Genomic DNA, 114,483 nt, shown 5'->3' on the forward strand with positions numbered 1-114,483 from the left:
TGTCTTAGGAGTACGGGGATGCCCAGCCTTCTGATTTTCGCCGCGTGTACCCAGTAGCCGCCTATTTTAGGCATGGCTTCGACTACCGCCGCTACTTCCACTCCCGCCTGCTTAAGCTGGTAGCTGACTATGAGCCCTATGTTGCCCGCTCCCACCATGACGACTCTTTTGCCCGGCACTACGCCGTATACGTTCATCAGGGTCTGTACCGCTCCCGCTCCGTATACGCCGGGAAGGTCGTTGTTCGTGAAGGGGATCATTCTTTCCTGCGCCCCGGTCGCTATCACCGCTTTTTTCGCCTTGATGCGGTAGTACTCTTCTTCTCCCTGCATCACGGTGTATACCCCGTCTTCCGGGTAGTAGCCGGTGACTGTGGAGTTGCAGCTTATTTGCACTCTGTCTCCCAGCCCAGCTATCTCCTCAAGGAGGATGTCCGCTATCTTGTAGCCGCGCGTCCCCGCGTATTCGTCTTTCGAACCGAAGAATTTGTGGGTCTGTTTGACTAACTGCCCTCCGGCGTGCAGGTCGCTTTCTATAACGGTCACCTTGGCGCCGGCTCCCCCGGCTTCCGCCGCCGCGCAAAGGCCTGCGGCTCCGCCGCCTATGACCAGAAGGTCTGTCTCATATACCTTCTTCATCTTCTCTCTCTACCTCCTTAGCAGACTTCCAGGGGAACGCGTCCCTTGTCCTTCTGCGTCTCCACCTTCATGCCCGCGGAAAGCGGCGTTACGCAGGTGCGTACGTTGGGGACTCCGTCCACCACCATGAAGCAGGAGCTGCATTTGCCTATGGCGCAGAAGAAACCGCGCGTCCTCTTCATCTCCGGCGTGACGCGGTAGACCTGGACGCCGTTGGCGTGCAGCGCCATCGCTATGGGCTCCCCCTCATATCCCTTGAGCTCTTTCCCGTCGAAGGTGAATGCAACTTCCCGACCGTGGCTGTACTCCAGGATCGGATGGCTCTCGATCAGTTTCATTCTCTCTCTCCCTCCTTGGATTTGGTAAATATAATCCCTTTAATAAATTAAACCAAGTAACTGAACGCTACTATAATACAACCACGTATATTATTTGAAAAATGACGATTTTTGTTATATATTATCGAATATATCGATATATAAATAACAAAAATAAATTTGATTTGTATCGCTTATAGCATAAGATTCAACGGTTTTTTATTTTTTCAGCTTTGTTGCTTTATAGCATTTTTATACAACCGTTTTAGCCACATATTGCTTATTATATTTTCCATTTTATTCACAAAATATCGTTTTCATAAATATCGAAAATATATGAATTGTATTGCAAACTATTTTTCTGCGTTTTGCTATAATGTCGACATGATAAAATTTCTCGCGGAGGCTGATGCAATGAAGATCGAAGGCGTTCCTTATCAGTGCGTGGACTGGAATAAGATAAAAGAAGAGCGGCACGAGGGAGAAAGCGGCGAAGCGATATGGCGCACGTTCGAGAGGGGCAACGTACGCGCGAGAGTGGTGGAATACAGCGCCGGATATCTCGCGAACCACTGGTGCCCCCGCGGGCATGTGCTTTTCGTCCTGGAGGGCTCCGTGATCTCCGAGCTGGAGGACGGCGGCAAGGAGGAGTTGCGCGCCGGCATGGGGTACGTGGCCGAGGACGACGAAAAGAAGAGGCACCGCTCGTTCTCTCCGAACGGCGCGAAGCTCTTCATCGTCGACTAAAGATTTTCCGCCGCCGCGCCGTGCGTTTCACGCGCCGCACGGCGGTTTTTTTATCTCCTTTACGCCTACGGGTTTTCTTCGGTAAGCTTTATCTTTTGTATTTTATCTTCGAAGCCGAAGACCGAGGCGTCGATTTTGTCGACGGCCGCGTCGATCTCCTCCATGTTTGAGAAGCGGTAGTCGTCGGGCAGCCGGTTCGCGAAGCGCTTCACCTTAAGCAGCGCCTGCAGATAATTTCTTTCGGTCTTTTTGAGCAGTTCGGCGCATTTCAGCGCCTCCGGCTCCCCGTATTCCGCGAAGAGGCGCGCTATCGCTATATTCGCGCTCATTTCCATTTCGTCGCTCCATATGTCGCCGAGAATCTTTCTGACGCGCCTGCGCTCCTGCTGATTTTTTATCTGAAGCAGCGACTGCGTTATATCGTTCAGAGCGCCGGCGACTTCTTTCGTGACGGCGCGGACGCTCCTGCGCGGCATCGAGCATTCCGCTATCGTGCAGGCTTCCGTTTCGACGGCGACTTCTTTTCTCAGAAGCTTCCCTATAGCCGGCAGAAGTTTTATCTTCGCCTCTTCGCGCGGCTTTTCAAGCGTTTCAAGGTAAAGTATCGCGGTGTCGTAGTCGAAATTTTCGCATTTGCTGCGCGGTATATACGAGACGTAGCCCGTGTCGAAGTAGCCCTTGCGCCCGGCGCGCCCCGCCATCTGCATGAATTCGTTCTTCGTGAGGGGGCCGTCGATGAACTTAGCCATCTGGCCGAATACCACTGTTTCGGCGGGCAGGTTGACGCCGAGCGAAAGCGCGTCGGTGCCGGCAACTACGTCGATTATCCTCTCGCGGAAGGCCATCTCCACGAGCAGCTTTTCCTTCGGCAGCATCGAACCGAAGTACATCCCCACGCCGCGCAGCATGGTGTCGGGGACCTTTCCGACTTCGAGTATCTGCGCCATCTCGGCGAGCCGCACGCGCTTGGCGCGCGGGATCATGCGGCGCGTCCTCGCGATTTGGGCGGCGAGCCATTCGACGCCTTTTTTTGAAAAGGCGAAGACGAGGGCGTCGCGTATCTGTGAGAAGCGCAGGCCGCGCTGTTTGTAGACGAGCCTCGTCACGCGCTTTTCCGTCTCGAAGAGGGTGAAGCCGCGCAGCGCCATCTCCTCAAGATAAGAGCGCACCTTTTCGGGATTGCCGAAGGTCGCGGACATCACGAGTATACGGCTCTCCTCCGAGGTACGGCGGAGGCCGTCGACGTACGCGCGTGCGCGTTCAGGGTCGTTGAATATGAAGTGGAATTCGTCGATTATCACGCGCTGTCCCGGGATATGCGCGTATTTCAGCGTGTATATCTCCTGAGTACAGCAGAGGACGAGGGCTCCGGCGTTTTTCTTGAAATCGCCGGTCTCCAGGCCGACGTCGAAGCCCATAGATTTCAATTCGAGGTAGCGCTCGTTGGAGAGCGCTTTGATCGGCGCGGTGAATATCACGCGCCCCGGCGGCATCTGAGGCGCGCCGTCCCTGTCCATGAGGCCGGCCCATATATAGGCTACCCATGTTTTGCCGCTGCCGGTCGGAGCCGATACTATCGCGTTATCCGAGCCGATCGCGTCGAGCGCTTTTTCCTGCCATTTGTAGAGCATTATAATTTTATCCTGAGGATGGGGAGTCTGCGTTCGGGCACCTTAGGCGACTCTCGCTCGCCCAACTTTTCAGCGCCCATGTGGACGTAAAACTCTTCGGCGTTCGGATCCGAAGTTATATATAATTCTTCCGCGCCCATCGTTTCCGTGATCTCGCATGCGTGCAGGAAGAGCTTGCTTCCGAGCCCCGTGCCTATTTCGTCGGGCACGACCCAGAGGTGTTCTATCCACCATCTGCCGTCTTTTTTCTGCAGCGCGTAAAAGCCGGCTATTTTCTCGGTCTCCTCGTGTTCGATCAGATATGTCGGGTTTCTTTCGATAAAATCCTGTTTTATCGTGAGCTGGCCGCGGAAGAGTTCCATCATCTCCGGCGGATAATCCCAGTATGATTTCGACCGCCAGGCTATATCCGCCAGTTCTTCGGCGTCTTCGGGCTTTGCGGGACGTATTCGAACGTCGTCATCGTACATTTGCGGGTATATCTCTCCTCGTCAAAAGATTCAATACGGCGTGTATTGTACCACAACCACAGCGCATCAACAGCCAATCAGCGCGCTTTTTGCGAAATTTTTGCGATCAGCTTTTTCAAAAGCTCCGGCAGAACGTCGAGAGAATAAGAAAGGTAGAGCCGCTCCTCTTTTCTGTGCGGAGCGGCGCCGCTCGGGCCGAGGTTTATCACCGGAAGGCCGAGGGCCTGCATCTCTTTCAGCGGCAGGCTGTAAATCTCCCCCCAGCCGGGCATGTTTTCGGCAAGAGCCGCTATGTCGCCCTCCGAGACCTTTCCGCCGACGTAGCTCAGGTCGCAGAGGCCGGAGAAGAATTCGACCTCCGTCATCTTGAGGCCGTATTTTTCGGCGCACTCCGCCTCTATTTCGCGCGCGGCGCCCACCACGGCGGCATCGCGCGGCGAGCCGGTGAAATCCGTGCGGACTGGGAGCCACGGCGGAAGGAAGAAGACGGCGGCGTAAGGAGGCTCCGCGCCGCTGCGGTCGGCTATGAAGTCGACGACCTTTATCCCGCGCGCTCTCATATCGCCCGGCGGGAGCGACGCCGCGAAGTCGCGCAGCTCCGCGTCAAAGGCTTCTCCGGCGCGTGCCGCGGCGAGCTCCGTCAACTCGCCGAGCGTGTAGACGGCCGGCTCCGGCGCGGAAAAGGCCGAGCCGTTATAGCCCTTGGAAAGAAGTGATTTATAAGAGGCCTCCAACTGCCCGGAGCTCTCCTCAAGCGCGCGCAGCGCGACGCCCTTCATCTGCTCCATAATCTGCGCCGGCCCGTTGTTCGTCGTGAAGCAGTTGAAATAGGCGTAAGCCTTGTCTGGCACGGTGACGCTGTAGACGTCGCGCAGAGCGCCCATGTCGAGGCATATCCACGACGGCTGGCAGACGCCGCGCGCAGGGTCGGCGAGGCAGGGATCGCCCTCGGCGGCCGCCACTGCGCGCGAGGCCGCGAGCAACGCCGAAAAGCCGTCGTAGCAGTTTCCGACGTGCGCGTCGCGTCCGCGCACGTAAAAGCCCGGCATCAGCTTGCCGAGCGTGCCGAGGAATACCATCGGGCCGGTGACGCCGGACTGTCCGGCCTCTCCCGGCTCTGTGTTCAGCGCGGCCAGGAAGTCGAGCCCTTCGCGCTCCATCTCGAAAAGCACCGGCAGCACGCCGCGCATCCCAGCGGACGAGTTCTCTTCGTCGCCGACGAGCGCCATGACGAGGTTGACGTCGAAGATCGAACGGTCTTTCGCGAACTCTTCGATAAGCGCCGTCTCGATCGCGTCGCCGCACTTCATGTCCATCGTGCCGCGACCGTAAAGCGTATCGGCGTCCGCGCGGAAAATCTCCGCCAGCTTTTCCGTGTCGAAGGCGTGCTCGGCGATTTCGCCGTAGCATTTTACGTCGACTACGTCGTAATGCCCTATCATCAGCACGGTGCGCGGCGTTTTTTCTGCGGCGTCTACGCGCGCTATGAGAGACTTGAGCTTGTGCGGCGAACCTTCGAGAGGCGTATCTACAAGCATCAGATGATGCGGACGCTCTTTGAAATACGAAAGCCCGCTGAGCCTTGAATAGATGATCTCGCCAGGGAGGCTCTCCTCCGCGCTCTCCGTGACGCTCGGGGCCGCGACGAGCTCTTTTATCAACGGCAAAAGATAATTTCTGTCCATATAACGACCGCCTTTCACTTGCTACATGATAACACAACGGCGCGCAAAAACTTCATATCGGGCAAACGACAGCGCGCTGCGAATATAGTCATTCGACTTGTATGCGATAACGTAGGACGAAAAATGAGCGCCTCGTTTGTTTTTTATGTTTTCGTCACGCGGATTTGCTCAATAGCAACGCCCTTCGCCTTTTTTTTCGTGAGCGGCGTCAGCCGCGGACAAATCCATGTGATCTACTTCGTCAATTATACAAGGAGCGTCCGTCAAGTATGTATTTTACAGCGCGTTCTCCAAGCCCTTTAGAATATACTGTCATGAGTTTCGGATACGCCTTTTCGTTGCTCTTGTATAGTTGATGTAGTAAAAATATAAAAAATTTCCCGCCGAAAGCGGAGGCGGCACGGCAAACCGGACCCTGCGGGCGGGTCCGGTTATCGCTTTGCCGTTTTTCAAAAAACTTCTAAAGAATAGCTTCGCGCCGTCATTCAATGGCTTTTCAAGAGAGGCTGCGTATGTCGCTCCGCCGCTCCTCCACCGCCTTTATCAGCCTTACGACGTCCTCGACCGTCAGCCGCAGGTCGCCCCTCGCGCGCAGGCGCGCCTCGCTGTAGGGGACGGCCACACGGTTGATCGGGAAGACGGCGGAGACCCCTTCGTCGTAAGCGCCGCCGATATCGTCGCCGACGTCGCCGACGACGGCGATCACCGGGACGCCGAACTTCTTCGCGCGGCGCGAAACGCCGATAACGACCTTTCCGCCGAGGCTCTGCGAATCTATTTTGCCTTCCCCGGTAAAGACGCAGTCCGCCCCTCTAAGAAGCTCGTCGAAGCCCACTGCGTCAAGCACGACGTCGATGCCCATCTTCAGCTCCGCGCCCAAAAGCGCCGCCAGCCCGTAGCCCATGCCGCCGGCTGCGCCCGCGCCCCTGTCCTGCGCGCGGTCCGCGCCGAGGCAGCGCTTCACGGTATCATGGAGATGCCTCAAGCCTGCGTCGAGAAGCGGGACCGTTTCACGCGAAGCTCCCTTCTGCGGGGCGAAGACGTAAGCCGCGCCCCTTTCGCCGTAAAGCGGATTGTCGATGTCGCACATCGCCGTGATCCTGACGTCTTTCAGCTCACGCGCGAGGCCGCAGCTCTGCACCGAAGCAACCGAAGAGAGCGTGCCGCCGGTGGGGATAAAGGAACGTCCCTCGCCGTCGCGAAATACGACGCCGAGCGCCGCAGCCGCGCCGCAGCCTCCGTCGTTCGTAGCGCTGCCGCCGAGGCCGATTATCACCTGCTTTGCGCCGCCTCTGACCGCTTCCAGGATCAGCTCGCCGACGCCGAAGGTAGTGCCGCCGAGAACGTCGAGCCTCCCCTCCATGAGCGGCAGCCCCGCCGCGGCAGACATCTCCACGACCGCGGTCCTTCCGTCGGAGAGCACGCCGTAAAACGAGCTTACCTTCTCAAAGCGGGGACCGGTGACCGAACACTCGCGCCGCTCTCCGCCGACGGCGGCCAGGAAAGCTTCCACCGTCCCTTCCCCGCCGTCCGCCACGGGAATGCCGCGCACACAGGCGTCGGGAATATGCGCCTTTATGGCCTCGGCCATGATCCCGCATATTTCCGTCGAGCTCATGGTACCCTTGAACGAATCAGGTATCAGGATAAAGCTTTTCATGGCGCCCGCCCCCTTCGAGAAAGAAGCAAATCTGCCCGCCGCCCCTATGCAAGAAGCAGATAGGCGGCATAGACCCCTACCATCGAGGCGACGCCGATCACAAGTGTGCCCAGCGTCTGCGTCCTGTACCCCTGCTGCGGCTCCATCTCGCCGAAATTGGTGACCACCCAGAAGTAGGAATCGTTCGCGTGAGAGACCGTCATCGCGCCGGCGCCGATAGCGATGACGCAGAGCGCGCCCAGCAGCGGCGAATCAAGCCCGAGCGCCGGCAGCACCGGAGCGAGCATCCCCGCCGTGGTGGTGATCGCGACTGTGGACGAGCCCTGCGCCGTCTTGAGTATCGCCGCAAGCACAAACGGGAAGAAAATGCCTATCGTGGACAGAACGTTGGAATTGTCCGTGATATACTGCACCATCCCAGACACGCTGATGACCTTGCCGAGCACTCCCCCCGCGGCCGTAATGAAAAGGATCGGCCCGACGACCATCAGCGTGTCGTTGGTGATTCCGTAAAATTCATCCATCTTGTGCGCCGAGGCCAGCAAGACGACGCCGAGCGCCGTACCGACGGCCAGCGCGATCATAGGCGTCCCCAAAAAGGCGATGATGGGAATGCGTATCTTCGCCATAGCCAGGCCCGAGGCCAGCGCCATCAGAACGATCGGCACGACGATGGGGGCGAAGGACGCGCAGCCGCCCGGCAGCCTGCCGTATTCGGCGATCAGCTGTTCATAGCTCTTCACAAGCGAAGCGTCTTCGTCGTCGTCGCGCGCCTTTACCTTTCCGCCGATATAGATGGCGAAGAGACAACCGGCCACAAGCGGCGGAATCGAAAGCAGCGCGCCGAGCAGGATAACGAGCAGCAGATGGTCCCCGATGCCCAAAGAATTGGCCGCGGCTATCGGTCCCGGAGTCGGCGGGACAAAACAGTGGGAAATGTAAAGCCCCATCGAAAGAGCCACCGTCATCGCGACGCTTGAGGCGCCGGTGCGCTTGGCGAGCCCCTTTCTGATCGGATTGAGGATCACGAAGCCGCTGTCGCAGAAGACCGGTATCGAGACTATCCAGCCCATGAGCATTATCGCGATTTCGGGATGCCTTTTGCCGACGACCCTGACAACGATATCCGCCATTTTGATCGCGGCTCCGGTCTTTTCGAGCAGCATGCCGACGAGCGCGCCGAAAATAATGACGATGCCGATGCTCTTAAACGTCCCCGAGAAACCGTCGCCTATGATACCGGGCAGATCCGCTACAGGGATCCCCGCGATCATGCCGAAAATGAGCGATACCGCCATGATCGAAAGGAACGGATGAATCTTATACTTTGAGATCGCCACGATCATCGCCACGATGGACAGCACAAATACAACGATGAGAAGAATACCTGTCATTTCGTTTCGCCTCCTACATTTTTTCTACGTCAAAGCGTTTTGCAATATCAAGATAGCATGTTGAAGGAGACATAACAATATTACAGAAGACAATAATTATCGTAAATCATTGTCTTTCATAACATACAACTTAAATAATATTCGACGAAATATCGCGATAAAAATGAATCGCGTTGTAGTAGAGCGAGCTGAACTTTATCGAACGCGGGTCGTAGCCCGTAGTCTCGGCCAGCCGCCGCAGCCGGTACTGCAGCGTGTTCTTATGGATGAAGAGCCGCTTCGACGCTTCGGCGACGGAGCCCTCGCACTCATAATAGAGCTCGAGCATCGATATGTAGGCGGCTATCTCCTCCGGCGAACAGTTGCGGAATATCCTTCTGATATATTCGGCCTTGACGGCGTCGGGAATCTCGCCGAGAAAAATCTCCATGTTGAGACTGTCGTAAAGGCGCGGCTGCTTCGACGGGGAGCGCAGACAGGTGCACAGCGCCCTCTCCGCGCGCTCGAAAGCGGCCGCTATGTATTGATAGCCCCTGTATTCGGCGTCGATCCCTATCGCCAGCGAAACCTGGCAGCGCGCCTCGACCTCGCGTTTGAGCCGCGAGGCGAAAGCAAGCATCCCTTCGTCGGGCTGCGCCGGAAGAAGCAGCGCTATACGGCTGTCAAGCTTATAAACTATGATATCCTTGCCGGCGGCGCACAGCTCCGATACGCGCCGCTCCGCCTCTTCGATAGTGACCTGCGTCCTCGTGGCGTCGTCGTTCATGAGCGGCACGGCCGAAATAAGCAGCACCCGTCGCGGCACGGTGATATCTATATGCAGGCTTCTCGCGCCCTCGGCCAGAGTCGCGAACTCGGCCGGCGACGCGTGGACCCATTCGTTAAGAAAGCGGCTGCGCGCGCGGCTTTCGATCCACATCTGCTCCGAAAGCGCGATATCGAGGATGAGGATCTCGGTCATCTTCCTGATGATCTGCCCATACTTGCGCAGCTTCTCATAAGGACCGGTGACGCCGATCACGCCCACGATCTTATCATTAAATGTGACGGGCAGGTTTATGCCCTGCTTTGCGCCGTCGAACTCTCCGTCATAGTGTACGACGAGCTCGTCGAGCCGCTCGTCGATCAGCTTCTTGGCGCCGGCATGGAAGGTGTTCATCCGCGCCGGGTCGGTACTCGCGATGATAACGCCCTCCGAATCCATCATATTTATCTTCTCGCCGATAACGCCCTCGATCTCCTGGACGATATTCATGGCGCTCCGCTTGGGAAATTGCATAAGCCTCACCTCCGCCGTCAACAACGATTATAACCTCTCCGCGCACGCTGCGGACTAAAAAGCATATCGGCGCAGTTATGGAAAAACAACAAAATAAAAATTTTTCTTGACATTATCCGTATACGCTGTAAAACTGGACGCAGTAATTTGAAAGGGAGCTTTAAAGAATGGCGAAACCCTTTATAAAGCCCGTCGTCGCCGCGCGCGAGGCGGCGAAGTTCGTAGCGGACGGCTCTTCTCTGATGATCGGAGGTTTCAACTTCGGCGGGGCGCCTTACACGCTTATCGACGCGCTCTGCGAAAGCGGCGCGCGCGACATAGATCTGATCTGCGTCGATACGAGCTACTACGACACGAAGGTCAAGGGCCCCGTCGGCGTCGCCAGACTCGTAACCGAGGGGCGCCTGCGCTCGCTCATAGCGTCGCACATCGGGCTGAACAAAAAGACGCAGGAGCTTTACACGAGCGGCGAGCTGAAGGTCGAGCTGATACCGATGGGGACCTTCGTCGAAAGGATCCGCGCCGGCGGCGCCGGGCTCGGCGGCGTGCTGACCCCGACCGGAGTCGACACCGTCTACGAGAAGGGGCGCGAGACGCTGGAGCTCGACGGGAAACGCTATATAATCGAGCGCGCGCTCACCGCGGAGGCGGCGTTCATACGCGCCTACAAAGCGGACGCAGCGGGAAACCTCATCTACTACGGCACTAACAGGAACTTCAACCCGACGATGGCGACCGCGGCGAAAAAAGTCATAGCGGAGGTAGACGAGGTAGTGCCGATCGGCGAGATCGACCCGAACAGCGTAGTGACGCCGGGAATATTCATAGACGCCTTAGTGATAAAGGGGAAAAACGAATATGCTTCCAGAACTTAGCGAAGATGAAGCTAAGGTACGCATCGCGAGAAAAATCGCGTCGGAGCTCAAAGACGGCGAGCTGGTGAACCTGGGGATAGGGATACCGCAGTCAGTGCCCAAGTACCTGCCGGAGGGCGTCCATTTGATACTGCAGACGGAAAACGGCGCGATAAACGCCGGGGCCACCGAGGAGAAGCGCGACCTGCGCACGATCGACGCGGGCGGCGCGCCGATAACCATCCTGCCGGGAGGCGCGCTCGTCTCCTCCGAGCTCAGCTTCGCGATAATGCGCGGCGGGCACGTCGACGCGACAGTCTTAGGCGCCCTCGAGGTCGACGCCGAGGGCAGCCTCGCCAGCTGGATGATACCGCAAGTGCGCGTGCCTGGGATGGGCGGCGCGATGGACATAGCGACTGGCTCGAAGATGGTCTACGTCGCGACACGCCACTTCGACAAGAGGGGCAAAAGCAAGCTGGTGCAAAAATGCACGCTGCCTTTGACCGGGCGCTGCGTCGTCGACGTCGTCGTCACGGAATACTGCGTGCTGCGCAACAGCTACGGACGCATGGTGATGACGGCGCTCGCGGAGGACGCGCCACTCCGGGAGCTGCTCGACAGGACTGAAATGAAGATATACGTCAGCTCTCAGCTGACAAAGGAAAAATTTTAGCCGCCAGAGGGAATCTAACGCAGGCATCGCTAAAGCGAACGAAAACGCCGCGCGCCGCGAAGGCTTTCAGTGCAAGCACGGCTGTCTCGTCATTCATCAATTTATATACCTTTATCAGCGTTTTTCACAAGGGATCGTCTTTCATTGGCACTACAAATAACTTCCTGTCGAGTTGGTAGCCCGGTGCGTTTACCGCGCGCGCCTTCGCCGGTTATGCGTCTTAATAGATCTGCGCGCCGGCAGCTGCGCTATTTGAGGTGCAGACGCTCGCCCGGCTACAATAAAATAACATAGAAGAAATGCGCGCATACACCGGCCAAAAAGCCGCCGATGGTGTGGCTCAATATGGCTTTCATGGTCATCTTGCGAGAATTTATCGCCTCCATCATCGCGACGTGCGTGCTGAGATATCCGCTCCAACACATTCCCATCGCCGTAAAAACGGCAATTTCGTTCGCCCCGATCCTGCCCTCCCTGAGCAGTTGAGGAACTATACCTATAGCCGCACCAACCGCGCCGAGCGACGTCAACGGGAACGCGATGGCGGATGGATCCTGAAATCCGAGAAGCGGGTCCAGTATGATATTCAGATACCTTCCAAGAACGGGAAGCACGGCGATGCCCTCATAGGCTGCGCCGGTATAAACCCCTTCCGCGCCGGGACCGTTCGTCAGCATCATGACCACGGTACAGATCGTCGCAACTCCGGGAATCACAAGCAGAGACAGGTTGAAGCCGGTCTTAGCCCCGTCTAAAAGGGCCTCCATAAAACGCTGCAGCCCATTTCCCACGCGGATTTCACGAAAATTAAGCACGTCGAATTCTTCTTTAGACTCGTAACCCTCGGCTTTTGCACCTTCGTCTGTACCATATTCCCTCTTGCTGAAAAACTGCATAATGCGGACGCTGACGATGCTTCCGATTACCGCGCCGAGCGTACCCGTCAACACCGCGCCCAAGTAACTCTCGCCTGTGATGGAACCCTGCGCCACCATGAAGGTACCGACGATGAGCCCCATTCCGAAAGACGTGCCGAGGTTTGTCAAAGAGACATACTGATAGCGCTTGAAATAGCGGCAAAACCCTCTGTCTGCCGCGAGAGAAAGAATTGCCGGGTTATCAGAAAGATACGTCGCCATGACGCCGATGACGGAGACGCCGGGCAAATTGTACAGCGGTTTCATCAAGGGGGACAGAATCATGTTGGCAAGCGCCAGAACGCCAAACTCTGAGAAAATAGCGCTCACCGCGCCGGCCAAAATGCATACCGCAGAGATTAAAAAACAAGTATTGATGACGAGGTCGTGCGCCGTCGCCATCATCGTACCAAACATATTCGCTACGCCCATCTTCATGCCGAACATGGCAAAGAAACTAATGATGAGTACAAACCATATAAGACCTTCCGGCCCCACGGCTTTTACAACCTTTGTCTTTTCTTCCATCTTCCTCAACTCACTTATCCTCACAATTGCCTACGAAAAAGGGCTGCCGTTAAGCCCGTAATCTGCTTAGCGCAACAGCCCCTTTCTGAAGGGAAAGAACTGCTTTTCACGGATAGTCATATTTTTGCGCTGGAGAAGCCATACTGTCCTCTGCTTCCTCTGCCCTTAAACGCCTTCTTTTTTCCTCTGGCGATCCCCCAGATTCTTTCGGCGGTCACAGCGGCCGCGAAAACGAAAGAACAGATCGATACAACAAGCATCATCGCTACCAGAAACATTTCTCCGCGCATCGTACTCGCCCCCTTATTTTTATTGTTGTTTTTCACCGATCTTTTATGCCGTTAATGTTATCAAGCTTGACAAAAGAAGTAAAACGACAAAACAAAATGTCGAACATAACGTTTTATCATGTATCGCGCGCTGCACGGCGCCCCCGAGGGCTCCTCGGCAGAAAAAACGGGCACGGCCCGTAAAGGACCGCGCCCGTCTGCGCAGGTAAAACAGCATGACCGCACTATCAAAACAACCGACAGGACGCCGCCGATAACGCCGCAGCGCACGTCAGCCCCCCCAACTCCCAAATGCTGACCTTCGCGCACGCAAGAAGCTAAAGGCAATATGCCTCGATCTGTTCCCGCAGTTCGGCCGGTGTCGCTGCGCCGGCGTCTGCCGCAGCAATTATCGGCGGCAAAAAGGTGTTTTTTACAAAAATTCACCATATCACAGCGCACTCAAATTTCATAATAGCTGTTATATTATACCAAACAGCACAATGAATATCTCGCAGGGGGCGATATTTTTTGGATATAAGAAAATATGAGGTGATTATAAAAGCCGCCGAATGTAGAAATCTGACTAAGGCGGGAGAATTTTTCGGCTATACACAGTCGGGGGTCAGCCATATGATCAAGGTGGTCGAGGAAGAGCTCGGCTTCCGCGTGCTCAACAGAAGCAGAAGCGGCGTCTCTCTGACTCCCGAAGGGGAAAGGATAATCCCGGTGCTGCGCGAAATCGCCCGCTGGAACGAAAACCTTGTGCAGATAGCAGCGGATATAAACGGCCTGGTATGCGGAAACCTGCGCGTCGGCGTATTCAGCAGCGTCGCAATCCATTGGCTGCCGCGTATTCTAAGAGATTTCCAGGCGGATTACCCGCATATCAGCATAGATATCATCGAAGGAGGAAGCGAGGATATGCGCGACAAGCTGTCGAACGGCGAGATAGACCTTGCACTGATGAGCATTCAGCCGAATTTCGGTTTTGAGGCCCAAGTGCTGAAGGTAGACTCATTTTTTGCCGTCCTGCCGCACGAACATCCTCTTGCAAAGAAAGCGCACTTCCCGCTCGAAGCGTTCAACGGTTCGGAGTTCATACTCGTCAAGCGCGGCTACGACGACGACATTTACAAGATACTCGCCGAATACTCGCTCACGCCGAATATAAAATTCACGTCGAACAACGAGCATGCCGTCGTGTCAATGATAGAGAGCGGTCTCGGCGTCAGCATCCTGCCGGAGCTCGTCGTGCGCAGCTACCATGAAAACGTCTCCGTGCTTCCTCTTTCGCCCGAGGTCAGCAGGAAACTCGGCATCTGCGTGACGTCCTTCGACGAGCTTTCGCCGGCTTGCAGGCGCTTCTGCCGGTACGTAAGAAAGACGGTCGCGCCGGACGGTGCGATGACAGAGGATTAACCGCGGAAACCCGCCGGCGATCCGCGCAACGCGAACAAAAGCCCGCTGGCGGCCGAAGGCCGCCAGCGGGCTTTTGTTCGCGCTTTTCCGCTTACTGCTTAGCGAGTTCGTCGAGCCTCTTTTGAATCGTATCCAACTCTTCGTTGATCGACGAAAGCTTCGACTCCTCTTCGGCTTTGTCTTTGCGCAGCTTCTCAAGGCGTTTGATGAGGCGGTCGGTCTCAAGCTTGTTCGCCGCGGCGCCCTGGTAGAGCTTCTGCGGGTCGTCGTCCGCCACGTCCCAGATGAAGCTTATCGACTTGCCCTCCAGCAGCGGGCTGATAGCGGGCGAGAATTCAAGGTTCACGCTGTTCACGCCCTTAAGCAGATCCCTGCCGCTCTTCTCGTCGAAGCGCGGGAAGAAGACGAGTCCCTCTTTATTCCCCTGGAACTTGAAGTTGAAGCGTTTGTCGTAGTCGGCCGGCTTGTAGGTCTTGCCCTTTATCCTCAGCTTGACCATTATGTCGAAGGGGCCCAGGTACATCGTCGGGCCGTTGTTGACGAACTCTATATGTATGGGGATGAGCTCGTCGAGCTTCAAGCTCGACAGGAATTTGTACTTATAGTCGTCGGCCTCGCTCTGCGTCCAGAGGTTGTCCTTCGACTCCTTCTGCACGAGGGCCTCTATGAACTCCGCCGAGTAGTAGGTGGCCTTGACTTCGAGGTTGGCTCCGTCTTCGTCGACGATCTTGCGCGACTTCGTCCAGCGCAGAAGCGCCTGGTCGAAGGCGTCGGCCGACGCCGGAAGCGCCGGCGCCAGCGATATCAAAGCCGCCACCGCGGCCAGCAGGAGCGCCGCCAATTTAAATCTGTAATTTCTCAAGCGAATACCTCCGTCGATGTAGTTGCTGCGGATAAGTATAGAACAGAATCGAAAAGAAATAAAGCAAAAAAAAACAGAGACCCTTGCGGGTCTCTGTCTCTGTCAACTAGCCAGATTAGAAGCTGACGTTCGTGCGGAAGCGGACGACGTGGTCCTTTCCGACAGCGCCGCCAAATCCAATCAGATCTTCGTTGCCGTGGTCGACCTGGTCGTAGGCGAGCTCGAAGTAGATGGCCGGCGTGTACTGATAGCCGATGCCGAGGCCCCACTCCGTGGCGTCGTCAAGTCCGAAGGTGTCGTAGTCTACATTCGCGAAGCGGACGAAGGAGCTCCACTTGTCGTTCCACTTCTGCTCGGCCTTCACGAACCACCACTTGGAGGTCCCGAAAGGATCCGTCCAGTTCATATTCCTGCCTACATAGTCGTACGCGCCGCCGCCGATCGAGTAGCGGTTGGTAAGGCCGAGGAAGGTGTTGTCCTGCTGCGAATATTCGATCCACAGCGAGGTGAACTTCAGGAGGTCCTGCTTGATGTCGAGGATGGCTTTCCAAGCCCTCGGGCTGTCCTCTGTAACTCCGGCCAAAGCGCCCGTGTACGTCGGGACGGCCTCGCCGAGGTCCTGCCAGTAGTAAATGCCCTTCAGCTCGACGGCCGGCGTGAACTTGTAGCCGGCATAGACGCCGTACGTCTTGACCGAAAGGTCGACGTCAAGCCCTGTCGAGTCGTCGTCGAACCAGTAGCCGGTGCCGCCGAGCGTGAACTTCTCGTTGGGCTGCCAGTTGAGGTCGAGGATGTAGCTCATGAAGCTCCCCACTGTACCGTCGCTGACGCCGATGTAGTCGTCGCCGAAGTTGTCGTTGCGGCCGACGATCGCCGTCGCCTTGAAGGTGTTCCACTTCTTGGAGAGCATGAAGCCGTCCGTGCGGAAGTCGCCGAATATCGCGTCGTTGTCCGTGTAGAGGCCGTTCTCGTCTTCAAAGTCGACCGCAAAGCGTCCTACGCGAAGTTCGATGTCGTACGGGAGCTTCGTGTTCACGAAGAGGTGAGACCAGCGCATATTCTGCAGGTCTCCGCGTCCGCCGCGAGCAGCGGGGGCCCCGGAGGCGTCGGCGCCGGTACGGTACTGGGCGTAGAAGTAGGTGTTCTCGTCTATCGTCTTCGTGAGGAAGAGGCGGAAGCGCTCTTTTTCAAAGTCGTTCTTCAGACCGCTTTCGTTGTAGTAGTACTGACCGTCGTCGGTGTCCGTCGCGAACTTCGCGTCGAAGCGGAAGTTGCCGCGGATCTTCCATCCGCCTACGCCGTCTTCGAGGACCGCTACTCTCTTGTCGATCTGGTCGACCTTGACGCCGAGGGCGTCGAGTTCGTCTTTGAATTCCATGACGAGCTTCTTGAGGAGCTCGAGATCCTGCTTGCTGGCCTTGTCGGCGTCTACCGATACGAGAGCGCGCGCCACGATCGACGCCATCTCATAACGGGTAGCGGGCTGAGCGCCCTTGTAGGAGCCATCCGGATAGCCGGAGACTATTCCACGCGACGCCAGAAGTCCTACCGCGTCGTAGGCCCAGTGTCCCTGGGGTACGTCCATGAACGGGTTCGTTGCCGCGAGAGCCGGGGCCGCGAAAGCGACGACGGCTACCATTGCGAGTACTGCCATAAATTTCTTCATTAGTTGTACAACCCCCTTGGTTGTGTTTTAGATTTTGTATTGCGCGGAATCTCCGCGTCAGGGGGGTGCGGCCTTGCGTACAAGTCTCCAAGGTTTCCTTGCTTCGCCGATCCGCCCGCCTTACGCTTCGCCTCCGCCTTAAAAGTCCGCTCTCCTTTATTGGCTGGGGGTTGGTTGCACCTCTCTTTCCTGCCGTCAAGGGTCGCCGCGGAATTCCAAGCTTTGTTGGGGTCTAAATTGTCAAGCTGCAAATCCTTTCGCGGATTTAAATCCAACCCGCCTTTCTGAAATTATACAAAAATATTTTCATAAAGATATAGGTCTACAGACTCATATTTCAGGAAAATTCCGTACTGCACGGCGTTTGCGCGGCCTCGCCGCTTTCGGCGCGCTCCGGCTGCGCCTCCGCGCGCTGCTAAGCGGCTCTATTCCGCGCCGCCAGCGTCTTAGCGCCGTACCATAAGGTCACGCTCCACGGCAGGAAGGCGACGAGCTCGAGCGTAGCCTGCAATCCTATATGGTCCGCCAAAACGCCTACCGGCGTCACAAAGAGATTCGCCAGCCCCCACGATACGCCGTTGGTAAGGGAGCTTGCGAGGCTGCGCGACTCGGGGCAGCGCCTCTGCGCCATCGCGAGCGTGACCGGCGTGCTCGCCTGCAGGAAGGCATAGCCCGCCATCAGCGATGCCGTGGAGAGCATTCCGTAATCGCGCACACCGAATATCAGAAATATCGGCGCTATCGCTATAGCGCCGAAGACTACCTTTTTTTCGCCGACGCCGTCGGCGAGCCTCCCGCCGGCGATCCCCGCCAGCGCCGCGGTGAGCGTGACCGCGAAGAGGACGGCGCCGCCCATCGCGATGGAGCTGCCGCGCTGCACGAAGAGCGTCGGCGTGAAGACCTTTATCGCCTGGAAGACGGCGTCGCGGACGCTCGTTATCGCCACTATCCAGCCCACCCTGGAGAGCAGGAAGCGCAGGTAATGCGCGAAGGAGCCCGCGCCTTTCCCCTCCTTCTCCTCCGCGCCGCCCGTGGGTATCTCCCCCATATTGCGCAGCAGGAAAAAGCATACCAGCAGCGCGGCCGGGATCATTATAAGAGGAAAGCCCCTCCTGCCGAACATCGAGATCATGAATACGACGTACAGCGGCCCTATCGCGCTTCCGACGGTGCCGGAAGCCTGGAAGAGCGACAGGAAGAAGGCGAGCCTCTTTTTGTCCGCGGCCGCGCCGCAGCCGCCGGTCCCCTGCGGATGGAAGAGCGAGGTGCCGGTGCTCATGAGGCCGATGCAGAGGAGCGCCGCGCCGAAGCTCGGCGAGAGAGAAAGCAGCGACGCGCCGGTAATGGAGAGCAGCGGGCCGAACGCGGCGAGCCACGGCCGCTTCAGCCCGTCAGCGATATAGCCGGCAATCGGCTGCAGCAATATATTCATCGTGCCGAAGAGGGCGCTCAGTATGCCGGCCTGGCTCATCGTGAGAGAAATCGACTGCGCGAGCATCGGGATGATCGTCGGCAGCGCCGTGGAGTGCATATCGTTGAATCCGTGGAGAAAGATGACTCCGTAGAGGGCGCGTTTGTTTTGTTTTTCCGGCGCCCGCCCCCTGCGCGCCGCGGCATACTCTTCCATAAAAATCCCCCGCATCTCTGTACAGCAAATCTTTTCGCTATTATACTCTTTACGTGACATTCGAGGCGGTGAAAAAAGTGAAAGAAATGCGTCCTACCATGGGCGTCGTGAAATCGGCCCTTTTCAACATACTGGGGAACATAAACGGCAGGAGCTTCCTCGACCTTTTTTCAGGCAGCGGGCAGATCGCGCTGGAAGCCCACAGGAGGGGCGCCGCCCCCGTCGTCTGCGTCGAAGCCGAGCGCTCGCGGCACGCCGAAATAGCAAAAAGGGCTCCGCGCCGGCTGACGTGCCTGCGCATGGACGCGCGCCGCGCCGTATCACGCTTCGCAAAAAGGGGAGAAAGCTTCGATATAATATTCGCCGACCCTCCCTACAAGCTCGGCTGGGGAAAAGAATTCCCCCGGCTCATCGCGGAGAATATAGGGATTTTGGCCGCTGGCGGCGTTATAATTTTCGAACACGCGGAGGAGGAAGAGGCCGCGGATATAGCGCCCGGATGGGCGCGCGAAGAGAGAAGGTACGGAGGCGCGGTCCTTACACTCTACAGGAGGGAAGAAAATGATCAGAGCGGTATACCCGGGCTCGTTCGACCCGATAACGAACGGGCACATATATATATCGGAACGCGCGGCGGCGCTCTTCGACGAGCTGATCGTCGCGGTCCTCGTGAACCCTGAAAAGCAGTCCACCTTCAGCGAGGAGGAGAGGCAGATCATGGCGCGCGAAGCGCTCGTGCATCTGCCGAACGTCAGCGTAAAATATTTCAACGGGCTTCTCGTCGACTTCATGCGCCAGCAGCAGAGCAGGATAATAATCCGCGGCCTGCGCGCGCTGTCGGATTTCGAATACGAATTCCAGCTCGCGCAGATGAACAGACAGCTCGCTCCGGAGATAGAGACGTTCTTCATCGCGACCGACGCGAGGTATTCGTATCTGTCGAGCCGCGCGATAAAGGCCGCCTTCCAGTTCGGCGGCGCGGTGCGCGAAATGGTGCCCCCCGGCGTTTACAGAAGGCTCAGGGAAAGGATACCGCCGAACAACCTGTAGGTTTTTTACGGGACGGCGCCCGCGCGCCCTCTTCGGGGCGGCGGGCGTTTTGCGTGCGCCGCTCGTTCGGCTTCAGCAGATTATTATTTTCCTCTTATGCTCGACGCCGAAGCTGCCGTTGGGGATCGTCCCCTCCCACAGCTCGCAGGCCAGCAGCTCGCGGCGCGCTACTTCGGCTGCGTATCGCGACACCCGAGCGGCCTGCCCGTAAGTCGTGACTATGGGGAGCCGCGACGTTTTTTTCATCTCCGCCAGCAGCGCGCGCCCCGCGGAATTCATCGCGAGCGGGCGTATATACGGCGGGCCGAGGCGCTGCGCCGCCCTGTTCGTCCAGTGGCCGAGCGCCAGCAGCGCGTGGAGCGCGGCGCGGCGCACCCTGCCGGCCGGATAGCGCTTCGATACGCAGGCGTCCGTCCACTCTTCAAAAGTCTTCGCCTCCCGCGCCGCAGCGATCATCCTGTGCTCGGCGCCCTCGGAAATTTCCGCGCAGCGCGCGAGCTCCTCCGGCTCCAAGCGAATCAGCAGCGCGCGCAGGACGCTCCAATAACGCCCGTGCGCCGCGCAGGCGCGCCCTTCTTCCATCGCTTCCGTCAAAATCCTGCGCGAAGGGGGTGGCAGCTGGGCGAAAGCCGACTCCTTTTCGCCGCGCGCGAGGGCCGCGCGTATCGCGGCGGAGCTGGCGACGCCTCCCAGCTCCCCGCTGTTGTAGGCGCCCCCTTCCCTTTTCAGCGGCAGGACGCGCAGAGGATATTTTTTTTCCTTTATCCTCATCATATAGCCGAGCGCGAGGATGTTGTTGCTGCCGGCCAGCAGCGCGCCGGCGCCGGGCAGAAGCCCGTCGGCCGCTCTGGCGCGCGCCTCGACGAAAGAGAGGCCGCTTGCGAGATGTTTTTTCAACAACGGCTTGAAAGGCTCCGGCTCATTTAGTAGAATATCGATAATATTGTCCGTGAGGCGCTCCGGATTCTCCGCGCCGAAAGATATATGAGTCACGACTCCGGCGGCCGCGAGTGTGTCGACGGCGGCTTTGGAGAACACTCCGGCGTTGTGTGCGGAGAATACCGCCGGCAGCTCGAGCACGAGGTCGCAGCCGCAGGCGAGCGCCATTTTCGCCCTCGTCCATTTGTCGAGCAGCGCGGGCTCGCCGCGCTGGACGAAGTCGGAGGAGAGCACGGCGACGACGGCGCGCGCGCCGCACAGCTCCCTCGCCCTCGCGATGTGGCCTGCGTGTCCGACGTGGAGCGGATTATATTCGGCAGTAATCCCGGCGACGGGAGAAGTCATAAAAACGCCCTCCTTTGACGTCCATAGGATACCACAAAGGAGCGGCGCAAAATTAAGGGAGGCAATCCTGTTCCAATGAAGATTCTCGTTCTCAACTGCGGAAGCTCGTCACTGAAGTATCAGCTGATCGAAATGGACGGCGAAAAGGTAATGGCGAAGGGGCTCGTCGAGCGCATAGGCATCGAGGGCTCGCGCATCAAGCACACGAAGACCGGCATGGACGCCGTAACGCGCGAAGCCCCCTTCCCGACGCATACCGCGGCCATCAAGTACGTCCTCGACATCTTAGTCGACCCCGAATACGGCGTTCTGAAGGACCTCGACGAGCTTTACGCGACCGGCCACCGCATAGTCCACGGCGGCGAGAAGTTCACAAAATCCGTCCTCGTCACACCCGACGTGCTGAAAGGCATCGAAGAGGTCATCCCCCTCGCGCCGCTCCACAACCCCGCGAACCTGCAGGGGCTCAAGGCCGTCATGGAAGTCCTTCCCGGCAAGCCGAACGTCGTCGTCTTCGACACGGCCTTTCATCAGACGATGCCTCCGAAGGCCTACATATACGGCATCCCCTACGAACATTACGAGAAAAACCGCGTCCGCCGCTACGGCTTCCACGGGACGAGCCACGGGTACGTCGCGCGGCGCGCGGCGGAGATACTCGGCAGGGATATAAAGGACCTCAAGATAGTCACCTGCCACCTCGGCAACGGCAGCTCGATCACGGCGGTAAAAGACGGGATGTCCGTAGGCACGAGCTTCGGCTACGGCACCGCCGAGGGGGTGCTGATGGGCACGCGCTGCGGCGACATAGACCCGTCCGTGATGATTTATCTGATGGAACAGCTGGGCACGCCGCAGAAGGTAAGCGACGAGGTCCACAAAAAGGGCGGCCTTTTAGGCGTCTCCGGCATATCGAGCGACCTTCGCGACGTCGAGGAGGCGGCTGAGAAGGGCTGTGAACGCGCGCGGCTGGCATGGGATATACTTGTCGACGGCGTCAAGAAATATATCGCGGGCTTCGCGGCCAAGATGGGAGGAGTCGACGTCGTCGTATTCACAGCCGGCATCGGCGAAAACGGCATCACTTTCCGCAAAGCGGTATGCGATAATATGGAATTCATGGGCGTCAAGATCGACGCCAAGAAAAACGACTGCCGCGGAAAAGAAACTATCATCAGCGCGCCGGATTCAAAGGTGACGGTGATGGTGGTCCCGACGGACGAAGAGATGGTCATCGCGCGCGACACGCTGAAGTGCGCGTCGGAAGCGAAGTAAGAAACGGGAGCAATATGAAGGAATATCTGGAAGAAGCGCCGCAGAGCTGGAGCGAACGCCTCGTGCTCTCGGCGGTGCCCAAAGACGGGACTCTTTACAGCGACGGCTTCGCCTTAAGCGCCGGCCTGCCGGTCAGCTACTGGGGACAGCTCTACACGCTTCTTTCGGATATGGAGGTCGAGCTCCGCGCATACCGCTCCGAGGGGCGCGTCATCCTTACCGTCGCGACGGAGGCGGAAGTGAGCGCGCCATGCGCGCGCTGCCTGGAACCGGCGCGGGAAAAGATTCGCGGAGAGCTCAGATACGTCCTCTCGCTGCGCCGCGGCGAGGAGCGCGCCGTCGGGGAGCCTGAGAGCGACGGCGACGAAGAGATAATAGCCCTCGATTCGTGGGAGGACGAGATAGACCTCGCCCCGATGATATGGGAAGCGCTGATAACCTCTCTGCCCTGCGGACTGCTCTGCCGCCCGGACTGCCGCGGCCTCTGCCCGCAGTGCGGCGCCAATCTGAACGAGGCTCCCTGCGGCTGTAAAAAAGACGCCGGCGACCCGCGCTTCGACGTTTTAAAAAATTTTATGCGGGGAAAGGGAAATGATACTGCTAAAAATCAAAAATAGTGATAGAATTGACCAGTTGGATATATTCCGGCTGACCGTCACCGCCGGTCATCATACAACGCCAGGCTTCATTTAAGGAGGGACATGCAAGATGGCAACACCGAAGAGAAGGGTATCCCACGCGCGCACGCACAACCGCAAGGCCCACTGGCTCGCCGGCCTCAGCGCGCCGGAGCTCACGATCTGCAAGCACTGCGGCGAAACTATCCAGACGTACCGCGCCTGCCCGGCATGCGGCTACTACAGAGGCCGCCAGGTGCTCAAGATCGCGGAGGAAAAGACGAAGGATTAGCTATCTTTCCGTATAACGGAGGAAAAATCAGGACGGCGCCGCCGTCCTTTTTTATTATTTTTTCGCTTACACGCTTAATAATTGGAAATTATCATATTTAACAGCCTCCAAAAGCTTCGGAAAACGAAATTTTACTATTGACAATGAAAGGCGATTATAATATCTTATTCCTTGGTGTTATGACCAGCTCTTAAATGCGGCGAAAGGATCGTGCGATGCGCTCGGAAGGCAGAAAAAAAAGGCACAAACAGCTCGTGAAGCTCATTGAGACAAACCCGCTCCTGACCGACGAGGAGATATCTTCGGCCCTCGGCGTGAGTTTGAGCACGGTGCGTCTCGACAGGGGGCTGCTCGCCATCCCCGAGCTGCGCGAGCGCACGCGCCTGATGGCCGAGCACGCGACGAGCCGCCTCAAGTCGCTGCGCGCCGAAGAAGTAGTCGGCGAACTTATAGGGCTGGAGCCAAACAACTGGGCGCTCTCAACGCTCATGCCGACGCCCGATATGGCCTTCCGCACGACGGAGCTCGTCGGCGACTACTACATTTACGCGCAGGCCGCGTCTTTAGCCATCGCGACGATCGACGCCGAAATGGTCGTAGTAGAGGCGGCGCGCCTCAAATTCTGCGGCCCCTCTTACCTCGGAGAGAAAATCATAGCACGATCAAAAGCAGGAACTCACAAAGACAATAGATATGTCGTAAGCGTCCATTCGCGCATAGGAGAGAGAGAAATATTCGTCGGCCGCTTCGTGGTGGCCGCCGTCGACGCTTACGGCAGCGAGAAAGTGGAGGACGGAACATGCTGATAGCACTTGACGCGATGGGCGGGGACCATGCTCCGGAGGAGCCGTGCAAAGGCGCGATTCTTGCATGCAGGGAAAAACCGCATCTTTCGATCGCCCTCATCGGCGACAGCGAAAAAATAAGACCTTTTGTCGAAAAGGCGGAGAAAAGCGTACGCTCGCGTCTGGAGATAGTCCACACGACAGAAGTCATAACGGGCAGCGATTCTCCGTCGCTCTCCATAAGGAGGAAGAAGGGATCGAGCCTTGTGCTGGGCTTTGAGATGGTGCGCTCGAAAGAAGCCGACGGCATCGTCTCCTCCGGCAATACGGGCGCGATAGCGGCGGGGGCCGTGCTGCTGCTCGGAAGGATACCCGGCATCGACAGGCCGGCGCTCGGCGCGCTGCTCCCCGTCGTCAACCGCAAGACGATACTGATGGACGTGGGCGGCACGGTGCACTGCAAGCCGATAAACCTGATGCAGTTCGCGCAGATGGGAACGATTTACATGAAGCTTTTCATCGGCGTGGAAAATCCGTCGGTCCGCCTGCTCTGCAACGGAGAGGAGGCGACGAAGGGCGACGAGACGATCGCGGCGGCGCGCGAAATGATAGAGAAAAGCTCGATGAACTATCAGGGCTACGCCGAGGGCAAGGACATACCGGCCGGCATCTCGGACGTCGTCATATGCGACGGCTTCACCGGCAACGTGCTGATAAAGTTCGCCGAAGGAGTCGGCGAGCTGCTGAACAGCCAGTTCAGAGAAGAGTACACGCATCATCTGCTTCCAAAGGTAGGGCTCTTCTTCATGTGGCCGGCGATGAAGCGCGTGATGGGGCGCTTCGACTGGGAAAAGTACGGCGGCGCGCCGGTGCTCGGCGTAAACGGCAGCGTCGTCAAGGTGCACGGACGTTCGCGCGCGAACGCGATATCGCACGCGATAACGGGAGCGGCGAATTTCATCGAACGCAGCGGCGTCGATAGAATAAGAGAGGCAATAGAATCGGGTATAGAAAATGGCAATAATTAAAGGCATACCGGTCAGGATAGCCGGAACGGGGAAATATATCCCGGAAAAAGTGATGACGAACGCGGATTTTGAAAAAATAATGGAAACGAGCGACGAATGGATCAGAGAGCGCACGGGCATAAAGGAACGCCACTTCGCCGCTGAGGGCGAAAACTGCTGCGACCTGGCCGCGAAGGCGGCGCTCGCGGCGCTCGACGACGCCGGGATGGCGCCCGGGGAGATAGACGCCGTGATAGTGTCTACGAATTCGCCGGAGACGCTCTGCCCCTGCTCGGCGGCGACGGTGCAGGGGACGATCGGCGCGGCCAAAGCCGGCGCCTTCGACGTGATATCCGGCTGCACGGGGAGCCTCACGGCGATGCTCTCGGCGATATCCTGCATTTCCTGCGGAGTCTGGGAGAACGCGCTCGTGATAGGCGCGGAGCGTTTTGAAAGCGTCATCGACTGGACGGATCGGAGCAGCGCGATTTTGTTCGGAGACGGCGCCGGCGCGTGCGTGCTTTCGCGCTCCGCAGCCGGAGGCGGCAGATTCATCTCCGGCAAGATCGCGGCCGACGGAGCGAAGCGCGACCTGATAACAATAGGCGGCGGCGGGAATCCGGCGAAACTCAGGATGAAGGGGCAGGAGGTCTTCAGATTCGTGAACGCGGCGCTTCCTCCTTTCATAAAAAATTTCTGCAAAGAGTCGGGGACGGACCCCCGCGATATAGATTTCTGGGTGCTGCATCAGGCGAACATACGGATAACCGAATCCCTCTTCAGACGCCTCGGCGTCCCGCAGGGGCGCACCTTCGCCAACCTTGAAAAGTACGGCAATACGTCCGCCGCTTCGCTTATGATAAATCTTGACGAAGCGATGAAGGCCGGGCGCATAAAAGCCGGAGAAAAGATTGCCTTCGCCGCGTTCGGAGCGGGCATGACGCTCGGCGCCCTGCTCTACTCGGCATAAGGGGAGATAATGTACAAAATGTTCGAGAACAACGCGGTAACTAAACTTCTTAAGACGAAATATCCGATCATCCAGGGGGGCATGGCGTGGGTCGCCGACGCGGACTTAGCCGCGGCCGTGAGCAACGGCGGCGGGCTCGGCGTAATCGCGGCCGCGAATATGCCTCCGGAGCTTCTGGAGCGTCAGATAGAAAAAATAAAGACTCTCACCGACAAGCCCTTCGGAGTGAATATAATGCTCATGTCCTCCACCGCGCGGGAGGCGGCGGAGATAGCGGCGAAGCACCGCGTCCCCGTCGTCACCACTGGGGCCGGGCAGCCGGGCAAGGTCATCGAGAAGCTCAAGCCCCTCGGCACGACGATAATACCCGTCGTCGCCTCCGTCGCCCTCGCGCGCCGCGTCGAAGCGCAGGGGGCCGACGCGGTGGTGGCCGAGGGCATGGAGGCCGGCGGGCACATCGGCGAGATCACGACGATGAATCTCGTGCCGCAGGTCGCCGACGCGGTGAAGATACCAGTGATAGCCGCCGGCGGCATAGCCGACGGACGCGGGATGGCGGCCGCTTTCGCGCTGGGAGCGAGCGGCGTACAGATCGGCACACGCTTCGTCTGCGCCTCCGAGTGCAACGCGCACGAAAATTACAAGAAAAAAATAATCGCGGCGAACGACCGCGCGACGGCCGTCACGGGCCAGTCGCTCGGGCATCCGGTGCGCGCTCTGAAAAATAAATTCATCAAGCAGTTCGAAGAGCTTGAGAAAAACGGCGCCTCACCGGAGGAGATAGAAGCGTTCGGCGCCGGCAAGCTCCGCCTCGCTGTCGTCGACGGGGATTCCGAGATGGGCTCCTTCATGGCGGGACAGTCGGCGGGGCTCGTCAAGGCGGTGGAGCCGGCGGCCGAAATAATAGGAGGGATCGTCTCCCAGATGGAAAAAATAATCACTGAAGCCCGGAGGTATACGGAATGAAATACGCAATGATATTTCCCGGCCAGGGTGCGCAGCATCCGGGAATGGGGCGGGACTTTTACGAACGCTGGGACGTCTCGAAAAAGGTATTCGAGGAGGCGGACGAAGCGCTCGGCTTCTCGCTGAGCGGCGTGATCTTCGGCGGAACGCCGGAGGAGCTCGCGCGAACCGAGATAACTCAGCCGGCGATCCTCACGGTGAGCGTCGCGGCTTACCGCGCCTTCGCGCAGGAGCTCGGCCGCGAACCGGAGCCGCTCTGCATGGGAGGGCACAGCCTCGGCGAATATACGGCGCTCGTCGCGGCGGGAGCCCTTTCGCTCGCCGACGGCGTGCGGCTCGTCCATAAGCGCGGGCGGCTGATGCAGAGCGCGGTCCCGATCGGCGTCGGCGCGATGGCGGCGATAATCGGCCTCGAGCTTCCGGAGGTCGAGGCGGTGTGCAAAGAGGCCTCCCAGGGCGAGGTCTGCCAGGCCGCCAACATCAACTCGCCGAAGCAGATAGTCATCTCCGGGCACGCGGGAGCGGTCTCGCGCGCCGAAGAGATCATAGGGCAGAGATTTGCCGCGAGGGTCGTCCCTCTGCTCGTAAGCGCCCCCTTCCACTGCGAATTGATGCGCGGCGTGGCGGACGAATTGCAGGAAGAATTCGCAAAGGTCGAGTGGCGCGCGCCGAAGTTCCCGATAATAGCGAACTTCAGCGCAAAAGCGGTACGCACGGCCTCCGAGGCCCGAGCCGCGCTCTTCAGCCAGACCTTTTCGCCCGTCATGTGGTCGCAGTCGGTGCTTGAGATGGAGCGCTCGGGTGTCGAGGATTACTTCGAGCTCGGCCCAGGCAGCGTCCTCTCGGGGCTCATAAGAAAAATATGCCGTGGCAGGCATCCCTATCCCGTATCGAACGCCGACGAGCTCGCCGCGGCGTTGGAATATCTGAGGGGCGCGGAAGATGGAAGATAAGGTCGCGCTCGTGACGGGGGCGGGGCGCGGGATAGGGCGCGCGATAGCCCTCGAGCTCGCGTCGAAGGACTGCGCCGTCGCGCTGAACTACGCGCACTCGGCGGAAGCAGCAAACGAAGCAGCGGCGGAGATAATAAAAAGCGGCGGGCGTGCCGCGGCGTTTAAGGCGGACGTCTCGAACGCCGCAGAGGTAAAGGAGATGTTCTCGGCCGCGGCCGCCAGCCTCGGCTCCGTTAACATACTCGTCTGCAACGCCGGAATAACGAAGGACGCCCTTCTGATGCGCATGAAGGAGGAGGAGTGGGACGGCGTGCTCGCGACCAATCTCAAGTCGCTCTTCATCTGCGCGAAGGAGGCCGTGCGCCCGATGCTGAAGGGGCGCTGGGGAAGAATCATCGCGATATCCTCGGTGAACGCGCTGCGCGGCAGCGCCGGGCAGTGCAACTACGCGGCGGCGAAGGCCGGGATGCTCGGCTTTGTAAAGAGCCTCGCGCGCGAGGTGGCCGCCAAGGGAATCACCGTGAACGCGATAGCGCCGGGCTTCATCGACACTGATATGACCGCCTCCCTCTCCCCGGAGCTGCGTGCAAAATTCATCGAGGCGATACCGGCGGCGCGCATCGGAACGCCGCAGGACGTCGCTAAGGCCGCGGCCTTTCTCGCCTCGGAGGACGCGTCTTATATACAGGGGCAGGTCATAGCGGTTGACGGCGGCATAACTATGTAGTAAAAGTATAAAGATGGTAAAGTCTGCGGGCTTTAAGCATAAACGAAAAACCGAAAAAGCAAACTCGTAAAGGAGAGAAACAGCAATGAAAATGGAAGAAGTTCAGAAAAAACTCAAGGAGATCCTCGTAGACCGTCTCAACGCCGAAGAGGATCAGATCAAGCCCGAGGCCTCGTTCGTGGAAGACCTCGGAGCCGACTCCCTCGACATAGTCGAGCTCATCATGGGCATCGAAGAAGAGTTCGACATCGAGATCCCGGACGAAGACGCCGAAAAGCTCACGACGGTGGGCGAGGCTATGCAGTACGTGAAGACGAAGCTGGGAATCGAAGATTAAAAACCCTTCAGGTCTGCTCCGCCGCGTGCGGGGCGGACCTGATGTTTTAAGATGCGCCGGCCACCGCCTGCGACTTAGGGAATCGCGGACGCGGCGCACTCTTCTGTTTGACTACGGCTGCTGTTCATTATAACAAAAAACGTTTGTTTCAAAAGTGAAGCTTTTAAATATTTCTGCGGTATAAGCAGGCAAATCTATAAATCGAGGAGGCACGACAACCGGTGAACGCAAGGAGAGTAGTAATCACAGGCTGCGGGGCCGTTACGCCTATAGGGATTGGAAAAGAAGCATTCTGGAGCGCGCTTGAGCGCGGAAAGAACGGCGTCGGGCTGATAGAATCCTTCGACACGTCGAAGCATCCCGTAAAGATAGCCGCCGAAGTGAAAGATTTCAATCCGGAGGCGTGGTTCGACAAGAAGGAAGCGCGCCGCACCGACCGCGTGATACAGTTCGCGGCGGCGAGCACCGACCTGGCGATAGAGGATTCGGGGCTCGACCTTGAAAATTTTGACAAAAACATGCTCGGCGTCTACATAGGCACGGGCGAGGGCGGCATACATACGCTCGAAGACAACCTGCACATCCTGAGCGAAAAGGGGCCGAGCCGCGTCAGCCCCTTCCTCGTCCCGATGATGATAGTCAACATGCCGGCCGCCTACGTGGCTATACGCATCGGCGCGAAGGGGCCGAACATGGCGGTCGTCACCGCCTGCGCGAGCTCGATAAACAGCATGGGCGAGGCCTGCTGCTGCATATCGCGCGGCGACGCCGACGTCATACTCGCGGGCGGTTCGGAAGCGGCGGTCTCCCCTCTCGCCTCCGCCGGCTTCGCGGCGCTCAAGGCGCTTTCGACGAGAAATGACGATCCCGAGCACGCTTCACGCCCCTTCGACGCGGAGCGCGACGGCTTCGTGATCGGCGAGGGCGCGGCGATCTTCGTATTCGAAGAATATTCGCACGCCAAAGCGCGCGGAGCCCACATATACGCCGAGGTGACGGGCTACGGCCTCTCCTGCGACGCGCACCACGTCACCGCACCCGACGCGGACGGGGACGGGGCCTACCGCGCGATGGAGATGGCCGTAAGAAAGGCCGGCTGGCACGCCGACGAAATAGACCTCATCAACGCGCACGGCACCTCCACGCCGCTCAACGACAAGATGGAGACGGCGGCGATAAAACGCCTGCTGGGCGAAGAGCTGTCGAAAAAAACTCTCGTGCATTCTACGAAGTCGATGATAGGGCACGTGCTCGGAGCGGCCGGAGCCGTCGAGACCGCGGCGACGCTGCTCGCGCTGGAGCGCGGCATAGTCCACCCGACGATAAATTACCGGACCCCGGACCCGGAGTGCATGCTCAACATAGTCGCCAACAAACCGCTACGCGCGAACGTCCGCCGCGCGCTGATCAACAACTTCGGCTTCGGCGGGCACAACGGCGTGCTCGCGATAGAGGCCTGCCGCGACTGAGATGAAAACCGGCGCTGAGCGCGAGGAGCTCCTTCTGTCGCTGCAGCGGAAGCTCGGCTATCGCTTCTCCAGCCGCGCGCTGCTCGAAGAGGCGCTGACCCACTCGTCGTACGCCAACGAGAATTCCGTTCCCTTCAATGAACGCCTCGAATTCCTGGGAGACGCGGTGCTCGAACTCGCCGCGTCGGAAAAGCTTTTCTCGGCTTACCCGGGCTGCGACGAAGGGCGGCTCACTTCGCTGCGCGCGCGCATCGTCTGCAAGGAGAGCCTCAGCGCGTGGGCGGCGGAGGTCGGGCTGAAAAATCTCATCCGGCTCGGCAACAATTTCAAAAAAAGCGAAGCGAACGATTCCATCGCGGCGGACTGCGCGGAAGCGCTCTTCGGCGCGGTCTTCGCCGACGGGGGCTACTCGCGGGCCTCCGCGGTCGTCGAGAAATTCCTCGCTACGAAGCCGGAGACAAGCGACCCTACGATAACGAAAAACCCCAAGTCGGAGCTTCAGGAATACACGCAGGCGCACGCGATGGGCGTGCCCCGCTACGAAACGGTCGGACACGCCGGCCCGGAGCACGCGCCGAGCTTCAAGGTGCGCCTGACGATACAGGACAGGCTCTTCGCCGAAGAGTGGGGACGTTCGACTAAGGAGGCGGAGTTCGCCGCGGCCGCCGAGGCGCTCGGAAAGCTGCGCGGCCGCCGAGGCGCGCCGAAGGAGTGAGGGCGCACGGGAAGAGACGCGGCTTCGCCCTTGTAACGGCGGCGCTCTTTTCCGGCGTGATGATATTCGCGTCGACCCTCGCTCTGCGCGAGGCGAGGAGCCTCTTCGACGAAAAGCTCGAAGAGGCTCGGCGCCTGCGCGCAGAAAACGCCGCAGCGCAAGCCGCGGCGCTGGTGGGGAGTTGGCTGAGGGGCGAGCTCGGCGCAAATGCTGGTGAACTTTTTTCGCCTTCCGCGCCTCCCAAACAGGAACCACTCATCACCCTTCCCCAAAATTTCTTCTCGGAGCTGGAAAAAATCTATCCCGACTACGATTTCAGCTGCGTCACCGCGGACCTCTACTACGCGCCGTCATTTTCCGCTTCGGCGGCGGCGCTGGGGCTGCCGTTCGTGCCGCCGCGCCGGCGCGAAGACGGGAGCGTAGTCAGATACTTCCTGCAGAAGACCTCGGCGTCTGGCAAAGAAGAGGAGCGCTCCCTCTTTTCGATAACCAGGATATTCGGCTGCTCGATGAACGCAGAGGGCGAGATCGTCTGCGTGACGGAGAACGAAACGTACTGATTTCCTGTGCCGGGGTGGGGCGCCGGGCTTTTGCGCCTGCGTTTTGACATGACCGGCGTAATAAGCTATAATCTGCTCCGTCGGTGATACGACGGAACGGTGCGCGGAGAGGTGTCTGAGCGGTCGAAGGAGCTCGCCTGGAAAGTGAGTGAGGGGGTCAAACTCCTCCATGGGTTCAAATCCCATCCTCTCCGCCATTTTTTTGGCGTCAGCTTGTTCAGGGAGTTTTGGCTTCCTGAACGTTATTTTGCCGGCATGCCCTTTACGGGCTGCCCAGTCCCATGCGGCGCAAGCCCGTGAACCTCGTCAGGTCCGGAAGGAAGCAGCGATAAGCGGAATCTTGCGGGTGCCATGGGGCCGCTGGGCCGCCCGTAAAGGGCATTTTTGCGGGCACGCTTTGGGCGCAATGATTTTTTGCGGTGAAAAAATAAAAGTGAAGAGGTGAAAGGATGGGCGACAGGCCGGAGGGTTTCCTTCCGATGAAAACGGCGCTGAACTGCGGCGATAAAGCGATACTGTCGCCCGTCTACCTCTTCGGCGCGAATGTCATGCTGCGCGGGATTTTCTTCGGCTTGAAACTCACGCCGGTGACGGTCGCGGTCGACGCGGCAAGCGGCAGGGCTTCCCTGCTCGAAAAGGCGCCGGAGATTCTGCCGCTGCTTGAGCTTCCCCCTGAATGCAGAAGGCTCGAAGCCAAGCTGAGCAGGGCGGTCGCTGAGGCCTTAGCGGAGGAGGCCGCGGTGCCCGACAACGCGCGCGGCTGGCGGCGCGGCATCACGTCGGCGAAGATACTTTTCCGCCCCGGCGACTGCGGCTTCGTCTGGCGCGTATATATACTCCGCGGGAACTCCCTGATCGACGGCTTCAGCGGCGAGGCTGCCGACGCGTCAGGCGTCGTCGACCTTCTCCTTGGGCAGCGTCAGAACGAAGCAGGCACCGCCGAGTTCTGATTTCTCCACTGTAAGCGTTCCACCGTGCCTTTCCGCGACGCGGCGTGCTATCGACAGGCCTAGGCCGTAGCCGCCGCATTTTTTGTCTTTCCTCGCGCGGTGGCTGTCTCCACGCCTGAAGCGTTCGAAGATTACTTCTTTTTCGTTGTCCGCGATTCCCGGGCCGTTGTCGTCGACTGTTATGCGCCACTTGTCGCCCGCATCCCCTATACGCACCCTTATTTCAGCCTTTTCGGCCGCTGCGGCCTGGCTGTATTTCAAAGCGTTCTCCATCAGATTGGAGAGGGCGCGGCGCAAGTCTTGGCGCACGCCCTTAGCGAACGCGCCCTCCTTCGGCGCATCTATCGTTACTTCCGTCTCCTTCTGCCGCGGCAGTTCGAGAAGCTCATCCCTCACCTCCGAGAACAGCGCGGAGAGTTCGACCTCATCAATGCCGACGCGCAGCGGCTCGGCTTCGAGCCGCGAAAGCAGCAGCAGGTCGTCGACCAGCGAGCTTATCCGCTCCTGCTGGCTTATCACGCTCTTTATCGTCGCGGCGTCCTCGGCGTTTTCCGCCTTTTCCATCAGAGGCGACGACGCGAGCAGTTCAAGTCCGGCACGGATTATCGCCAGCGGAGTCTGGAATTCGTGTCCCGCGTCCACGAGGAATTCGCGGCGGGCCTCTTCAAGACGCGCGCTCTCCGTCATATCTTGGAGCATCACCAGCCTTCCGCGCGGAAGTGACAGCGTCGTCGCCTCCACGCTCAGCGGATACCCCTCTTTCAATATCGAAAGGCGCCTGCTTGCGTCCGGCCCGCCGAACATGTCGCAGACATCGGGCTGTTGCAGCACGGCTTCGGCCTGGTCGCCCTCTTTCGGTGTCTCTTTTACCCCACAGATGCGCTCAGCCTCGCCGTTTATATAGCGGATCTTTTTCTCCGCGTCGATCAGTATCACGCCTATGGGCAGGGCCCCGACGAGCTGGGAGAGCTCTTCCTTCCGCTGGCGCGTCTCTTCGCCCTTCTCCTTAAGGCTTTCCCGCATAGAGTTCAGCGAACGCGCGAGCGCGCTCAGCTCCTCGCAGTCGTTGACGGGGAATTTTACGTCCTCGCCGATCGCTATCATTTTAGCGGAGCGAGAGAGCCTGTCTAAAGGCTCCATGATCACGCGCAGCAACCAGCAGGTTGCGCCCCACACCAGCAGCAACGCCAGCAGGAAATATTTCGCAAAGGGACGGACGACCTTCCTTACGAGCCCCGATAGCTTGTCGAAGGGATAGGAGAGGCGAACGACGCAGGCGCCGCCCGCTCCGGGCATAAGCATCCTCTTCGCAGCGTATATCTGCCACGCCTTCTGGGTCACGCTGTAGCGCGTCTCAGACGCCTCGCCCTCCGTAAAGGCCGCTATTATCTCGCCGCGCATGTAGTGGTTCTCCATCTTCGCGGCGTCGGCCTTAGTATCGAGCAGCACGCGCCCGCCGGCGTCCACAGCAGTTAGGCGCCCGTCGGGATAAAGCTCCGTCCACCGTTCGGCCGCTTCGCGCAGTGCAGCTTCGCCGCCCTTCTCGACCTCTTTGGCGATAAGGTTTATATTGCGCGACAACATGGCGTTCGTCTCCGCGACGCGGTCGGAGCGCTCCGTGCCGTAAACGATGCACCACGCAGCCAGAGCCGTCGCGCAGACCGCGGCGCTCATCAGTATCGCTATTTTCTTCCTCAGCGACAGCGTCCGCCTCATCGCTCCCCCTCCTCCCAGACGAGGCGGCTGCCGCGTCCGCGCAGCGTCTGCACTGAGAGCTTCGGAGTTTTCCCGTCGTCGAGCTTTTTACGCAGGCGTGAAAGATGCACGTCGACGGTGCGCGTGTCGCAGCTGGAGACGCCCCAGATTCTGCGGAGCAGCTCTTCGCGGGAGACGATATGCCCGATGCGTCCGGCGAGCAGCTCGAGTATCGAATATTCCGTGGGGCTCAAGTCGAGCGCGGCGCCGCGAAAGCGTACTTCCTTTTCCTCTGTATCTATTTTCAATTCCCCGTCCTCTATCGTCCGCGCGCTTTCGCCCTTTCCGCTGGCGCGGCGCAGCAGCGCGCGCACGCGGGCGATCAGTTCTTCCAGCGGGAAGGGTTTTCTCATGTAGTCGTCGGCACCGAGGTCCAACCCCTGAACGGCGTCCTCCGGCGACGAGCGCGCCGTAAGCATCAGTATCGGGATGTCCTTAAGCCCGGCGTCCCCCTTGGCGCGGCGGCAGACCTCCCAGCCGTCCATCATCGGCAGCATCAGGTCGAGTATAACAAGATCTGGGCGCTCGTCGCAGATCATGGAGAGCGCCGCGTCGCCGTCGTAGGCGGAAAGGGTCTTATAGCCGCGCTGCCGAAGCGCGCGGCAGACGAACTCGACAAGGCTCTCCTCGTCGTCGACGACGAGTATCCTCTCATCCATCTACGCTTCCCTCTTTTCTGCGGTACGCGCCGGCCTTCACGGTACGCCCGCTGTACATGTAATAGACGCGCTCAGCGACGTTGGTCGCGTGGTCGCCGGCCCGTTCGAGCGTCCGCGAGATGCCCATAATGCTGAAGGAGCGCTCAATCCTCTCCGGCTTCTCCATTATCATAAGAAGAAGCTCGCGCGTTATCTGCCTGTCGAGGTCGTCGACTTCGTCGTCCATCGGGAAGACGCGCAAAGCCGCTTCCGGATCCCTCGCGTCCATCGCCCTCATCGAAATCCCCAACATCTCTTTTATTACCCACACCATCCGCGGGATGTCTATCAGCGGCTTCAGCAGCGGGACGTCCGGGGCCGACAGGAAGGCCTTAGCTATATTTTCACCGTAATCCCCTATCCTTTCAAGGTCTACGGCGATATGCATCATACTGACGACGGCGCGCAGATCCTCCCCGAGGGGCTGGTAGCGCGCCGCGAACTCCAGGCAGCGGGCGTCTATCTTTTCTTCGAGCGCGTCAGTGAGGTCGCCGTCGCTGATAACTTTTTTCGCGGCGTCGGCGTCGCGCTTCTTCAGAGCGTAGACCGCACGTTCCAGAGACTCCGACGCCAGCGCGCTCATGCGGTAGACATCCGCCTTTATCTCCGAAAGCTCTTTATCTATTCTTTTTCTTGCGTTTACAGCGTCCATTTCCCATCCTCCGCTTAGCCGAATCTGCCGGCGATGTAATCTTCGGTGCGCCCGTCGCACGGCGAGGTGAACATTTTCGTGGTCCCGCCGTATTCCACGAGCTCGCCTAGCAGGAAGAAAGCCGTGCAGTCGGATATGCGCGCGGCCTGCTGCATGTTGTGCGTCACGATGACGACCGTGTAATCCCTTTTCAGCTCGCGAATGAGCTCCTCTATGCGCGCGGTCGACATGGGATCGAGCGCCGACGTCGGCTCATCCATCAAAAGCACTTCAGGCTGGGTAGCGATGGCACGCGCTATACAGAGGCGTTGCTGCTGTCCGCCGGAAAGCCCCGTCCCGGGGCTCCTAAGCTTGTCGCACACCTCATCCCAAAGCGCCGCGCCGCGCAGGCTCTTTTCGACGATCCCGTCGAGTCGTTCCCTATCCTTCACCCCATTCAGCCGCGGCCCGTACGCGACGTTGTCGTAGACGGACATCGGAAATGGGTTCGGCTTCTGAAAAACCATGCCCACCCTTCGCCGCAGCGCTATCACGTCGAATTCGCGCGACAATATATTTTCGCCGTCTATCTCAATTATACCGCTGATCTTTACCGATGGTATAAAGTCGTTCATCCTGTTCAGGCAGCGCAGATAGGTGCTCTTGCCGCAGCCCGACGGGCCGATGAACGCGGTGACGTTTTTCTCCGCCATGTCGAAGCTGATATCTTTGAGCGCAGGCCTGTCGCCGTAGCTGAGGTTGAGCCCACGCGTCGATATCTTGACCGGGGCTACGGCGGCTTCGCATGTTTTTTCCGAGAATTCTTCCATCTGCTATCTGCCGCTCCTTTCCAAGAGCTTCGCCCGCGCGGCCGCGGCCACTGCGCAGCTGCCGAGGACGAGAGCCATGAGCACGACTATCGCGCCGTACTCTATCGGCTCCGCCGCCTCGCGGTTCGTCGCCGAGGTAGCGAGCACGTAAATGTGATAGGGAAGCGCCATCACCTGAGAGAAGAGTCCCTTAGCGGCTTCCGGTGCGAAGAAGGCGGCGCCGGTGAACATTATCGGCGCGGTTTCCCCGGCAGCGCGGCCGACCGCGAGTATCGCGCCGGTGATGATCGTAGGCGCCGCGCTCGGCAGCACTATCTTGAAAATAGTCTGGCACTTCGTCGCGCCAAGGGCGTACGACGCGTCGCGGTAATCCTGCGGCACCGCGAGGAAGGCCTGCTCCGACGCGGTGACTATCAAGGGCAGCGAAAGGCACGCAAGGGTCAACGACGCCGACAGCAGACAAGAGCCGAAGCCCATGAATACGACGAAGAGCGAGAGGCCAAAGAGGCCGAAGATCACAGAGGGCACCCCGGCAAGCGAGCGTATCGCGACCCTCATCAGAGAGAGCGCGCGCGAATCCCCGGCGTACTCGGCGAAGTAAAGCCCTGTCGTCACGCCTATCGGCAGCGCGATGCCAGTCGAAAGAAGCACGAGCTGCACCGTCCCGACTAAGGGCGTGAAAACTCCGCCGGACATCATCCCGTCGCGCGGCGGCTCGCTGAGGAATTCCCACGACAGCGCGCCGGCCCCCTTTTTTATAATGAAGAAGGCGACTGCCGCGGTGGCCGCCGCCAGGGCGAACGCGACGCAGAAAAGAAAGATATTCGCCGCGCGGTCACCGCATCTGCGCATAAAAGTCCTATTCATTTCACCATTCCTTTTCTCTCCAGACGCATCGACACGATATTCAGCGCGAGGGTCATCAGCAGAAGAAGGAGCCCCGCGAAGAAGAGCGCATGGTAGTGCGCGCTTCCGAACGGCGTCTCGCCCATCTCCGCCGCGATCGTCGAAGTGAGAGGCCGCACTGGGTCGGTCAGAAGCGAGGGCAGCACCGCCGCGCCGCCCGCCGCCATAAGCACCACCATCGTCTCGCCCAGCGCGCGCATCACGCCCAGCAGCACCGCCGCGCTTATCCCGCGCGCCGCGGCAGGGAAAACGACCTTCAGAACCGTCTCCGTCCTCGTGGCGCCGAGCGCATAGGAAGCGTCGCGCAGATCCCGTGGCACCGACGCGAGCGCTTCGTCGGTCAGCGACGCGACCTGCGGGATCATCAAAAATCCGAGCATCAGTGAAGCGTTCAGCAGATTCAGCCCGCTCGCGGCGCCGAGCGACTCCTGCATCCACGGGGCCACCACGGTCATCCCGATGAAGCCCAACACTATCGACGGCAGGAAGCTCAGCAGCTCGAGCATAAGCTTGAAGAAATCCCTCGCCCGGCGCGGCGCAGCCTCCGAAGTAAAAACTCCGAGCGCGAGCGCGGCGGGGACGGCGAGCAGGCATGAGAGCAGCGTAACGGAAAGGGTCCCGGCTATAAGGGCCGCCATGCCAAAGGCAGGCGGCTCCTCCGTGGGGTACCATTCGGTCGAAAAAAGTATCTGTTCAAGAGGCGCCTCGCGCAGCACCGGCAGGCCGTTCGCGGCTAAGAAGATGAGGATGAACGCCATTATCAGTATACCGGCCGAGGCTGCGGCGAAGACCACGCGCCTCATCACCCTGTCGCTTCCGCCGCCGAAGGGGCTTGGCGCCCCTTCGGCCTGCACGGCGCCCGTCTTAGTAGGCGTCAGGATGGGGCACCTACTTTCCGAGCTCACGCAGTGAAACAAATCCTGAAGCATTTACTATCCGTTGCCCCTCGTCGCTTTGCATGAAGAGCAGAAAGTCCAGTACGTCGTCCTGCGGCCAGCCGTTCGTGAACATGTAAAGGAAGCGCGAGAGCGGGTATTTCCCGCTGCGGGCGCCAGCAGACGTCGCCGCAGCGCCGTCGACCGCCAGCCCCTTGACGCTCTTGTTGACGTAGCCCATGCCCTCGTAGCCTATCGCGTTTTTATTCTCGCTGACGGAGGCCAGCATAGCGCCGCTTGAAGAGGCGATCTGCGCCTTCGGCGTCACGCGCGTTTTGTCCCCCCGGTCCATCACCATTTCTTGCCACGTGCCGTATGTGCCGGAGCTCGTGTCGCGGCCGACCACGACGATCGGCGCGTCCTTTCCCCCGACTTCCTTCCAGTTCGTTATGCCGCCGGAGTAAATATTTTTGAGCTGCGCAAGCGTCAGCCCCTTCACCGGGTTGTCCTTATGTACTATCGGCACTATGCAGTCGAGCGCGACCGCGAAGGGCACCGGATAAACTTTTTTCGCTAGACAGTTTTGAACCTCCGAGTCTTTGATGAAACGCGAGGCGTTCGCTATCTGCGCGCTGCCTTCGGCGAGGGATTTAAAGCCGTTACCCGTGCCTGTGCCGGAGACGGAGAACTTTGCTCCAGAGTGCTGCTTCATATACCGCTCGACCGCCGCCTGCCCGAATGGGAGCACCGTCGTCGAGCCGTCCATCACTACCTGTCCCGCCGACGCAATCGAGGCCACAGATATCGCCGCGGCCGCCATCGCGGCCATTGCCATTTTCTTCATTTCCATTTCTATTCCTCCTAATTTCATCTTGCTTAGGAGTATAGACGTTTATCGTTACGGCTGTGTTCAGCGGACGTAACGGTAACGTAACAGCGCGGCGGCTCGAAAAAGGAGCAGCCCGGCGAGCTTGCCGGACTGCTCCTCTTAGGGGCGTAAGCGCCGCTCCATTTTCGGGCGGTGCGCCCCCAGATTTTAGCGTGAATCAGAGGTAACTCGCCGCCTTTAAGACTTCTTTGACCTTTTCTTCGTTCCTCTTGGCGAACTTGATGACGGGGCCGGTGCAGCCCATCGAAGATTCGGCGTAGACGTCGGCCTTCCAGAGCGCCTTGACGGCGTTTTCTATCTCGAGGACGTCGATGCCGTGAATCTCTTCGTCCGTCGGCTCTGAAGGCGGGGCCTTCACATCTTCTTCGGCCGCGGCCTGCTTAGGCTGCATCGCCTCAATCAGCTCGTCGAGCCCCGCCGCCCTGGCCGCTTGGAGCTCCTTCGCCACTATCGCGGGGAGTCCGCTCTTCGCGGCGCGGGCGTTCAGCGAAAGGGCGCCCGCGACGACTGGGGCGCCGGAGGCGCGCGAGATGATGGATATGACCCTGTTCCACCCCTCGCCGGCCGACGGGCCGTAGCCCCAGCCCATCGCCTCGTAGTCGCCGCCCGTAGTCCACGCGCCGAAGAGCTTCATCAACACGTTGCCGGTAAGCGTGTCCGCGACGCAGACGTCACCGGCCCCTGCCAGGAGGTCATTGCCGCGGAATATCGCGCCGCCGCCCTTTCTGATGCTGTCGGCGAAGCTGATCTCATAGCCGCTTTCCTTCAGCTTCTGCAGCGCTCGCAGCACCGTCTGCGCTCCGTCGAGGTTCAGCACTCCGACCTTCGGATCGGTGACCCCGGCCGATTTCGCAACGGCGATCCCGTAGATCGCGTTGCGAAGCATGGCCTCGGTCCTGAGCGGGGACGCCGTGCCCGTGGAGGAGGCCACGAAGCAAGGCTTGCCCCTGCCCGGCGTGAAGATTTTCCCTATAGTCGTAACGCCGACGGGGAAGGGGTAGTGGAGGGCTACCGCCCCCTCTATCACGCCGTCGCTCAACGCTTTTTCCATCGCGGCCGATACCGCGTGTTCGTCGGGCTCCGTCTCTATCCAGTTCAGATCTTCGAAGCCGGCGAGCCGCGGGCCGATACAGAATACCTTGACCGTCGGATCGTCCTGCATCGCAAGTCGCGCGCCGCGGCAGAGCTCTTCCGCTCCCAGCTCGCTGCCGTAAGCCATGAGGCCGACCTTCGTCTTTCTGCCGCCGCCCTCTTTGGCTTCCTCTATTATCTCGCCGAGTATCTCGCCTATCAGCGCTTTTACAGTTTTATTGTCCGCCATTGCCGCTTCACCTGCTTTTGAGGCCGGCCGCGAGTTCTCCGAGGCTCTCGAGTATCATCGCGCGGATCTCTTCCCTGCCGACGGCTGCCTCTTCCTTTTTGGGCTGCGGCTTCTCGATGAGGAAGGAGGCGCCGTCCGCCAAGTTCGTCAGGCGCCCGAGAAAGAGGCTCCCCTTGCCTATTATCATCGCGCGCGTCATTTTGCCGGCGTTTATCGCGTCGGCCGCGTGTCCGATGAAGGGGACTCCCGAAGGGATGTGCCCCTGTGTGTGCACGAAGCCCGTCATGCCGTGCTCCTTTGTGAAATTGACCATATCGGCCTTCTCTATGGCTTTCTTCATAACGGCGAGAGCCGCTATCATCTTGAAGTTCGCCGTCGGCACATCGCCTGCTCCGGCCGGAAGCGTGATCTCCGGGTTGTGGAGCTCCGGAGAGAATTTATCCACGTCTGCAAAGGTGAGTCCGACCTTTTTTAAAGGGTCGTAGGTGAGCACAGTCGTCACCGTCTGCGGCGACGCGCCGGCGCCCACGGTGTGCTTGCCGATCGCGTCAAGGCGAATCACCGGTAACGCGCCGTCCTCCGGCACGACGAGGACGCCGAAGGAGCCGATGCAGTTCTCAAGCGCCGGAAGTTCCTTTTTGACGTGGTCGCGCGCGTTCATATAAAGCTTGGGGATGGCGCCGCCCGCCACGACCGCGACGTTTTTGTGCGCGCCGGCCGCGACCATCGAGGCGGCCGCGATTATCGCGTTGACGGGGCCGGCGCAGAAGCCGCGCACGTCGCAGCCCGACGCGTTGGCGCAGCCGGCGATCTCCGCGATGGCTTTGGCGAAGTTGCCGCCGCCGCGCTGGTTCATGTCGCCCGCCGCCTCTTCCGAGCACTCGACCACGAAGTCGACGTCCTCGGGCTTCATGCCGGCGTTTTTGATAAGGTGCAGCAGCGAGAGCACCGCGCTGGCCTTGTTCGCGATGTTGACGAGCAGCTCGTAGGCCGTGAGGTTGGGGTCGACCTCGTGGCCGCGCCTCGCGCAGCCTATGACCCTGTCGTCGACGTAAAGCGGAAGTGCCGCCGCCGTTTTGATCTCGTCTTCTATGTCGGCCGCCTCGTGCCCCGCTTCAAGGCGTGCTATGATGTCGTCGCGCATCAGCGGATGCTTCGCAAGCTTTTCCCTAATCGACGCGGCGAAGCCCTTTTCCAGCCAGATGAGGTCGAAGACGTCGCATATATCCATGAAGGCGATCGTCTCGTCCTCCGGCATGATCTCGCCGTATCTGCCGTAGCGCCGCTCCTGCGGCTCAAGGTTTTTGTACCAGGGCTTTTCGCGCTTTTCAAAGTCTTCGATCTCCATCGCGCCGATGTACGTCTGGTTCGGAGCGTAGCTGGCCGCCTCATGGTAGTTCTGCTGGAATTTCGGGAGATCCCTCAGGAATTCAGAATCGGGATGCGTCAACCTTTCGACGTAGGGCGTGTTGCCGTACCAGAGGGCGAGCTCCGGTGTATGGTTCAATGAATAGGCTGCCGCTTTGACCGCTGCGTTTGGCATTTCAAATTCCTCCTGTAAATTTTGTAGTCGCCTGTATTTTCGAGCCCTTTCGGGCTTTGTTTTCCTTTTGACATTTTTCCAGATTGTTTTAAGATTATAATTTTAGCAAAGCCTTAGGTCTTTGTGCAAGCGAATAAGAGTGAATGTTTTTTATCTTTATGCACTGTGCCGCAATATAAAAAAGGGCGGTTTTGCCGCCCTTTTTCCGTTTAAAATACAGTCTGTTCGCTGATCGGCGTCTGAAGGGCCTTTATCGCCTTTTCGAGTATCGCGCGCCTTATCTTTTTTTCCTCCTCCGGCGTCTTGGCCGGGTCTCCCAGAGGATAGGGTATCGCGACAGCCGGGACGATGCGGTTCGCACCCACGGTCTGCGAGATCGGGACTATCGTGCAGATATGCACGACGGGGATTCCGTAAGATTCGATAGCCTTTACCATCGTTGCGCCGCAACGAGTGCAGGTTCCTCAGGTGGAGGTGAGTATCACGGCGTCGACTCCGTCTTCCTTCAGCTTCGCGCCGATTGCCGTGCCGAATTTCTTCGCGTTGGCGATCGAGGTGCCGTTGCCGACAGTCGTCGAGAAGCTCCCGTAGAGCTTCTTGAATACGCCCTCTTTTTCCATTTCGCGCATCACGTCTACCGGCAGGACGCGGTTCGGGTCCGCATTCGCGTAGGTCGGGTCGTAGCCGCCGTGCGCCGTAGCGTAATGCTCGGGATCGGCGCTCATTACGCCTTCTATGCCGTAGGTGCCGAATTTCATCGCGCTCGACGCCTCGATGTGGTCGGGGTTGCCCTTCGGCACTATGCCGCCCGACGTCACGAGCGCGATCGTCGCGTTCTTCATATCCTGGACGGGAGCGCCCGGCGCCACGCGGTCGAAGCTCGGCATCGGATACTCCGTTTCAAACGCCTCGCCCTTCAATTTTTTCACGAGCATTTCCACGGCGCGCTCGGCTCCGCAGCTCTCGCGGAAGAAGTTCACGCGGACGCCGCGCGGCATGTAGCCGCCCTCCTCCGGCGAGCCGGGGTCGCCCTTCGTCTCGATCAGCCTGAGGACGAGCTTCGCCATCGCCGGGACCGCCGTTTTGATGCCGCGGGCGTTGTCCGCGGTCGGGACGATGAAGACGGCTTTCCTGAACATATCGGCGCCGGGGTTTTCCTCGTACATGCCCGATACGGCGGGAATGCCGAGCTTCTTCTGCACGGCGTCGGCCACCCCGCCGGCCGCCGTGCCGTAGCGTCCGGCGTTGAACGCCGGGCCCGTGACGACAGCGTCGGGCTCGAAGGAGGCGATGAGTTTCAATATTTCGTCCGTCGCCCGCTCGATATTCTCCGCGTAATATGTGTCACCGCAGATGACCGTGCCGACTATCTCGGCCTTCTCTCCGAACTCCCTGCTGAAAGCCAGCCCCGGGCCTACGGCGCCTTTGCGCGCTTCGGGCTCGACGTCGGCCTTTTCTTCGCCGCCGATGCCTGCGAAGAACTGGTTTATGTAGTGTACGATTCTCTTCTTTGTCATGGTCTTCAGCCCTCCTACCAGGTCTTTGCGCTCAGCGTGCAGAAGCCGAGCTCGCACGTCGCGCCCGTGACAGCCTGCAGCTCGACTTCGATCGAGCCGTCCGCCTTCAGCGAGCCGTCGAAGCCGCCGGCGATGACGTCGGTGTAATCGGGAAAGCCGATCAGCTTTTCCATCGGAGGCAGCACGACTATCATGTTCGCGTTGCCCGCCGTAACGACCGCGTCCGCTTCCTTCGCGGCGTCCGCGAGCGACTGGCTCGCGCCGTCGCGCCCCGCGTATTCGTCCGTTATCAGCGCCGTTTTGATGCCGGCCTGCTCCGCCTTGCGGCAGTTCATGATAAGGTCGGCGTCTGGGTTGCCGAAGCCTTCCTCGCTGATGACCACGCCGTCGACGCCGAGCATCGACGCGAGCTTCACCGCGTAGGAGGAGCTCCTCTGCTTGTCGGCGAGCGTGACGTTTTCATTCGTGATTATCACGCCGACGAAGTTGATGTCCTTGCCGTGGCGCGCATACAGGCTGCGGATGACGGGATTGTTCTGATGCACGTAGCTGCTGTTTTTGTCGCAGGCCGAGACGCAGTTGCCTGAAACGATGGCGCCGTCCATCGTCTCGTTGGGATGGATCAGCGAGGGGATGATTCTCTTTGCGTCGACGCCGTAGACGTAGGTGTCGTGAAGCAGCCCCTGCGTCTGAAGCATGTAAATGTACGCGACCTTCGGAAGCTCCGGATAGGCCTTCATCGCTTCGGCGAACGGCGGCAGCTCGAAGCTCTGCGTCTCCACTGCGGGCGCGCCCGCCTCCCAGACGGCCTTCGCCACGTACAGCGCGGCCCGGAAGCCGGCCATGCGGCAGGCCTTTTCATACTCGTGCGCTTCGAGCCCTTCGACAGGTTCGAATACCAGCACGGCGTTCATCGTCTTTGAGAAGGGAGTGTACTTGGCGCCCTCTCCTCCCATGTCGACTATGCCCTCCTGGAAGCCGACGATGCGTCCGCATGTCACTACCGCGGCTCCGTCGAGCACGAAGGTCTTTCCGCTGCCGACGGTCTCGACCCCGCTCACCATTCCGGGAAATACCTGCCCCGGCCCTTCCGTTTTGTAGCGCGGTTCGATGACGTCCTTCACGGGGCAGATGCGGACGCTCTCGCCCGGACGGGCGAGCTCCGCGCCGAGCGTTTTGAAATGAGCGCCGTCCGCCGCCGCGGCAAGGAACTCCTCCCTGCATATCTGAAGCGTGCCGTCCGCGAGCAGCGCCGTTTTTGCGCCCCACGCTATGTCTTTGACTTTTGCCTTCTGCAGTTCAAGTTTCATGATGATCCTCCTTTATCGATTATTGAGAACTTGCGCTTTTGTCCCCGCTCTCCGCCGCGCCGGGACGATTCCCAGGGGGCGAGAGGACCGAATACTGATGAAAGGTCTCTTCCAGCAGAACGAAATCGAGATAGCGGAAATCGCTGTCGATCTGTTCCGGAAGCTCGCCGGGCCTTACCAGCTTCGGGGAGCTCTTGAATACGCAGATCGCGTTCTCGATGAGGCTGAGGGATTCCACGTCGAGGGAGGCGCCTTCCGCCGCGTCGTTCCTCAGGATCAGGGAGCGGTACGGCTGCTGGTTCGGCTTGAAATTTCCGTAAAGCGGATTTGCCAGCAGCTTCCAGCCGAGATGAATCAGGTCCCGTCCCTCGTAAAGCACGTCGAGCGCGCTGCCGTCAAGGTACTCGAGCGAGCGCACACAGCCGTTCAGATTCGGATTGTTTGAAACGCACAGATAAGAAAATAGGGACGAACTCATTGGACATCGCCTTCTTTCGGCTAATATCCTCTGTTTTCGTCCCCATCGTTTATGACGTGTCCAGAGCACTGTCGAGCGCCAATCCTTATGCCTGAGAGTTTCAACCGCGCGGTCTTGCCCCTTCGGCGCCCGCGCCTTTGCGCGGGTCTCTCTTGCCGCCGTCATCCAGTGCCCTTAGTATACCAAAGGTGATTTTTATGTCAATCGAATTTAATCAGCCTGCGAATAAAAATTTCCTAGATCACAACATTTTTATAATACAGCATAAAAAAAGCGCCCCTTTTATAAAAAAGGGGTGCTTTTTTTATCTTAAAGCACAAACAAGCTTTGATTTACCATTTAAGCCCGTTGACGAATATGAGCGCCACGCTGATCGGCACCACTATGCGGCAGACCCAAAGCCACGCCGTGTAGAGGGGAAAATCGCGCGTCCCGTTGTTCGTGACTTCTTCCTTCGCGCCCTTCGTCCAGAGCCAGCCGACAAAGAAAGATGTCAGGATGCCGCAGACGGGCATGACGGCGTTGTTCGTGATGAAGTCCATAGCGTCGAGGAAGTCCTTGCCGCAGATCTGCGGGAAGTGCCCGCCGACCGAAAGGGCGGAGGGGATTCCAAGAATCGTCACCGCAAGCCCCATTATGAGCGACGACTTGAGGCGCGGCCAGCCGATTTCGTCGATAGCGAAGGTGACGACGACTTCAAAGAGCGAGAAAGCCGAGGTGATGGCGGCTATGAAGAGAAGCGCGAAGAAGGCGAAGGAGAAGAACGCGCCCATCGGCATCTTTGAGAATACTATCGGCAGAGTCACGAAGGTAAGCCCCGGGCCCGCGCCGGCGTCGACGCCGAAGGCGAATACCGCCGGGAAGATGATGAGCCCGGCCATGACGGCGACCGCGGTGTCAAGGAGCACTATCGTGCCCGTGACCTTCGGCATGTACTCCTCCTTGCCGAGATAGCTTCCGTAGGTGATTATTATGCCCATCGCCAGGGAGAGCGAATAGAAGCCCTGGCCGACCGCTGAGAGGACGCCCTCCCCGGAAAGCTTGGACAAGTCCGGCAGCAGGTAGAACTCAAGCCCTTCCAGCGCGCCGGGGAGAGTCACCGCGCGCACGATAAGCAGGATGAGTATCAAAAAGAGCGCGGGCATGAGGACCTTGCAGCTCTTTTCGATGCCGGCGCTGATTCCACGGCAGACGACGGCGACGACCATCGCCATGACAGCTGCATGATAAGCTATCGCCTGCACGGGATCGGATACGAACGCGCCGAAGGCGTCAGCCGCCTTGCCGGCCGCCGCGGCGTCCATCAGCCCGCCGAACGATTTGAACATGTACGCGAGCGTCCACCCGGCTATGACGGCATAATACGAAAGAATGACAAAGCCGCAGAAAAAGCCCATCCAGCCCACTATCGGCCACGCGCCTCCGCCGAGCTTCCTGAAGGCGCCTACCGAGTCAAGCTTCGCCCTGCGCCCCAGCGCGAATTCCGCAAGCATGAGCGAGGAACCTATTACCGTTACGATAATAAGGTAAACAAGGACGAAGGCCCCCCCGCCGTACTTGCCCGTGATATACGGGAAGCGCCAAATGTTTCCCAGACCGACGGCGGAGCCGGCGGCCGCCATTATAAAGCCGAATTTGCTGCCCCACTGTTCTCTGTTTCCGTTGTTGCCTGCCACAAAGTCCACTCCTCTCAGATTTTGCCTACATTTGAACTTGAAATATAAGCCGTTTCATTTCAGCGCCGCCTTTATAACACAAAAGGCTCGGCCGAACAAATGTCAGATAAATTTATTTTATATCTTTATTTTATGGTTTAGCGATAACTTATACCTGTTCCCAACGAAACGTGTTTTGTTTTTTATTGCTAAAAACGCTTTTATCCGTTCCAAAAGCGACAATAAACCGCGCGCATGATTCAAATGCGCGCGGTTTATTAATGATTTTTTATAACGCTTCTGTTTACACGCTTGATGTTCAGCGAACGGCCCGTTTCCGAATCTATTTCCACCACCGCTCCCTGAAATCTCACGTCTTCTTCGCAGACCTCGAATTTGCACGGAGTGCCCAGCAGGAACTTAGGCAGCACGGAATCGGCCGTCATCCCTATGACGCCGGCGTGGCCGCCGGTCATTCCCGCGTCGGACAAAAAGGCCGTGCCCCCCCTAAGTATTTCTTCGTCCGCAGTCTGCACGTGGGTATGGGTCCCTATCACCGCCGACGCCCTGCCGTCGAGATAGAGGGCGAGCGCGCGCTTTTCTGATGTAGCTTCGGCGTGTATGTCGACAAAGACCGCCGGCACGGGACACTCTGAGATTATTTTATCCGCAGTCCTGAAGGGGCAGTCGAGCGGAGGCATGAAGGTACGCCCCTGAAGACAGAGGACCGCCAGCTTCTCTCCGTTTTTCTCATAAACGGCATGTCCGCGGCCGCACGTTCCTGCGGGATGATTGGCGGGGCGCAGCAACCGTTTCTCGGAATCGAGCAGAGGGACGAAATCTTTTTTGTCCCAAACGTGGTTGCCGTTCGTCAGGATATCGATTCCCGCACCGAAAAGCTCGTTCATGACCTTTTCGGTCAGGCCGAAGCCCCCGGCGCTGTTTTCGCCGTTCGCTATAACAAAATCGAAGCCGCCATATTCGTCGCGCAGCTTCGGTATCTCCGACGCCGCTGCGGCGCGTCCCGGCCTCCCCATGATGTCGCCTATAAAAAGCACGCGCATCTTACGGCTCAAGCGCCTATTTGGCGTACTCGACCGCACGGGTCTCTTTTATAAGCGTGACCTTTATCTGCCCGGGGTAGCGCAGCTCTTCTTCTATCTTACGCGCGATATCGTAGGCAAGCTTCTGCATCTCGCCTTCGTCCGCGACTTCCGGCGCGACCGCCACGCGCACTTCGCGCCCCGCCTGTATCGCGTACGCCTTGCTCACGCCGGAGAAGGCCTTCGCGACCTCTTCGAGCTTTTCGAGGCGTTTCACGTAGGCGTCGAGGCTCTCGCGGCGGGCTCCCGGACGCGACGCGCTGACCGCGTCGGCCGCGGCCACCAGCAGCGCGTAGATCGTCTGAGGCTCTTCGTCTTCGTGATGCGACGCGATAGCGTTCACTATGTCGGGCGCTTCGCCGTAGCGCTTGGCGAAGTCCGCGCCGATCTTCGCGTGCGGGCCCTCTATCTGGTGATCCACGGCCTTGCCTATATCGTGCAGCAGGCCGGCTCTTCTCGCCTTGAGTTCGTCGAGCCCGAGCTCGGCGGCCATGACGCCGGCGAGATGCGCGACTTCAAGGCTGTGCGTAAGGGCGTTCTGCCCATAGCTCGTGCGGTAACGAAGCTGTCCGATGAGCTTCGACAGCTCTCCGTGCATGTTTTTTATGCCGGTTTCGAGCAGCGCCTCCTCGGCGGTTTCAATAATTTGCACTTGTACATCCTTCTCGGCGCGTTCTATTATCTCTTCTATGCGAGCAGGATGGATTCTCCCGTCGACGACGAGCCTCTCAAGAGAAAGGCGCGCGACCTCGCGGCGTACAGGGTCAAAGCTGCTGAGGGTCACCGCCTCGGGCGTGTCGTCTACTATAAGGTCCACTCCGGTGAGCGTTTCAAAGGCTCTGATGTTGCGCCCTTCGCGGCCGATAATGCGCCCCTTCATTTCCTCCGACGGCAGCGTCACCACGCTGACGACCGCGTCGGACGCGTAATCGACGCTACAGCGCTGGATGGCGGTAGCGAGTATGTCCTGCGCCTTGCGGTCGGCGTCGCGCTTAGCGCGCTCCTCGAGCTCCTTCAAGCGAAGCCCTATCAAATGATTGGCCTCCGCCTCCACCTCCGAGAGGAGCTGCGTGCGCGCTTCGTCGCGCGTGAGCTGGGCGATCTGTTCAAGTTTCTCGATGAGTTCCTGTTCCTGCGTGGAAAGTCTGTCAAGCTTTTCCTGAACCTGTTCGTTGCGGTTTTTCAAATCTTCTTCCTTGCGGCTTATGTTCTCGATCTTTCTGTCGAGGTTTTCCTCCTTCTGCTCCAGTCTGCGCTCGGAACGCTGCAGCTCTGCACGGCGGTCCTTCGTGTCGCGGTCGAGCTCCTGCCTCAGGCGTATCACTTCTTCCTTTCCCTCGGCGAGGATATCGCGCTTCGCGTTCTCGGCTTTTTTCGTCGCATCCCGGATGATCCGCTCGGATTCTGAAAGAGCGCCGCGTATTTTTTTCTCTTCGCTCTTCTTGTGATATGTGTAGCCTCCAAAGGACCCCGCTGCGAGCCCGGAGATCACACACAGCACTGCCACTGTGAATTCCATAATTTTCCTTTCACCTCATTATTCATTTGTCATGGTTCGCAAAGTGTCAGACGTAAAATCGAATTTAATGGTCAAGCAATGAATTTTATGCCAACATGCCTTATTTTACAAAAAAAACGGCGATTTCACAAGGGGTATAATTAAATCGGAGACGCGCGGAAGTTCAGCCGAAGTTCCGCTGTCCTCCGCCGCCAACGTCGCTCGGCCCGCCGGTGATCTCGGCCTTCTCGCGCGGCACGACGAATCTACGGCTGATATTCTCCAGCAGCGTTTCGCCGCCGGCCTCGTACCATCTCGCGAGAGCGGCGCCCTCGCCTCCGTAAACAAGCTCTTCAAAATCTTCCGGCCACGCCGTGCGCTTCTCTTCGTTCAGGACGTCGAGCCTTACAAAGCCGCTTGAGATTTCTATCGCGGCGCTCTCCGAGCCGCCGCTTTTTATCCTCACGATTCTCATTTCGTCTTCTCCTCCGTAGCGCAAATATTTTTGCGGGCGCGCTTACGGCGATGATTTTTTTACGGCCGGCTCCGCCTCGCTCACATCCCGCCGTCCAGCGCCGCCGCGCCCATCACCGCCGCGCTGCTTCCGAGCTCGGAGAGCAGCAGTCTAAATACGGCGCGCATAGGCGAGGGCAGGTACTTCGTCGCGCGGCCGCGCAGCTCGTCCGCCATCCCCTCCGCGCGGCTCATCCCGCCGTTGAGTATGACGGCTTCGGGGTCGAGCGCCGCGCAGATGGAGGCTATGCCGCGCGCGAGGGCGTCGAGAGAGGCCTCGATAAGCGCCCGCGCGTCGCCGTTTTTTTCGCGCATGCCCCATAAGACGCGGAAATCCCCCGGCAGCCCGCGCTCCAGCGCGCGTCTTTCGACCCAGTCGGCCGACGCCGCCTCCTCAAGGTGCCCGGCGCCGCCGCAGAAACAGCCGCGAAATCCTTCGCCGCACAGAGCCATATGGCCGCATTCGCCGGCCATGCCGTGCGCGCCGCGGATCAGCCTGCCGTTCGCCGCAAGCCCTGCGCCTATCCCGCTGCCGAGCGTGAGCACAGCGAAGTCGTCCATCCCTCTGGCCGCCCCGCAGATATGTTCGCCGACCGCCGCGCAGTTCGCGTCGTTTTCCAGCCTCACCTCGGCAGAGATCCCGCGGGCGCGCATGTCCCGCGCGATCAGCGTGCCGACGCGGGCGCCTTCGCAGCCCTTGAAGTTCGTCAGCTTCAGCACCGCGAGACGGTCTTTGCTCACGAAGCCTGGCACTCCTATGCCGATGAAACATTCGTCGCCGCGCGAAACCCACATCAGCGCGAGCTCCTCGACCGCGCGGAGCACCGAGAGGGGATCCCTTTCGCTCGGCGTCCTGACCGTCACTGGGGAGACGAGGCGCGGCGCCCCTCCGCTGAAATCGACTTCTCCGCCGCTTATCGTATGCCCGCCGAGGTCGATGCCGATTCTCTTGATCAAAACGCGCCCTTCTGCGCAGAAGCGCTTGCGATCACCGAATAGAGGACGCGGCGGAGTTCGAGCGCGTCCTCCGTCTCAAAGCGCAGAGCGCGCGGCGCGATCCTCACGGCGCCCGGGACGAGCGACGCGGCGTCGGCCTGCATCGTGTTTGCGAGCCCCACGTCGAGGACGTAGGGCGCTTCCATCGTAAAGGGGGAAAATTCGCCGGCTTTCAGTTTTTCGGCGGCGCGCTTCACGCCAGCGTAGATTTTTTCGCAACTTTCTTCCGGCGGCAGACAGAGGGCCGCCGCGTGGGCGAGCCCCTCCTTCACGGGAATCGTCTCCACATTCTCGCCTAAGAGGCTGCCGGCCTCGATGCAGAGCGCGCAGTCGCCGCTCACCGCTATGACCGGGACGTCCTGGACCCCGGCCAACAGCGCGTTGAAGCCGGCTTCGCCCATTTTTCTGCCGTTCACCGAGAGAGAGTAGATCGTCTGCTTGTCGTAGCTGTGGTCGAGCACGGCCTTTTCCGTTCCGGCCATCGCGTGATAGCCGAGGAAGACCGCGCCGCCGCAGCCGCCGACCTCCTCCATCATGCCGAGAAGCTTCGGCGAGCCGGAGACGAGGCGCACGCCGCGCCCCAAACGCGATATGTCTACGTTGGTCATCGAGCCGTGCGCGTCGTTCACTATCACGCGCTCCGCTCCGCCGTCGAAGGCTCCTTTGACGGCGGCGTCGAGGTCGTGCAGCTGCATCACGCGCCCGAAAGAATACTCCTGACCGCCGGGGTCGGCCTGCGCGGCCGACACGACGCCGGTGCAGCCCTCCATATCGGAGCTGATGTATATTTTCATTATAAAGAGGCCTCCTTGGCGGCGCGCGGGAAATCAAAGCCCGCGTCCGGCGCTAAACGTTGAATCTGATTTCTATCATATCCCCGTCCTTGACGACGTATTCTTTCCCTTCGAGACGCAGAGTCCCCGTTTTGCGGCATTCGTCAAGGGAATAATTGTTTCTCATGTAGTCGTCGAACGCTACTACCTGAGCGCGTATGAAGCCGCGCGCAAGGTCCGAATGTATCGTCCCGGCCGCGTCAACGGCGCTTTCTCCCTTATGCAGCGTCCACGCGCGCACTTCGTCGGGGCCGCAGGTGAAAAAGCTGACGAGCCCGAGCAGGCGGTAGGCCTCTTCTATCAGGCGTTCGCGCCCCGGCTCCGTGATATTCAGCCCTTCAGTGAATTCGGCGGCTTCCTCGGGGGCGAGCTCCATTATGTCCATTTCCAAGCTGCCGTAGAGCTTGCAGAGCTTCACGCCGCGCTCGTCGGCGCGCTTTTTCAGCCCGTCCCACTGCGGGATCTTCTCCTCCTCGTTCTGGCTTTCGTCGAGGTTGAGCAGGACGATCTGCGGCTTCGACGTGACGAAGGCGAAGCCGCGCAGCTGCCGCCGTTCTTCGGACTTCAGATCTATGGCCGAGAGCGGTTTTTCCTCCATCAGACAGTCGTAGCACTTCTCAAGCAGATTTTTTTCTTTATCTTCGTCGGACGTTAGCTTCTTCTTCGCGCGCAGCTTCGAGAGGCGGTTTTCGATCACCGCGAGGTCGCGGAAGATAAGCTCGTCGTCGACGATGTCCCAGTCGCGCAGCGGGTCTATAGAGCCCTCCGGGTGTTCGACGGAGGGATTGGCGAAACAGCGTATCACCTGAATCAGCGCGTCGGCGTCCGCGACGAAGGACAAAAAGGCGTTGCCGAGCCCCTCTCCCTTCCCCGCGCCGCGCGACAGCCCGGCCAGGTCGACGAATTCCACCTGCGCCGGCGTCTCCTTGCGCGGCTTGTGTATCCGCACAAGCTCGTCGAAACGTTTGTCCGGCACGGAGACGACGGCCCTGTTGGGGTCGGTCTTGCCTCCGGCGTAGGGCTTCACCTCCGCGCCCGCCCTCGTGATCACGTTATAAACCGTAGATTTTCCGCTGAGCGGCAGTCCCACTATCCCGCAATGCAGCATCGCTATCACTCCAATTTATGCGCCTATCGCAATTTCGCTTATTTACGCCGCGGCGCGCCGCCGCTATTCGACGTCCTTCATGCTCCGGTAGCCGTTCTCCTTTATAACTATCAGGCCGTCTCTTATCTTTTCGCCGATATCCTCGACAGATTCGCGGATATCGGCCGGGATGCCGCTCTTCGCTTCCACCGCCCAAACCAAGACGTCTATGCGCATATACTCGATTCCTCGGCGGATACATCGCCGAAGCCGTCGGGAAGCGTCTCATCCGCGCCATTTCAATTATACATTAAAAGCACCGCCGGGGCGCAGTCCGCACAGATCAAAACAGATTTAGGCAAAACAGATCGGCTCAAAACATTGACAAAGTTGTCGGCAGGTGGTAGTTTAGTTTTGATATGCAATGTAGCATCTTAATAAAGACATATCCGCGGAGTTAGGGAATCCGGTGAGAAGCCGGAACGGCCCCTGCCACCGTAATCGGCAAGCGGAGAGCGCGTAGATCGCTTCCGCAGACCGAGCCGCATCCAGCCACTGTCGAAAGATGGGAAGGCGCGGCTTGAAGGCCGAGAGTCGGGAAACCTGCCGCCGGATGTTTTGGCTTCAAATGCGCAGAGGGCGCACCGCGGCCGACCGACGGATATATATTTTTCGCGGGAGGAGGCGTCAGAGCCCCTCCCGCGTATTTTATATCCGGATCCAGGGCGGAGCCTTTTGCGCTTCTCCGCCGCGGACAATTTAAATCTCACATACAAGGAGGACGAGAAATGTGTAAACGATTTTATCTTCTCACGCTCGTGCTGGCGCTGTCCGCCGCGCTCCCGGCCTGCGCCGCGCAGAAGGCGGCCTGGATCGAAAGCGCGGACACGGCCTGGTACGAGAACGACAGGGAGGCGTCGGAATACGCGATAGACACCCCCGAGGAGCTCGCCGGGCTCTCTGTGCTGGTCGGCAGCGGCGACGCGGAGGGAGCGAAGGTCAACTTCAACGGAAAGACGATACGCCTGGCTAAGGATATAGACCTCTCCGGCCGGACGTGGACTTCTATAGGATGCGGGTACGGCAGCTTCCAGGGGGTATTCGACGGGCGCGGGCACACGATAGAAGGGCTCGGCACCGTAACGCCCTTCGACGAACAGGGCTGGTCAAACGGTTACGGCCTCTTCGGATGGGTAAGCGGCCGGCAGGCCGTCGTAAAAAACATCAACCTTAGGGGCGTCGTCGCCGCCTCCGGCGATAAATGCTCTTCGCTTGGGGCTGTTGTCGGCGGCATCGATCAAAACGCAGCGGTCGAAAACTGCGTATTTTCCGGCGCGCTCAAAGGCTTCAGCGGCGCCGCGATCGGCGGCATCGTCGGTTATAATTACGGTGGCAGCGTCCGCAGCTGCTCCGTGAGCGCCGACATCGCAACCGGCGCGACAAACGCGGAGGAAGCAAAAAAAACAAGAATCGGCGGCATCGCCGGCAGCTACGAATGTTACGAGGTCGGCCCATCCATTGAAAATTCCGTCTTTACAGGTTCCATCAGATACACGGACGGCTCCGCTTCGATGAGGGTCGGCGGCATTGCAGGCGAGAATTCTTCGGAACGCTGTATCATCCAGAACTGCGCCGTCTCCGCCGACATCGACGTATCGGGCGGCACATCGCCCTTCGGCTACGACCAGTGGATAAACTGCGCCGGCGGCGCAGCCGGCTACAACGGCGGAACTATCAATAACGTAGCGGTGACAGGCTCGGTGAAGCTGCACGCCGACGACGCGCAGAACGACGTGGCGGCGGGGGGGCTTGCCGGAGTAAACGTCTCAGGACAGAACATCCGCATAGAAAACAGCTCGCTCAGCTGCACAGTCTCGGTTTCAAGCCCGAACGCAGAAAAAACCTGGGCGGGCGCGATAGCGGGTTACAACTACGTATCCTCGTGGTCTCCCCATCAGAACCGCGGCATGATAATCAACAACCGCTGGGTCAAAAAGAAGGGAGTGCCGAAAGCAGCGGCCGGAAATTATAATGAAATAAGCGCCGACATAAGAGAAGTCTGCATCATAAGCAACGACGCGGTGGCGTCGGATTCAAAGCTGCCCGCAGCCGCCGTGCTCACCGTGCCGCTCGTCAGCCTCACGGAAAACAAATCCCTCACGCTTGCGGCAACGGTGTACCCCGTGACGGCCTGCAACAAAGACGAAGTCACGTTCCTGTGGAGCGTGAAGGACGGCTCGATACTTTCCCTTTCGGCGGACGGCGCTTCCGCGTGTATAAAGGGGCTCAAAGCCGGCTTCACGCAGGCGAGCCTCACCTGCGGCGGCCTGCTCGGCGGCGAAAACAGCTATACTCCCGCCACCGGAGCTGCGGTATGCCGCGTCAACCTCGACGGTCTCAAACTCTCGCCCGAGGCGATATCGCTCGACGCATCCGGCAAAAGCGCGGACATCACGGCGGAGATAGCGCCGGATGCCGACATCCCGTCGTATCCGGTGCTCAAATGGACGTACGAAGTGGTCTCCGGCGACGGCGCAGCGGCAGACGACATCATCCTCTCCTTTGGCGGGACAAGCCTCGCGGCCAGCGTAACGCTGAAGAACCACGTCCCCGGCGCCGTCTACCGCATCACTGCAGAGGCGGTAGACGATTCCTCGCTCAAAGACTCGATCCTGCTTACCGCCGCGCCCTCTGCGCCCTCCGGCGGCTCCTCCGGCGGCTGCAACTCGGGCTTTGCGGCTGTAGCGCTGCTTCTGCCCTGCGCGCTGGCGCTGGCGGGAAAGACAAAAAGGAAGAGGGCGGCTATGAAAAAGCCCCGTGCGGGCAAAGCCCTCCTCGTGCTGACAGCGCTGCTTCTTACGCTTTCGGCGGCTAAGGCTCCGGCGGCCGATTTCTGGAAGGCGGATACGGGCTGGTACGACGGCCCCGCCGCCGCCAAAGGCACCGCCGACGACCCCTACAGGATATCGGACGCGGAGGCGCTCGCGGGGCTCGCGGCGCTCGTCAACGCCGGCTCCGACGACTTCAAAGAAAAATACATAACGCTGACGGTGGACGTCGATCTTGCGAAAAAAGAGTGGATCCCCATAGGCTGGATGGTCGCCTACGGCAACCTCCGCGGCTTCGCCGGACACTTTGACGGCGGCGGGCACCGGATAACGGGTATGCTCATCTCCACCGGCGAGTATATGCCGAAGGGGGCCGACGGCAATATGGACCCCAACGGCCAGCGCAGCCACTGTACCGGGCTCTTCGGACACCTGCTGCCGACGGGCACGATACAGAACCTCTACTTAGAGGGCTCCGTCACCAATAAAGTCGACTCCGGCGCCGCCGGCCTCGTCAGCTGGACCGACGGGCAGGTGAGCAACTGCGTCGTCAGCTGCGACGTCGACGCCTCCGGCGAGGGGCGCTCGTATGCCGGGCAGGTAGCCTCTCTGGTAGGCGGCGGGCTCGTGCGCAACTGCGTCACATACGGGACGGTAAAATCGACCGTAGGAGCAGCCTACTCGGGCGGCATAGCGGGCTTCGGCTACTGGTACAGGGGCAATGTGGAAAACTGCGTCTCCATGTGCTCCTCTATCACCAGCACGATGGACGCCGGCGGGATCTGGGGCGGCTTCAACTCCACGACGAAATACTGCGTCTCCGCCGCCGACTATGTAGAGGGCGACGTCAAATACACCGGCGGCATAGTCGGCGCCTTCGGATTCGGCTACACGGAATGCTACTGGCTCAAGGTAAAAGAGGGGCAGCCGGATGGCGGCAATCCGTCGATGGGCTACGCCGAGCAGGGTAAAATAACAGACCCGGCGCTCCTGCCGGCGGCCGCCGTCGTCCTGGACACGGAAGGCTTCAAGACGTTAAAGACGGGCGAGAGCCGCGAGATAGAGGCGAAGGTCTATCCGCCGACCGCGGACGCCTCGGCGCTGCGCTACAGATGGACGCTCCCGGAGGGCCTTACGCTGCTCTCAGGCGCCGGCACCTCAAAGATAACGGTCCGCGCCGATAAAGAGGGCTTCTATCCGGTAAGCGCGGCGGTCACCGGCCTGCTGGGCGTCGGCGCGGAGAGCGCGGACATCGCCCTTACGCCGGGAGGCATACTGAAAGTCGCCTCCAAAAAGGTCGCCGTTGAAAAAATAATGATCGGCGGCAGCGCCGAGGCCATGAGAGAGGGCGAAAGCCGCACCTTTACTGCCGCCTGCACCCCCTCGGACGCCGAGGGCGATATAAAGTGGACGATAGCCGCGGCGGGCGGCGGCGCTCAGGACTCAGACGTACACCTCACGGAAAACGCCGGCGGCAGCGCGACGGTGACGCTGCGCCGCGCCGGCGGAACGTCAGGCGAATACAAGCTCACCGCGACCGACGAGGAGAGCGGCGTCTCGGCGTCGGTCACCCTCACCACTTCCGTAATAGAGGGAGAGGAGATATGGAGCATCCTGCCGATCGGCGACGTGATAACGGCCGACGTCGAGGCGGTAAAGGCGAACGGCATCAACTCATCGCAGCTCGACGACGTCGCAAAGAGCCTCGGCGCTTCGATGGGCTCCTTCAAGGTCAACGAGAGGGGCGTCGTCTACCTGGAAGACGCCGTCTTGCAGCGGGCGATCGTGGACGCCGTCTCCGACGACAGCGTCGCGCTCGACCGCGCGGTATCGCTGCCGCTCTTCAGGGCGCAACTTTCGACTGCCGGCGCTACGGCGGCTACGGCCTTCATAATAAGCGGCGACAGGCTGCTCGCCGATACGCCGCAGGAGGTCAGGCTCGTGAAGACGCGCCCCGACGGAACGGGAACGTTCTTCGCCTATGCAGCCGCCTCGGCAGACTACAAAGACGGACACTTCACGCTCCAGCGTATGGACGACGGCGTGATGGCGGCTGAAGAGGCCATAGAGGCGGACAAGAGCTACAAGCTCGTCGTCTACGTAAAGGACGGAGGGGATTACGACGTCGATTCCACGGAACGCTCCGTAGTAGACCCGCTGGCGGTCGTAAAGACGTCTAAGAAGTCCTCCGGCGGCTCGGGAGGCTGCAGCGCGGGATTCGGCGCGCTCGCGTTGCTGCCCGTCGCTTTCGCCGCCCTGCTGAGAAGGCGCGGCCGCAACGGCCGCCGTCAATAGAGCCGCCTCCGCACGCGCGAAGGCAAAGATTTTACTCTGCGAGAAGGGGCCGGTTTTTTCCGGCCTCTTCTTATATCATCCGCGCGAAAAACCACAGTTTGGGCCGCGCGCGATGAGACAGCTAAGAAAGACATGAATCCGCCATCTTTCACCGCCTCTATTATCGAAAAGATCATTGGCTTCGGCTTCTTTCTGTAAGCTGTAGAAGAGCCGGCCTGCGGACATACGGGCGGGCCCGCACAAAGCGCCGGCGTCGGAAGCGGCCGGCGACGCGCTTTTATGGCGCCGTCTCGGCACAATACGGAGAAATTTCCGCGCACGCAGCGCGGCGCCTTTCACGCGAAAGCCGGCGCAAAGGAGCGCCTTGTTATATAATTGGTCCATATGAACCGGCTGGGTGGAGTGCGTCGTGAAAGAGTGGAAAAATAAGGGGCTTTTCGCAAAGACTTTTTATTCTTTAAACGGGCTCAGGAGCGCGTTCGTCAATGAAAAGGCCGTGCGCCAGGAGGCTTTCGGCACAGCGGCCGCGACGCTGCTCGCGATAGCCATGCGGCGCGGCTGCGGCAGCGTCTTTCTCGTATTTCTCGCGTCGCTCTTCCCGATGGCGATAGAATTGATAAACACGGCGGTCGAAGAGTTCGTCGACGCGCACTTCGGCCCCGCCTACCGCGAGGAAGTGCGCGCGATAAAGGATACTCTTTCGGCCGCCGTCCTGCTTGCGCTTATTATAGGCTACGGCGTCTGCCTGAAAATCATTTTCTTTTAGCTCCGCGCCCGAGCCCCGAGAAGCTCAGGCTTTCCCCTTCTCCGTCACCTTCGTCGCCGTCTCCGCCGTCCTCTCCGCCCTCATCCTCCTCATCTTCGGGCGGCGCGTATTCCTCCTCTTCCTCTTCCCCACCGCCCATCAGCTGGGCCAGCTTGCTCTGCAGCATGTCCGACGCCGAGCCGCCCTTCACTTTAATAAAGGTGCGCAGCACTCCCTCGACGTAGTAATTGGTATCCGCGACAACCATTTCGCGGTTTTTTATTCTTTCGGCGTTTATTTCGCTGACGAAGCGCTCCTCCATCATGTCGGCCGGCGTGAAGGAGTCCTTCCCCTTTTTCTTGTTTTCTTTCTTGTCGCGCCCGGCCTCCGGCTTTTTGTTTTCCGAGTCCTCCTCTTTTACCGCAGAGCTTTCGGAAAGTTTTTCCTTATCTTTGTCGGTCGATTTATACGGCTTCTTTTTCTCCGGCGAATCTTTTTCGGGGCCGCCTATCTCGACGATTATCTGGTTGTTCGTCTCCTTCGCCGAAAGTTCCGTCACGAATTCTTTAAAGGTCGTAATCGCGCGTATGCCGGTTATAAGCGGCTCTTCCTCCGGCTCCTCTATGCCTCCGCCGCGCGCAGTAACTTCGCAGAAGGAGACGGCGTTCTCCGGAATCCTGAGCTCGAATGTCTTTTTGACGGGAGCCTTGCGCCACGGGCGGAAGGTCACGACGGCCTTTACCTTGTCGCCGGGAGAATATTCTTCTTTTTCATCCTCTATTTTGATCTTGTCGATGTAGACGACGCGCGGCGTTTTCGTCATTTCGACGTCCACGGTGACGCCGTAGGGGTTTATCTCCCTGAAGGGGTTTCGCGAGATGACCTTGCCGAGGGACTCTATCTCCTTCTGCATCGCCTTCACCGCGTCCTTCGGCGAATAGAAGATGTTGCGCCGCGTCCAGGAGGGCTTCATGTTGCCGCCTGAGACCGTATACGCTACGAGCGCAGTGCCGGCGCCCTTTCTTGCCCACAGGTCGTCGACGAGGCCGAGTATGCCGGCCGAGCCTATCTCGGGGCCGATGAAGGGGTCGGCGACGGTCTGAAAACGTTTCGTCTCTTTTTTTCTTTCGTCGACGTCGTGGAAGTTGACGGTATAGCTCGAAGCGGCGGCAAGCTGCCCTAAGCGCCCGCCTATCGCTTCCGGCCTGTCCTGCGTCACGACGCCGGCTATCTTTCCGAGATAGCCGAGCTTGAACGAGCTTTCAATGCTGGGGACGGTCCTCAGGATGCTGGCCTGCGTCATCGCGTAAGAGACGCCCCCCCTGTTGAACATCGGATGCGCGAAGGCGATGAAGCGCCCGTCCTTAGATACGGCCGTGAGCGTGCCTACGCCGCCGACCACGACGTCGCCCCACGCTATCGCGGCGCCTACCGCGGCGCCCGGCTCCGGCCGCCACCGCAGGTCTACCGGAGAGGAGCCAGCCGACTCGGAACCGAGCGGAATTATCGAAACGCCGAGCTTCTTGCCGAGGCGCGCCGCGTAGCGCGCGCTGACGCCGTCCGACGCCAGGGTCATCTTTTCCCGCGGGGCCCCGCTCCCGGAAGCTTCTTCGTCGAAATCTATCTTAACGTCGCCAGAAAGTATTTCTTTATCCTCCGACAGGGCGTCTCCCGATATAGTTTTATCTCCGGAGAGCGCGACGTCGCCGGAAGCCGTTTTACCGCCCGGCGCCGCCTTATCGCCGGACGCGGCTTTGTCCGCGGAGATGATTTTATCTGCCGACGCGGCTCCGCAGCCCGGCGCCCTGTCGTCGGACGCCGCGTCGCTTTCCGCGTCTTTTTTGTCCGCTTCGTCGGGAGGAAGCGGCGGCACGTCGAACCACGGCAGCTTCTGCCGCCATTCCATCGCTTTAAGCATCTCTTCGACGGGGGTCACGAGCCCCATGCTGCTGTCGGCGAAGGACCAGCTGTAGCCGATCGCGCCGATGAGCCTGCCGTCGACGTATACCGGCGAGCCGCTCATGCCGGCCGCGATTCCGCCGTTTTCACGGATATATTTGTCGAGGACTTCTACCATTATAAGATTGCGCGGCTTAGACTTGCTGGGGACGACGCCGACGATTTTAACCTTGAACGGCGTTATCTTTGTGCCCTGAAGAACGGTCTTCGCGTATCCGAGCATCCCCGGGCGGATCTGTGAAAGCGGCATCACCGGCTCCTTCGGCACGAAGCGCTCCTCCGCGCGTGCGCCGGAGGCGAGCAGCGCGGCCATCGCAAGCGCTGAAAGTATTTTTGCGGCTTTTTTCATTTTACTCTCCAAGGTTTTATTTTTCATTTTTCAAGAATCTGAGATAGGCCATTATCAGCTCGTCGATCCCCCCGTCGAGCACGGCCTGCACGTTTCCTATTTCGCAGCCGGAGCGGTGGTCCTTCACCAACTGAAAGGGCTGCAGCGTGTACGAGCGGATCTGGCTGCCCCACGCGATAGAGCGCTTCTCTCCCTGTATGCTTTCGAGCTGCTCGTGACGCTCGCGCAGCGAACGCTCGAAGAGCTTTGAGCGCAGCACCTGCATCGCCGTAGCGCGGTTCATGTGCTGCGAGCGCTCCGTCTGGCAGCTCACGACTATGCCCGTCGGCAGGTGCGTGATGCGCACCGCGCTGTCCGTCATGTTGACGTACTGGCCGCCGGCTCCGCTCGAACGGAAGGTGTCCATTTTCAGATCTTCCGGACGGATTTCTATCTCTACGCCGTCGGGCAGCACGGGCATCACCTCTACCGACGCGAAGCTCGTGTGCCGGCGCTTGGCCGAATCGAAAGGCGAAATGCGCACCAAGCGGTGGACGCCCTGCTCTCCCTTCAGGTAGCCGTAAGCGTAATTTCCCTTCACCGAAACTGTGACGCTTTTTATCCCGCCCTCCTGGTCGGGCAGCTCGTCTATCAGCTTGACGCCGTAGCCGCGGCTTTCGGCCCAGCGCATGTACATCCTGTACAGCATCTGCGCCCAGCTCTGCGAATCGAGGCCGCCGGCTCCCGCGTGGACCATCACTATCGCGTCGCCCGCGTCGTACTCTCCGTCGAGCAGTATCACTGTCTGATAATCCTCTATCGCCTTCTCAAGCTTTTCGGCGCGCGAATAAAATTCTTCCTCCAGCTCGGCGTCCTCTCCGTCGGCGAGCATTTCGGCTATCGCTTCGACCTCCTCGAACTCGCCCTTCATCTCGTTGGCCTTGTCGACGCGCGACTGCACGCACGATATTTCGCGCGTGACGGACTGGGCGTCGGGGGAGCTCCAGAAGCCCTCTTTTTCCACAGATTTATTGAGTTCTCTTAATTTGTTTTCGGCTCCGGGCAGGTCAAAGACTTTCACGCAGCTCATCGAACGATGAACGCAGGTTCGTCATGACGGTTGAAATAGGCAGCACGACCATCGATAACCCCTCCAAAAAATACGATTAGGTTTTTATTATAACCGCAAACCAATAAATGCGTATATAATGAAAGAGGAAATGTATTGAGGGGGGCGGCGTATGGCAAAAGCCAGCGAAGAGACAACGAGCCGCGCGAGGATTCTTGAAGCGCTCATCGCGGAGCGCGGCGGAATCGTCCCCGGCGCGCGGCTCGCACAGCGGCTCTCGGTCTCGAGGCAGGCGCTCGCAAAAAATATTTCGGCGCTCAAGGCCGAAGGCCTGCCGATCGAATCTCTTCCTCGGAGGGGCTACAGGCTGCCCGGCGTGGACGACGTGACTGCGCTAGCTCCGACGCTGATCGAATATTTTCTGAAGGACAACCCGATATTCAATAAATGCATATGCTTCGACGAGATCGACTCTACGCAGCGCGCGATAAAAAAGCTGGCGCGCGAAGGGCGCGAAGCTGGGATCGTCGTGCTCGCCGAGGCGCAGACCGACGGGCGCGGCCGCATGGGCAGAAGCTGGCAGAGCGTCGGCGGCAGGAATCTGACCTTCTCCGTGCTGCTGCGACCGGCGCTGCTTCCCGGCGAGGTGCAGCTTCTCAACCTCGCCGCCGGGCTCGCGCTGAAAAACGCGTTGCGCGAAGAGTGCGGCGTCGCGGCCGAGCTCAAATGGCCGAACGACGTGCTATGCCGTGGCAGAAAGCTCTGCGGAATCTTAAGCGAGTCCGCCGGCGAAGCAGAGCGGATATATTACGCGGTCACCGGCATAGGCGTCAACGTGAACATGGAGCCCGGGGAGATTCCCCAGGAGCTGCGCGGTAGCGCGACGTCGCTGCTGATCGAAAGCGGAAAAAGCTGGCCGCGCTGGAGGATACTCACGGCTTTCCTCGGCCGCTTCGCCGCGCTGCTCGAACTTCTTTCTTCCGGCGGCGGCGCCGAGGCGCTGCTTGAGCTCTACCGCGCCGGCTGCGACACGCTCGGGAGGGAGATAAAGGTCATCTGCGACGACGGGAGCGTGACCGGCACGGCTTCGGGCGTCACCGCCCAGGGCGCGATAATCGTAAAGACGCGCGAAGGCGAAAAAACATTTGCCGCGGCGGATGTCGTTCATCTGCGCGCGGCCGGGGAGGCGAAGTAGATGAGGCTGACGGAACGCGCCAAAACAAGCGGCTGAGCGGCGAAGATCGCTCCGGCGGAGCTTGACGAAATTTTAAAGGGACTTCCGGTCCTCCATTCAGAGGAACTGCTCGCTTCGTGGACGCACGGAGAGGACGCGGCGCTATGGAAGATAACGGAAGAAAGGATCGGAATCCTCACGACGGACTTCATAACGCCCGTCGTCGACGATCCGCGCAGATACGGCGAGATAGCGGCGGCGAATTCACTCTCCGACATCTACGCGATGGGAGGGCGCCCGCTTATCGCGCTGAACATCGTCTGCTTCCCCACCTCCTGCGAGCCGATCGAGGTACTGCGTCAAATCCTCGACGGCGGCGCGCGCAAGGTGATCGAGGCGCAGGCGGTGCTCGCAGGCGGGCACAGCGTGCAGGACGAAGAACCGAAATACGGGCTCGCCGTCTTCGGCGAGGTGGAAAAAAGCGAAATGTGGACGGTCGGCGCGGCCAAGGCCGGCGACGTCCTGCTTCTCACAAAACCGGTAGGCACGGGCATAGCCGTCACCGCGATAAAGGCCGGCCTCTTCGCGCCGGAACACGTCGCTGCGGCCGAGAGCTCTATGGCTAAGCTAAACGCGGTGCCGCCGCTGCTGCCCGCGGAGCTGCGCCGCGCCGTGAGCGCCGCGACGGACCTGACGGGCTTCGGCCTCGCGTCGCATGCGCTCGACTTGGCGCCGGACGGGGTATCGCTGGAAATCGACTGCTCAAAGATTCCCCTTCTTCCGGGAATCTCCGAGATGGCCGACATGGGGCTCATCCCGGCCGGCTCGTACGAAAACAAAAATTATGTCGGCGGCAGGGTGACGAACAGCTCGAAGATCGGCAGATTCGCAGAGGATATCGCGTTCGACCCTCAGACCTCGGGCGGCCTGCTGGTAGCGGCGCCGCAGGACGCGGCGGAGGAGATCGTCAGGATAGTTAAAAATTCCGGCTTCCCCGACGCCGCGATAATAGGAAAATTTACCGAAGGGCGCGGCGGGCTTACGCTGAAATAGCCGTAAAGAGAATAATCAATAATCGAAAAAATCGGACGTCCGGGGCCGGACGTCCGATTTTTTATTCACACCGTACCGCGCCGCTATCCGAGCCTGTTGGCCCTCGAACACAGCAGCAGCGAGATCGCGAGAAAGACCAAATTCGCCACCCAGGCGGCCATAGCCGGGGGCAGCGAGCCGTTCTCGCCGAGCGCCTTGCTGAAGGACATGATGACGTAATAGACGAAAATGATTATCACGCTGAAGCCGAAGCCGACGCCTGAGCTTGCGCGCTGCGGGCGGCTTCCGAGAGCAGCGCCGAGTATCGCGAAGATCAGGCAGGCCCACGGGACCGCGAGACGCAGATGGAAAGCCATCCAAAGCTCTCCCGGGCTCTCGCCGAGCCTCTCCTTCAGCCGGATGAGCGAGAGGAGCTCCTTTATGCCCATTTCGTCCGGCTCCCTGTTCACGTTCTCGATATCCTCGGACCTGAGGTTGAGGCGCAGCGCCTGTCTGTCGAATTTGAAGAGGAGCCCCACTTCTTTCGTCTTTTTGCTTATCTCGTAGACGGCGCCGTTTATCAGCCACCAGCTGCCATCCTCCCACTTGCCGTCCAGCGAGGTGATGATTCTCGCAAGACGCCCCTGGTCGAATTCCTCGACCGTGACATCTTTCATGTCTTTCGTGTCGTTGTCCATCCTGTCTATGTAGATGACGCGCTTCACGACGCCGTCGCCCTCTTCTTTGATGAATATTTTCTGAGTGAAGAGGGGGGCGGACTCCCGCAGCACTTCATATTTCATGACGTTGGCCGCCGCCCTTTCGCTCAGCGGCACGACGCTTTCGTTTATTATGAAGGCTACTATCGATATAAAGAACGCCGCGACCGTTACTGGACGGACGATGCGCTGGAAGGATAGCCCGGCGGATTTCAGCGCGACGATCTCCGAGTTCGCGGAAAGTTTCCCGAAACCGAGCAGCGAAGCCAGAAGGCAGCTCATCGGAATCGTGAAGACGACGAGCCGCGGCATGTAGTAGACGAAGAGCCTTATCACGATGCCGACGGAGACGCCCTTCTGGATAATGAGGTCGGCCATCTGAAAGAGAAGGCCGCCCGCGACAAGTATCGTGGTGAAGGCGACGAGGCCGAAAAAGAACGGCGATTTCAGTTCGCCGAGAATATAGCGGTCCAGCACTCTGACCTTTAATGAGAAAACGTCATTTATCTTCATGTTCTTCCCCGTCATTCATCTTCAGTATATACTCCGCGCTCTCGCGGATCGCCCCGCGCCCCCCAGGCGCCTTTGCGACGAAATCGGCGGCCGCCCTGACGGAAGGATGCGCGTCGCCCACCGCTATGCCGAGCCCGGCCCATTTTACGCATTCTACATCGGGCGTGTCGTCGCCGGCGTACGCGGCTTCGTCCCTTGAGATATTCCAGCCGCCGCAGAGCTCGGAAAGCTCCTTCAGCTTATCGCTCGCTCCGTTGATGCAGCAGGATATTTTCAGATTGTCGGCCCTCTGCTGCGTGGGCGCCGAATAGCGCCCGCTGATGAAGACGACCTTCACCCCGCTTTTCAGCAGCATCGCTATCCCCTGTCCGTCCCTGACGTCGAAGCGCTTCAGCTCGCCGCCGCGGCCGTCCATATAGATTCCGCCGTCCGTCAGCGTGCCGTCGACGTCCATAGCGAAGAGCTTAATCAACTTTTTCTTCGCTCCCGTGCGTCCAGTCCTGCGTCATGCGCGGAGTGAGGCCGCGCTTGCTCGCTTCGGCGAAGTCAAGTATCATCTTCGCCTCCGCGTCTTCCGGATAGAGCTCGCCGATCCTCGCAAGCCCTTCTCTGTTCGTCAATCCCGAATTATAGATGATTCTGTACATTTCGCGAATCTTGGAGCGGGTCTTCATATCGAAACCCCTGCGCTTCAACCCGACCCTGTTGATGTCGTAGACGCGGAGCGGGATCCCCGCCGCCAGAGCATAGGGCGGCACGTCCTGCGTCACGCGCGACATTCCGCCGATCATGCAGTACGAGCCGACGCGCGTGAATTGGTGGAAGCCGCTCATACCGCCTATCACGACATAATCCCCGATCCAGACGTGCCCCGAAAGTCCGGTTTTGTTCGCGATCGTACATTCGCGCCCGACGGTGACGTTATGCGCAAAGTGCACGCCCTCCATTATAAGGCAGCCGTCGCCCACCGTCGTCGCTCCGCCCTCGCCGACCGCGCGGTTGATGGTCACGAATTCGCGGCACACGACGCCTTTCCCGATCTTCACGCGGGTCTCTTCGCCGCGGAAGCTGAGGTCCTGGGGCACCCCCCCTATCACCGCGTGCTCATATATCGTGCAGTTTTCTCCGAGCTCGGTATATTCGCAGACGCTCGCGAAGGGGCGCAGTACCGTGCCGTCGCCTATCTTCGTCTTCGCGTCCACTATGCAGTAGGCGCCGATCGTAACGTCCTCCCCGAGCTCCGCGCCCTTTTCAACTATCGCAGTCGGGTGTATTTGAACGCTCATGATGTCACTGCGCCTTCGCAGTCAATGTGAGATCCGGCGCGATCATAAAGCCCATCTCGGCCTCCGCTACCGTTTCACCGTCCACCTTAGCCACGAACTCAAATTTTCCGACGTTGCCGTGGCGCCTCTTGAGGCGCGCCGTAGTGCGCAGGCAGTCGCCGGGTCTGACCGGCTTGCGGAATTTCGCGTGGTCGACGGAGGTCAGATAGACGAGCTTTCTCTCTTTTCCGGAAAACTCCGGCTGCACCTTCAGAAGTATCGCGCCGACCTGTCCCATGGCTTCGAGTATCAGCACTCCCGGCATGATGGGCTCGTCGGGGAAATGTCCCTGGAAAAAGGGCTCGTTGTAGGTGACGTTTTTGTAGCCCGTAACTTCCTTGATTTCGTCGGTGTCCACGATCTCTTCTATTCTGTCGACAAGCAGAAAGGGGTAGCGGTGCGGCAAAAGATCCAGCAGCTGACTGATCTCTACTCTCATTGTTTTTCGTTTTCCTCCTCGTTATACTGCCTTCAATTATTATTCTGTCTGAAGAGCGTCCGCAGACGCCTCATAAGCTTCCCGTGGATGCTGTGCCCCGCGGCTACAGCGATATAATGCCCCGTCGGAACGCCTCCGACAAGAGCCATATCTCCGAGCAAGTCTATCACCTTATGGGTAACGCATTCAAGCGGGAAGCGCAATTCCTGGCCGCCGACGAGTCCCTTTTCATCGAAGAGCAGGGCGTTGCCGAGCGTTCCACCCTTCGCCAGGCCGTTTTTCTTCAGGAAATCGAGCTCGTACGTCAGCCCGAACGTGCGCGCCTTTGAAATTATATTATAAAATAGCTCCGGCGTAACGTCATATTTTACCAACTGAGTGCCTATAGGAGTGCCGGGATAGTCTATAACGTAAGTCACCGAGAGCTTTTCAGAAGGAGCGGCTGTCAGGGAGCGGCTGCCGCCGTTTTCCTCGACGACCACAGGATAGGAAATCGAGCGGCGCGGTGCGGCTTTACCAGTTTCGCATGTGCCGCACTCCTTTATAGCTTCCGCAAAGGGAAACGCGCTGCCGTCCATTATGGGAACTTCCGTGCCTTCAAGCTCGATTTCGACGGCGTCCAGCCCCATTCCGGCGATCGCGGCGAGAAGGTGCTCCGCGGTCCGCACGGTCAAGCCGTTAGGAAGCGAAAAGGCCGTCAGGCGGCTCTCTTCTTCGACTACGGCCTCCGCGGCGGAAGAGAGCCCGTCCCTGCCGCGGAAATAAATGCCGGCGCGCTCGCATGGGCGCAGCCGAAGAGATGAACTTTCGCCCGAGTGAAGCCCCGTGCCGGATATTTTTATCTCGCCCTTAAGCGTCAGCATCTTTTTCGTTCTCGATCTTTTCTATTTTTTTCGCAAGCTCGCGCAGCTGACGAGAAAGCTCCGGCAGACGGCGGACGGCCGCCTGCTGGCGCAGCTCCAGCTTGTGATTTTGCGCAGGGAAGCCGGAGACGGTCGAGCCGGCCGGGACGTCGCACACGACGCCTCCGCGTCCGCCGACGGTGCAGCCGTCGCCTATCGTCGAGTGATTCGAAGCGCCTGACTGAGCCGCCATTATGACGCCTTTGCCGATCTTTGTACTGCCGGCGATGCCGGACTGGGCGACGATGATCGTATAGGCGCCTATCTCGCAATTGTGCCCTATCTTCACCTGGCTGTCGATTTTCGTCATGGCGCCGACGTGGGTCTCGCCGAAGGTCGCACGGTCTATCGAAGTGCAGGCCCCGACTTCGACGCCGTCGTCGAGGCGCACCGTTCCGATCTGCGGAATCTTTACCATGCCGGCCTTGGGGTCCGGCACGAAGCCGAAGCCCTCGCAGCCTATCACCGCGTTCGAATGGAGCACACAGCCTTTGCCTATCTTCGAGCGGCGATAGACGACGACGCCCGGCTCTATGACGCAGCCCGCGCCGATCTCCGCCTCTTCACAGATGACCGCGTTCTCCATTATCACGCTATTTTCTCCGATTTTAGCGCCGGACCTTATCACCGCCCCCGCGGCTATCGAAACGTTTTCCGCTATTTCCGCGTCCGGCGCAACGACGGCCCTACCGGAAACGCCGGAGGAGGCGGCCGGCTCGTCGCCAAGAAAGGCGAGCAGCGCGATAAGGGCGACGCGCGGTTCATCTGTTTCGACACCGCTCTCCCCTTCTTTGATCCACCCTTTTTTCGTCAGAAGAAGCGTCCCGTCGCGAACGGAAGATATATACTTTTTCTCCCAAAGCGGCGCTATGCTTCCGGGTTCCGCCTTTTCCGGCGGCAGCACCGAGCTTACCTGAATCTCAGGGTCGCCCTTGACGCTGCCGCCAACAAGCTTCGCTATCTCTGCGAGCGATATTTTTTTTGCCGTCATCTTCTTCATTCCCTTTGCAAAACTACAGATTGCCGAGCATCTTCAAACTCCAGCGGTCATCCTCGCGCGCGTCGTATTCGACTTCAAAGGAAATATTTTCCGTCGCGCGCCATCCGAGGGCGCCGTTGAAGTCTCCCTCCTCGCTGACCCTCAGCCAGAAATAGGGCTTGTGGAGCTGCGGATCCATCGTGAGCCTCGCCCACCACATATCATCCTTCGTATCCCATTCGCCGCCGAGCCAGAAATCCGAGACAGGGCGAAAGCGAAGTCCGAATCTATAAGAAAAATTCCACTCCTGCAGGCCGAGTATCGCCTCAGCGTAAGCCTCCATAGGAACGTCGGGATGCAGCTCGACTTTGCGTCCTAAGTGAAGCCCGAGCTCCGCGGAACGGTCCGACGTGCCGGCGTAAATCGCCGCCCACGCCGCTATAGTGTACAAGCGGCTCTCGACGCGCACGTTCAGCTGCGATATCTGAGAGGGGGAAAAGGAGGCTTTCGCGCTGGAGGCGGAACGCCTCGTTATGCTCTGATCGTTTATATAATCTTCAGCCCAAAGGTTTATCTCGCGGGTGTGCTTCGCGGTCCACGCGACTGGAAGCCCGATAAGGGGGGCAGACTCTCCCATCAGCCTGTTGCGCAGCTCGCCGTGCAGCACGGAGGGAAGAGAATTGGAAACGGGCGCGGGGTTTACCGCAAGGACCATAGGCATCTTAGGCGCGAAGGAAACGGACATTTCGCGCGCGCCGCCCTTCGCCGTCATCAGAAGAGAGGGCGCCCAGCCCGGAAGGGCCTCTTCGGTGATTTTTTCTATTTCTCCCTGAAGGGCTTTATCCGACCACGCTATCGATTCGAGAGGGACGCCGGCAAGCATCGCTTCGATCTGCGGCTTCAGCGGCGATACGTCGTCTTCAAACCACTCGAGAGCCGGAGAGCCAATCTGGGGCACCTTGACGTCGACGCTCCAAGGCTGCTCTTCCCGCGCTGAAAAATTGACGCCGATCACATCTTTTCCCAGCGCCTCCGCGCTTATTTCATAACCGGCGAAGATGCGCTGCGCGACGGTCTTCATTATCTCAGCCTGGTAGGGAAGGGACTGGCCGCGCGGCATGCCTTCGTGTACGGCGTCAAGGCTCTGCTTCGCAAGTGAAGCCTGCCATGCCGGCAGGCCTTTGATCTCGACGGAGGCGAACGCGTCGGAGCGGAAGAAAACAACAATCGTTGCGGCAATCAGCACTGCCGCAACGATTTGAAAATATTTTGCGTTTTTTCTTTTAGAAGAGCTCTCCGAAGCCAAAATGGAACCTGCCTTCGTCTCCGTCCGCATAGTCGAGGCGCAGATTTCCCAGAGGCGTATTCAAGCGGATGCCAATTCCCGGCGCGGAACCCCAGCCGTCGTCGCCGTAGATTACGTCCTCACCGTTGCGGATCTTGCCGGAATCCCAGGCGCGTCCTATATCGTAGAATACGACGAACGAGAACATCTTCTGCATCGGTATGCGGAGTTCGAAGTTGCCGAGCACCATGTTGCGGCCGCGGTAATAGTCGTCGTCATAGCCGCGCAGCGTCGTGTCTCCGCCGACCGTGTACATTTCATCGTAAGGCACGTCGCCGGTCGAAGAGCCGGCGATCACACGGGCGGCGAGGGTAACCGGCTTATCGCCGTAGCCGTCGAGCAGATTCGTTTCGAATAGGCCTTTGAGGAAGTTGCCGACCGGGAAGTAGAACTTCGTTTCCAGCCAGTATTTCATATAGCTGTAGTCTTCCTCGTTGACGGTAGCCTTGCCGAACTGGAAGCTAAGGCTCTCGACGTCGCCGCGCGTATAGGGCGCGTATTCGTCGATGTTGAAGCGGCGGAAGGAAAGCGTCGCCGAATAGTAATCGCCTTCGGCGAGCTCTTCTTCGCGGATCCTCCGCAGCTCCTCGGCGCGGGCGCTTTCATCCGGATAGTCCTCGACGAAGCCGTCCCTTTCCCTCATATTGTCGTTCTTCGTGTTATGCCAGTCGAGCAGCACGTACCAGTTATACTTCGATTCGTCCCTGAACTTTTTGCCGAAGCCGAGGAAAGCTCCGTACTTGTCGCGGTCGTATTCCAGGTACTGCTTATCGTTCTGGTAATAATATATGTCGTCCCAGGCGCGCTTATAGCCGCCGAACTTCCAGGCCATCACCTTTCCGCTCATGTAGGGCTGTTCGAGCGAGAGCCAGTACTCCTCGCGGTCGCCGAGCTCGAAGCCGACGCTAAGCTTCAGCCCGCGCCCGGATATATTGTAGTTCTCATAGCTCATGCCGCCGCCGAAGCCGCTCTGCGTGCCGTAGGAAACGTTGAAGCCAAGCTTGCCGGTGCGCGCCTCTTCGACGGTGAGAACGACTATGACCTCGTCCTGATTCTCTCCAGGCTCGAAGTTGACGTTGACGTCGTTGAAATAGCCGATGCCCTGCAGGCGGTTCAGCGTAAGGCGCAGCTTATTGGCGTTGAAAAGTTCTCCGGGTTTTATTTTCAGATAGCGTTCGATGATGTGTTTCTTCGTGATCCTGTTGCCCTGTATGATTATGTCGGAAACCTTCGGCTCTATGATCTCGACGGTTATAACGTCTCCGTCGATCTTAACGTCCTTGACGTTCGCCATAACATAGCCGTCCGACTGATATTTTTCCTTTATCCTTTGAAGGTCGTTGCGGAAAAACGTCCTGTTGAATATCATTCCGGGCTGCGTGAATATGGCGCTTTTCAGCTTGTCCTCGTCGTATACGGTGTTGCCGATGAATTTGATCTCTCCGACCTTCGGGTTTTCCTGAACTACGAACGTGACCTTGACGCCGTCGCCTTCATCGGTCACTTTGTAATCCGCCGAGCTGAAAAATCCGAGTTCGAATATCGCGTCCGCATCCTTGCGGAGCTTTTCTTCGTCGACATGCTCGCCCACCTTAGAGGTGACGACGCTCATGATATGCTCGGCCGCCACTTCCTCGTTGCCCTTAAGTTCGACGCTCTCTATGACGGGCCCCGTCAGCTTTTCCATTTCCGGAGGCTCCGGCTGTTCGGGCTTCGCCGCGGAGCTCTGCTGCGCGCTTTCATCATGCGACGCCGCGCTCTCCTCCGCAGCCATGCAGCACGACGCCGAAAATGTAAGCGCGAGGATAAGGGCAAGAATCTTTGTTTTTCCCAGCACAAATACCACTCCTTAAATACAAGGGGTAAAAAATTTTTTAATTTACGATCTTGATCGCCGGCTCTCCCCCGCGAAGGCTCTTCTCCCCGATCTGTACGAGCGTCAGCAGATCTTCCGGCTTGATTTTGTTATTTTCCGCCTTCGGCCTCGCCTGAGCGGGCGCGGCAGGTGTATTCGCCCTTTTCTGAACGGGTACGGAGGAGAAAGCCCTCTTCGAATCGGGGCTCCTGATCTCAGCCGCGCGGACTGCGACATTGCTGTCATTGAGGCTCCTGCGCAGCATAGTAAGGAGCTCTTTCTCCTCCGACGTCACTATAGCGAATTCTTCAGAGCGGCCGGCGGACACCGAAGGAAGCGACGCGGACATGGATGGGATGCCGCTTTCAACGGCGATCGGAAGCGTCGTAAGGCAGATTATGATAATTGCGACGGCAAAAGATTTCGCGCCGGAAAATACCATATTTCCCGCACGGACCGAGAGCGGGATTTTTACGTTCTCGGCCTCTGCTTCTTCCCACAGCTCCTCGCGAACCTGCTTAAGCTCGGCCGAAAGGCAGTCCGCTTCCGCCACCGCGGACTTCCACTTGCGGCTTTCGCAGGCGGCGGCGAGCCTGTCAAGCCACCTCTGCAGTCTTGTGATCTTCTGTTTCATCCGTCTCACCCCACAGGCAACGATAAAAAGATTATCCCAGCTTACGCCTCATCTGTGGCACCGCCGGAGTAAATCCCCAGCCATGATTTCAGCTTTGCGAGGGCCTTTCTTCTTATCCTGTAAACGTGGCTGATGTCGATATTCTTTTCGTCGGCGACCTCGCGTGCGATGCGCCCTTCCATTATCAGCGCGTTTATGATCTCCGTCTCGCGCTCGGAGAGCTGCGAAAGCGCGTTTTCCAGATCTATCGACCATTCGCTGCGGCTCGCCTCGCCGTAGAGCATCGAATTTTCGTAGCTGCCGTCGGCAAGCTCGGAGTCGTCCACCGGCGTCGGAGCCTTAGCCTCGACGCGCTGCAGGAAGTTGATCATCCTTCCGCGAATCTTGTAGTAGGCAAACGTAGAGAAACGGACGCTGCGCTCCGGGTCGAAAGAATCGACGGCGCTTATAAGGGCGAGCATCCCCTCCTGAATCAAATCCTGATATGTGTCGTAGGGAACCTTTAATTTTTTCGCCAGCCAGTAGACCATGGGGCGATTCGCGAGAATGAGCTTTTCCCTCGCTTCCTCGCTCCCGGCCGCGCAGTCCTTCCACAGCTGCGATTCATCCCGGCGTTCCGTAACTTTTTCCGTCTCATTGCGCATTTAACCACATCCCATTCAGAGACAAGCTTAGCAACTATCTAATTCTACCACAGTTTAAGAGATTTTACGCTACAGCAGCGGAAGAGAAGCGATTCTACCCTCCGCCACTTTCAAATGCGTCGTGTCGTTTTGAAAAAGGAGCACGAACCTGCCCGCGTCGGCGCCGAAAGCGGTTATCGAACAGTTGTCGATGCGCGTCCTCCAAAAATAACTGACGCGCGGCAGAGCGAGCAGCCGCGGGAAAAGCGCGCGAAGCATCGCGCCGTGCCCGACGACCACGATGCTCCGCTCCGGTCTCGCAAGCAGAAGCTTCGACAGCTCGCCGCAGCGCTCGTACAGATCGTCCGCTTTTTCTCCGCCGGGCGCGTCGACGTTAAGCTGATTCACCCTCCACGCCTCGAAGATTTCGGCGTAATTCTCCCTTATCTCGGCGACGGTCCGCCCCTCCCACTCTCCGAAATCCACTTCGGTGAGAAGAGAAGTCTTTTCCACCGCGGCTCCTTTATGAAACGAAGCTATCTCCTCCGCAGTTTCGTAGGCGCGCGAAAGCGGGCTTGAAATAACGGCGTCGACTTTCGCAAGCGAAAACCTCAGCGCGGCCCTCCGCGCCTGAAGGCGCCCCTCCGCGTTCAGCGGGATATCCGTCGCTCCCTGATAGCGGAGCTGATTATTCCACTCGGTCTTTCCATGCCTGACAAAAAAAATTTTTTTGCCGCCTATCGGAGCTGAAAGTCCCGGCGCCACATTTCCATCTTCCGCCATATTTACCGGCATAAACGCAGACCTCCTCATCCGAACGCCCAGCGCTTAGACAATTACAAAAGAGGGAGAACGCAGAAGACGCTCCCCCTTCAAAAAATCTCGCGCCTCTCAGCGGCGCGAGGCATATATTGGCAGTCCCTAGGAGATTCGAACTCCTGTTAACGGGCTGAGAACCCGCCGTCCTGGACCCCTAGACGAAGGGACCATTCCACTAAATGGCTGGGGTACAAGGATTTGAACCTCGATTACCTGATCCAGAGTCAGGCGTGCTGCCGTTGCACCATACCCCAACGGAACAGACAACGGTTATTATATAAGATTTTCAAATCTTGTCAACAGCCGGAAAAGCGCCGCCAGAGGGCCGGCTGGGCCGCCTGCGGGACGACGGCAGACAATGGTCGGGATGGTCGGACTTGAACCGACGACCCCCTGCTCCCAAAGCAGGTGCGCTACCAGACTGCGCTACATCCCGAAACAGCGAGATTATATCATGAAACGTATTTTTTAAAAACATCGCCGCAGTCGGCTTCCTCAGCAGCACGGAGGCTGCGATTCGACGCCTGACGGATACGCCTGAAGCGCGGGCCCGCCGGGAATTACTTTATTTTATGAAATGGCGGAGGCGTGTGCGAGTCGAACACACCGAGGAAGTCGTTAACTCCCCCCACCGGATTTGAAGTCCGGGCCCGGCACCGGCCGAAAAGCGCCTCCATCGCCGCGATAAAGTTTATCAAAAAGTCGGCTTTACCGCAATTGTTTTTTGCCGAAGTCCGTCTGGTCCTCTTTCACTCGATTGCGCCGATTATCAGCCTGCGCTTTTCCGCTTTTCCTGAGACGTTCCAGCTGCCTTCGAGACAGCGGAGCGCCTCTTTCAGCTTCTCTTCGTCGTCGTAAAACAGGTCGATGACGCTTTCTCCCGCCGCGACGGCGCTTCCTATTTTTTTGTTGAGGCGGATCGCGGCCGCGCGGTCTATCTCGTCATCGAGCTTAAGCCGGCCTCCGCCGAGCGAGCGCAGCGCTTCGCCGACCGCGAGCGCGTCGAGGCGCGAAATAAACCCGCCCTTCGTCTCTTTCAGCGAATATTTTTTCTGCGCTCTGGACAGTATCTCAAGAGGGCGACGGGCGACCTCCGCGTTTCCGCCCTGCGCTTCCACTATCTGAGCGAATTTCGCGAGCGCCGAGCCGTCCGATAGGGCGCGCTCCGCCTTTTCTTTACCGTCGGCGGGGCTTTCGGCGGCTTCGGCAAGTGCGAGCATGAAGCCGCAGAGCGTGACGCACAGTTCGCGCGTGTCGGATGGACCGCGGCCGCTCAGGACTTCGACCGCTTCGTAGATTTCCGCGGCGTTGCCGACCCATTCGCCGAGAGGCTGCTCCATATCGCTGAGCACGGCCACGGCTTTTTTGCCGAGTTTCTTCGAGACTTTGACGAGGTTGCGCGCAAGCGCTTCGGCGGCTTTAGCATCCTTCATGAAGGCGCCGCTGCCGCATTTTACGTCGAAGACGTAGCCCGCCGCGCCGCCGGCGAGTTTTTTGCTGACGATGCTCGAAGTGATGAGAGGTATCGACGGCACTGTGCCGGTGACGTCGCGGAGTTTGTAAAATTTTCCCTCGGCCGGCGCGAGCTCTTTCGAATGTCCGGAGACCGCGCAGCCTATCCGGCGCGCCTGCGCGATGAATTCATCCGACGCAAGGTGCATTTTCATTCCCGGTATCGATTCGAATTTGTCGACGGTGCCGCCCGTATAGCCGAGCCCCGGGCCTGAGAGTTTGGAGACGACGGCGCCGCAGGCGGCGGCAAGAGGCAGCAGTATCAGCGTGGTCTTGTCGCCTACGCCGCCGGTGCTGTGCTTGTCTACTACGCGCATGTCCTTCGGAAAGGCGTATCTTTCGCCGGAGTCCGCGAGCGCCTCGGTGAAGTGCATCGTCTCGTCGTCGCCGAGCCCGTTGAAGTAGACGGCCATCAACCACGCGGAAAGCTGATAGTCGGGCAGCTCGCCGGAGACGGTTTTCGCGACGAGGGCCTGGAGTTCTTCTTTAGAATGGGCTCCGCCGTCGCGTTTTTTTTCGATGAAGTCGACCATATTGAAGCTCATAGCCGCGCCTCCTCTATAAAGCCTTCCACAAGCCGCGCTACTCCGGCTGCCGCTTTGGCCATCGCTTCCAGGACATCCTTATGTGTCAGCTTCTGCATCGTGATGCCGGCGCCGTAGTTCGCGGCGCAGGATATGCCGAGCACGCGGATGCCCATGTGGTTGGCGACGATGACTTCGGGCACCGTCGACATGCCGACGACGTCTGCGCCGAGCAGCCGCGCCATGCGGATCTCCGAAGGCGTCTCGAAAGAGGGGCCGCTGAAGGCGATGTAAACGCCGCGGCGCAGCGGAATGTTTTCCTTAGCGGCGACGCGCTCGAGTACGGCGATGAATTCGCGGTCGTAAGCGGTCGTCATATCGGGGAAGCGCGTCCCCCATTCGTCATGGTTGACTCCGACGAGGGGGTTCCTGCCCATGAAGTTTATATGATCTTCTATCGCTATGATGGAGCCGGGACGTATATCTGTGTTCACCGCACCGGAAGCGTTGGTGGCAACGAAGGCTTTTATTCCGAGCTGGCCAAGCACGCGCACCGGGAACGTTACTTCTTCCATCGTGTAGCCTTCGTAGAAGTGCACGCGCCCCTGCATAGCCGCCACAGGCGTGCCGCGCAGACAGCCGAGCAGTAGTTTGCCCTCGTGCCCCGGAGCTGTCGAGCGCGGCCAGTAAGGTATGTCCTCGTACGGTATCGTCATTGGGCGCTCAATCTTTTCCGCGCCGTGTCCAAGGCCGGAGCCGAGCATGATCGCGGCTTTAGGGGAAAATCCTCCGCTTATTTTTTCGATGAATTTCTGCGCTTCGTCGACTTTGTCCCAGTAGTACATTTTTATTTCCTCCTCCGCCCGGCTATCCCGCAGCGCTATAATTTTTATCCGCCCCCGCAGCCGCGTCTGTTTTTGGCGACGCGTCAACGAGCGAGAGGGTGGTATTTGTCGTAGCTGTCGCGCAGCTCCGTGTCCATGTGCGTGTATTTTTCGGTCGTCATTATGGAGCTGTGTCCAAGTATCTCCTGCAGCGTCCGCTGGTCCATGCCGTTGCGCAGAAGGTGCGTTGCGAAGGTATGGCGCAGCACGTGCGGATGCAGGCGCTCCCGCGGGATGCCGGCCTCGACTCCGCGCTTGTGCAGTATTACCCAGAGAGTCTCGCGGTACAGCCGCCGGCCGCTGCGGGAGAGGAAGAGCCATTCTTCGCCGCGCTTGTCCAGCTGCGGGCGGTAATCTGAGATGTATTCCTCGATAAGGCGGCGCACCGCGCCGATGTAGGGGATCGTGCGCTCCTTGTCGCCCTTGCCGCGCGCGTAGAGGATCTCGTTTGACGAATCGAGGTCGCGCAGCCTTATATTACAGAGCTCGGAGGCGCGCATCCCGGCGCCGTAGGCCAGCTCTATAAAGGCCCTGTCGCGTTTTCCCAGCGGCGTGCCGTCCTCGCATGCATTCATGATGCGCTGTATCTCCCCCTCCGTCATTATCTGCGGCAGGGTTTTCTCGCGCGAAGGCAGCGGCGCGAGGCGCGGCAAATTGTCCGTGACTCCGTCGTACTGTAAGAAGCGCGCGAAGGAACGAAGCATAGCGCCCATCCGCTGCACGGTGGATTTTTTGCGTTCTTCCGCCAGCTTAGCGCGCAGGAAGCGCGCCACCGCGTCGTCGCGCAGGTCGAGCGGGTCGCGCCGCTCATCGCGGCAGTAGGCCTCCCATATTTTAAGGTCGGAAGCGTAAGCGCGCTGCGTGTTTTCGCTGCATCCGCGCTCGAGGCGCAGGTAGTCTATGAAGCGCCCTATCGTTTTGCCGAGCTCTCCGCCGAACTCCGCCTTCATTTTGGATTTCCCGACTTATACCAGTAATAGGCCATTACCGTTTTGCCGTCCCGTATTTTTCTTTCGGAAATCATTTTTTCGATCTCGGCCGGCGCGAAGCCGAAGGCTTCGATATATTCGTCGTCGTCCTGCGGCAGCGGCGACGGAGCCAGCTCCGCCGCGTAGTAGACGTAAATTTTTTCCGTGCAGAAGCCCGGCGAGCTGTAAATTTCCGCGATCTCTTCGAGCCTGCGCGGCAGAAAGCCTATCTCCTCCCGAAGTTCTCTGGACGCCGCGCCACGTGGCTCTTCGCCGTCCTCGACGATTCCGGCGGGGATCTCAAAAATTTCTTCGTCTACCGCGTGGCGGTACTGCTTCACGAGCAGTATCCTGCCCTTCTCATCCACCGGCAGTATCGCGACGGCCGGCTTGTGTTCGACCACTTCGCGCGGCTTGAGCTCGCCCGAGGGGAATTTCACCATATCGACGCGAAGGTTGCCTATATGTCCCTTATAAACGTATTCGGAGCTGATTATGTTGCGCAGCGGATTTTCGCTCAAAATCCATGCCTCCTATGTGAATTTTTCACCCTTCTCAAGGCGCGCGCCGCGCGCCCAGTCGCCGGCGGGAAGCGTTTTTTTGCCTTCGGGCTGCACCTCAGTCAGCTTAAGGGCGCCGCGGGCGCAGGAGACGACGGGAAAGCCGCCGACGATCTCGCAGCGGCCGGGCTCGCCGCCGGCGCCTTCGGCCACTTCCGAGCCGCGGATGCGCAGCCTTTTGCCGCGCACCGTGCAGAAAACTCCGGGGCTTTCTCCGATTCCGCGTATTTTATCGAATATTTTTTTTGCGCTTTCCTCGCACCAGTTTACCTTTCCCTCGGATTTATCTATTTTCGGGGCGAAGGACGCCCCTTCCCCGCTCTGGGGCGTGAATCTCCATCCGTCGGCGGGCACGTCGCAGATATAGCGAAGCAGCGTCTCGCAGCCGAGTTTCGCGGCCTTTTCGGAAAGCGTGGAGAGCGTGTCCGACGGCGAGATTTCCAGCTCAGGCTGAGCGAGCAGCGGTCCCGTATCCATTCCCGCGTCAAGACGGAAGATAGAGACGGCGGTCGAAGAGAGCCCGTCCATGATCGCGCGCTGCAGCGGCGCAGATCCGCGATACTGCGGCACGCGAGAGGGGTGCACGTTTATGCAGCCGAGGCGCGCCATCGAAAGCACCGGCTCCTTTATCATCTGGCCGAAGTCGATGACGAGGATCGCGTCGGGCGCGTTCGCTTTGAGCCATTCGACGCGTTCGGCGTCCGTCGAAAGCCTCGCCGTCGTATAGAGCGGAAGCCCGAGGCTGCGCGCCGCGTCGAAGACGGGTGTGTTCTGCAGCTTCATGCCGCGCCCCGCTTCGCGCGGGACGTTCGTAAGCACCCACAGCGGGCGCGCCCTTTCCGATATCAATTCGAGGCAGCGGGCTGCGAAGCGCCCCGAGCCCATGAAGCCTACGGAGAGGGGCATTACTCCTCCGCCGCCTTTTTCGACATTTTTTTCTTTAAAAACGCCCGTTTCATCGGCGAAACGCGGTCAATGAGCAGGCGCCCGTTCAGATGGTCGATCTCGTGGTGGAATACGCAGGCCGTGAAGCCTTCGAGGTCGCGTTCGTACTCTTTTCCGTTTTCGTCGAAATATTTCACGGAGATTTTTTCCGGAGAGAGGACTTTTTCGTAAATTCCCGGGAAGCTCAGGCAGCCCTCTTCGCGCGTCACTTCGCCCTCTTCCTTAGTGATCACTGGATTGACGAGCACGTTTTTGTCGCCCTGGTAATCTATAACGACTAATTTTTTCGACACCCCGACCTGCGGTGCAGCGAGGCCGATGCCGTCGCTTGCGTACATGGTCTCGAACATGTCGGCCGCGAGCGCTTGCAAATCCTCGTCAAAATCTTTTACTTCTTCCGTTTCTCTGCGGAGCGCCGCGTCCGGGTAAATGTATATTTTTCTGACGGCCACTTGCTATGACCTCCCGTTATTATTTCGTCTTCCCATATTTTAACGTAAAAAGAGGCCCCGCTCAATAAGCGGGGCCTCGCTTGTTTCTCTGCCGCTCTTAAAAATTTATTCGGATTCTTTCTGCTTGAGCAGGTCGCCGATCGAGAAGTTCATTTCCTCCTGCGGAAGCGCGCTGTTATGGTTCTCCTGGCGTCTGCGCTCTCCGCCTTCGCGGCGCGGACGGCGCGGACGGTCGTCGTGCTGCCGACGCCCTTCGCCTACGTCGGCCGGCCTCTCTCCGCGGCGCTCGTCGCGCAGCGGGCGCTCGCGCCTCACGGGCTCTTCGTTAGCGGGGCGGAGGCTCATGCGGATTCTGCGCTCGCTCGGGTTGACTTCGAGCACGCGGGCTGTGATCTCCTGTCCCTCCGAGAGGACATCTTTCGGGTTCTCGACCCTCTGAGTGGAAAGCTGCGATATGTGGATGAGTCCCTCTACACCTTCCTCGAGTTCGACGAACGCGCCAAAGTCCGCGAGGCGGACGACCTTAACGGGAATCTCCGCGTCTTTCGGGTACTTCTCAACCGCGTTTTTCCAAGGATCGTGGAGCTGCTTGTAGCCCAAGCTGATGCGCTTGCGCTCTTTGTCCGTTTCTATGATCGAAACTTCGACCTTCTGCCCCTTCTTGAGTACTTCCTTCGGATGTTTGATGCGCGTCCAGCTCAGGTCCCCGATATGGATGAGGCCCTCCACGCCGGGCTCTATTTCAACAAATGCGCCGAAGTCTGTAAGGTTGGTGACCGTGCCTTCTGTGACCATTCCCGGCGTCCAGCGTTCAGCCGCCGTCGTCCACGGATCTTCAAGCGTCTGGCGGAGCGATAGAGAGATTCTGTTGTTCTCCTTGTCGATGCCGATGACCTTTACCTTCACGTGGTCGCCCTTTGATACGATATCTTTGGCCTTAGCGCTGCGCTGCCAGGAAAGCTCGGTGATGTGGACGAGCCCTTCCATAGCGCCCAGATTGACGAAAACACCGAATGAAGTGATGCTGCTGACGTCCCCCTCAAGTACGTCTCCCTCGTGGACATGCTCGTAGAAGGCCTGGCGGATTCCCGCAAGCTCCTCTTCGATGAGGCTGCGGCGTGAGAATACGAGACGGCGCTTTCTGCGGTCTTTTTCAATGAGCTTGACCGGGAACTCCTGATCGACGAGCTTTCCCGGCGCGATGCCGTGCCCCTCCTGCGTAAGGTGTGAAATGGGGATGAAGCCCTCTATGCCGCAGCAGCTTACGATCAGGCCGCCCTTTACCTTGCGGAGCCCCTTGACCGCGACAGTTTCGTTCTCTTCCGCTTCCTTCTCAAGCTTGTTCCAGCGCTCGTCGAACTCGCAGCGCCAGCGCGACAGCCCAAGCTGAGAATCCTCGCCTGTGGGCATATTCGTTATCTGTACTCTGACCTTGTCGTCCTTAACGGGCTCCTGGGTCTCTTCTACGAGCACCCTGTGGGTCCACTCCTTGCGCGGCAGGAAGCCCTCGCATTTGTAGCCCACGTCCACAAGCCAGCCGTCCTCGCGCGCGTCGACCACTGTGCCCTCGACAACACTGCCGCGATGGATGTCGCTCATCGCTTCGGTGTACTGCTGCATCATCTCTTCCATTGTTTCTTCTTTTTCCGGTGTTTCGTTTTCAACTGCTGCGTCTTCTGTGCGAAGCTCGTCGACCATACCCAACATCCTCCTGCTTACATCATCTTTAATTTTTGGATCAGTTCTTTCATCAGCCAATCGGGAGTGCTGCCTCCCGCGGCTATTCCAATCGCCCTCTTGTCCCGCACCCAGCTCCTTTCCAGTTCCCCTGCATGCTCTATCCAGAGCGTAGGCACACCCGAAACTGCGCCTATCTCGGCAAGCTTTCTCGTGTTGGCGCTGTTTTTCCCGCCAAGAACGATTATGCCTTCCGCCTCGCCGGCAAGCCTGCGGACAGACTGCTGGCGCGCGAGAGTAGCACGACATATTGTATTATATACCTTTATTTCGGGAGTTGTAGATACAAATCCCGCAACCAGCGCGGCGAATGTTTCGACGCGCTGCGTCGTCTGACTCAATATTCCGCAGCGTTTGCCGCGGAACTGCTCCGTTATCTCCGCCGCGCCGGAAAGCACGTGGACCTCCCCGGAGACGCAGCCCACGATCCCCCTGACTTCGGGGTGGGATACGTCGCCTAATATTATCACGATATACCCCTCTTGGGAAAGAGTTTTCGCCCTTTCCTGCGCATTTTTTACGAAAGGGCACGTGCCGTCGATTATATTAGCACTCCTTTCGCGCAGCGCGGCAAAAATTTCCGGCGTCACGCCGTGCGCGCGGACAAAGGAGACCGCCCCTTCCGGAACGCCGCTCGGCTCGTGGACGACGGCGAGGCCGAAGTTTTCCAGGCGCTCTATCTCCTGCGGGTTGTGTATCGGGCTGCCGAGAGCGTAGACTCTGCCGAATCTTTTCAGCGCCTCTTCGAGCGTCGTTATCGCGCGCTTCACCCCGAAGCATAGGCCCGTCGGCTCCGCGATTATAATCTTCACTGCGCGCGCCCCAGATGGCTCAGACAACGCGGCAGCACGTCCTCTACGGCCTTTTCTTTCGGCGTCTCGCCGAAGTCGTACCATATCGCCGGCTCAAAATGCCTGAACCACGTCATCTGCCTGCGCGAAAAGGCTTTCGTCGAGCGGATGTCCCCCTCGATCGCCTCGGCAAGCGTGCATTTGCCGCCGAGGTATTCGACGAGTTCGCGGTAGCCGAAGCCCTGCAGCGCCGGAAGCTCCGGCGAATAGCCGTTGCCGAGGAGCCACTCGACCTCCTCCGGGTAGCCGCTCGCGAACTGCTCCTTTACGCGGCGCGCGATATTTTCGTAAAGGGCCGCGCGCTCCCTCGTGAGCCCGATATATAAAATATCCCAAGGCGATTCCATCTTGTTCTGCCGCCCGTACCACCACGACGCGCTTTTGCCAGTGATTCGGAAAATCTCAAGCGCGCGCATCGTGCGCACGGGGTCGTTCGGATGAATCTTAGCGCCGGCCTGCGGGTCGACCGCGGCGAGCTCGTCGTGCAAAGCCGCAAGCCCCCTCTCGCGTATCTCGCGCCCAAGCTCGGAGCGGACCTCTTCATCCTTCGGCAGAGACTCAGAAAGCATCCCCTCAAGGGCGCGGTAATAAAAAGGCGTCCCTCCGATAAGGAGCGGCACGCGCCCGCGAGCGGCGATGCGGCGTGCAGCGTTCAGCGCGTCCGCGGCAAAATCCGCTGCAGAATAGACCTGGTCCGGGTCCACTACGTCGATAAGGTGGTGGATGATCTTTCGGCGCACTTCGCGCGGCGCCTTGTCGGTGCCTACGTCAAGATAGCGGTAGACCTGGCGAGAATCGACCGATATCACCTCCGCTCCGAGCGCGGCGGCGAGCGGGAGGCTGAAATCCGTCTTGCCAACCGCAGTCGGCCCGATTATCGCAATGGCGGGGATTTTGCCGTTATCCATGGACGGAAGGAATATGCCGCAACCAGTTATCGCCCCGACCGCATCCCATAAGGCGAAATGCTCTCCGACGTCCCGCGGGAAAGGAGCGACAGAAGCCCGCATTCTTTAAAATGTCCGCAACAGCCATGATAATCCCCCTGTCCCCGTATCGATCGACCTGCGTGAAAATTGTATCATAATAGCACGCCGCTTCTTTGTATTTTTACCTTTCAAACCATTCGAAGAGTTTTTTGTTTTCTATCAGAAAGACCGTCGGCCTTCCGTGCGGGCAGGTGTAGGGGGTCTCGCAGCGTTCGAGGCGCGCCAGGAGCTCTTCCGCCTCTTCGCGCTCGAAGCGGCGGCCGAGCTTCACTGCGTCGCGGCAGGCAAGGCGCGCCATCCTCCACCAGACTTCGCGGTCGCGCTTCGCAGGGTCGCTTTCGGTCTCTATGCCGCGCAGAGCTGAGCGCAGCATGTCTATGGGCGAGAGGTGTCCCTTGCCCTTTATCGCCGGCACGGCCGTCACCTTTCCCTCTTTTATCAGAAAGCCGAGCTTTTCGAGCTCTCCTCGGTAGAGCTCGGCCTCCGCGGCGACCGCCTGAGGCACTTCCTGCGGCAGCGTCAGCTGCTGGAGCGCGGCGTTCTCGCTGAAGGCCGCGCATATCTCTTCGTACAATATCCTTTCGTGCGCCGCATGCGGGTCGATTATGCAGAGGGCGTCGGGAAAGTCGAATATCAGAAAACCGCGCGCGGACTGCCCTATGTAATTTTTACCCTCTATTGTGAACTCTGAAGCGATCGCCGCGCCCTCTGCGCCTGCGGCCGGCGTGAATATATTTTCTACCGCCGCGGGGGAGAGCGGCGTAGCGGCGCGCCAGCGCTCTTTTTTATAAAAGCTCCACTCCTGCGGCGCGCTCTGCGGCGGGAGGCCTCCCGCGCCGCGCTGCGCGCCGCAGGCTGCGGCCGGCCCGGTATTTATTGAAAGCCTCTGCGCGAAGAGCGCCTTTGCGCAGTCGTACACCGTTTTGAAGACGTCGCCGCTCCTGCGGAAGCGAATCTCCTCCTTCGTCGGGTGGATGTTCACGTCGACCTCCTGGGCCGGCAGCTCTATGAGCACGAGCCATTCGCCGTAAGAGGCGGCGTCCTGAGAGACGATCGCCGCGCGCACCGCGGCGTCCTGCACGCGGCGGCCGTTGACGAAGAGCGTTACCGCGATTCTGCGCGAATCGGGCGCCGGGTTCCACCAGATGCGCACGGACAACGCGCCGCTCTGCGCCTGAGAGCGGTAGATCCTCGTCTGCCTGCCCCAGCGCCGCAGCAGACATTCGTCGACGCTCTCCGCGTTTCCGTATTCCAATATTTTCCGGTTCTCTTCGGAGAGGCGGAAAGCGACCTCTGGATGTATCAGCGCGTAGTCGTTCACTATCTGAACGATGCGGCGCAGCTCGGCGGAGGAGGTTTTGAGAAATTTTCGCCGCGCCGGAAGGTTGAAAAAGAGATCGTCTATCTGCACGCGCGTGCCGCTCTTCGCCGGCGTTTCGCTGTGCAGCGTTATCTCTCCCGCTTCGCAGCGGATGACGCCGCCGCTTTCCGCGCCGCGCGCCCTGCTGCGGATCTCCATACGCGACACCGCGGCGATGCTCGCCAGCGCTTCGCCGCGATAGCCGAGCGTCGAGATTCTCTCAAGGTCTTCTATATCGGATATCTTGCTCGTCGCGTAACGCTCGAGCGCGAGCGGGAGCTCTTCGAAGGCGATGCCGCAGCCGTCGTCCTCTATCACGAAGGAATTTTTTCCCCCCTGCTCGGTCTGGATGGATATCGAGCGCGCGCCCGCGTCGAGCGAATTCTCTATGAGCTCCTTGGCGAGCGACGATGGGCGTTCGATCACTTCGCCCGCGGCTATCCTCATAGAAATATCAGCAGCGAGTTTTTTTATCATTTGAAGCCAAGCACCTTTCTGCTCTCGCCGCGCAGGCGGCTGACGAGCTCGAGCGCGGAAAGGGGCGTCATGTTGTCGGGGTCGCAGGCGGCGAGCTCTTCGAGTATCGCCTCCTGCCTGACGTCGAAGAGCGTCAGCTGGCTGTGCGGCGACTGTTTCATCTCTTCGTTCTTCTGCGCCCCCTCCTCCTCGAACTTGGCGAGCAGCTCCTGCGAGCGGCGAAGCACCGCGGAAGGTATTCCCGCGAGGCGCGCCACCTCTATGCCGTAGGAGCGGTCGGAGGGGGCTTCGACGATCTTGTGCAGGAAAACTATCCCGCGCTCGCTCTCCTCGACGCCCATGCTGAGGTTCACTATCCCCGGCAGCAGGTCGGCCATCTGCGTCAGCTCGTGGTAGTGGGTCGCGAAGAGGACGCGCGGCTTGGCGTGTTCCTGCCCCTGCAGGAATTCGACGACGGCCCACGCGATGCTGAGGCCGTCGTAGGTCGAGGTGCCGCGCCCGACCTCGTCGAGGATTATAAGGCTCCTATCCGTCGCATGGCGCAGGATGTTGGCAGTCTCCACCATCTCGACCATGAAGGTACTCTGTCCGCGCGCCAGCTCGTCCCGCGCCCCGATTCTCGTGAAAACGCGGTCGACGAGCCCGATCTTCGCGCTCTCGGCCGGTATGAAGGAGCCGATATGGGCCATTATCGCGATAAGGGCCGCCATGCGCAGGTAGGTCGATTTTCCGGCCATGTTCGGGCCCGTTATAAGCGCGATCCTGCGTCCGTTCTCCGCGCTGAAGTTGAAGTCGTTCGGCGTGAAGGGATTTTTCCCCAGCGTCAGCTCGACGACGGGATGGCGCGCGTTCTTCACGACGAAGTCCTTGCTCATGTCTATCTTCGGCCGCGTGTAGCCGCGTTCGTCCGCTACGGCGGCGAGCGACGCGAAACTGTCGAGCTCCGCGATGAAGTTCGCGCCGCGCTGCACGGAAGCCGACGCGTCGAGCGTACGCTCGACGAGCTCGGCGTACAGCTTCGCCTCTATGCTTTGAATCTCCCCCTCGGCGCGGAAGATCTCATCTTCGAATTTTTTCAGCTCTTCGGTGATGAAGCGCTCCGCGCCGACGAGCGTCTGTTTTCTTATGTAATCGGCCGGCACGCGCGACAGGGAGCCCTTCGGCACCTCTATGTAGTAGCCGAATACTTTGTTCACGCCGGCCTTGAGATTTTTTATACCGCTCCTCTCGCGCTCCCCTTCCTCGAACGCGGCTAGGCGGGACGAAGAATTCGCCGCGACGTCGCGCCACTTGTCGAGCTCGGCGCTGAAGCCGGGCTTTATCACGCCGCCGTCGCGCAGCATCCGCGGCGCCGAATCGCCTATGGCGGCGAAGAGCAGAGCCGAAAGCTCCGAGGCGTCGCAGTCGGGGACGAGCGGCGAAAGCGTTTCGTCCTCCTTGATGAGAGAGATTATCTCGGGCAGCATTTTAAGCGTCTCTTTTATCGCGAGAAGGTCGCAGGGCGAACCCATCTTGAGAGTCAGCCGCGAGAGGGCCTTGCCCATGTCGCGGCACTCCGCGAGCAGCTCGAAAAGCGCTGAGCGCAGCTTTCTCTTCTCCGCGAGGCGGCCGACCACGTCCTGCCTGCGCTCGATCGCATCTATATCCTGAAGCGGCGACGTTATCCACTCCTTCAGGAGGCGCCTGCCCATAGAAGTGCGGCACTTGTTGAGGGACCAGAAGAGCGACGTCTCGCCCTTGTCGATAAGCTCGAGGTTCGTCTGCGTGCTCTGGTCGAGTATAAGATTTTCGCGCGGCAGGATAGGCGTGACGGCCGTAATATGAGAGGCCTTCGAAAACTGCGTCTCTTCGAGATATTTCAAAGCCGCGGCCGCGGCCCCCGCGGCTTCGTCCCTGTCGTCGAGCCCCATCGCGGAAAGGGAGGCTATCCCCCATCTGCGGCAGAGCCACGCCGACGCCTGCTGCGGGGAGAAATCTCCTTTGTCGCGCTCGACGACACTGCGCTCTGCGATAAGCGGGCAGTTCTTTATGAATTCGTCGCGCTGTCCGCGACGCAGAATTATCTCATTGGGAGAGAAAGCCGTGAGCAGCGAGACGCCCCCCTCGAGCTGGAAGGTCCCGGCGCGAAGGGAACCGCTCGCCGATTCGAGCAGGGCGACGGAAATTTCCTTTCCGGCGAAGGAGAGAGCGGCGATCTTTCCGTCGCCTTCGGCGTTCTCCGGCATCCACGTGCCCGGCGTGACGATGCGTATGACGCTGCGTTCGACGAGGGTCCTGCCGTCCGGCTCCGTCATCTGCTCGCATATGGCGACGCGGTAGCCGGCCGCGACAAGGCGGCCGAGATATGAATCTACCGAATGGAAGGGCACTCCGGCCATCGGTATCCTTGCTTCAGAATCTTTCGAACGGGAGGTGAGCGTGATGTCGAGCACCGACGACGCCGTTTCGGCGTCGTCGAAGAACATTTCATAAAAGTCGCCCATGCGGAAGAAGAGAAGACAGTCGGGATACTTGTCCTTCCAGTAGGTATACTGCTCCAGCATGGGCGTCATTTTGATTCCGGACGGGAGTTCCAATTCGGGGCCTTCTTATTCAGGAAAGCGTCACATTCCTGCTGTCGAGGTAGGACTGAAGCAGGAGGGTCGCCGCGACCTCGTCCACTTTTTTCTTTCTTCCGGCGCGCGAGACGTCGGCTTCTAAAAGGGCCCGCTGCGCTATCGTCGTAGTGAAGCGTTCGTCCCAGAACTCCGTCTCGATCTCCGGGAAGCGCTCCTTTATCGTCCTTTCAGTCTCGCGCATACGTTCGGCCTCGGGGCCTTCGCTGCCGTCGGTGCGCCGCGGCAGCCCTATCAGAAGCTTCGGGCTGCCGTAGCGCGAAATTATTTTCTCAAGCTCTGAGAGCCAGTCGCCCTTTGCGCTGAGCACGGCCAGCCCCTGGGCGAAGCCGCCCAGCGGATCGCTGACCGCGACGCCTATCCTGACGGCGCCTATGTCGAGGGCGATGACTCTCCGCGTCATTTTTTCTTCGCCATAAGCTCTTTGAATATCGCGGGAGCCGCCGCGAAAGCTTTATCCAGCTTATCCGAGCTCTGAGCGCCGCCCTGGGCGAGAGCCGGGCTTCCGCCGCCCTTGCCGCCCATCTCGGCGGCTACCGCCTTGATCAGCTGTCCAGCGTTCGCTCCGAGCTTCACCGTCTCGGGCGACGCCATAGCGGTCAGCATGACGCGCTTCTCTTCGCCCACTCCGGCTAAGAGCGTTACGGCGTGCGGATATTTCTGACGAATCCTGTCGCCGATCTGACGAAGCAGGTCCGGAGTGACGTTGTCGAATTTTTCGATGATAAGCTCGACCCCGCCCTCGCTCGCGCACGGCCTCACGCTGTTTTCTATGTCGGACATCGCGGCCCTGACCTGCAGTTCGCGGTTCTTGCGTTCGAGGACCTTCTTCTCGTCGAGCATCGCTTCGAGCTTTGACTGCAGCGACTCGACGTCGCCGCCGAACATCGTTACGGCCATGGCTACCGCCGCGCCGTAGCTCTGGAAGAGCGGCAAGGACGACGAGCCGGCGACCGCCGTGATTCTGCGTATGCCGGAACCGATGCCCTCTTCGCGGACTATCTTCACGAGGCCGATCTCGCCGGTATTCCTGACGTGAGTGCCCCCGCAGAGCTCGGTCGAGAAATCTTGCACGCTTACCACGCGCACTCTGTCGCCGTATTTTTCTTCGAACAGCGCGCGCGCTCCGCTCTTTTTCGCGTCTTCGAGCGCCATGACGGTCGTAACGACGGGCGCGTTTTTCAGCACCTGCCCGTAGACGATGCGCTCTACCTCGCGCAGCTCGTCGATAGTCACAGGCGCGAAATGGTTGAAGTCGAAACGCAGGAAGGTCGGAGTCACGATGGAGCCCGCCTGGCGCACGTGCTTGCCGAGGACGCGCGTCAGCGCCTCGTGCAGAAGGTGCGTCGCGGTGTGGTGGCGCCGTATCTCGGCGCGGCGCTTTTCATCTACGCAGGCATCCACGACGTCGCCGAGCTTGACGGCGCCGGACGTCACCTTGCCGCGGTGGATTATGAGGTCGGGCGCCGGGTAGAGAGTGTCTTCCACTTCGAAGGTCGCGCCCTCCGCCGTGATCGTCCCCTTATCGCCGACCTGTCCGCCCTTTTCGCCGTAGAAGGGCGTATCGGAAAGGACGAGCTCGGCTTCCGCGCCGGCGGCGACGCTATCCACGGAAGCGCCGTCAACGATTATCGCTTCGACCGAGGCTTCGCAGCTCGTCTTCTCGTATCCGCAGAAAGGCGACGGCGCAAGCCTGTCGGCGAGCTCGGTGTATACGCTCTTCGACATCACGCTCGACGTCTGCCTGCTTGCCGCGCGGGCGCGCTCGCGCTGGGCCTCCATCGCGCCCTCGAAGCCCTCCTCGTCTACCGATATACCGCGCTCTTCGCACATCTCTTCCGTGAGTTCGAGCGGAAAGCCGAAGGTGTCGTAAAGCACGAACGCGACGTCTCCGGGCAGTTCTTTTTTGCCCGCGGCCTCTAATTTTTCTATCTCAGAATACATAAGCTCGCTGCCCTGCGACAGGGTGCGCGAGAAGCGCTCCTCTTCGGTGCTGAGCACCTGCTCTATCGCCGAAGCCTGTTCGACGAGTTCGTGATACTCGTCGCCTATCGACTGACGCACGACGGGCAGAAGCTCTGTGAGGAAGGGGCGCTCGATCCCCAGCAGCCTGCCGAAGCGCACCGAACGGCGGATGAGGCGGCGGAGCACGTAGCCTGTGCCGTCGTTCGTCGGGAGGACGCCGTCCGCTATCATGAACGCCGAAGCGCGGATGTGGTCGGAGATGATCTTCACGGCCATATCCTTCTTAGGGTCCTCGCCGTATTTAACGTTGACGAGCTCGCAAGCCTTCTCCATTATCGGGCGGAAGAGGTCCGTCTCGAAGTCGTTCGGCGCGCCCTGCACGACTGACGCGAGGCGTTCGAGCCCCATTCCCGTGTCTATGTTTTTCTTCGGCAGAGGCGTGAGCTTGCCTTCCTTGTCGCGGTTATACTGCATAAAGACGAGGTTCCAGATCTCAAGGTAGCGGTCGCAGTCGCAGCCTACGTTGCAGCTCGGCTTGCCGCAGGAAAATTCTTCGCCCTGGTCATAAATTATTTCGGAGCAGGGGCCGCAGGGGCCGACGGGGCCGGCCGCCCAGAAGTTGTCGTCTTCGCCGAGGCGGAATATCCTCTCCTTCGGCAGGCCGACCTTCTCGTGCCAGATATCGAACGCCTCGTCGTCGTCAAGATAGACCGTCGCGTAAAGCCTGTTCGGATCGAGGCCGACGCGCTCCGTCAGGAATTCCCAGGCCCACGGGATTATCTCTTCCTTGAAATAATCGCCGAAGCTGAAGTTCCCGAGCATTTCAAAAAACGTGTGATGGCGCGCCGTATGTCCGACGTTTTCTATGTCGTTCGTGCGCACGCACTTCTGCGCGGTCGTCGCCCTCGTCACCTCCGGTTTCTTGAGGCCGAGGAAGTACGGCTTGAAGGGCACCATGCCCGCTATCGTAAAGAGAAGCGTCGGGTCGTCGGGTACGAGCGAAAAGCTGTGGTACCTTTTGCAGCCCTTCTCTTCGAAAAACTTTAAAAACAGTTCGCGTAATTCTTTGCCGCTGCGGCGTTCCATTGGAATTTCCCCCTGCCAATCAGACTAACTTGATATTATATATTATTTGCCTGAAATTGCACAGGCAAAGGAAGCGCCGCCGCGTCGCGCTGATTTTACGCGCCGCGGCGGCCTTAGTCCCCGGTATTTTTTCAGAGCGCGGCCCTTCGGCGCGCGCCGCTACAGAAGTTTTTTTCTCGCCTCGGCGCCCTCGGCGATTATACGGGCGGCGTCGAGCTTCGAGAACGCGCCTCTATGGTAAAGGGTCTCGCCCGCGACGACCGTCGTCATCACATCGGCCGACGAGCCAGCGTAGACGAGATAGCCGGCGAGGTTTTCGCAGTCCCATCCGGCGTAGTGGGGGCGGTCGAGGTCGATCAGAAGGAAGTCCGCGTCGAAGCCTTCCTTTATCAGCCCGACGTTGTCGAAGCCCAGCGCCTCCGCGCCGTTCCTCGTCGCCATGCGCAGCGCGCATTCCGCCGACAGGAGCGTAGGATTCAGATTTACTCCCTTCTGAAGCAGCGCGGCGAAGCGCATCTCCTCCCACATGTCGAGCCTGTTGTTGCTCGACGCCCCGTCGGTGCCGAGCGCCACCTTCGCGCCGGCCTCGTTCATCGCGGCGACGGGAGCCGTGCCGCTGCCTAGCTTCAAGTTGCTCTTCGGGTTGTGCGCGATCGTAAGATTCGCGCGCGCGTAGAAGGGCAGCTTCTCCTTTTCGATCCAGACGCAGTGCGCGAGCAGCAGACGCCTGACGCCGAGCAGCCCGGCCTTTTCGAGATATTCCTCCGGCGCCATCGTCTTTCCGGCTTCGACCATACCCCACTCGCCCTTCGTTTCAAGCCAGTGGAGCTGCACTCCGAGATCGTTTTCCTTCGCCGCGGCGGCGATGTCCTTCATAAGGGCGAAGGGCACGGTATAGGGAGCGTGCGGTCCGAGCTGCACGTTGACGAGCCCCTGCGCGCCATTATAATCGCGCGCGAGCTTCAGGTTCTCCGCGAGCTTCGCCGCGCCGTCCGCGCCGCCGACGATGCCGCGCGAGAGCCCGGCGCGTATGCCGGCGGCCAGAGCCGCGTCGGCTACCCTGTCCATATAAAAATACATGTCCGCAAAGCAGGTCGTGCCCGTGGAGAGCATTTCGAGTATCGAGAGCATCGTCCCCTTATAGACCAGCTCGCCGTCAAGCTTCGCCTCGGCAGGCCATATCCGCTTCCGCAGCCAATCCATCAAAGGCAGGTCTTCGCCGAAGCCGCGCAGCAGCGTCATCGCCGCGTGCCCGTGCGCGTTGACGAAGCCGGGAATCAGCGCCGTCGCGCCGCGTCCCTCGTAGGCCGCGCCGAAGGGATAGGCGCCAGCGGGCTTCACCGCGGAAATTTTTCCGCCCTCGGTGCAGACGTCGCAACGCCGCGCGCCCTGCGATTCGGCGTCCCAGACTATCACGTCGCGGTAGAGTTTTTTCAATTTATTCCCTCCAGCTCGCCATATAGGCTTCCTGCTCCGGCGTCAGCTTCTCTATCGTTATCCCGAGCGTTTCGAGCTTGAGCTCGGCTATGCGGCGGTCGAGCTCGTAGGGCACGTTGTAAAGGCCGGGGGAGAGTTTGTTCTGCGAGATATAGAGGGCCGAAAGCAGCTGCATCGCGAAGCTCAGATCCATGATCTCGACGGGGTGACCGTCGCCGGCCGCCAGGTTGACGAGGCGCCCCTCGCCGAGAAGGTGCAGCCTGCGCCCGTCCGGCATCACGTATGTGTCGACGTTCGCGCGCGGGCTGTAAGTCTTGACCGCCATCTCGCGCAGGTCGGGGACGTAGACCTCGACGTCGAAGTGCCCCGCGTTCGCAAGCAGTACGCCGTCCTTCATGACTTCGAAATGCTCGCGGCGGATGACCTTCGTATCGCCCGTGACGGAGATGAACACGTCGCCAAGCTTCGCCGCGTCGTTCATATTCATCACTTCGAAGCCGTCCATCAGCGCTTCGAGAGCGCGGTGCGGGTCGACCTCCACGACTATCACGCGCGCGCCCAGCCCGGCCGCGCGCTTCGACGCGCCCTTGCCGCACCAGCCGTAGCCGGCGATGACGACGCTCTTGCCGGCGACCATGAGGTTCGTCGTGCGAAGCATCGCGTCCCATACCGACTGCCCGGTGCCGTAGCGGTTGTCGAATAAATTTTTGCTCTGCGCGTCGTTGACGGCGAGCATCGGGAAGGGAAGGACGCCCTCGGCCGCCATCGCCCTGAGGCGCTTGATTCCCGTCGTCGTTTCCTCGCAGCCACCCATTATGTTTTTGACGAGGTCTCGGCGTTCGCCGACGACCATAGCGACGACGTCGCCGCCGTCGTCTATTATCACCTGCGGGTCCCAGCCGAGCATTTCGCGCAGATTGTCGCCGTACTCGTCGGCGCTCATACCGCGCCTGCTGAATACGTGGACGCCCTCTTCGACGAGAGCCGCGCATATCGGGTCCTGCGTCGAAAGGGGATTGCTGCCGGCGGCGGCGACCGTCGCGCCGAGCCCGCGCAGCACCTTGAGCAGGCAGGCCGTCTTAGCCTCGAGGTGCAGGCACGCGCCGACCGTGACGCCGTCAAGGGGCTTCGACGCAGCTTCCTTTTCCGCGATGAGCTTCAGCACGGGCATGTATTCCCAGGCCCACTCCATGCGTCTGTGCCCCTCCGGCGCAAGCTTTATATCGGCGATTCTGAATTCGTTTCTCATTTTATCTTATCGATCCTCCTCTATCGTTTTTTTTATATTTTCCGCAAGCGGCGCGCGGATTATGCCGCGCTCCGTTATTATTCCCGTTATCAGCGAACGCGGCGTCACGTCGAAAGAAGGGTTCCATACGTCCGTATCCTCCGGCATTACCTTCACGCCGCGCAGCTCGCGCACCTCTCTGCCGTCCCTGTATTCTATCGGGATATCCGCGCCTGACGCGCATTTCAAATCGAACGTCGAAAGCGGGGCCGCGACGTAAAAGGGCACGCCGTGGAAGCGCGCGGCTATCGCCAGAGAATAGGTCCCTATCTTGTTCGCCGCGTCGCCGTTCGCCGCTATCCTGTCCGCTCCGGTTATCACGGCGTCTATCTTCCGGCGCGACATGAGAAAAGCGGCCGTCGAATCTGTTATAACAGTGACGTCGAAGCCGTCGCTCGAAAGTTCGAATGAGGTCAGCAGAGCGCCCTGCAGCCGCGGGCGCGTCTCGTCGGCGAAAATTTTTATCTCCTTGCCGGCCTCGGCCGCGGCGCGGAAAACGCCGAGCGCGGTGCCGTAGCCGGCGGTGGCGAGAGCTCCGGCGTTGCAGTGCGTCAGCGCCGCGCCCGTACGCGGCAGCACGCTCTGCCCGTAAAAGCCTATTTTTCTGTTTATTTCAATATCCTCGTTATGGATCTTCACGGCTTCGGCCTCCATAACGCGGCACATTTCATCATTCGGCTTATCCTTGTTAGCGTGATATAAATCTTTCATCCGCTCGACGGCCCAGAAGAGGTTTACAGCCGTCGGGCGCGACGCGGCCAAGAGCTTTGCGGCCTCGTCGAAATCGCCGCCGTTCGCGGCCGCGAGCGCGAGGCCGTAAGCCGCAGCGACGCCTATCGCGGGAGCTCCGCGCACGACCATCTCCTTTATCGCGCGCGCCGTCTCCTCCGCGCTCTCGCACACGACGCGGCGGAGTTCGAAGGGCAGCAGCCGCTGATCGAGCAGCGTCAGTTTTTTATCCTCCCATTTGATAGTTTCCGGCAGCATCATTCGACCTCCCCTCTTTGTCCCCCGAGCGACACTCCGCTCACGGAAGCGTCGGCCGAGCCGTCGCCGAAAATGATTTTCACGCAGTCGCCGGCCGCAAGAGAGGCGGCCGAACGGATTATCTTTCCGCGGCGGTCCTCGCATATGCTGTAACCTTTCGAAAGAAGGGAAAGGGGGGAGAGCCCCTCAAGGCGCTGCGCGAGGGAAAGCAGCGAAGCGCTGGCGTCCTTGAGCCGCGCCCCGATGTTTTTGTCAAGCAGCCCCTCCACCGACGAGAGGAAATCTGACGCCGGCGCGAGGCAGTTTTTCTCTATCGCCCTGTCGAGGCGCTCTTCGACGCCGGTCAAATTATCGCCGCAGCCGCTGAGGCGCGCGGAAATCCGCGAGAACATGCTCTGCCGCGCGGAAGAAAGAGCCGCGCCCAAGGCCCTGCCGTCGGGAAAGAGCCTCTCGGCCGCGCCCGACGGAGTCGGCGCGTAGGCGTCGGCCGCCATGTCGGCGAGAGTGCTGTCGATCTGATGTCCCAGCCCCGTTATAACTGGCACCGGGCAGAGGCGCACGGCGCGCGTCACGAATTCGTCGTCGAAAATGTCGAGGTCGTCCCTGTTTCCTCCGCCGCGCGCAAGTATCGCGCAGGAAAGCCCTTCGATGCCGCGAAGGCGCTCGAAAGCCCTCACGATGTCGCCGGCCGCTTCGACCCCCTGCATGAGACTGGGCACGACGATAAGCTCGGCGCAGGGGAAGCGCAGAGAATGGAGCTTTATTATGTCCTGAAGCGCCGCGCCTGTAGGCGACGTTATCACCGCGACGCGCTCGGGGAAGCGCGGCAGCGGCCTCTTAAGCCGTGCGTCGAATAGCCCCTCCTTTTCGAGGCGGAGCCTCAACGCCGCCTTCGCGCGCGCTTTAGCCCCCGCGCCGAGAGGCAGCAGCGTCGTAGCGTATATCTGATATGAGCCACGCGCGCCGTAGACGTCGATGCGCCCGCGAACGAGCACCTCGTCGCCGTCCTTCGGCCAGACAAGCACCGAGCTCGCGTAGGAGCGGAAGAGCACGCACGCGACGCGCGTGTTTTCGCCGAGAAGAGTGAAATATGCGTGTCCGCTCGTGTGAAGTTTGAAGCCGAGAAGTTCGCCGCGCACCGAAAAGTTTGACAGCATCGGCTCGCGCAGCAACGCCTCCCGAATGCCGGCCGTCATCTCGTCGACCGTGAGAATCTCGTTATTTACGCCCCTCATCGCCCTCGCGCTATCCGTCCGAGCACGCCGTTCACAAACTTCGGAGATTCCCCCGTGCCGAAAATTTTGGCAAGATAGACGGCCTCCGATATCGCGACGTTCAGCGGGACTTTTTTCGACATTATCCCCTCGTAGACGGCGAGCGATATGATGCTCTTGTCTATCGAGTCGAGCCTCTCTGAACGCCATCTGCTTTCAAGGTGCATGCGCACCGCGTTTTCCACAGCCGCGTAGTCCGCACGGATGCCGCGGAAGAGTTCCTGCGCGTAGGATATCACCTCGTCGCGCTCGGCGTCGGAAAGCGAAATGTCGAACGCTTCGACGAAGGGGAATTTTTTCTTATCCGGCGGCGCCGCCTCGCCCTCCTCCACGAGCTCTCCGCGGAAAAGCTCGAGAGCTTCGTCCGCCGGAAATAATTCCAGCGCTTCGTCCGCAGAGGGGCAGGACCTCAAATCAAGCATATATACGAGCTGCAGCGCTATCTCCCGCGCTCTGCGGCGCAGCTGCGCCTTACGGGACATCAAAGAAAATCATCTCCTGAAGTGCTCTTTCAAAGCTCCGATTTGTTTGCGCCCGTCCTCGGTGATGAGAATCCACGCGGCGCCGTACCCTACCACCGCCGCGAAAACGGACCATACTATGCCCTTTATGCCCATATGAAACAGCGCGGTGAGGGCCGCGGCTGCGACCGCCCAGAAAAGGGGCATCATCCACAGCGGGGTCGTTTTTCTGTTGTCCTGCGGCGCTACATTCACCCAGTTCAGCTGAGCCGTGATTCCGGATTTCGCGAACAGGTCGCCGAAACGCGTTTCGAGAGACTTTCTCGTTTCGAGATCGGTATCCTCCGGCGCCGCGATATACGCGTTAAGCAGGTTTTTCTCGCCTATGAACGAAACATCCTGCACGTAAAGCTCCTTCGGGATACGCCTGGAAATAATGAGCTTGGCCGCGTCCCCGTCGATCCATACCTTCCCAAGCTTCGTAGTTGTCCACAAAAAAAGCATAACAGTCACCGCCTTTCAAAAAAAGAGGCCGGTCATGGCAAACCGGCCTCCCTGTGTTCGTCACAGTTGAATCAGGCCTTCTCGCCGTCGTCGGAGGCCGCTTCCTCGCCGTTTTCTTCCTCTGCGTCGCTTTCGGCAAAGGTGATGCCTTGAACGTAAACGTTCACGCTCTTGATCGAATAGCCGGTAAAGCGCTCGATCTGCTCCTTCACGGCTTCCTGCACGTCCCAGCAGACATCGGGAATCCTCAGCCCGTACTTCACCGAAATGTACGCGTCTACGACGATCTCGGCGGCATCTCCGTCGGAGATCGAGATGCGCACGCCGTTCGTGGTCTTGCGCCCCAGCCTCAGATTCGTCATAAGGCCGGGGTTCGCCGGCGATACGCCCTCTACGCTGCTCAACGCCTTAGCAACAAGCTGGGCTATGACTTCTTCCGAAATACGCACCTTGCCTTCCAGATTCGCCTGATCTACTCCGGGTTCGGCCTGGGCCTTTTCGTCAGCGATTATTTCTTCGTTCACCGGTTCCACCATACACAGCTCCTCCTTTGTTTAAAAACCCGTCAAAGAGAAAACTCTCCGCCGCTAATCTTCGGGCAGTTTGAACTGTTTGCCGCAGTGCGGGCAGACGAGCTCCTCTTCTTCTTTGTACATCGCAGGTTCATAATAAAAATCGTTGTGGCAGTTCGGACAGGTTACGGATTCGTACTCTTCCTCGTCGAATTCCTCGTAATCCCCATCCTCTTCGTCTTCGTCGTGATGGTGATGCTCGCGGCACTCGTCATCATCGTCGTATCCTTCGCCGAGGAAGTCGCCGAGATCGTCTTCGAGCTTAGAGACGTCTTCGTCAAGCTGGTCAAGATAATCGTTGAGCTCCTCGTGGACTTCTTCGTGCTTTTCGATATCGACAGCCAGGGACTCCAGTGCATCGACCAGTGCTGCGTAAAACTTCGCCTTGTCAGTCGAACCGGCAGCCAGATTCTGCCCGTCGATAAGACCCTTCAAATATGCTATTTTCTCACGTGCGCTCATTTGAACCCCTCCTGTCGGATTATAAGGCTGTACGCCTGTCCCTATTTCTTCGCCCTTTCTAAATACTCTCCAGTCCTCGTGTCGACGAGGATATCCTCGCCGTTTTCAACGAAGAACGGGACAGTAACAACAAGGCCGGTTTCCGTAGTCGCGGGCTTGCCGCTTCCGGAGGCCGTGTCGCCCTTGAATCCGGGAGGCGTGTCCGTTATCTTCATAACGACCTGATTGGGAAGTTCTATCCCCATCACGCGCCCCTCGTACATATCGAAGCTGACCTCAAGGTCATCTACCAGATACTTCACAGCGTCGCCCAGCACGTTGGAGGGAATGGTCACCTGGTCGTAAGATTCCATATCCATGAAAACGTAGTCCTCTCCGTCCCTGTACTGATACTGAGCCGGCTTTTCGTCGAAAATTATTCTTTCGAAGCGCTCGCCGGATTTGAACGACTGGTCGACGCTCGAACCCGTCTCAAGGTTGCGGAGCTTGCCCCGCACGATCGCGCCGCCGCGTCCCATTTTGTGGTGCGAGCATTCGAGAATCACCCACATTCCGCCCTCCCATTTTATCTTGAGTCCCGGGCGGAAATCGCTCGTATCAACTACCTGCGCCATAAAAATGCCTCCCCGTGCTTTTTCGGACATTCGGATGCCCACACATATCAATTCTGACCATGCTGTAGAATCATAACATAAAATATGCCGTATAATCAAACACGGCCGAAAATATTCGGCAAAAGGCGTGAATGCGGCGATATTCAGCGCGCCGCGTTCGGCATATAGAAGACGAATTTCTCGCAGTAGAGTACGTACTCGGATTTTCCCTTCCACTGCGATAGAATCTCAGCCGTGCACTTTTCCCCGCCCTCTATCCTCCCCGGGGAAAGATCTTTGTCCTCTCCCCGCGCGACGACGTAGACGGTCAGCAGCTGGCCGTCTGCGGAAAATCGCACGTCGCAGATACCATTCTCCCTAGGCTGAGCTCCGGCGGTGCGGTAGTCGTTCGTATAAAAAATTTCATCCGCGCCGGCCCAGCATTCCATGACACGGAAGAGGAGAAGCCTTTCTCCCTTAGGCACGACGACCTCATCTTTGTTGAGGCTCCTCAGCGCGAGCGAATAATCGTAAAATTTTGAGAGCACGAGAGGAGAGCGCGGAGGATCGGAGTTCGCGAAGGTGACCCAGTTTTTGACCGAGCCCGGCTTGTCGTAGATATCCGCGTCGAAATAACCGGCGTCGAGCTTCCTGTCGAAGCCGACCGAGCTCGCGCTCTTCCCAACGGTGCGCTCCGCGCTGGTACGGCACGAAAGCGGATAGGCGAAAACGATTCTCAGGCAGCCGCCCTCCTCGCCGTTCTTTCCCTTTACTACGGAGACGGGGCCGGCCCAGCTGAAAAAGCGTCCGCTGCGCGAGCCCAGCGATTCTTTGTAATCCTGAGCGCCTGTGGGGACGCCGAGCGCGCAGAAGCGCGCCGGAGCCCCCAGAATCGCGCGGATAGTGAGGATGCGCTGCTGCGCTATGCGCCGGTCGCGCAGCAGGCGCAGCAGATGCATCCCGTTTTTAAAAGGGGCGAAAAAGATCGCCGAAATTAGGGAGAGGATCAAAACGGAAAGCAGTACCTCGGCGATGAAAAAGGCGCGGCTCCGGCCGAGTTTAAGGGTCCGGCCACAGCAGCGCATTTTTGTCGTCGGAGTCGGGCAGGCTGTAGTAAGCCGCCGTTATCTTGCCGCAGATTTCGCAGCTGCCGCGTTTCACGGCATAGCCGCCGGGGTCGCTGTGAGCGGAAAGATGCGCGAGAGCCAGCGCGGCGTTTTCTTCCGATTTAAGGCGTGCTTCGGCCACCGCACAGAAGCGGACGACCCAGCTAAGCATCGAGAAGGCGACAAGCAGAGCGACGAGCGAGAGGGCCGCGGCCGCCAGCGCTTCCGCAAGCAGGAAACCGCCGCGCGCCGTAACCTTAGGCATATTATGCACAGCGAAAGCTGCCGTCGCCGCAGGAGCGCAAGGGCTCTCCGCCGCTACCGTTTCAACGGCGCGCGGAGTTTCCTTTATAGAAGAAAATTTCCGCATCAGCTGGACACCCCTATTCCGTCATCGTTGTAAACAACATTTCGTCAATGCTTGTTATTCCGGCTTCTACCTTTGCTTGTGCATCCTCGCGCATCGTCGTCATGCCCAGACGGCGCGCGTGATCGCGTATTTCCTGCTCCGAAGCGCCCTCGCTTATCATCGTGCGCAGCCTCCGGTCCACCGGCATTATCTCAGCGACGACGGTGCGCCCATTGTAGCCTGTGAAGCGGCATTCGGGACAGCCCTTAGGCGCGTAGACGACTCTGTCGGCGGAGATTCCCGTCTCCCTCTCGAGAGCCCGGGTTATCTGCAACCTTTCCCTGCAGTGCGGACAGAGCTTCCTCACAAGGCGCTGCGCGAGCACCGCGCGCACCGACGACGAGAGGAGGTAGCGGGGGACCCCCATGTCGAGCAGCCTGTTTATCGCGGTCGGGGCGTCGTTCGTGTGCAGCGTGCTAAGCACAAGGTGTCCCGTCAGAGCCGCGCGTACCGCCAGCTGCGAGGTTTCGGTATCGCGGATTTCTCCGACCATTACTATATCGGGGTCTTGACGCAGAACAGAGCGCAGCACGGCGCCGAACGTGAGGCCGATTTTTTCATTGATTTGGGTTTGGGTCAACCCCGCTATCGTATATTCTACGGGGTCTTCGAGCGTAATGATATTTTTCGTAGGCTGGTTCAGAATCTCAAGCAGCGAGTAAAGCGTAGTCGATTTGCCTGAGCCCGTGGGCCCGGTGACGAGGACGATGCCGTTCGACGCCGATACGGCATCTTTAAGCATCTTTTCCTGTCCGTCGCTGAAGCCGAGCTTTTTGATTCCTACCTTGTCATTGTCCTGGTCGAGCAGACGAAGGACGACCTTCTCGCCGAAAATCGAGGGCAGGGTCGATACGCGCAGGTCTATGCGCGAGCCGGCCACCTTTATCAGGATACGTCCGTCCTGTGGGCGGCGCTTTTCAGCTATATCCATGCCGGCTAGAATCTTTATGCGCGCGACGAGCGGCAGATGAAGGTTCGTCGGGATATCTATTGCGGAAAAGAGCGTGCCATCGATGCGAAAGCGCACGCGCGTCATCTTTTCGGCCGGCTCGACGTGAATGTCGGAAGCCTTTTCGCGCACGCCCTGCTCAAGGATGCTGTTCACAAGGCGGACGACTGGCGCGGCGTCCGCTCCTATCTCGGCGACGTCCTGCGCCTTAGCCTGGGAGATCGTTACGACGTCGGAGACATCTCCGCCGGTCCCCCGCTTCATCGCGTCGGCCATCGCGTCGCGGACGCTCGACTGGACTCTGTAGTAATTCACGAGCGCCTTGCGTATATCGGCGGGAGTAGCGACGCGTATCTCTATATCCCTGTTCGTCAGCAGGAATATTTCGTCGACCGCGTGGATGTCCAGCGGGTCGGACATCGCTATCGCTATTTTGTCGCTGCCTATGAGCTTAAGAGGCAGTACGTTCAAGCGGGTCGCGACCTTCTCCGGCACCGCGGCCAATGCTTCCTGCTGCGGCTTCACAACAGAAAGGTTGACCGGCTGCAGGCCGAGCTGCTCGCAGAGAGCGTCGGCGAGGTGATTTTCGGTCAGGCGTCCGTCGTTGATCAGAATTTCGCCGAGACGAAGGCGCGAGACCTTCTGCTCTTCGAGGGCTGCGTGAAGATTTTCCCGGGAGATCACGCCGGCGTTGACGAGAATCTCGCCGAGTGGGACGACCTTAGAGTGCCCGCCCACTGTAAAGGCCTCCTACTGGTAAAGCGAGCTGCCCGCCATTTCGAGCACTTCCGCCTCGCCGGTCGGTATGTCGAGTATATATGGAATGGCGATAAATGCGAGCTGAGACCTAACATGAGACGTGGTACGCGATTTGAAGAGCTCGCCGAGAAGCGGGATATAGCCGAGTATCGGAACGCGCGTGACGCTGTTGCTCCTGTTGTCCTGGTACAGCCCGCCGATAACGAATATTTCGCCGTTGCGCACCCTGACCTGCGTGTCAACTTCGCGCTTCGTCGTCTCCGGCGCTTCCGAGCTGCCGGAGCGTCTGAACGTTACGATCTCGCCCGCCGATATCTTCATCTTTATCGTTATGAAGCCGTCGCGCCCGAGCATAGGAGTGAATTCGAGCGTAGGCCCCGTCTCCTGATTCGAAAACTCGGGGTTGCCGTCGTCATCCAGCCCTGATTGATACAGATAATTGTGCGTCAGCCTGACGGAAGCCTTCTGACCGTCGAGAGCGACTACCGAAGGCGATGCGAGTATCTTGCCCTTGTTGTCCGACTCCATCGCTCGCAGCCCGGCGTCCAGCATTTTCATCGCAGGATCTACGATGCTGACGGGTATCGACGACGAATCGGTGCCAATGATCGGAACGCTGCCGGAGTTTGACGAAGAGCCCGTCGGGTTGAGATTCGGCGCTATCAGACCGTTGCCGTAGGTGTAGCGCGAACTGGCGCCCGTCGCGCCGTAGGTGAATATCCAGCCTCTGTACACCGCGGAGATCATCGACTCGATCTCCTGTCGAGCGGTGTCCGTTATTTCTACGAGGCGCGCCTCTATCATCACCTGCTGTCCCGGGTGGTCGAGCCTGTTCATAAGGGTTTCGACGCGGCGGTGCTGCTCCGGTGTCGCGGTGACGTAAAGGCAGCGCAGGCGCTCGTCCACTACCGGCGGCTTCGGCAGAGGGACGAGCCCCATAACTATAGCCGGCATCTTCGCAACGTCGCCGTAAGCGACTTTGTACTGCCTCGTTACGTTTTGCCCGAGCGTTTTCCCAACGCTCTCCGGGGTCCCGACGACGAGAGTCTTTCCGACAAGAGAATAGGAGAGGTCGTTCATGCGCAGCATATAGGCGAAGACCTCGCCGAAGCGCGCATTCTGGAAGGAGAAGGTCACAGGAGTGTCGGGAACGGAAGCGTCGAGCACGAGGTTCAGGTCATCGAGCTTAGCAAGCAGACGAAAAACTTCGCGCGCGGAGACGTCGCGCAGCTCAAGAGTCACAGGAGTCGAGATCGTAAGCGGATCTCCCTTCGGCGCTGGGCGCTTCGGCGGCACGAGCGGCGGTGCTATGTCGGACGGCGCTTCGAACATCAGCCTAAAGCGGTCAGCGCCGGGCAGCCCGGATATATTTTTCAGATTAAGGCGCTTCGGTCCGATGATATCCATCACGACCCTCCCCTCATAGGAGGTCACCGTGATTCTTTCGATGAGCGGATATTCATATGTTTGAGTCCAATTGTCGCTTTTTTTAAGGTCGACCTTGACAACCTCTCCCTCGAACTCGTCCCACCATTTTTTGCGGTCCGTATCGCGCGGGAAGCGCGTCTTTTCCCATGCAAGCTTCGCGGCCTGCTCCGTACTGAGGACGGTCGGCAGCGGCATCTTAGTGCCGCGCAGCTCCATCATTATCTGGTTCGAACCGACCTGATGCAGTTTCAGTCCTTCTATTATCGCTTCGTCGCCGGAAGCCGCCTTACGCGCCGTAACCGCGACGGCGGAGGCGCCGCGCGGCGCGGAAAGGCAGAAAAGAGCCGTCAGCGCCGCCAGCAGCGCTATAGATTTCATAAATCCGTGCGATAACTTTTCCCTGCCCACTTCCAGCTCACTCCTTTTGTATCGATGGAAACGATCCTGCCCTTCCCTCCGCCGAAGGCCTCGCCGGGTTTATATATCCGCTCCGGCTCCTCGCCGTCAATATCGAGCGTACAGATTCTTTTGTCGCCCAGCACGACTAGGGCCTTTATCCGGACCTCTGGCCTGAACTCAGGCGCTTTCGTCTCCGCCGCGAGCTTAGGCGGAAGGGTGACTGCAGAGACGGGCGAGCGCCCTGCCGACCCTGCCAGTTCCGCCAACTGCGGCGTCTCCTCCCTCAGTTTACGAAAAGCAGCAAACTTCACGTTCAGCGTCTTCGCTGAATTCGCCGCGTCGACCGCCGCCTTGCCGCTCACATTCTGAAGGGAGGGGCTTTCCGGCTCTATAAGGCTCATGCTTATGAAATTCTTCATCGAGAACATGGATGCTGCGAAAAAGAGCAACAGCAGGTAAACCTTCTTCTTCTCCTCTGCGGAACGCGACGCCCCTACGGAGCGCATACCGGTAAAAAGCTCGCTAACGCCCTTCATCCTGCTTATTCCACTCCTCTTTCCGCCCCCGCTCTACCTCCGCCTCGACGGTAAAGCCGAAGCGGACGTTTTCGTTTTTGCCTACGCCGAGCGAGAAATCCGTTATCTTTATGAGATACGGCCCCTGACGGAACGATGAAAGAACGTCAAGCAAAGAGGCGTATGGCAGATTGCCCGACACGCGGAAGGAAACAATACCGTCGGCCTCGGCCGTCTTCTCAATGTCCGCGCCTTCGAGACCGCGCGCCGAAAAAGCGCCGATCAAAGCGGAATATAATCTGTTCTGAGACTCCACAGGCGACGGTAGCTCGTCTTTGTCTATCCTGGCCGCCGCTTTGTACTGGAAAAGCGCGTTAGAGCGCGCCTCAAGCGCGGCTTCGCCCGCTGCGGCCTCCCTGCGGACGCTCGTTATCTCGGCGGTCTGCCGTTCGAGTTTTTTCATCATAAAAGACTGCCCGGCCGCCACTACCACAATGACAGCCCCGACCGCCAGCAGCTGTTCGCGCGACAATTCCGCACAATTAATCAGCTTCATTTGAGCCGCGAGCGCCTCCATCCTTCAATTCCCCGCTTCCGCCGCTATCCCTCTTTTCCGCGGACTCCTCTTCGGCGAGGACGCCCCACAGCGGGTTGAGCTTCACCTCAAGCGCGAACTGCCGGATCGACAGGCCCTCGCGCTGCCCAGCGCTTATCGCAGGCAGCGAAACGGATTCTACGCCCTTTGCCGCCGCGAGCGCTTTTCCGAGTTCAAGAACTTCTTCGTCGGCGAAAGCCACGCCCTTCAGCGACGCCACGGCGTTCGACATCGAAACCGATTCGAGCGCTACGCCGTCCGGCGTGCGCTCCCCGATCTCGTAGAGGAACTCGACGACGGGAAGGCCTGAAAGGACGAAATCCAGCTTATCCGCGGAATCTCTGTTCTGCGCCTCGATCCTCTTGAACTCGGCGTCCATAACGGCAAGTTTCTCGTTGTTCGCCGCCGTCCGGCGTTCGAGGCTCATCTCTTCGTCTCTCAGCGAGTAAATGCGCCACGCGCTTTTCGCAATGACAAGGATAGAAGAAAGGATAAAAAGCGCTGCCATTGCGAAAACGGCGTAATAGAGGACGTTATTCTCTTTTTCGGAAGCTTCTGCCTGTTTATTGGCGCGCAGGTCTATCTTTACAACCACGACTTCACCTCAGCGCGAGACCGAGCGCGGTCTCCCATCCGCCGCCGTCCGCCTCGAAACATATTCCGTGTAGCTTCATCACGTCGATAAGCGTGACGTTTTCCAGCGAGGTCAAATCCGCCAGCATATCGCTCAGCTGCCGCGAAGCGCCGAATCCGAAAAGATACGCCGTTTTAACGGTAAAAGCACGGCTCCGCGACATCGCGAACTGAAGGGACGAGCGCACCTCGCGCGAGAAAGAAGCCGCCATAGCAGCGTATTCGTCGTCATTCGCCCCCCTCTCCGTCATTTTACCGAAGCCCGACGCTATATTACCATAGAATATCCCGCAGCCTTTCCATGAGAGGATAACGACAGAGCGCCCAACGCCCGCGTATATGTAAACGCAGGCGTCGTCGAAGCCGTACTCTGCGCCGGCCGCGCGTTCGAGAGCTATCTGCGAAGGCTCCAGAGAAGCGAGCCTTATGCCGTGCGAAGCGGCGGCGCGCGTGATGTTTTCGAGCAGCGCCTTCCTCGCCGCGGCGACGAGGAAGCGCTTTTCGCTTACATTCTCCCCAACCGGGTAATCGATCTCGGCAAGATCGTAGGCGCAGTCGCTCTCCGAAAAAGGAAAATAGTTTTCTACCTCGAACTTGAAAGCCTGCTTCGCCTCCGCGAGAGAAAGGCCGGGCATATCGACGACGCGGAGCAGAGACTCTGTAACGGGCAGGCCGAGATTGACCGGCGTCGAGATGCCGCCCGATTCCTCCGCGACAAATTTGAAAACGGCGTCGAAATTTTCGCATATGTCGTCTGATCTTAAAATCTCTTTGGGAAATCTGCCGCACGCCGATTTAAGGACGCTGCCGTATCCCTCTCCGTCGGACAGCGTCAGCAGGCGGAAGGCGCCGCCCTCAAGCGACAATCCGGCAGAGAGATTTTTCTTCTTGAAAAGCAAAGCCATATCACACCTCCGAAAAACGTTGGAACGTTCATATTATGTAAGCATACACATAGAGGATGCGTCAGAGCGCCCTCCGCCGGATACTCTTTTACTTTATATAAAAAACTATCTAAAGCTATTTTTTGATAGGCATGTAAACAGCAGTGCCATTTGAGTAGTCGTCTGCGCTGACCGCGGCAGAGGCTTTAAGCCCCGACTCCGACGCCATATTTTTAAGCTTATTTTTTACGCCGGTCGTCATCACGGCCGCGTCACTGTAGCGGGCGAAGATGTCGCCGTTATTGATATCGATGCCATAGGAGTTCATGCCGGAGATTTTCTGATCAAGGTACTTGTCAAGCACTGTCTTATCAGAGCTTACCGGCCACGCTCTGTTCTCGGCGTAATACATAAGGCAGGCGGCTTTTATGCCCCTAAGATTCGATACGATCTTCGTAGCCTCGGCCTTGTCTGTCGCCGAGCCGGTCGAGAGCATCATCATCCCGGCGAGAATACCGATGATGACGATGACTATGAGAAGCTCCACCAGCGTAAACCCCTTTGCCTTGCAATCTTTTCTGAGCATGTTATGCATGAACATCCTCCTCCGTTTTTATCTTTACAAACACTTTGAGACGTCGTTCGCCGCGTGGAGGCGCCCTCTCAGCCGAAGCGAAATCCGCGCTCCTATTCCCCGAATCTTAAGCTTGGCTTTCTAAGGATGCGACCAATCATTCGCTGTAAAAAAGCTTTATTTATCCTTATCTATTCTCTAATATAAAAATCTCAGTGCAAAATCCGTCTTCTCTCAGCACAAAGATTATAATACCTTTTCCTAAAAAAAAGAAAATAATTATGCAAAATAAAAAAATCTGTTATTTTTTACATAAACGCGTTTATAGCCGATAGTATCGGCATGAATATAGCCAATGTCATAAACGCGACAATGACACCGACGAAGAGGACCATCACCGGCTCGAGTATCGAACTCAGACGCTTTATCTTTTCAGAGAGTTCGGCGTCGTACCAGTCCGCTATCTTATCGAGCATTTCGTCCGTGCGCCCGGTCTCTTCCCCGACGGCCATCATATGCCCTATCATCGGGGAGAAGAGCTTCCTTTCGCGGACGAGGGAGTTCATCGTCCTTCCCATGGACGCGCCGTCGCGGAGAAGGAGAAAATCTCTCTTTATCTTCTCGTTGCCGGCGACCTCCGACGCCATTTCAAGCGCCGCCAGCACCGGCACGCCCGAGCGCAGCAGCGAGCTCATCGTTCTGAACGCACGCGTAAGCGACGCTTTGAATATTATGTCGCCGAACAGCGGCATTTTCAGCAGCATCCCGTCTATAGGCAGCTTCATCGACCGCATACCGCGCAGGCGCGAGACTATGAAAACTATAAGAATAACTGCCAGCGGGATCGCGTACCACATAGACGACATCCAGCGCCCTATCGCGAACGTCGCCTTCGTGAGGAAAGGCATCTCGACGTTAAGATTGGCGAACGCTCTTTCGAACTGCGGGATGACGACGACGACCATCACACCGAGGACGAGTATCGCTATGCCCATGACGACGGCCGGATATGTCATCGCGGAAATTATTTTTCTGCGCAGATTGTTCTGGTCTTCGAAGAATTTAGCTAACTTGCCAAGGCTCTCGTCAAGAGTCCCCGATTCTTCTCCGGAACGCACGAGGGGTATCGTTATCGAATCAAAGCACTTCGGATACTCCGCCATTGCGGCGCCGAGCGTCGAGCCGGCGGAGACTCTTTCATATACGCCGGAGAGTATAGCGCAAAAGCGCTTATTCTGCGTCTGGCCGGCGAGCGCGGCTAAAGCGCCGGGCACGGAGATGCCGGCCTCTATCATAGTGGCGAGCTGACGGAAAAAGACGAGCTTGTCCTGCAGCTCTACGCGCGGCGAAAGGGCAAGAAAGCGCAGGCGACGGACGCCGTCCAGCTTGTCGTCAGGCGCCGAAAGCGAGACTCCCTCGCTCCTCGCAATTTTCAGCGGTACGAAACCGCGGCCCTTCAGCCACTTGACTATATCGCTTTCATTTTCGCCGCTGTGAGTGCCGCTGACTTGTTTACCGCCCTTCTCCTTCGCTTCATAGTAAAACTCCATAACGCCCTCCGCCCGGGTTCTCGTACAGCCAATTAATTATCGATAATTATTGAATTAAAAGAAGAAAAGGTCAATGATGATTTTCGTCATAATCACCTCTTGTTTACAATTATTATACCTTACAAACAACTTGCAAATATTTTTTCAGGGGAATAGGGTAGAGCGAGGGCGATATCCCTCAGCCCTCCCGTTGCACCGTACGTACGGTTCTCGTATACGGCGCTACATCAATGTAGAATCAAGTATTGACTCAGATAATACGCCAAAGGATCGACCGGTCCCGGTCGGTCTTTTGTTTTCCACCCCAGTATTTTGGGGTTCAGTGCATAATTCACCATGTGCATTCCGCATCGTCTGTACCATCCAAGTCTACTGTACTCGACTTGTATTTGCCTTCACGTATCTGAGCTTTTATCTCTTCTTTGTGCAAGGCGAAGTATGCGTCAAGTTCATCCGCCTTCATCACGTCGATGCCGGCTGCACCTTTGTTTCGCTTGACTGCCTTTATTGCCTCGTCAATATTCCTGTCCTGTAATATCCATTCGATTAATTCCACTTGTTGCTCCTCTGTCTGTTCGTAAAGCTATCGAAAATCGTCCCCTCTGCCTTTTGCCTTCGCAGACCTACGTTTCTGCTTTCAGGGCATATCCTTGATTTCGGATTATTCCGACCTTGCTTGCAGTGATTTGCAATACATTGACATTAGGCCCTTCCCGTCTGGTGCTGTCGGTACTATGCTCTCAGCTGACTCCATCCGCAGGCCTTTTCCGCACGCTTCTCTGCGCCGGATGGATCTCCCGGGGTAAGACACAGTTCTTTCACCACACAACCTCCGGATTTACTGCTTCGGTATTATGTTTGCCTTTTGGGCTTAGGTTTGTCAGGCAACCTCACCCTCCGTTTAGCCTTGTATCCGGTTTCTGTTCGTAGGCTCAATGGCTTTGCTACACCGCTTCCTTCACTTGGACATTGCTGCCTTCTGCTTGCGCTTCGCTACGCTTGGCGGTAAATAACCGCGACTGGACTTTCACCAGTTAGAGCTGTGCCATGCCCGGCACACCAGCAAAAAGCCGGAGAGCGCATCTCCGGCTTTCGTATTTCCTTATGTTATGCAGGCGCTCGGACTTAGTAGTCCATGCCGCCCATTCCGCCCATACCGTTCATTCCGCCGCCCATGTCGCCGAGACGATCCTTCTTCTCCGGCTTGTCCGCCACTATCGCGTCCGTCGTGAGTATCATGGCCGCTATCGAAGAAGCGTTCTGCAGAGCCGAGCGCGTTACCTTGACGGGGTCGATGATGCCGGCTTCGATCATGTCGACGTATTCGCCCGTCGTCGCGTCGAGGCCCTGGCCCTCCTTCAGCGTCTTGACCTTCTCGATGATGACGTCGCCCTGCATGCCGCTGTTGTTCGCAATCAGGAAGAGCGGCTCGGTCAGCGCCTTCTCGACTATCATGGCGCCCGTCTTGATGTCGCCTTCGAGTTTCTCGGCTTCTTTTTTGACCGCCTTCGAGCATTCCACGAGCGCCACTCCGCCGCCTGCGACGATGCCTTCTTCTACTGCCGCGCGCGTCGAGTTCAGAGCGTCTTCGATGCGGAGCTTGAGCTCTTTCTGCTCCGTCTCCGTAGCAGCGCCGACCTGGATGACCGCCACGCCGCCGACGAGTTTGGCGAGGCGTTCCTGAAGCTTCTCTTTGTCGTACTCGGACGTCGAGTCGGCGAGCTCTTTCTTGATCTGAGCCGCGCGGTCCTTGATCTTCTGCGGGTCGCCGGCGCCGCCTACGATCGTCGTGTCTTCCTTTGTCACCTTTATCTTCTTCGCCTGACCGAGGTCCGCTACGTCGGCGCTTTCAAGCTTGCGTCCGACCTCTTCGCTGATAACCGTGGCGCCGGTGACTGTCGCGATGTCCTGCAGCATGGCCTTTCTGCGGTCGCCGAAGCCCGGGGCTTTGACCGCCACTACCTGCAGCGTGCCGCGCAGCTTGTTGACGACCAGCGTCGCCAGGGCTTCGCCCTCGACGTCCTCAGCGATGATGAGGATAGGTTTAGCCAGCTGCGCGATTTTTTCGAGCACCGGCAGCAGATCTTTGACGTTCGAAATCTTGCCGTCTACGATGAGAATCTTCGCGTCGTCGAGGAGGGACTCCATGCGGTCGGGGTTAGTGATCATATAGGGGCTGAGGTAGCCTTTGTCGAACTGGAGCCCTTCGACGGTCTCAAGCGTCGTGCCGAGGCTCTTGCTATCCTCTACCGTGATGACGCCCTCTTCGCCGACCTTCTCCATAGCTTCAGCGATGAGCTCGCCGACCTTCTTGTCGTTAGCGGAGATCGAGGCGACCTGCGCGGTCTTCTTGTGCCCTTTGACAGGCGAGGCTTTCTTCTTCAGCTCTTCGACTACCGCTTCGGTGGCGACTTCCATGCCTTTGCGAATCTGCATTCCGTTGGCGCCGGCCGCTACGTTCTTTATACCTTCGCGTATCATCGCGCGCGCGAGCACCGTGGCCGTCGTGGTGCCGTCGCCGGCAACGTCGTTCGTCTTCGAGGCGACTTCTTTGATGAGCTGCACGCCCATGTTCTCAAAGGGATCTTCCAGCTCTATTTCCTTTGCGATCGTCACACCGTCGTTGGTGATCGCCGGCGAGCCGAACTTCTTTTCGAGAACTACGTTGCGTCCCTTCGGTCCAAGGGTGATGCCGACCGTATCCGCCACTTTGTTGATCCCGCGCTCCATAGCGCGGCGCGCGTCTTCTTTGAAAAGCAATATCTTTGCCATGATTTTATTCCTCTCCTTTATCTTTTCCTATCGGCCGTTACTTCTCTACTACCGCAAGCACGTCTCTCTCGCCGATGACGAGGTAGGTCTCTTCTTCGACCTTGACTTCCGTGCCGGAATATTTGCTGTAGATGACTCTGTCGCCGACCTTGACTTCCATCGGCTGGCGCGAACCGTTGTCAAGTACTCTGCCCGTGCCTACCGCGACTACTTCGCCTTCGACCGGCTTCTCCTTAACCGTATCGGGGAGCACGAGCCCGCCCTTCGTCATTTCTTCCTTTTCCGCTGCTTTCACTACGATTCTGTCTCCAAGCGGTTTAAGTTTCATTAAAAAATCCCTCCTGTGATGTTTTTAACCTTCTTGTGTTAGCACTCACCTGCATCGAGTGCTAACCTTCTTAACGACTGTGATTTTAGTCTGTGACATAGCTTTTATCAAACATGGACAGATACAAATATTTTTTATTTTTGGCTGTTTCTTTTTGTTTTCTCGTTTTTTCGCGGATTTTCATAAAAGTGTTTGACGTTAATAAATCTTTCGCCGGCAAACGGGCTCGCCGCGATTTCTCGCGGCAGAGCGCAGCATAGAGGGAAGCCGCGCGCGTGATGGAAAAATCTGCACGGCGGGGCGGCAACAAAATAAAAAAACGCCGCGGCGACGAATTTTTTCGCCGCGCGGCGGTCTGCGCTTCGATATTTTTTATGAGCCTTTCACCATATGCTCCACGAGGGGTTCGGCGTCAGCCGCAGATCAGAGAGGTTTCCGCGCATATATGAATTATATCCGGCCGCGGCGATCATCACGGCGTTGTCCGTGCACATCTTGCGCGGAGGCAGGAAGAGCTCGATGCTTTTTTCCGCCGAATATTTTTCAAGCGCCGCGCGCAGCGCCGAGTTCGCCGCGACCCCTCCGGAAACAGTGAGCCGCTTGACGCCGGTCGTCTTAACCGCGAGCGTGATTTTTTTCAAAAGGCTTTCGACGACTGCGCGCTGAAACGACGCGCATATGTCCGCGACGGGCGGCGCGCCGCGTTCGGATTCTTTTTCTATAAGCGTCATCGCCGCGGTCTTAAGACCGCTGAAGCTGAATTCTATTTCGCGAGTGGAGGCGAGGGGAACGGGGAGATCGAAGGCGTACGCATCCCCCGACGCCGCCAGCCTGTCGATGACCGGGCCGCCGGGGTAGCCGAGCCCAAGGACCTTCGATATCTTATCGTAGGCTTCGCCGGCCGCGTCGTCGCGGGTCGTGCCGAGGAGCTCGTAATCGCCGAATGCACGCGCAAGGACGACTTCGGTATGGCCGCCCGAGACGATCAGCGAGATGAACGGCGGCACGAGCTCTTCAGAGGCGGCGTTCGCAAAGATATGCCCCTCGAGATGGTTGACGCCGAGCAGCGGCACGCCCCACCCCTGCGAGAGCGCCTTCGCGGTCATCACGCCGACCATCAGCGAACCGATGAGCCCGGGGCCGGCGGTGACGGCGATAAGGCCGAGCTCTTCGCGCGGATTTTTTACACCGGCCTGCGCGAGAGCGCTTTCCAGCAGAGGCAGCATCGCTTCCTGGTGCATGCGCGACGCGAGCTCCGGCACCACCCCGCCGTATGCGCTGTGGGAATCGATCTGGCTCGATATGCTGTCGGCTAGGACCTTCCGCGCGCCGCCGAGGAGGGCGACCGCAGTATCGTCGCAGCTCGTCTCTATCGCGAGCGTGATGAATTTTTCTTCTTCCGGCATCAGTGCGAGCAGCCCCCGCAGCCCCCGCAGCTCCCGGTGCAGCAGCTTTTTTTGCCGCGACGCGCCTCGCCTTCGACGTGTATCAGCACGCGGCAGCGGCACTGCGGGCACTGTTCGGCGAAGCCCCCGCTCGCGAATTCAAGGCCGCATTCGGCGCATCTGTAAAGATGTTTTTCTTCTACTTCAGGATTTTCCATATCTCGCTGTAATCTCCGTAGCCTATTTTTATTTCTTTGCCGGCCTTGAGCCCAGAGGCGGGAATCGCAAACGCGAAGTACCCCTCGCTCTTCGACGGCTGAGGGCCGAAGGGGTTCGTCATGCTCGGCGACAGTATGTCCTCTTTCCGAAGGCGATGCTCTCCGACGAATACTTTCGTATAGTCGAAGTCCCACGGCTTATAAACGTCGACGTGCGCGATAAAGAGCTTTTTTTTGCGTATCGGGTCGGTCCCGTAATAGCGCCCCATTTCAAAGACCCACTGGGGAAGCGACACGTCGGAGGCTATCGCCTTCGACATCGCTTCGTCTACGTATATGATCTGTATCGCGCCGCGCGCGCCGAGAATCATCTCTCCGAGGCGTTCTCCCTCGACCCATATGTCGGTTTGCCTTTCGTCTATCAGCTCCGACGCCGGCCGGGCGGTTTCAACCCTTTCGCGCGCCGCAAAAGCGCAGGAGGCGGCAAGAAGCGCCGCGGCCAAAGCTATGAGCATGCAGATCGTTTTTTTCATTTTAGATATCTCCTTCGAATCGCCCGTTTAAACGCGGAAAATATTTCCCCGCTTCAAAAAATATCTTATCACAACGGCGTATTTTAGGAGCGTTTTTTGGCTACCGCGCCCTTTATCCACTTCCATTCGGGGCAGCGCGCCAGCACAGTCGAAGCCGCGTAGACGGAGGCGCCGCCTCCCGCCGCAGCAAACAGCCACAGGAGGCGCAGCGCGACGCCGGAGCTTTTAGGATAGGGCGCGAAAAACTTCAGCGCGAACAGGAATGCCGCAAGCAGCAGCAGCGGCGGCACGAGGCGAAAGAGCCATTTTACTTCCAGTATAGAGAG

110 protein-coding genes, 5 tRNA genes, 1 other RNA gene and 2 riboswitches (2 of these 118 cut by a window edge) are annotated in these 114,483 nt (G+C 59.1%); of the genes, 26 read left to right on the top strand and 90 right to left on the bottom strand.

The annotated features are described in order from the left end of the window. Together EH55_RS09265 and EH55_RS09270 are read right to left on the bottom strand one after the other, a co-directional pair. Nucleotides 1-638 carry the 5' portion of an NAD(P)/FAD-dependent oxidoreductase gene (locus tag EH55_RS09265; RefSeq protein ID WP_037976515.1) on the bottom strand. 463 nt of this gene lie to the left of the window's left edge, so the window shows 638 of its 1,101 coding nt (coding positions 1-638); the start codon lies at nt 636-638; the stop codon falls past the left edge of the window. 17 nt (nt 639-655) lie between these two features. Continuing rightward, nucleotides 656-976, bottom strand: coding sequence for a (2Fe-2S)-binding protein (locus EH55_RS09270; protein ID WP_037976514.1), 321 nt, complete (start codon nt 974-976; stop codon nt 656-658). A 393-nt stretch (nt 977-1,369) separates the two neighbouring features. Here EH55_RS09270 and EH55_RS09275 point away from each other — a divergent pair, with 393 nt between their 5' ends. After that, nucleotides 1,370-1,702: a DHCW motif cupin fold protein gene (locus EH55_RS09275; RefSeq protein ID WP_037977075.1), complete on the top strand. Its 333-nt coding sequence runs from the start codon at nt 1,370-1,372 to the stop codon at nt 1,700-1,702. 65 nt (nt 1,703-1,767) lie between these two features. Here the strand turns inward: EH55_RS09275 and EH55_RS09280 are convergent, their stop codons facing one another. The 6 genes from EH55_RS09280 to EH55_RS09305 form a co-directional block, all read right to left on the bottom strand. Further along, nucleotides 1,768-3,333, bottom strand: coding sequence for a DEAD/DEAH box helicase (locus EH55_RS09280; RefSeq protein ID WP_037977077.1), 1,566 nt, complete (start codon nt 3,331-3,333; stop codon nt 1,768-1,770). Then, nucleotides 3,333-3,803 carry a GNAT family N-acetyltransferase gene (locus EH55_RS09285; RefSeq protein WP_037977079.1) on the bottom strand — a complete coding sequence of 157 codons (471 nt, stop codon included), beginning with the start codon at nt 3,801-3,803 and terminating at the stop codon, nt 3,333-3,335. Before EH55_RS09285 ends, EH55_RS09280 begins: the two co-directional genes overlap by 1 nt. Nucleotides 3,804-3,880: 77 nt before the next feature. Next, nucleotides 3,881-5,488, bottom strand: coding sequence for a M20/M25/M40 family metallo-hydrolase (locus tag EH55_RS09290; RefSeq protein ID WP_037977081.1), 1,608 nt, complete (start codon nt 5,486-5,488; stop codon nt 3,881-3,883). 496 nt (nt 5,489-5,984) lie between these two features. Beyond that, nucleotides 5,985-7,148 carry a glycerate kinase family protein gene (locus EH55_RS09295; RefSeq protein ID WP_037977082.1) on the bottom strand — a complete coding sequence of 388 codons (1,164 nt, stop codon included), beginning with the start codon at nt 7,146-7,148 and terminating at the stop codon, nt 5,985-5,987. A 44-nt stretch (nt 7,149-7,192) separates the two neighbouring features. After that, entirely contained in the window at nt 7,193-8,542 is a 1,350-nt protein-coding gene (locus tag EH55_RS09300; RefSeq protein ID WP_037977084.1) for a GntP family permease, read from the bottom strand. 130 nt (nt 8,543-8,672) lie between these two features. After that, nucleotides 8,673-9,821 carry a CdaR family transcriptional regulator gene (locus EH55_RS09305; RefSeq protein WP_037977085.1) on the bottom strand — a complete coding sequence of 383 codons (1,149 nt, stop codon included), beginning with the start codon at nt 9,819-9,821 and terminating at the stop codon, nt 8,673-8,675. 167 nt (nt 9,822-9,988) lie between these two features. Here EH55_RS09305 and EH55_RS09310 point away from each other — a divergent pair, with 167 nt between their 5' ends. Both EH55_RS09310 and EH55_RS09315 read left to right on the top strand, forming a co-directional pair. After that, the gene (locus tag EH55_RS09310; protein WP_037977086.1) at nt 9,989-10,696 is read left to right on the top strand and encodes a CoA transferase subunit A; all 708 of its coding nucleotides are present in this window, start codon (nt 9,989-9,991) and stop codon (nt 10,694-10,696) included. After that, nucleotides 10,680-11,348, top strand: a complete 669-nt coding sequence (locus EH55_RS09315) for a CoA-transferase (RefSeq protein ID WP_037977087.1) — start codon at nt 10,680-10,682, stop codon at nt 11,346-11,348. Before EH55_RS09310 ends, EH55_RS09315 begins: the two co-directional genes overlap by 17 nt. 275 nt (nt 11,349-11,623) lie before the next feature. Here EH55_RS09315 and EH55_RS09320 read toward each other — a convergent pair whose 3' ends face one another. Beyond that, the gene (locus EH55_RS09320; RefSeq protein ID WP_141730538.1) at nt 11,624-12,793 is read right to left on the bottom strand and encodes a CD0519/CD1768 family membrane protein; all 1,170 of its coding nucleotides are present in this window, start codon (nt 12,791-12,793) and stop codon (nt 11,624-11,626) included. Between the two features lie 116 nt (nt 12,794-12,909). Next, nucleotides 12,910-13,083 (bottom strand): hypothetical protein, encoded by a 174-nt coding sequence (locus tag EH55_RS14455; protein WP_160170742.1) that lies wholly within the window; start codon nt 13,081-13,083, stop codon nt 12,910-12,912. 510 nt (nt 13,084-13,593) lie between these two features. Here EH55_RS14455 and EH55_RS09325 point away from each other — a divergent pair. Beyond that, nucleotides 13,594-14,484, top strand: a complete 891-nt coding sequence (locus EH55_RS09325; protein WP_037977088.1) for a LysR family transcriptional regulator — start codon at nt 13,594-13,596, stop codon at nt 14,482-14,484. Nucleotides 14,485-14,575: 91 nt separating this feature from the next. On the opposite strand, the gene EH55_RS09330 is transcribed toward EH55_RS09325, so the two are convergent. The 3 genes from EH55_RS09330 to EH55_RS09345 all read right to left on the bottom strand — a co-directional run bounded on the left by EH55_RS09330 (nt 14,576) and on the right by EH55_RS09345 (nt 18,639). After that, nucleotides 14,576-15,346 carry a hypothetical protein gene (locus EH55_RS09330; RefSeq protein WP_051682800.1) on the bottom strand — a complete coding sequence of 257 codons (771 nt, stop codon included), beginning with the start codon at nt 15,344-15,346 and terminating at the stop codon, nt 14,576-14,578. Between the two features lie 115 nt (nt 15,347-15,461). Then, complete coding sequence (locus EH55_RS09335) at nt 15,462-17,012, bottom strand: S-layer homology domain-containing protein (protein WP_037977090.1); 1,551 nt, start codon at nt 17,010-17,012, stop codon at nt 15,462-15,464. Between the two features lie 415 nt (nt 17,013-17,427). Further along, nucleotides 17,428-18,639: an MFS transporter gene (locus tag EH55_RS09345; RefSeq protein ID WP_037977093.1), complete on the bottom strand. Its 1,212-nt coding sequence runs from the start codon at nt 18,637-18,639 to the stop codon at nt 17,428-17,430. Between the two features lie 77 nt (nt 18,640-18,716). Here EH55_RS09345 and EH55_RS13920 point away from each other — a divergent pair, with 77 nt between their 5' ends. Further along, entirely contained in the window at nt 18,717-19,319 is a 603-nt protein-coding gene (locus EH55_RS13920) for an RsmD family RNA methyltransferase (protein WP_141730539.1), read from the top strand. Further along, nucleotides 19,201-19,689, top strand: a complete 489-nt coding sequence (coaD, locus tag EH55_RS09355) for a pantetheine-phosphate adenylyltransferase (RefSeq protein ID WP_037977096.1) — start codon at nt 19,201-19,203, stop codon at nt 19,687-19,689. Before EH55_RS13920 ends, coaD begins: the two co-directional genes overlap by 119 nt. A gap of 72 nt (nt 19,690-19,761) precedes the next feature. Here the strand turns inward: coaD and EH55_RS09360 are convergent, their stop codons facing one another. After that, a complete protein-coding gene (locus tag EH55_RS09360) occupies nt 19,762-20,973 on the bottom strand; it encodes a tRNA(Met) cytidine acetate ligase (RefSeq protein ID WP_051682801.1) in 1,212 nt (403 codons plus the stop codon). A 75-nt stretch (nt 20,974-21,048) separates the two neighbouring features. Between EH55_RS09360 and EH55_RS09365 the strand changes: the two genes are divergently transcribed. The 16 genes from EH55_RS09365 (at nt 21,049) to EH55_RS09435 (ending at nt 32,596) form a co-directional block, all read left to right on the top strand. Further along, a complete protein-coding gene (locus EH55_RS09365) occupies nt 21,049-22,248 on the top strand; it encodes an acetate/propionate family kinase (RefSeq protein ID WP_037977099.1) in 1,200 nt (399 codons plus the stop codon). Nucleotides 22,249-22,262: 14 nt separating this feature from the next. Then, nucleotides 22,263-22,865: a YceD family protein gene (locus EH55_RS13575; protein WP_201769368.1), complete on the top strand. Its 603-nt coding sequence runs from the start codon at nt 22,263-22,265 to the stop codon at nt 22,863-22,865. 91 nt (nt 22,866-22,956) lie between these two features. Then, nucleotides 22,957-23,157 carry a 50S ribosomal protein L32 gene (gene rpmF / locus EH55_RS09375; protein WP_037977101.1) on the top strand — a complete coding sequence of 67 codons (201 nt, stop codon included), beginning with the start codon at nt 22,957-22,959 and terminating at the stop codon, nt 23,155-23,157. Nucleotides 23,158-23,372: 215 nt separating this feature from the next. Beyond that, on the top strand, nt 23,373-23,963 hold the full coding sequence (gene fapR / locus EH55_RS09380) for a transcription factor FapR (RefSeq protein WP_037977103.1): 591 nt from the start codon (nt 23,373-23,375) through the stop codon (nt 23,961-23,963). Further along, on the top strand, nt 23,957-24,970 hold the full coding sequence (plsX, locus tag EH55_RS09385) for a phosphate acyltransferase PlsX (protein WP_037977105.1): 1,014 nt from the start codon (nt 23,957-23,959) through the stop codon (nt 24,968-24,970). The genes fapR and plsX overlap by 7 nt, the downstream gene beginning before the upstream one ends. Further along, nucleotides 24,957-25,919, top strand: a complete 963-nt coding sequence (locus EH55_RS09390) for a 3-oxoacyl-ACP synthase III family protein (RefSeq protein WP_037977107.1) — start codon at nt 24,957-24,959, stop codon at nt 25,917-25,919. Before plsX ends, EH55_RS09390 begins: the two co-directional genes overlap by 14 nt. 18 nt (nt 25,920-25,937) lie before the next feature. Then, on the top strand, nt 25,938-26,885 hold the full coding sequence (gene fabK, locus EH55_RS09395) for an enoyl-[acyl-carrier-protein] reductase FabK (protein ID WP_037977110.1): 948 nt from the start codon (nt 25,938-25,940) through the stop codon (nt 26,883-26,885). After that, nucleotides 26,882-27,838, top strand: coding sequence for an ACP S-malonyltransferase (gene fabD / locus EH55_RS09400; protein ID WP_037977112.1), 957 nt, complete (start codon nt 26,882-26,884; stop codon nt 27,836-27,838). Before fabK ends, fabD begins: the two co-directional genes overlap by 4 nt. Next, nucleotides 27,828-28,565: a 3-oxoacyl-[acyl-carrier-protein] reductase gene (gene fabG / locus EH55_RS09405; protein ID WP_037977114.1), complete on the top strand. Its 738-nt coding sequence runs from the start codon at nt 27,828-27,830 to the stop codon at nt 28,563-28,565. Before fabD ends, fabG begins: the two co-directional genes overlap by 11 nt. 85 nt (nt 28,566-28,650) lie before the next feature. Then, nucleotides 28,651-28,902, top strand: a complete 252-nt coding sequence (acpP, locus tag EH55_RS09410; RefSeq protein WP_037977116.1) for an acyl carrier protein — start codon at nt 28,651-28,653, stop codon at nt 28,900-28,902. Nucleotides 28,903-29,123: 221 nt separating this feature from the next. Beyond that, nucleotides 29,124-30,371, top strand: coding sequence for a beta-ketoacyl-ACP synthase II (gene fabF / locus EH55_RS09415; protein WP_037977118.1), 1,248 nt, complete (start codon nt 29,124-29,126; stop codon nt 30,369-30,371). A gap of 1 nt (nt 30,372) precedes the next feature. Beyond that, nucleotides 30,373-31,086 (top strand): ribonuclease III, encoded by a 714-nt coding sequence (rnc, locus tag EH55_RS09420; protein WP_037977119.1) that lies wholly within the window; start codon nt 30,373-30,375, stop codon nt 31,084-31,086. Then, a complete protein-coding gene (locus EH55_RS09425) occupies nt 31,083-31,646 on the top strand; it encodes a hypothetical protein (RefSeq protein WP_037977121.1) in 564 nt (187 codons plus the stop codon). The genes rnc and EH55_RS09425 overlap by 4 nt, the downstream gene beginning before the upstream one ends. Before the next feature lie 105 nt (nt 31,647-31,751). Further along, nucleotides 31,752-31,843, top strand: a tRNA-Ser gene (locus EH55_RS09430). Nucleotides 31,844-31,916: 73 nt separating this feature from the next. Next, an RNA gene (gene ffs, locus EH55_RS13925) (signal recognition particle sRNA small type) lies at nt 31,917-32,016 on the top strand. Between the two features lie 79 nt (nt 32,017-32,095). Then, nucleotides 32,096-32,596, top strand: coding sequence for a hypothetical protein (locus EH55_RS09435; RefSeq protein WP_037977122.1), 501 nt, complete (start codon nt 32,096-32,098; stop codon nt 32,594-32,596). Here EH55_RS09435 and EH55_RS09440 read toward each other — a convergent pair. The 20 genes from EH55_RS09440 to EH55_RS14460 all read right to left on the bottom strand — a co-directional run bounded on the left by EH55_RS09440 (nt 32,534) and on the right by EH55_RS14460 (nt 53,271). Then, a complete protein-coding gene (locus tag EH55_RS09440) occupies nt 32,534-34,312 on the bottom strand; it encodes a HAMP domain-containing histidine kinase (protein ID WP_037977125.1) in 1,779 nt (592 codons plus the stop codon). The two genes, EH55_RS09435 and EH55_RS09440, sit on opposite strands and share 63 nt — an antisense overlap. Continuing rightward, nucleotides 34,309-35,010, bottom strand: a complete 702-nt coding sequence (locus EH55_RS09445) for a response regulator transcription factor (RefSeq protein ID WP_037977127.1) — start codon at nt 35,008-35,010, stop codon at nt 34,309-34,311. The genes EH55_RS09440 and EH55_RS09445 overlap by 4 nt, the downstream gene beginning before the upstream one ends. Continuing rightward, nucleotides 35,003-35,701, bottom strand: coding sequence for a phosphate signaling complex protein PhoU (gene phoU, locus EH55_RS09450; RefSeq protein WP_037977128.1), 699 nt, complete (start codon nt 35,699-35,701; stop codon nt 35,003-35,005). Before phoU ends, EH55_RS09445 begins: the two co-directional genes overlap by 8 nt. Before the next feature lie 14 nt (nt 35,702-35,715). After that, nucleotides 35,716-36,510, bottom strand: coding sequence for a phosphate ABC transporter ATP-binding protein PstB (gene pstB / locus EH55_RS09455; RefSeq protein WP_051682803.1), 795 nt, complete (start codon nt 36,508-36,510; stop codon nt 35,716-35,718). 3 nt (nt 36,511-36,513) lie between these two features. Then, entirely contained in the window at nt 36,514-37,377 is an 864-nt protein-coding gene (pstA, locus tag EH55_RS09460; protein ID WP_051682804.1) for a phosphate ABC transporter permease PstA, read from the bottom strand. Next, nucleotides 37,374-38,219 (bottom strand): phosphate ABC transporter permease subunit PstC, encoded by an 846-nt coding sequence (pstC, locus tag EH55_RS09465; protein WP_037977390.1) that lies wholly within the window; start codon nt 38,217-38,219, stop codon nt 37,374-37,376. The genes pstA and pstC overlap by 4 nt, the downstream gene beginning before the upstream one ends. An 85-nt stretch (nt 38,220-38,304) precedes the next feature. After that, nucleotides 38,305-39,141: a phosphate ABC transporter substrate-binding protein gene (locus EH55_RS09470; protein ID WP_328286371.1), complete on the bottom strand. Its 837-nt coding sequence runs from the start codon at nt 39,139-39,141 to the stop codon at nt 38,305-38,307. A gap of 196 nt (nt 39,142-39,337) precedes the next feature. Then, complete coding sequence (gene grdD / locus EH55_RS09475; RefSeq protein ID WP_037977131.1) at nt 39,338-40,501, bottom strand: glycine/sarcosine/betaine reductase complex component C subunit alpha; 1,164 nt, start codon at nt 40,499-40,501, stop codon at nt 39,338-39,340. 7 nt (nt 40,502-40,508) lie between these two features. Continuing rightward, a complete protein-coding gene (grdC, locus tag EH55_RS09480; RefSeq protein WP_037977133.1) occupies nt 40,509-42,044 on the bottom strand; it encodes a glycine/sarcosine/betaine reductase complex component C subunit beta in 1,536 nt (511 codons plus the stop codon). A gap of 209 nt (nt 42,045-42,253) precedes the next feature. Beyond that, on the bottom strand, nt 42,254-43,561 hold the full coding sequence (gene grdB / locus EH55_RS09490) for a glycine reductase complex selenoprotein B (RefSeq protein WP_081839527.1): 1,308 nt from the start codon (nt 43,559-43,561) through the stop codon (nt 42,254-42,256). Nucleotides 43,562-43,575: 14 nt separating this feature from the next. Continuing rightward, a complete protein-coding gene (locus EH55_RS09495) occupies nt 43,576-44,871 on the bottom strand; it encodes a glycine/sarcosine/betaine reductase component B subunit (protein WP_037977140.1) in 1,296 nt (431 codons plus the stop codon). 19 nt (nt 44,872-44,890) lie between these two features. Next, nucleotides 44,891-45,349 carry a GrdX family protein gene (locus EH55_RS09500; RefSeq protein WP_051682805.1) on the bottom strand — a complete coding sequence of 153 codons (459 nt, stop codon included), beginning with the start codon at nt 45,347-45,349 and terminating at the stop codon, nt 44,891-44,893. A gap of 69 nt (nt 45,350-45,418) precedes the next feature. Then, nucleotides 45,419-45,514: riboswitch (glycine riboswitch) on the bottom strand. A 167-nt stretch (nt 45,515-45,681) separates the two neighbouring features. Beyond that, complete coding sequence (locus EH55_RS09505) at nt 45,682-47,025, bottom strand: sodium-dependent transporter (protein ID WP_037977142.1); 1,344 nt, start codon at nt 47,023-47,025, stop codon at nt 45,682-45,684. Nucleotides 47,026-47,282: 257 nt separating this feature from the next. Further along, nucleotides 47,283-48,068 (bottom strand): TIGR00282 family metallophosphoesterase, encoded by a 786-nt coding sequence (locus EH55_RS09510; protein WP_037977144.1) that lies wholly within the window; start codon nt 48,066-48,068, stop codon nt 47,283-47,285. Between the two features lie 16 nt (nt 48,069-48,084). After that, nucleotides 48,085-49,626 (bottom strand): ribonuclease Y, encoded by a 1,542-nt coding sequence (gene rny, locus EH55_RS09515; protein WP_037977146.1) that lies wholly within the window; start codon nt 49,624-49,626, stop codon nt 48,085-48,087. Nucleotides 49,627-49,789: 163 nt separating this feature from the next. Then, entirely contained in the window at nt 49,790-50,080 is a 291-nt protein-coding gene (locus tag EH55_RS09520; RefSeq protein WP_037977148.1) for a hypothetical protein, read from the bottom strand. An 80-nt stretch (nt 50,081-50,160) separates the two neighbouring features. Further along, nucleotides 50,161-51,075, bottom strand: a complete 915-nt coding sequence (locus EH55_RS09525; protein ID WP_051682806.1) for an ROK family protein — start codon at nt 51,073-51,075, stop codon at nt 50,161-50,163. Then, entirely contained in the window at nt 51,072-51,908 is an 837-nt protein-coding gene (locus EH55_RS09530) for a M55 family metallopeptidase (protein WP_037977150.1), read from the bottom strand. Before EH55_RS09530 ends, EH55_RS09525 begins: the two co-directional genes overlap by 4 nt. A 52-nt stretch (nt 51,909-51,960) precedes the next feature. After that, on the bottom strand, nt 51,961-53,055 hold the full coding sequence (gene ychF / locus EH55_RS09535) for a redox-regulated ATPase YchF (RefSeq protein WP_037977153.1): 1,095 nt from the start codon (nt 53,053-53,055) through the stop codon (nt 51,961-51,963). Between the two features lie 63 nt (nt 53,056-53,118). Continuing rightward, on the bottom strand, nt 53,119-53,271 hold the full coding sequence (locus EH55_RS14460; protein ID WP_160170743.1) for a hypothetical protein: 153 nt from the start codon (nt 53,269-53,271) through the stop codon (nt 53,119-53,121). A gap of 147 nt (nt 53,272-53,418) precedes the next feature. Further along, nucleotides 53,419-53,659, top strand: a riboswitch (cobalamin riboswitch). 163 nt (nt 53,660-53,822) lie between these two features. Here EH55_RS14460 and EH55_RS09540 point away from each other — a divergent pair. Both EH55_RS09540 and EH55_RS09545 read left to right on the top strand, forming a co-directional pair. Then, nucleotides 53,823-58,157, top strand: coding sequence for a GLUG motif-containing protein (locus EH55_RS09540; RefSeq protein ID WP_037977154.1), 4,335 nt, complete (start codon nt 53,823-53,825; stop codon nt 58,155-58,157). Between the two features lie 409 nt (nt 58,158-58,566). Continuing rightward, entirely contained in the window at nt 58,567-58,923 is a 357-nt protein-coding gene (locus EH55_RS09545; RefSeq protein WP_037977156.1) for a diacylglycerol kinase, read from the top strand. Here EH55_RS09545 and EH55_RS09550 read toward each other — a convergent pair. Beyond that, nucleotides 58,910-61,210 carry a SpoIVB peptidase S55 domain-containing protein gene (locus tag EH55_RS09550; RefSeq protein ID WP_037977159.1) on the bottom strand — a complete coding sequence of 767 codons (2,301 nt, stop codon included), beginning with the start codon at nt 61,208-61,210 and terminating at the stop codon, nt 58,910-58,912. The genes EH55_RS09545 and EH55_RS09550 overlap by 14 nt on opposite strands. A gap of 16 nt (nt 61,211-61,226) precedes the next feature. After that, a protein-coding gene (prfB, locus tag EH55_RS09555) for a peptide chain release factor 2 (protein WP_141730541.1) occupies nt 61,227-62,331 on the bottom strand; the annotation gives its coding sequence in 2 pieces (ribosomal slippage) (nt 61,227-62,258 and nt 62,260-62,331; 1,104 coding nt in all). Between the two features lie 99 nt (nt 62,332-62,430). Here prfB and EH55_RS09560 point away from each other — a divergent pair. Together EH55_RS09560 and selD are read left to right on the top strand one after the other, a co-directional pair. Next, a complete protein-coding gene (locus tag EH55_RS09560; protein ID WP_037977164.1) occupies nt 62,431-63,453 on the top strand; it encodes a biotin--[acetyl-CoA-carboxylase] ligase in 1,023 nt (340 codons plus the stop codon). Further along, entirely contained in the window at nt 63,454-64,485 is a 1,032-nt protein-coding gene (selD, locus tag EH55_RS09565) for a selenide, water dikinase SelD (protein WP_081839530.1), read from the top strand. 83 nt (nt 64,486-64,568) lie between these two features. On the opposite strand, the gene EH55_RS09570 is transcribed toward selD, so the two are convergent. The 54 genes from EH55_RS09570 to murJ form a co-directional block, all read right to left on the bottom strand. Next, the gene (locus EH55_RS09570; protein ID WP_037977170.1) at nt 64,569-65,696 is read right to left on the bottom strand and encodes an LptF/LptG family permease; all 1,128 of its coding nucleotides are present in this window, start codon (nt 65,694-65,696) and stop codon (nt 64,569-64,571) included. Further along, nucleotides 65,683-66,168 carry a KdsC family phosphatase gene (locus EH55_RS09575; protein WP_037977171.1) on the bottom strand — a complete coding sequence of 162 codons (486 nt, stop codon included), beginning with the start codon at nt 66,166-66,168 and terminating at the stop codon, nt 65,683-65,685. Before EH55_RS09575 ends, EH55_RS09570 begins: the two co-directional genes overlap by 14 nt. Beyond that, entirely contained in the window at nt 66,161-66,982 is an 822-nt protein-coding gene (gene lpxA / locus EH55_RS09580) for an acyl-ACP--UDP-N-acetylglucosamine O-acyltransferase (RefSeq protein ID WP_037977173.1), read from the bottom strand. Before lpxA ends, EH55_RS09575 begins: the two co-directional genes overlap by 8 nt. 4 nt (nt 66,983-66,986) lie before the next feature. Beyond that, entirely contained in the window at nt 66,987-67,460 is a 474-nt protein-coding gene (gene fabZ, locus EH55_RS09585; RefSeq protein WP_037977174.1) for a 3-hydroxyacyl-ACP dehydratase FabZ, read from the bottom strand. 32 nt (nt 67,461-67,492) lie between these two features. Then, complete coding sequence (lpxC, locus tag EH55_RS09590) at nt 67,493-68,323, bottom strand: UDP-3-O-acyl-N-acetylglucosamine deacetylase (RefSeq protein ID WP_037977179.1); 831 nt, start codon at nt 68,321-68,323, stop codon at nt 67,493-67,495. Then, nucleotides 68,310-69,353, bottom strand: a complete 1,044-nt coding sequence (lpxD, locus tag EH55_RS09595) for a UDP-3-O-(3-hydroxymyristoyl)glucosamine N-acyltransferase (RefSeq protein WP_037977400.1) — start codon at nt 69,351-69,353, stop codon at nt 68,310-68,312. The genes lpxC and lpxD overlap by 14 nt, the downstream gene beginning before the upstream one ends. A 22-nt stretch (nt 69,354-69,375) precedes the next feature. Further along, nucleotides 69,376-70,647, bottom strand: a complete 1,272-nt coding sequence (locus tag EH55_RS09600; protein ID WP_037977180.1) for a hypothetical protein — start codon at nt 70,645-70,647, stop codon at nt 69,376-69,378. Beyond that, nucleotides 70,625-72,523, bottom strand: coding sequence for a BamA/OMP85 family outer membrane protein (locus tag EH55_RS09605; RefSeq protein ID WP_037977182.1), 1,899 nt, complete (start codon nt 72,521-72,523; stop codon nt 70,625-70,627). The genes EH55_RS09600 and EH55_RS09605 overlap by 23 nt, the downstream gene beginning before the upstream one ends. A gap of 37 nt (nt 72,524-72,560) precedes the next feature. Beyond that, complete coding sequence (locus tag EH55_RS09610) at nt 72,561-73,175, bottom strand: hypothetical protein (protein ID WP_037977184.1); 615 nt, start codon at nt 73,173-73,175, stop codon at nt 72,561-72,563. A 41-nt stretch (nt 73,176-73,216) separates the two neighbouring features. Continuing rightward, nucleotides 73,217-73,819, bottom strand: coding sequence for a sigma-70 family RNA polymerase sigma factor (locus tag EH55_RS09615; protein WP_037977186.1), 603 nt, complete (start codon nt 73,817-73,819; stop codon nt 73,217-73,219). Between the two features lie 69 nt (nt 73,820-73,888). Further along, complete coding sequence (locus EH55_RS09620; RefSeq protein ID WP_051682807.1) at nt 73,889-74,593, bottom strand: histidine phosphatase family protein; 705 nt, start codon at nt 74,591-74,593, stop codon at nt 73,889-73,891. 117 nt (nt 74,594-74,710) lie between these two features. After that, a tRNA-Glu gene (locus EH55_RS09625) sits at nt 74,711-74,786 on the bottom strand. Nucleotides 74,787-74,797: 11 nt separating this feature from the next. After that, nucleotides 74,798-74,871 (bottom strand) — tRNA-Gln (locus EH55_RS09630). A 105-nt stretch (nt 74,872-74,976) separates the two neighbouring features. After that, a tRNA-Pro gene (locus tag EH55_RS09635) sits at nt 74,977-75,053 on the bottom strand. Between the two features lie 142 nt (nt 75,054-75,195). Then, a tRNA-Sec gene (locus EH55_RS14240) sits at nt 75,196-75,292 on the bottom strand. A 74-nt stretch (nt 75,293-75,366) separates the two neighbouring features. After that, nucleotides 75,367-76,674: a thymidine phosphorylase gene (locus EH55_RS09640; protein ID WP_037977188.1), complete on the bottom strand. Its 1,308-nt coding sequence runs from the start codon at nt 76,672-76,674 to the stop codon at nt 75,367-75,369. Beyond that, complete coding sequence (locus EH55_RS09645) at nt 76,671-77,498, bottom strand: purine-nucleoside phosphorylase (RefSeq protein ID WP_037977190.1); 828 nt, start codon at nt 77,496-77,498, stop codon at nt 76,671-76,673. The genes EH55_RS09640 and EH55_RS09645 overlap by 4 nt, the downstream gene beginning before the upstream one ends. Nucleotides 77,499-77,581: 83 nt before the next feature. Continuing rightward, complete coding sequence (locus tag EH55_RS09650; protein ID WP_037977192.1) at nt 77,582-78,487, bottom strand: tyrosine-type recombinase/integrase; 906 nt, start codon at nt 78,485-78,487, stop codon at nt 77,582-77,584. Then, nucleotides 78,484-79,026 (bottom strand): NUDIX hydrolase, encoded by a 543-nt coding sequence (locus EH55_RS09655; protein WP_236617106.1) that lies wholly within the window; start codon nt 79,024-79,026, stop codon nt 78,484-78,486. The genes EH55_RS09650 and EH55_RS09655 overlap by 4 nt, the downstream gene beginning before the upstream one ends. 12 nt (nt 79,027-79,038) lie before the next feature. Then, complete coding sequence (gene fmt / locus EH55_RS09660; RefSeq protein ID WP_037977194.1) at nt 79,039-79,971, bottom strand: methionyl-tRNA formyltransferase; 933 nt, start codon at nt 79,969-79,971, stop codon at nt 79,039-79,041. Continuing rightward, nucleotides 79,971-80,462 (bottom strand): peptide deformylase, encoded by a 492-nt coding sequence (gene def, locus EH55_RS09665; protein WP_037977196.1) that lies wholly within the window; start codon nt 80,460-80,462, stop codon nt 79,971-79,973. Before def ends, fmt begins: the two co-directional genes overlap by 1 nt. A gap of 105 nt (nt 80,463-80,567) precedes the next feature. Beyond that, nucleotides 80,568-82,160 carry a S1 RNA-binding domain-containing protein gene (locus EH55_RS09670; protein WP_037977200.1) on the bottom strand — a complete coding sequence of 531 codons (1,593 nt, stop codon included), beginning with the start codon at nt 82,158-82,160 and terminating at the stop codon, nt 80,568-80,570. Nucleotides 82,161-82,177: 17 nt separating this feature from the next. Continuing rightward, on the bottom strand, nt 82,178-83,011 hold the full coding sequence (gene ispH / locus EH55_RS09675; protein ID WP_037977202.1) for a 4-hydroxy-3-methylbut-2-enyl diphosphate reductase: 834 nt from the start codon (nt 83,009-83,011) through the stop codon (nt 82,178-82,180). Further along, entirely contained in the window at nt 83,008-84,060 is a 1,053-nt protein-coding gene (gene miaA, locus EH55_RS09680; RefSeq protein ID WP_236617107.1) for a tRNA (adenosine(37)-N6)-dimethylallyltransferase MiaA, read from the bottom strand. The genes ispH and miaA overlap by 4 nt, the downstream gene beginning before the upstream one ends. A 100-nt stretch (nt 84,061-84,160) precedes the next feature. Beyond that, entirely contained in the window at nt 84,161-85,876 is a 1,716-nt protein-coding gene (gene mutL / locus EH55_RS09685; protein WP_037977204.1) for a DNA mismatch repair endonuclease MutL, read from the bottom strand. Further along, nucleotides 85,873-88,452 (bottom strand): DNA mismatch repair protein MutS, encoded by a 2,580-nt coding sequence (mutS, locus tag EH55_RS09690; RefSeq protein ID WP_051682809.1) that lies wholly within the window; start codon nt 88,450-88,452, stop codon nt 85,873-85,875. The genes mutL and mutS overlap by 4 nt, the downstream gene beginning before the upstream one ends. Nucleotides 88,453-88,468: 16 nt before the next feature. Beyond that, nucleotides 88,469-88,894, bottom strand: coding sequence for a Holliday junction resolvase RuvX (gene ruvX, locus EH55_RS09695; protein WP_037977207.1), 426 nt, complete (start codon nt 88,892-88,894; stop codon nt 88,469-88,471). Then, nucleotides 88,891-91,542 carry an alanine--tRNA ligase gene (gene alaS / locus EH55_RS09700; RefSeq protein ID WP_037977210.1) on the bottom strand — a complete coding sequence of 884 codons (2,652 nt, stop codon included), beginning with the start codon at nt 91,540-91,542 and terminating at the stop codon, nt 88,891-88,893. The genes ruvX and alaS overlap by 4 nt, the downstream gene beginning before the upstream one ends. Before the next feature lie 159 nt (nt 91,543-91,701). Beyond that, a complete protein-coding gene (locus tag EH55_RS09705; RefSeq protein WP_037977212.1) occupies nt 91,702-92,979 on the bottom strand; it encodes an amidohydrolase in 1,278 nt (425 codons plus the stop codon). Nucleotide 92,980: 1 nt separating this feature from the next. Continuing rightward, complete coding sequence (locus EH55_RS09710; protein ID WP_037977214.1) at nt 92,981-94,228, bottom strand: adenosylhomocysteinase; 1,248 nt, start codon at nt 94,226-94,228, stop codon at nt 92,981-92,983. Nucleotides 94,229-94,234: 6 nt separating this feature from the next. Next, the gene (mtnA, locus tag EH55_RS09715) at nt 94,235-95,257 is read right to left on the bottom strand and encodes an S-methyl-5-thioribose-1-phosphate isomerase (protein ID WP_328286374.1); all 1,023 of its coding nucleotides are present in this window, start codon (nt 95,255-95,257) and stop codon (nt 94,235-94,237) included. Next, nucleotides 95,254-96,489 carry an exodeoxyribonuclease VII large subunit gene (xseA, locus tag EH55_RS09720; protein ID WP_037977219.1) on the bottom strand — a complete coding sequence of 412 codons (1,236 nt, stop codon included), beginning with the start codon at nt 96,487-96,489 and terminating at the stop codon, nt 95,254-95,256. The genes mtnA and xseA overlap by 4 nt, the downstream gene beginning before the upstream one ends. Continuing rightward, on the bottom strand, nt 96,486-97,010 hold the full coding sequence (nusB, locus tag EH55_RS09725) for a transcription antitermination factor NusB (protein WP_051682810.1): 525 nt from the start codon (nt 97,008-97,010) through the stop codon (nt 96,486-96,488). The genes xseA and nusB overlap by 4 nt, the downstream gene beginning before the upstream one ends. A 9-nt stretch (nt 97,011-97,019) precedes the next feature. Next, nucleotides 97,020-97,493 (bottom strand): hypothetical protein, encoded by a 474-nt coding sequence (locus tag EH55_RS09730; RefSeq protein WP_037977221.1) that lies wholly within the window; start codon nt 97,491-97,493, stop codon nt 97,020-97,022. Nucleotides 97,494-97,564: 71 nt separating this feature from the next. Continuing rightward, complete coding sequence (locus EH55_RS09735; protein ID WP_037977222.1) at nt 97,565-98,029, bottom strand: Asp23/Gls24 family envelope stress response protein; 465 nt, start codon at nt 98,027-98,029, stop codon at nt 97,565-97,567. A 51-nt stretch (nt 98,030-98,080) separates the two neighbouring features. Continuing rightward, nucleotides 98,081-98,527 (bottom strand): CD1247 N-terminal domain-containing protein, encoded by a 447-nt coding sequence (locus tag EH55_RS09740; protein WP_037977223.1) that lies wholly within the window; start codon nt 98,525-98,527, stop codon nt 98,081-98,083. A gap of 41 nt (nt 98,528-98,568) precedes the next feature. Then, nucleotides 98,569-99,141, bottom strand: a complete 573-nt coding sequence (gene efp / locus EH55_RS09745; protein WP_037977225.1) for an elongation factor P — start codon at nt 99,139-99,141, stop codon at nt 98,569-98,571. A gap of 143 nt (nt 99,142-99,284) precedes the next feature. Further along, a complete protein-coding gene (locus EH55_RS09750; RefSeq protein ID WP_037977228.1) occupies nt 99,285-100,205 on the bottom strand; it encodes a hypothetical protein in 921 nt (306 codons plus the stop codon). Continuing rightward, the gene (locus EH55_RS09755; RefSeq protein ID WP_037977230.1) at nt 100,180-100,596 is read right to left on the bottom strand and encodes a hypothetical protein; all 417 of its coding nucleotides are present in this window, start codon (nt 100,594-100,596) and stop codon (nt 100,180-100,182) included. Before EH55_RS09755 ends, EH55_RS09750 begins: the two co-directional genes overlap by 26 nt. Nucleotides 100,597-100,609: 13 nt before the next feature. Then, nucleotides 100,610-102,322: a GspE/PulE family protein gene (locus tag EH55_RS09760; protein ID WP_037977233.1), complete on the bottom strand. Its 1,713-nt coding sequence runs from the start codon at nt 102,320-102,322 to the stop codon at nt 100,610-100,612. 12 nt (nt 102,323-102,334) lie between these two features. Next, entirely contained in the window at nt 102,335-104,179 is a 1,845-nt protein-coding gene (locus tag EH55_RS09765) for a type II secretion system protein GspD (RefSeq protein WP_141730544.1), read from the bottom strand. After that, a complete protein-coding gene (locus tag EH55_RS09770) occupies nt 104,146-104,706 on the bottom strand; it encodes a hypothetical protein (RefSeq protein ID WP_037977235.1) in 561 nt (186 codons plus the stop codon). The genes EH55_RS09765 and EH55_RS09770 overlap by 34 nt, the downstream gene beginning before the upstream one ends. Continuing rightward, nucleotides 104,693-105,241 (bottom strand): hypothetical protein, encoded by a 549-nt coding sequence (locus EH55_RS09775; RefSeq protein ID WP_141730545.1) that lies wholly within the window; start codon nt 105,239-105,241, stop codon nt 104,693-104,695. Before EH55_RS09775 ends, EH55_RS09770 begins: the two co-directional genes overlap by 14 nt. Further along, nucleotides 105,228-105,875: a PilN domain-containing protein gene (locus EH55_RS09780; RefSeq protein WP_037977238.1), complete on the bottom strand. Its 648-nt coding sequence runs from the start codon at nt 105,873-105,875 to the stop codon at nt 105,228-105,230. The genes EH55_RS09775 and EH55_RS09780 overlap by 14 nt, the downstream gene beginning before the upstream one ends. 4 nt (nt 105,876-105,879) lie before the next feature. Then, nucleotides 105,880-106,818 (bottom strand): type IV pilus biogenesis protein PilM, encoded by a 939-nt coding sequence (gene pilM / locus EH55_RS09785; RefSeq protein WP_037977239.1) that lies wholly within the window; start codon nt 106,816-106,818, stop codon nt 105,880-105,882. A gap of 115 nt (nt 106,819-106,933) precedes the next feature. After that, nucleotides 106,934-107,392: a type II secretion system protein gene (locus EH55_RS09790; RefSeq protein WP_037977240.1), complete on the bottom strand. Its 459-nt coding sequence runs from the start codon at nt 107,390-107,392 to the stop codon at nt 106,934-106,936. A 287-nt stretch (nt 107,393-107,679) separates the two neighbouring features. After that, complete coding sequence (locus EH55_RS09795) at nt 107,680-108,921, bottom strand: type II secretion system F family protein (RefSeq protein ID WP_037977241.1); 1,242 nt, start codon at nt 108,919-108,921, stop codon at nt 107,680-107,682. 331 nt (nt 108,922-109,252) lie between these two features. Next, nucleotides 109,253-109,477: a hypothetical protein gene (locus tag EH55_RS09800; protein WP_037977243.1), complete on the bottom strand. Its 225-nt coding sequence runs from the start codon at nt 109,475-109,477 to the stop codon at nt 109,253-109,255. A 569-nt stretch (nt 109,478-110,046) separates the two neighbouring features. Then, nucleotides 110,047-111,693, bottom strand: a complete 1,647-nt coding sequence (gene groL, locus EH55_RS09805; protein WP_037977244.1) for a chaperonin GroEL — start codon at nt 111,691-111,693, stop codon at nt 110,047-110,049. A 37-nt stretch (nt 111,694-111,730) separates the two neighbouring features. Beyond that, nucleotides 111,731-112,021, bottom strand: a complete 291-nt coding sequence (gene groES, locus EH55_RS09810; RefSeq protein WP_037977246.1) for a co-chaperone GroES — start codon at nt 112,019-112,021, stop codon at nt 111,731-111,733. A gap of 383 nt (nt 112,022-112,404) precedes the next feature. Then, a complete protein-coding gene (gene tsaD, locus EH55_RS09815; protein ID WP_037977248.1) occupies nt 112,405-113,427 on the bottom strand; it encodes a tRNA (adenosine(37)-N6)-threonylcarbamoyltransferase complex transferase subunit TsaD in 1,023 nt (340 codons plus the stop codon). Beyond that, a complete protein-coding gene (locus EH55_RS09820; protein ID WP_037977250.1) occupies nt 113,427-113,624 on the bottom strand; it encodes a hypothetical protein in 198 nt (65 codons plus the stop codon). Before EH55_RS09820 ends, tsaD begins: the two co-directional genes overlap by 1 nt. Next, nucleotides 113,606-114,157 carry a hypothetical protein gene (locus tag EH55_RS09825; protein WP_037977251.1) on the bottom strand — a complete coding sequence of 184 codons (552 nt, stop codon included), beginning with the start codon at nt 114,155-114,157 and terminating at the stop codon, nt 113,606-113,608. The genes EH55_RS09820 and EH55_RS09825 overlap by 19 nt, the downstream gene beginning before the upstream one ends. A gap of 83 nt (nt 114,158-114,240) precedes the next feature. Next, nucleotides 114,241-114,483, bottom strand: partial view of a murein biosynthesis integral membrane protein MurJ gene (murJ, locus tag EH55_RS09830; protein ID WP_081839535.1) — the final stretch only. The gene runs 1,452 nt beyond the window's last position; only the last 243 of its 1,695 coding nucleotides appear in the window; the start codon falls outside the window, past its right edge — the gene reads right to left on this strand; its stop codon occupies nt 114,241-114,243.

It is taken from the genome of Synergistes jonesii (genome assembly GCF_000712295.1).
Lineage (GTDB): Bacteria > Synergistota > Synergistia > Synergistales > Synergistaceae > Synergistes > Synergistes jonesii.

Coding starts and splice junctions, on each gene's coding strand:
- EH55_RS09310 (WP_037977086.1), top strand. CDS start 9,989: ATGGCGAAACCCTTTATAAAGCCCGTCGTCGCCGCGCGCGAGGCGGCG.
- EH55_RS09650 (WP_037977192.1), bottom strand. CDS start 78,487: ATGAAGGCGGAGTTCGGCGGAGAGCTCGGCAAAACGATAGGGCGCTTC.
- EH55_RS09820 (WP_037977250.1), bottom strand. CDS start 113,624: ATGGAAAATCCTGAAGTAGAAGAAAAACATCTTTACAGATGCGCCGAA.
- EH55_RS13575 (WP_201769368.1), top strand. CDS start 22,263: ATGAAGGAATATCTGGAAGAAGCGCCGCAGAGCTGGAGCGAACGCCTC.
- EH55_RS09610 (WP_037977184.1), bottom strand. CDS start 73,175: ATGAAACAGAAGATCACAAGACTGCAGAGGTGGCTTGACAGGCTCGCC.
- EH55_RS09440 (WP_037977125.1), bottom strand. CDS start 34,312: ATGAGGCGGACGCTGTCGCTGAGGAAGAAAATAGCGATACTGATGAGC.
- EH55_RS09320 (WP_141730538.1), bottom strand. CDS start 12,793: ATGGAAGAAAAGACAAAGGTTGTAAAAGCCGTGGGGCCGGAAGGTCTT.
- fabD (WP_037977112.1), top strand. CDS start 26,882: ATGAAATACGCAATGATATTTCCCGGCCAGGGTGCGCAGCATCCGGGA.
- groL (WP_037977244.1), bottom strand. CDS start 111,693: ATGGCAAAGATATTGCTTTTCAAAGAAGACGCGCGCCGCGCTATGGAG.
- ruvX (WP_037977207.1), bottom strand. CDS start 88,894: ATGACGCGGAGAGTCATCGCCCTCGACATAGGCGCCGTCAGGATAGGC.
- efp (WP_037977225.1), bottom strand. CDS start 99,141: ATGGCGCAGGTAGTTGATACGAGCGATTTCCGCCCGGGACTCAAGATA.
- EH55_RS09520 (WP_037977148.1), bottom strand. CDS start 50,080: ATGAGAATCGTGAGGATAAAAAGCGGCGGCTCGGAGAGCGCCGCGATA.
- EH55_RS09750 (WP_037977228.1), bottom strand. CDS start 100,205: ATGCGCTGCTGTGGCCGGACCCTTAAACTCGGCCGGAGCCGCGCCTTT.
- EH55_RS09445 (WP_037977127.1), bottom strand. CDS start 35,010: ATGGATGAGAGGATACTCGTCGTCGACGACGAGGAGAGCCTTGTCGAG.
- EH55_RS09550 (WP_037977159.1), bottom strand. CDS start 61,210: ATGAAAAAAGCCGCAAAAATACTTTCAGCGCTTGCGATGGCCGCGCTG.
- EH55_RS09495 (WP_037977140.1), bottom strand. CDS start 44,871: ATGAAACTTGAACTGCAGAAGGCAAAAGTCAAAGACATAGCGTGGGGC.
- EH55_RS09770 (WP_037977235.1), bottom strand. CDS start 104,706: ATGAAGGGCGTTAGCGAGCTTTTTACCGGTATGCGCTCCGTAGGGGCG.
- EH55_RS09435 (WP_037977122.1), top strand. CDS start 32,096: ATGGGCGACAGGCCGGAGGGTTTCCTTCCGATGAAAACGGCGCTGAAC.
- EH55_RS09755 (WP_037977230.1), bottom strand. CDS start 100,596: ATGCGGAAATTTTCTTCTATAAAGGAAACTCCGCGCGCCGTTGAAACG.
- EH55_RS09470 (WP_328286371.1), bottom strand. CDS start 39,141: ATGGAAATGAAGAAAATGGCAATGGCCGCGATGGCGGCCGCGGCGATA.
- rnc (WP_037977119.1), top strand. CDS start 30,373: ATGAAAACCGGCGCTGAGCGCGAGGAGCTCCTTCTGTCGCTGCAGCGG.
- EH55_RS09615 (WP_037977186.1), bottom strand. CDS start 73,819: ATGCGCAATGAGACGGAAAAAGTTACGGAACGCCGGGATGAATCGCAG.
- EH55_RS09570 (WP_037977170.1), bottom strand. CDS start 65,696: ATGAAGATAAATGACGTTTTCTCATTAAAGGTCAGAGTGCTGGACCGC.
- miaA (WP_236617107.1), bottom strand. CDS start 84,060: ATGCGGGCTTCTGTCGCTCCTTTCCCGCGGGACGTCGGAGAGCATTTC.
- EH55_RS09530 (WP_037977150.1), bottom strand. CDS start 51,908: ATGAAAATATACATCAGCTCCGATATGGAGGGCTGCACCGGCGTCGTG.
- lpxA (WP_037977173.1), bottom strand. CDS start 66,982: ATGAGCGTTCAAATACACCCGACTGCGATAGTTGAAAAGGGCGCGGAG.
- EH55_RS09560 (WP_037977164.1), top strand. CDS start 62,431: ATGGCAAAAGCCAGCGAAGAGACAACGAGCCGCGCGAGGATTCTTGAA.
- grdD (WP_037977131.1), bottom strand. CDS start 40,501: ATGGCGGACAATAAAACTGTAAAAGCGCTGATAGGCGAGATACTCGGC.
- EH55_RS09360 (WP_051682801.1), bottom strand. CDS start 20,973: ATGACTTCTCCCGTCGCCGGGATTACTGCCGAATATAATCCGCTCCAC.
- EH55_RS09365 (WP_037977099.1), top strand. CDS start 21,049: ATGAAGATTCTCGTTCTCAACTGCGGAAGCTCGTCACTGAAGTATCAG.
- mutL (WP_037977204.1), bottom strand. CDS start 85,876: ATGATAAAAAAACTCGCTGCTGATATTTCTATGAGGATAGCCGCGGGC.
- EH55_RS09790 (WP_037977240.1), bottom strand. CDS start 107,392: ATGCATAACATGCTCAGAAAAGATTGCAAGGCAAAGGGGTTTACGCTG.
- EH55_RS09730 (WP_037977221.1), bottom strand. CDS start 97,493: ATGCTTTTTTTGTGGACAACTACGAAGCTTGGGAAGGTATGGATCGAC.
- pstB (WP_051682803.1), bottom strand. CDS start 36,510: ATGGAAGAATTCTCGGAAAAAACATGCGAAGCCGCCGTAGCCCCGGTC.
- rny (WP_037977146.1), bottom strand. CDS start 49,626: ATGGAATTCACAGTGGCAGTGCTGTGTGTGATCTCCGGGCTCGCAGCG.
- EH55_RS09305 (WP_037977085.1), bottom strand. CDS start 9,821: ATGCAATTTCCCAAGCGGAGCGCCATGAATATCGTCCAGGAGATCGAG.
- EH55_RS09645 (WP_037977190.1), bottom strand. CDS start 77,498: ATGTACTACTGGGACAAAGTCGACGAAGCGCAGAAATTCATCGAAAAA.
- EH55_RS09735 (WP_037977222.1), bottom strand. CDS start 98,029: ATGGTGGAACCGGTGAACGAAGAAATAATCGCTGACGAAAAGGCCCAG.
- EH55_RS09795 (WP_037977241.1), bottom strand. CDS start 108,921: ATGGAGTTTTACTATGAAGCGAAGGAGAAGGGCGGTAAACAAGTCAGC.
- EH55_RS09620 (WP_051682807.1), bottom strand. CDS start 74,593: ATGCCGGTAAATATGGCGGAAGATGGAAATGTGGCGCCGGGACTTTCA.
- EH55_RS09390 (WP_037977107.1), top strand. CDS start 24,957: ATGGCAATAATTAAAGGCATACCGGTCAGGATAGCCGGAACGGGGAAA.
- lpxD (WP_037977400.1), bottom strand. CDS start 69,353: ATGACGGCAAAAAAAATATCGCTCGCAGAGATAGCGAAGCTTGTTGGC.
- fmt (WP_037977194.1), bottom strand. CDS start 79,971: ATGCCCCTCTCCGTAGGCTTCATGGGCTCGGGGCGCTTCGCAGCCCGC.
- EH55_RS09315 (WP_037977087.1), top strand. CDS start 10,680: ATGCTTCCAGAACTTAGCGAAGATGAAGCTAAGGTACGCATCGCGAGA.
- groES (WP_037977246.1), bottom strand. CDS start 112,021: ATGAAACTTAAACCGCTTGGAGACAGAATCGTAGTGAAAGCAGCGGAA.
- EH55_RS09290 (WP_037977081.1), bottom strand. CDS start 5,488: ATGGACAGAAATTATCTTTTGCCGTTGATAAAAGAGCTCGTCGCGGCC.
- phoU (WP_037977128.1), bottom strand. CDS start 35,701: ATGGACGCTGTAAACGCAAGAAAAAGAATAGATAAAGAGCTTTCGGAG.
- EH55_RS09640 (WP_037977188.1), bottom strand. CDS start 76,674: ATGAGCTTCAATATGGTCGACTTCATCGAAAAAAAACGCGACGGCGGA.
- mtnA (WP_328286374.1), bottom strand. CDS start 95,257: ATGATGCTGCCGGAAACTATCAAATGGGAGGATAAAAAACTGACGCTG.
- EH55_RS09345 (WP_037977093.1), bottom strand. CDS start 18,639: ATGGAAGAGTATGCCGCGGCGCGCAGGGGGCGGGCGCCGGAAAAACAA.
- EH55_RS09285 (WP_037977079.1), bottom strand. CDS start 3,803: ATGTACGATGACGACGTTCGAATACGTCCCGCAAAGCCCGAAGACGCC.
- EH55_RS09775 (WP_141730545.1), bottom strand. CDS start 105,241: ATGAAGCTGATTAATTGTGCGGAATTGTCGCGCGAACAGCTGCTGGCG.
- ychF (WP_037977153.1), bottom strand. CDS start 53,055: ATGCTGCATTGCGGGATAGTGGGACTGCCGCTCAGCGGAAAATCTACG.
- nusB (WP_051682810.1), bottom strand. CDS start 97,010: ATGTCCCGTAAGGCGCAGCTGCGCCGCAGAGCGCGGGAGATAGCGCTG.
- EH55_RS09670 (WP_037977200.1), bottom strand. CDS start 82,160: ATGGTCGACGAGCTTCGCACAGAAGACGCAGCAGTTGAAAACGAAACA.
- pilM (WP_037977239.1), bottom strand. CDS start 106,818: ATGGCTTTGCTTTTCAAGAAGAAAAATCTCTCTGCCGGATTGTCGCTT.
- EH55_RS09710 (WP_037977214.1), bottom strand. CDS start 94,228: ATGAGAAACGAATTCAGAATCGCCGATATAAAGCTTGCGCCGGAGGGG.
- EH55_RS09510 (WP_037977144.1), bottom strand. CDS start 48,068: ATGCGCGTGCTTTTTATAGGCGACATCATGGGGAGGCCGGGACGCGCC.
- fabK (WP_037977110.1), top strand. CDS start 25,938: ATGTTCGAGAACAACGCGGTAACTAAACTTCTTAAGACGAAATATCCG.
- EH55_RS14460 (WP_160170743.1), bottom strand. CDS start 53,271: ATGCGCATAGACGTCTTGGTTTGGGCGGTGGAAGCGAAGAGCGGCATC.
- lpxC (WP_037977179.1), bottom strand. CDS start 68,323: ATGCTGACGCTTAAGGGCGAGATAAAAATATCCGGCACGGGGCTTCAC.
- EH55_RS09740 (WP_037977223.1), bottom strand. CDS start 98,527: ATGAGCGCACGTGAGAAAATAGCATATTTGAAGGGTCTTATCGACGGG.
- rpmF (WP_037977101.1), top strand. CDS start 22,957: ATGGCAACACCGAAGAGAAGGGTATCCCACGCGCGCACGCACAACCGC.
- EH55_RS09825 (WP_037977251.1), bottom strand. CDS start 114,157: ATGAAAAAAACGATCTGCATGCTCATAGCTTTGGCCGCGGCGCTTCTT.
- xseA (WP_037977219.1), bottom strand. CDS start 96,489: ATGAGGGGCGTAAATAACGAGATTCTCACGGTCGACGAGATGACGGCC.
- EH55_RS09500 (WP_051682805.1), bottom strand. CDS start 45,349: ATGAGTTCGTCCCTATTTTCTTATCTGTGCGTTTCAAACAATCCGAAT.
- grdC (WP_037977133.1), bottom strand. CDS start 42,044: ATGCCAAACGCAGCGGTCAAAGCGGCAGCCTATTCATTGAACCATACA.
- fabG (WP_037977114.1), top strand. CDS start 27,828: ATGGAAGATAAGGTCGCGCTCGTGACGGGGGCGGGGCGCGGGATAGGG.
- tsaD (WP_037977248.1), bottom strand. CDS start 113,427: ATGCCGGAAGAAGAAAAATTCATCACGCTCGCGATAGAGACGAGCTGC.
- EH55_RS09270 (WP_037976514.1), bottom strand. CDS start 976: ATGAAACTGATCGAGAGCCATCCGATCCTGGAGTACAGCCACGGTCGG.
- fabZ (WP_037977174.1), bottom strand. CDS start 67,460: ATGAGAGTAGAGATCAGTCAGCTGCTGGATCTTTTGCCGCACCGCTAC.
- pstA (WP_051682804.1), bottom strand. CDS start 37,377: ATGAATAGGACTTTTATGCGCAGATGCGGTGACCGCGCGGCGAATATC.
- EH55_RS09295 (WP_037977082.1), bottom strand. CDS start 7,148: ATGAAAAGCTTTATCCTGATACCTGATTCGTTCAAGGGTACCATGAGC.
- coaD (WP_037977096.1), top strand. CDS start 19,201: ATGATCAGAGCGGTATACCCGGGCTCGTTCGACCCGATAACGAACGGG.
- acpP (WP_037977116.1), top strand. CDS start 28,651: ATGAAAATGGAAGAAGTTCAGAAAAAACTCAAGGAGATCCTCGTAGAC.
- EH55_RS14455 (WP_160170742.1), bottom strand. CDS start 13,083: ATGCGCGGAGAAATGTTTCTGGTAGCGATGATGCTTGTTGTATCGATC.
- fapR (WP_037977103.1), top strand. CDS start 23,373: ATGCGCTCGGAAGGCAGAAAAAAAAGGCACAAACAGCTCGTGAAGCTC.
- EH55_RS09540 (WP_037977154.1), top strand. CDS start 53,823: ATGTGTAAACGATTTTATCTTCTCACGCTCGTGCTGGCGCTGTCCGCC.
- EH55_RS09280 (WP_037977077.1), bottom strand. CDS start 3,333: ATGCTCTACAAATGGCAGGAAAAAGCGCTCGACGCGATCGGCTCGGAT.
- EH55_RS09300 (WP_037977084.1), bottom strand. CDS start 8,542: ATGACAGGTATTCTTCTCATCGTTGTATTTGTGCTGTCCATCGTGGCG.
- alaS (WP_037977210.1), bottom strand. CDS start 91,542: ATGGAACGCCGCAGCGGCAAAGAATTACGCGAACTGTTTTTAAAGTTT.
- EH55_RS09275 (WP_037977075.1), top strand. CDS start 1,370: ATGAAGATCGAAGGCGTTCCTTATCAGTGCGTGGACTGGAATAAGATA.
- EH55_RS09335 (WP_037977090.1), bottom strand. CDS start 17,012: ATGAAGAAATTTATGGCAGTACTCGCAATGGTAGCCGTCGTCGCTTTC.
- plsX (WP_037977105.1), top strand. CDS start 23,957: ATGCTGATAGCACTTGACGCGATGGGCGGGGACCATGCTCCGGAGGAG.
- pstC (WP_037977390.1), bottom strand. CDS start 38,219: ATGAGGCGCGTGGTCTTCGCCGCAGCCTCGGCCGGTATACTGATAATG.